Annotated in this window: 101 protein-coding genes and 5 pseudogenes; 53 read left to right on the top strand and 53 right to left on the bottom strand. The window is 61.0% G+C overall.

The genetic code is table 11. The features are described 5' to 3' along the window. Nucleotides 1–170: 170 nt before the first annotated feature. The 5 genes from ACQUSM_RS15670 to ACQUSM_RS15650 all read right to left on the bottom strand — a co-directional run bounded on the left by ACQUSM_RS15670 (nucleotide 171) and on the right by ACQUSM_RS15650 (nucleotide 4,798). Nucleotides 171–1,409: an ABC transporter permease gene (locus tag ACQUSM_RS15670; RefSeq protein ID WP_435120083.1), complete on the bottom strand. Its 1,239-nt coding sequence runs from the start codon at nucleotides 1,407–1,409 to the stop codon at nucleotides 171–173. Then, nucleotides 1,406–2,353 (bottom strand): ABC transporter ATP-binding protein, encoded by a 948-nt coding sequence (locus tag ACQUSM_RS15665; RefSeq protein ID WP_435120081.1) that lies wholly within the window; start codon nucleotides 2,351–2,353, stop codon nucleotides 1,406–1,408. The genes ACQUSM_RS15670 and ACQUSM_RS15665 overlap by 4 nt, the downstream gene beginning before the upstream one ends. A 387-nt stretch (nucleotides 2,354–2,740) precedes the next feature. Beyond that, nucleotides 2,741–3,739, bottom strand: a complete 999-nt coding sequence (locus ACQUSM_RS15660) for a hypothetical protein (protein ID WP_435120079.1) — start codon at nucleotides 3,737–3,739, stop codon at nucleotides 2,741–2,743. A gap of 249 nt (nucleotides 3,740–3,988) precedes the next feature. Further along, nucleotides 3,989–4,549 carry a TATA-box-binding protein gene (locus ACQUSM_RS15655; RefSeq protein WP_435120077.1) on the bottom strand — a complete coding sequence of 187 codons (561 nt, stop codon included), beginning with the start codon at nucleotides 4,547–4,549 and terminating at the stop codon, nucleotides 3,989–3,991. Nucleotides 4,550–4,630: 81 nt separating this feature from the next. Then, on the bottom strand, nucleotides 4,631–4,798 hold the full coding sequence (locus tag ACQUSM_RS15650; protein WP_435120075.1) for a DUF1931 domain-containing protein: 168 nt from the start codon (nucleotides 4,796–4,798) through the stop codon (nucleotides 4,631–4,633). A 127-nt stretch (nucleotides 4,799–4,925) separates the two neighbouring features. On the opposite strand from ACQUSM_RS15650, the gene ACQUSM_RS15645 reads away from it, so the two are divergent. Then, complete coding sequence (locus ACQUSM_RS15645) at nucleotides 4,926–5,219, top strand: PadR family transcriptional regulator (protein WP_435120073.1); 294 nt, start codon at nucleotides 4,926–4,928, stop codon at nucleotides 5,217–5,219. A gap of 6 nt (nucleotides 5,220–5,225) precedes the next feature. On the opposite strand, the gene ACQUSM_RS15640 is transcribed toward ACQUSM_RS15645, so the two are convergent. Then, the gene (locus ACQUSM_RS15640; RefSeq protein WP_435120071.1) at nucleotides 5,226–5,771 is read right to left on the bottom strand and encodes a winged helix-turn-helix domain-containing protein; all 546 of its coding nucleotides are present in this window, start codon (nucleotides 5,769–5,771) and stop codon (nucleotides 5,226–5,228) included. 126 nt (nucleotides 5,772–5,897) lie between these two features. On the opposite strand from ACQUSM_RS15640, the gene ACQUSM_RS15635 reads away from it, so the two are divergent. Continuing rightward, nucleotides 5,898–8,477, top strand: a complete 2,580-nt coding sequence (locus tag ACQUSM_RS15635; RefSeq protein ID WP_435120069.1) for a heavy metal translocating P-type ATPase — start codon at nucleotides 5,898–5,900, stop codon at nucleotides 8,475–8,477. Between the two features lie 71 nt (nucleotides 8,478–8,548). Here ACQUSM_RS15635 and ACQUSM_RS15630 read toward each other — a convergent pair whose 3' ends face one another. Continuing rightward, the gene (locus tag ACQUSM_RS15630; protein ID WP_435120088.1) at nucleotides 8,549–8,908 is read right to left on the bottom strand and encodes a winged helix-turn-helix transcriptional regulator; all 360 of its coding nucleotides are present in this window, start codon (nucleotides 8,906–8,908) and stop codon (nucleotides 8,549–8,551) included. 74 nt (nucleotides 8,909–8,982) lie between these two features. On the opposite strand from ACQUSM_RS15630, the gene merA reads away from it, so the two are divergent. Continuing rightward, a complete protein-coding gene (merA, locus tag ACQUSM_RS15625; protein WP_435120068.1) occupies nucleotides 8,983–10,440 on the top strand; it encodes a mercury(II) reductase in 1,458 nt (485 codons plus the stop codon). A gap of 172 nt (nucleotides 10,441–10,612) precedes the next feature. Here the strand turns inward: merA and ACQUSM_RS15620 are convergent, their stop codons facing one another. Next, complete coding sequence (locus ACQUSM_RS15620; protein WP_435120067.1) at nucleotides 10,613–11,023, bottom strand: hypothetical protein; 411 nt, start codon at nucleotides 11,021–11,023, stop codon at nucleotides 10,613–10,615. 82 nt (nucleotides 11,024–11,105) lie between these two features. Continuing rightward, entirely contained in the window at nucleotides 11,106–11,630 is a 525-nt protein-coding gene (locus ACQUSM_RS15615; RefSeq protein ID WP_435120065.1) for a GbsR/MarR family transcriptional regulator, read from the bottom strand. Between the two features lie 386 nt (nucleotides 11,631–12,016). Between ACQUSM_RS15615 and ACQUSM_RS15610 the strand changes: the two genes are divergently transcribed. From ACQUSM_RS15610 to ACQUSM_RS15590, 5 genes are all read left to right on the top strand, one after another. Next, nucleotides 12,017–12,778 carry an ABC transporter ATP-binding protein gene (locus ACQUSM_RS15610; RefSeq protein WP_435120063.1) on the top strand — a complete coding sequence of 254 codons (762 nt, stop codon included), beginning with the start codon at nucleotides 12,017–12,019 and terminating at the stop codon, nucleotides 12,776–12,778. Next, the gene (locus ACQUSM_RS15605; RefSeq protein ID WP_435120061.1) at nucleotides 12,775–13,533 is read left to right on the top strand and encodes a hypothetical protein; all 759 of its coding nucleotides are present in this window, start codon (nucleotides 12,775–12,777) and stop codon (nucleotides 13,531–13,533) included. Before ACQUSM_RS15610 ends, ACQUSM_RS15605 begins: the two co-directional genes overlap by 4 nt. Then, the gene (locus ACQUSM_RS15600; RefSeq protein WP_435120059.1) at nucleotides 13,530–14,264 is read left to right on the top strand and encodes a hypothetical protein; all 735 of its coding nucleotides are present in this window, start codon (nucleotides 13,530–13,532) and stop codon (nucleotides 14,262–14,264) included. The genes ACQUSM_RS15605 and ACQUSM_RS15600 overlap by 4 nt, the downstream gene beginning before the upstream one ends. Nucleotides 14,265–14,400: 136 nt before the next feature. Beyond that, nucleotides 14,401–15,216: an IS5 family transposase gene (locus tag ACQUSM_RS15595; RefSeq protein WP_435120057.1), complete on the top strand. Its 816-nt coding sequence runs from the start codon at nucleotides 14,401–14,403 to the stop codon at nucleotides 15,214–15,216. Between the two features lie 187 nt (nucleotides 15,217–15,403). After that, nucleotides 15,404–16,147 (top strand): NAD(P)-dependent oxidoreductase, encoded by a 744-nt coding sequence (locus ACQUSM_RS15590; protein WP_435120086.1) that lies wholly within the window; start codon nucleotides 15,404–15,406, stop codon nucleotides 16,145–16,147. A gap of 2 nt (nucleotides 16,148–16,149) precedes the next feature. Here the strand turns inward: ACQUSM_RS15590 and ACQUSM_RS15585 are convergent, their stop codons facing one another. After that, a complete protein-coding gene (locus ACQUSM_RS15585) occupies nucleotides 16,150–17,490 on the bottom strand; it encodes a permease (protein ID WP_435120055.1) in 1,341 nt (446 codons plus the stop codon). Between the two features lie 182 nt (nucleotides 17,491–17,672). On the opposite strand from ACQUSM_RS15585, the gene ACQUSM_RS15580 reads away from it, so the two are divergent. The 13 genes from ACQUSM_RS15580 (at nucleotide 17,673) to ACQUSM_RS15520 (ending at nucleotide 27,003) form a co-directional block, all read left to right on the top strand. Further along, nucleotides 17,673–17,972, top strand: a complete 300-nt coding sequence (locus ACQUSM_RS15580) for a hypothetical protein (protein ID WP_435120054.1) — start codon at nucleotides 17,673–17,675, stop codon at nucleotides 17,970–17,972. After that, complete coding sequence (locus ACQUSM_RS15575) at nucleotides 17,969–18,268, top strand: hypothetical protein (RefSeq protein ID WP_435120052.1); 300 nt, start codon at nucleotides 17,969–17,971, stop codon at nucleotides 18,266–18,268. Before ACQUSM_RS15580 ends, ACQUSM_RS15575 begins: the two co-directional genes overlap by 4 nt. Before the next feature lie 91 nt (nucleotides 18,269–18,359). Beyond that, the gene (locus ACQUSM_RS15570; protein WP_435120051.1) at nucleotides 18,360–19,661 is read left to right on the top strand and encodes an APC family permease; all 1,302 of its coding nucleotides are present in this window, start codon (nucleotides 18,360–18,362) and stop codon (nucleotides 19,659–19,661) included. A gap of 266 nt (nucleotides 19,662–19,927) precedes the next feature. Further along, nucleotides 19,928–21,187 carry a multicopper oxidase domain-containing protein gene (locus ACQUSM_RS15565; RefSeq protein WP_435120050.1) on the top strand — a complete coding sequence of 420 codons (1,260 nt, stop codon included), beginning with the start codon at nucleotides 19,928–19,930 and terminating at the stop codon, nucleotides 21,185–21,187. Then, complete coding sequence (locus ACQUSM_RS15560) at nucleotides 21,188–22,444, top strand: ZIP family metal transporter (RefSeq protein WP_435120049.1); 1,257 nt, start codon at nucleotides 21,188–21,190, stop codon at nucleotides 22,442–22,444. A gap of 141 nt (nucleotides 22,445–22,585) precedes the next feature. Continuing rightward, complete coding sequence (locus ACQUSM_RS15555; protein WP_435120048.1) at nucleotides 22,586–22,891, top strand: plastocyanin/azurin family copper-binding protein; 306 nt, start codon at nucleotides 22,586–22,588, stop codon at nucleotides 22,889–22,891. 65 nt (nucleotides 22,892–22,956) lie between these two features. After that, complete coding sequence (locus tag ACQUSM_RS15550) at nucleotides 22,957–23,679, top strand: ABC transporter ATP-binding protein (protein WP_435120047.1); 723 nt, start codon at nucleotides 22,957–22,959, stop codon at nucleotides 23,677–23,679. After that, the gene (locus tag ACQUSM_RS15545; RefSeq protein WP_435120045.1) at nucleotides 23,672–24,409 is read left to right on the top strand and encodes an ABC transporter permease; all 738 of its coding nucleotides are present in this window, start codon (nucleotides 23,672–23,674) and stop codon (nucleotides 24,407–24,409) included. The genes ACQUSM_RS15550 and ACQUSM_RS15545 overlap by 8 nt, the downstream gene beginning before the upstream one ends. After that, a complete protein-coding gene (locus ACQUSM_RS15540; RefSeq protein ID WP_435120043.1) occupies nucleotides 24,406–25,164 on the top strand; it encodes an ABC transporter permease in 759 nt (252 codons plus the stop codon). Before ACQUSM_RS15545 ends, ACQUSM_RS15540 begins: the two co-directional genes overlap by 4 nt. Before the next feature lie 34 nt (nucleotides 25,165–25,198). Further along, a complete protein-coding gene (locus ACQUSM_RS15535) occupies nucleotides 25,199–25,708 on the top strand; it encodes a metal-dependent hydrolase (RefSeq protein WP_435120042.1) in 510 nt (169 codons plus the stop codon). Between the two features lie 98 nt (nucleotides 25,709–25,806). Beyond that, on the top strand, nucleotides 25,807–26,097 hold the full coding sequence (locus tag ACQUSM_RS15530; RefSeq protein WP_435120041.1) for an ArsR/SmtB family transcription factor: 291 nt from the start codon (nucleotides 25,807–25,809) through the stop codon (nucleotides 26,095–26,097). Between the two features lie 55 nt (nucleotides 26,098–26,152). After that, entirely contained in the window at nucleotides 26,153–26,455 is a 303-nt protein-coding gene (locus ACQUSM_RS15525) for a hypothetical protein (RefSeq protein WP_435120040.1), read from the top strand. Nucleotides 26,456–26,526: 71 nt separating this feature from the next. Next, complete coding sequence (locus tag ACQUSM_RS15520) at nucleotides 26,527–27,003, top strand: cupredoxin domain-containing protein (protein ID WP_435120038.1); 477 nt, start codon at nucleotides 26,527–26,529, stop codon at nucleotides 27,001–27,003. 555 nt (nucleotides 27,004–27,558) lie between these two features. Here the strand turns inward: ACQUSM_RS15520 and ACQUSM_RS15515 are convergent. Then, nucleotides 27,559–28,164 carry a hypothetical protein gene (locus ACQUSM_RS15515; protein ID WP_435120037.1) on the bottom strand — a complete coding sequence of 202 codons (606 nt, stop codon included), beginning with the start codon at nucleotides 28,162–28,164 and terminating at the stop codon, nucleotides 27,559–27,561. 53 nt (nucleotides 28,165–28,217) lie between these two features. Here ACQUSM_RS15515 and ACQUSM_RS15510 point away from each other — a divergent pair, with 53 nt between their 5' ends. The 7 genes from ACQUSM_RS15510 (at nucleotide 28,218) to ACQUSM_RS15480 (ending at nucleotide 34,878) form a co-directional block, all read left to right on the top strand. After that, nucleotides 28,218–28,514, top strand: a complete 297-nt coding sequence (locus ACQUSM_RS15510; RefSeq protein ID WP_435120036.1) for a hypothetical protein — start codon at nucleotides 28,218–28,220, stop codon at nucleotides 28,512–28,514. Nucleotides 28,515–28,518: 4 nt separating this feature from the next. After that, a complete protein-coding gene (locus ACQUSM_RS15505; RefSeq protein WP_435120035.1) occupies nucleotides 28,519–29,100 on the top strand; it encodes a winged-helix domain-containing protein in 582 nt (193 codons plus the stop codon). 144 nt (nucleotides 29,101–29,244) lie between these two features. Continuing rightward, a complete protein-coding gene (locus ACQUSM_RS15500) occupies nucleotides 29,245–30,000 on the top strand; it encodes a cupredoxin domain-containing protein (RefSeq protein WP_435120034.1) in 756 nt (251 codons plus the stop codon). Then, nucleotides 30,000–31,736, top strand: coding sequence for a cytochrome c oxidase subunit I (locus ACQUSM_RS15495; RefSeq protein ID WP_435120033.1), 1,737 nt, complete (start codon nucleotides 30,000–30,002; stop codon nucleotides 31,734–31,736). The genes ACQUSM_RS15500 and ACQUSM_RS15495 overlap by 1 nt, the downstream gene beginning before the upstream one ends. Beyond that, complete coding sequence (locus ACQUSM_RS15490) at nucleotides 31,729–32,613, top strand: hypothetical protein (RefSeq protein ID WP_435120032.1); 885 nt, start codon at nucleotides 31,729–31,731, stop codon at nucleotides 32,611–32,613. Before ACQUSM_RS15495 ends, ACQUSM_RS15490 begins: the two co-directional genes overlap by 8 nt. 2 nt (nucleotides 32,614–32,615) lie before the next feature. Next, a complete protein-coding gene (locus tag ACQUSM_RS15485; protein ID WP_435120031.1) occupies nucleotides 32,616–33,428 on the top strand; it encodes a cytochrome c oxidase subunit 3 in 813 nt (270 codons plus the stop codon). Nucleotides 33,429–33,432: 4 nt separating this feature from the next. Next, the gene (locus ACQUSM_RS15480) at nucleotides 33,433–34,878 is read left to right on the top strand and encodes a heme o synthase (protein ID WP_435120030.1); all 1,446 of its coding nucleotides are present in this window, start codon (nucleotides 33,433–33,435) and stop codon (nucleotides 34,876–34,878) included. Between the two features lie 6 nt (nucleotides 34,879–34,884). Here ACQUSM_RS15480 and ACQUSM_RS15475 read toward each other — a convergent pair whose 3' ends face one another. From ACQUSM_RS15475 to ACQUSM_RS15400, 16 genes are all read right to left on the bottom strand, one after another. Further along, nucleotides 34,885–35,589 carry a DUF7546 family protein gene (locus ACQUSM_RS15475; protein ID WP_435120028.1) on the bottom strand — a complete coding sequence of 235 codons (705 nt, stop codon included), beginning with the start codon at nucleotides 35,587–35,589 and terminating at the stop codon, nucleotides 34,885–34,887. 135 nt (nucleotides 35,590–35,724) lie between these two features. Further along, on the bottom strand, nucleotides 35,725–36,822 hold the full coding sequence (locus tag ACQUSM_RS15470) for a P-loop NTPase (RefSeq protein ID WP_435120027.1): 1,098 nt from the start codon (nucleotides 36,820–36,822) through the stop codon (nucleotides 35,725–35,727). Nucleotides 36,823–36,865: 43 nt separating this feature from the next. Continuing rightward, nucleotides 36,866–37,099, bottom strand: coding sequence for a hypothetical protein (locus ACQUSM_RS15465; RefSeq protein ID WP_435120026.1), 234 nt, complete (start codon nucleotides 37,097–37,099; stop codon nucleotides 36,866–36,868). After that, entirely contained in the window at nucleotides 37,099–38,424 is a 1,326-nt protein-coding gene (gene nrfD, locus ACQUSM_RS15460) for an NrfD/PsrC family molybdoenzyme membrane anchor subunit (RefSeq protein WP_435120024.1), read from the bottom strand. The genes ACQUSM_RS15465 and nrfD overlap by 1 nt, the downstream gene beginning before the upstream one ends. 79 nt (nucleotides 38,425–38,503) lie before the next feature. Then, nucleotides 38,504–39,724 (bottom strand): 4Fe-4S ferredoxin N-terminal domain-containing protein, encoded by a 1,221-nt coding sequence (locus tag ACQUSM_RS15455; RefSeq protein WP_435120023.1) that lies wholly within the window; start codon nucleotides 39,722–39,724, stop codon nucleotides 38,504–38,506. 529 nt (nucleotides 39,725–40,253) lie between these two features. Beyond that, entirely contained in the window at nucleotides 40,254–40,697 is a 444-nt protein-coding gene (locus ACQUSM_RS15450; RefSeq protein WP_435120021.1) for a DUF411 domain-containing protein, read from the bottom strand. A 191-nt stretch (nucleotides 40,698–40,888) separates the two neighbouring features. Next, nucleotides 40,889–42,082: an NAD(P)/FAD-dependent oxidoreductase gene (locus ACQUSM_RS15445; protein WP_435120019.1), complete on the bottom strand. Its 1,194-nt coding sequence runs from the start codon at nucleotides 42,080–42,082 to the stop codon at nucleotides 40,889–40,891. A 215-nt stretch (nucleotides 42,083–42,297) separates the two neighbouring features. After that, complete coding sequence (locus tag ACQUSM_RS15440) at nucleotides 42,298–42,525, bottom strand: heavy-metal-associated domain-containing protein (RefSeq protein WP_435120017.1); 228 nt, start codon at nucleotides 42,523–42,525, stop codon at nucleotides 42,298–42,300. A gap of 246 nt (nucleotides 42,526–42,771) precedes the next feature. Next, on the bottom strand, nucleotides 42,772–42,939 hold the full coding sequence (locus tag ACQUSM_RS15435; protein ID WP_435120015.1) for a hypothetical protein: 168 nt from the start codon (nucleotides 42,937–42,939) through the stop codon (nucleotides 42,772–42,774). A gap of 35 nt (nucleotides 42,940–42,974) precedes the next feature. After that, on the bottom strand, nucleotides 42,975–43,406 hold the full coding sequence (locus ACQUSM_RS15430) for a plastocyanin/azurin family copper-binding protein (protein WP_435120014.1): 432 nt from the start codon (nucleotides 43,404–43,406) through the stop codon (nucleotides 42,975–42,977). An 81-nt stretch (nucleotides 43,407–43,487) separates the two neighbouring features. Continuing rightward, complete coding sequence (locus ACQUSM_RS15425) at nucleotides 43,488–44,207, bottom strand: DUF1405 domain-containing protein (RefSeq protein ID WP_435120009.1); 720 nt, start codon at nucleotides 44,205–44,207, stop codon at nucleotides 43,488–43,490. 16 nt (nucleotides 44,208–44,223) lie between these two features. Beyond that, nucleotides 44,224–44,679, bottom strand: coding sequence for a hypothetical protein (locus ACQUSM_RS15420; RefSeq protein WP_435120008.1), 456 nt, complete (start codon nucleotides 44,677–44,679; stop codon nucleotides 44,224–44,226). A gap of 11 nt (nucleotides 44,680–44,690) precedes the next feature. Beyond that, nucleotides 44,691–45,692 carry a DUF63 family protein gene (locus ACQUSM_RS15415; RefSeq protein WP_435120006.1) on the bottom strand — a complete coding sequence of 334 codons (1,002 nt, stop codon included), beginning with the start codon at nucleotides 45,690–45,692 and terminating at the stop codon, nucleotides 44,691–44,693. Then, nucleotides 45,689–45,913 carry a DUF7123 family protein gene (locus ACQUSM_RS15410; protein ID WP_435120004.1) on the bottom strand — a complete coding sequence of 75 codons (225 nt, stop codon included), beginning with the start codon at nucleotides 45,911–45,913 and terminating at the stop codon, nucleotides 45,689–45,691. Before ACQUSM_RS15410 ends, ACQUSM_RS15415 begins: the two co-directional genes overlap by 4 nt. A gap of 19 nt (nucleotides 45,914–45,932) precedes the next feature. Further along, entirely contained in the window at nucleotides 45,933–48,521 is a 2,589-nt protein-coding gene (locus ACQUSM_RS15405) for a heavy metal translocating P-type ATPase (protein ID WP_435120002.1), read from the bottom strand. 100 nt (nucleotides 48,522–48,621) lie between these two features. Beyond that, complete coding sequence (locus ACQUSM_RS15400) at nucleotides 48,622–49,212, bottom strand: AsnC family transcriptional regulator (protein ID WP_435120000.1); 591 nt, start codon at nucleotides 49,210–49,212, stop codon at nucleotides 48,622–48,624. 132 nt (nucleotides 49,213–49,344) lie between these two features. Between ACQUSM_RS15400 and ACQUSM_RS15395 the strand changes: the two genes are divergently transcribed. Next, nucleotides 49,345–49,542, top strand: a complete 198-nt coding sequence (locus tag ACQUSM_RS15395; protein WP_435119998.1) for a heavy-metal-associated domain-containing protein — start codon at nucleotides 49,345–49,347, stop codon at nucleotides 49,540–49,542. Nucleotides 49,543–49,631: 89 nt separating this feature from the next. Here the strand turns inward: ACQUSM_RS15395 and ACQUSM_RS15390 are convergent, their stop codons facing one another. The 7 genes from ACQUSM_RS15390 to ACQUSM_RS15360 all read right to left on the bottom strand — a co-directional run bounded on the left by ACQUSM_RS15390 (nucleotide 49,632) and on the right by ACQUSM_RS15360 (nucleotide 53,659). Beyond that, nucleotides 49,632–50,393 carry a plastocyanin/azurin family copper-binding protein gene (locus ACQUSM_RS15390; RefSeq protein WP_435119996.1) on the bottom strand — a complete coding sequence of 254 codons (762 nt, stop codon included), beginning with the start codon at nucleotides 50,391–50,393 and terminating at the stop codon, nucleotides 49,632–49,634. Between the two features lie 13 nt (nucleotides 50,394–50,406). After that, the gene (locus tag ACQUSM_RS15385) at nucleotides 50,407–51,114 is read right to left on the bottom strand and encodes a methyltransferase domain-containing protein (protein WP_435119994.1); all 708 of its coding nucleotides are present in this window, start codon (nucleotides 51,112–51,114) and stop codon (nucleotides 50,407–50,409) included. A 21-nt stretch (nucleotides 51,115–51,135) separates the two neighbouring features. Continuing rightward, nucleotides 51,136–52,122 carry a beta-propeller fold lactonase family protein gene (locus ACQUSM_RS15380; RefSeq protein ID WP_435119993.1) on the bottom strand — a complete coding sequence of 329 codons (987 nt, stop codon included), beginning with the start codon at nucleotides 52,120–52,122 and terminating at the stop codon, nucleotides 51,136–51,138. A gap of 60 nt (nucleotides 52,123–52,182) precedes the next feature. Beyond that, nucleotides 52,183–52,320 carry an SHOCT domain-containing protein gene (locus tag ACQUSM_RS15375; protein WP_435119991.1) on the bottom strand — a complete coding sequence of 46 codons (138 nt, stop codon included), beginning with the start codon at nucleotides 52,318–52,320 and terminating at the stop codon, nucleotides 52,183–52,185. Nucleotides 52,321–52,322: 2 nt separating this feature from the next. After that, the gene (locus ACQUSM_RS15370; protein WP_435119989.1) at nucleotides 52,323–52,736 is read right to left on the bottom strand and encodes a DUF302 domain-containing protein; all 414 of its coding nucleotides are present in this window, start codon (nucleotides 52,734–52,736) and stop codon (nucleotides 52,323–52,325) included. Between the two features lie 201 nt (nucleotides 52,737–52,937). Beyond that, on the bottom strand, nucleotides 52,938–53,285 hold the full coding sequence (locus ACQUSM_RS15365; protein ID WP_435119988.1) for an SHOCT domain-containing protein: 348 nt from the start codon (nucleotides 53,283–53,285) through the stop codon (nucleotides 52,938–52,940). 68 nt (nucleotides 53,286–53,353) lie between these two features. Beyond that, nucleotides 53,354–53,659 (bottom strand): hypothetical protein, encoded by a 306-nt coding sequence (locus ACQUSM_RS15360; protein WP_435119986.1) that lies wholly within the window; start codon nucleotides 53,657–53,659, stop codon nucleotides 53,354–53,356. A gap of 323 nt (nucleotides 53,660–53,982) precedes the next feature. On the opposite strand from ACQUSM_RS15360, the gene ACQUSM_RS15355 reads away from it, so the two are divergent. Beyond that, complete coding sequence (locus tag ACQUSM_RS15355) at nucleotides 53,983–54,684, top strand: DUF4396 domain-containing protein (protein ID WP_435119985.1); 702 nt, start codon at nucleotides 53,983–53,985, stop codon at nucleotides 54,682–54,684. A 269-nt stretch (nucleotides 54,685–54,953) separates the two neighbouring features. Beyond that, nucleotides 54,954–55,772: a potassium channel family protein gene (locus ACQUSM_RS15350; protein WP_435119984.1), complete on the top strand. Its 819-nt coding sequence runs from the start codon at nucleotides 54,954–54,956 to the stop codon at nucleotides 55,770–55,772. A gap of 109 nt (nucleotides 55,773–55,881) precedes the next feature. Here ACQUSM_RS15350 and ACQUSM_RS15345 read toward each other — a convergent pair whose 3' ends face one another. Both ACQUSM_RS15345 and ACQUSM_RS15340 read right to left on the bottom strand, forming a co-directional pair. Continuing rightward, nucleotides 55,882–56,469: a helix-turn-helix transcriptional regulator gene (locus ACQUSM_RS15345; protein WP_435119982.1), complete on the bottom strand. Its 588-nt coding sequence runs from the start codon at nucleotides 56,467–56,469 to the stop codon at nucleotides 55,882–55,884. Between the two features lie 135 nt (nucleotides 56,470–56,604). Then, entirely contained in the window at nucleotides 56,605–58,005 is a 1,401-nt protein-coding gene (locus ACQUSM_RS15340) for a permease (RefSeq protein ID WP_435119980.1), read from the bottom strand. A 277-nt stretch (nucleotides 58,006–58,282) separates the two neighbouring features. On the opposite strand from ACQUSM_RS15340, the pseudogene ACQUSM_RS15335 reads away from it, so the two are divergent. Continuing rightward, nucleotides 58,283–58,854: pseudogene (locus tag ACQUSM_RS15335) on the top strand (DoxX family membrane protein). Between the two features lie 96 nt (nucleotides 58,855–58,950). Here ACQUSM_RS15335 and ACQUSM_RS15330 read toward each other — a convergent pair. Continuing rightward, nucleotides 58,951–59,340: a hypothetical protein gene (locus ACQUSM_RS15330; RefSeq protein WP_435119978.1), complete on the bottom strand. Its 390-nt coding sequence runs from the start codon at nucleotides 59,338–59,340 to the stop codon at nucleotides 58,951–58,953. 316 nt (nucleotides 59,341–59,656) lie between these two features. On the opposite strand from ACQUSM_RS15330, the pseudogene ACQUSM_RS15325 reads away from it, so the two are divergent. From ACQUSM_RS15325 to ACQUSM_RS15310, 4 genes and pseudogenes are all read left to right on the top strand, one after another. Further along, nucleotides 59,657–60,650: pseudogene (locus ACQUSM_RS15325) on the top strand (IS110 family transposase). A 450-nt stretch (nucleotides 60,651–61,100) separates the two neighbouring features. After that, complete coding sequence (locus ACQUSM_RS15320; protein ID WP_435119977.1) at nucleotides 61,101–61,400, top strand: hypothetical protein; 300 nt, start codon at nucleotides 61,101–61,103, stop codon at nucleotides 61,398–61,400. Between the two features lie 70 nt (nucleotides 61,401–61,470). Beyond that, entirely contained in the window at nucleotides 61,471–61,797 is a 327-nt protein-coding gene (locus ACQUSM_RS15315; RefSeq protein ID WP_435119975.1) for a universal stress protein, read from the top strand. Beyond that, nucleotides 61,743–62,372, top strand: coding sequence for a universal stress protein (locus ACQUSM_RS15310; RefSeq protein WP_435120084.1), 630 nt, complete (start codon nucleotides 61,743–61,745; stop codon nucleotides 62,370–62,372). The genes ACQUSM_RS15315 and ACQUSM_RS15310 overlap by 55 nt, the downstream gene beginning before the upstream one ends. Nucleotides 62,373–62,461: 89 nt before the next feature. Here the strand turns inward: ACQUSM_RS15310 and ACQUSM_RS15305 are convergent, their stop codons facing one another. Genes ACQUSM_RS15305 through ACQUSM_RS15295 form a run of 3 tightly spaced genes read right to left on the bottom strand, consistent with a single transcriptional unit; the run spans nucleotide 62,462 to nucleotide 63,378 of the window. After that, nucleotides 62,462–62,737, bottom strand: coding sequence for a DUF7521 family protein (locus ACQUSM_RS15305; RefSeq protein ID WP_435119973.1), 276 nt, complete (start codon nucleotides 62,735–62,737; stop codon nucleotides 62,462–62,464). Between the two features lie 3 nt (nucleotides 62,738–62,740). Beyond that, a complete protein-coding gene (locus ACQUSM_RS15300; RefSeq protein ID WP_435119972.1) occupies nucleotides 62,741–63,025 on the bottom strand; it encodes a DUF7521 family protein in 285 nt (94 codons plus the stop codon). A gap of 2 nt (nucleotides 63,026–63,027) precedes the next feature. Further along, nucleotides 63,028–63,378 carry a helix-turn-helix domain-containing protein gene (locus tag ACQUSM_RS15295; protein WP_435119971.1) on the bottom strand — a complete coding sequence of 117 codons (351 nt, stop codon included), beginning with the start codon at nucleotides 63,376–63,378 and terminating at the stop codon, nucleotides 63,028–63,030. A gap of 116 nt (nucleotides 63,379–63,494) precedes the next feature. Between ACQUSM_RS15295 and ACQUSM_RS15290 the strand changes: the two genes are divergently transcribed. Both ACQUSM_RS15290 and ACQUSM_RS15285 read left to right on the top strand, forming a co-directional pair. Continuing rightward, a complete protein-coding gene (locus tag ACQUSM_RS15290) occupies nucleotides 63,495–64,151 on the top strand; it encodes a cupredoxin domain-containing protein (protein WP_435119970.1) in 657 nt (218 codons plus the stop codon). A 128-nt stretch (nucleotides 64,152–64,279) separates the two neighbouring features. Further along, complete coding sequence (locus ACQUSM_RS15285) at nucleotides 64,280–64,441, top strand: hypothetical protein (protein ID WP_435119968.1); 162 nt, start codon at nucleotides 64,280–64,282, stop codon at nucleotides 64,439–64,441. A gap of 203 nt (nucleotides 64,442–64,644) precedes the next feature. Here ACQUSM_RS15285 and ACQUSM_RS15280 read toward each other — a convergent pair whose 3' ends face one another. Next, complete coding sequence (locus ACQUSM_RS15280) at nucleotides 64,645–65,127, bottom strand: hypothetical protein (RefSeq protein ID WP_435119966.1); 483 nt, start codon at nucleotides 65,125–65,127, stop codon at nucleotides 64,645–64,647. 201 nt (nucleotides 65,128–65,328) lie between these two features. On the opposite strand from ACQUSM_RS15280, the gene ACQUSM_RS15275 reads away from it, so the two are divergent. Both ACQUSM_RS15275 and ACQUSM_RS15270 read left to right on the top strand, forming a co-directional pair. Then, on the top strand, nucleotides 65,329–66,060 hold the full coding sequence (locus ACQUSM_RS15275) for a S16 family serine protease (protein WP_435119965.1): 732 nt from the start codon (nucleotides 65,329–65,331) through the stop codon (nucleotides 66,058–66,060). 93 nt (nucleotides 66,061–66,153) lie between these two features. After that, nucleotides 66,154–66,654, top strand: coding sequence for a CBS domain-containing protein (locus tag ACQUSM_RS15270; RefSeq protein ID WP_435119963.1), 501 nt, complete (start codon nucleotides 66,154–66,156; stop codon nucleotides 66,652–66,654). A gap of 105 nt (nucleotides 66,655–66,759) precedes the next feature. Here ACQUSM_RS15270 and ACQUSM_RS15265 read toward each other — a convergent pair whose 3' ends face one another. Next, complete coding sequence (locus ACQUSM_RS15265) at nucleotides 66,760–67,209, bottom strand: universal stress protein (protein ID WP_435119961.1); 450 nt, start codon at nucleotides 67,207–67,209, stop codon at nucleotides 66,760–66,762. Between the two features lie 431 nt (nucleotides 67,210–67,640). Between ACQUSM_RS15265 and acnA the strand changes: the two genes are divergently transcribed. The 7 genes from acnA (at nucleotide 67,641) to ACQUSM_RS15230 (ending at nucleotide 77,549) form a co-directional block, all read left to right on the top strand. Then, entirely contained in the window at nucleotides 67,641–70,490 is a 2,850-nt protein-coding gene (acnA, locus tag ACQUSM_RS15260) for an aconitate hydratase AcnA (RefSeq protein WP_435119959.1), read from the top strand. A gap of 90 nt (nucleotides 70,491–70,580) precedes the next feature. Next, nucleotides 70,581–71,147 (top strand): DoxX family protein, encoded by a 567-nt coding sequence (locus ACQUSM_RS15255; protein ID WP_435119957.1) that lies wholly within the window; start codon nucleotides 70,581–70,583, stop codon nucleotides 71,145–71,147. Between the two features lie 150 nt (nucleotides 71,148–71,297). Next, nucleotides 71,298–71,561 carry an SHOCT domain-containing protein gene (locus tag ACQUSM_RS15250; RefSeq protein ID WP_435119956.1) on the top strand — a complete coding sequence of 88 codons (264 nt, stop codon included), beginning with the start codon at nucleotides 71,298–71,300 and terminating at the stop codon, nucleotides 71,559–71,561. A gap of 113 nt (nucleotides 71,562–71,674) precedes the next feature. After that, nucleotides 71,675–73,975, top strand: a complete 2,301-nt coding sequence (locus ACQUSM_RS15245) for a heavy metal translocating P-type ATPase (RefSeq protein ID WP_435119954.1) — start codon at nucleotides 71,675–71,677, stop codon at nucleotides 73,973–73,975. Between the two features lie 302 nt (nucleotides 73,976–74,277). Beyond that, nucleotides 74,278–75,630 (top strand): MmgE/PrpD family protein, encoded by a 1,353-nt coding sequence (locus tag ACQUSM_RS15240; protein ID WP_435119952.1) that lies wholly within the window; start codon nucleotides 74,278–74,280, stop codon nucleotides 75,628–75,630. A gap of 75 nt (nucleotides 75,631–75,705) precedes the next feature. Then, on the top strand, nucleotides 75,706–76,554 hold the full coding sequence (locus ACQUSM_RS15235) for a phosphosulfolactate synthase (RefSeq protein ID WP_435119951.1): 849 nt from the start codon (nucleotides 75,706–75,708) through the stop codon (nucleotides 76,552–76,554). Nucleotides 76,555–77,240: 686 nt separating this feature from the next. After that, a complete protein-coding gene (locus ACQUSM_RS15230) occupies nucleotides 77,241–77,549 on the top strand; it encodes a hypothetical protein (RefSeq protein WP_435119949.1) in 309 nt (102 codons plus the stop codon). Nucleotides 77,550–77,638: 89 nt separating this feature from the next. Here ACQUSM_RS15230 and ACQUSM_RS15225 read toward each other — a convergent pair whose 3' ends face one another. From ACQUSM_RS15225 to ACQUSM_RS15215, 3 genes and pseudogenes are all read right to left on the bottom strand, one after another. Next, nucleotides 77,639–78,511, bottom strand: coding sequence for a succinate dehydrogenase/fumarate reductase iron-sulfur subunit (locus ACQUSM_RS15225; protein WP_435119947.1), 873 nt, complete (start codon nucleotides 78,509–78,511; stop codon nucleotides 77,639–77,641). Nucleotides 78,512–78,640: 129 nt separating this feature from the next. After that, a pseudogene (locus tag ACQUSM_RS15220) lies at nucleotides 78,641–79,047 on the bottom strand (ISH6 family transposase); the annotation flags it as partial. Nucleotides 79,048–79,081: 34 nt separating this feature from the next. After that, nucleotides 79,082–79,603 (bottom strand): ArsR/SmtB family transcription factor, encoded by a 522-nt coding sequence (locus tag ACQUSM_RS15215; RefSeq protein ID WP_435119946.1) that lies wholly within the window; start codon nucleotides 79,601–79,603, stop codon nucleotides 79,082–79,084. A gap of 199 nt (nucleotides 79,604–79,802) precedes the next feature. Here ACQUSM_RS15215 and ACQUSM_RS15210 point away from each other — a divergent pair, with 199 nt between their 5' ends. The 5 genes and pseudogenes from ACQUSM_RS15210 to ACQUSM_RS15190 all read left to right on the top strand — a co-directional run bounded on the left by ACQUSM_RS15210 (nucleotide 79,803) and on the right by ACQUSM_RS15190 (nucleotide 84,236). Continuing rightward, nucleotides 79,803–80,018 (top strand): heavy-metal-associated domain-containing protein, encoded by a 216-nt coding sequence (locus ACQUSM_RS15210; protein ID WP_435119944.1) that lies wholly within the window; start codon nucleotides 79,803–79,805, stop codon nucleotides 80,016–80,018. Between the two features lie 4 nt (nucleotides 80,019–80,022). Continuing rightward, nucleotides 80,023–81,942 carry a heavy metal translocating P-type ATPase gene (locus tag ACQUSM_RS15205; RefSeq protein ID WP_435119942.1) on the top strand — a complete coding sequence of 640 codons (1,920 nt, stop codon included), beginning with the start codon at nucleotides 80,023–80,025 and terminating at the stop codon, nucleotides 81,940–81,942. A 29-nt stretch (nucleotides 81,943–81,971) separates the two neighbouring features. Further along, nucleotides 81,972–82,625 (top strand): hypothetical protein, encoded by a 654-nt coding sequence (locus tag ACQUSM_RS15200; protein ID WP_435119941.1) that lies wholly within the window; start codon nucleotides 81,972–81,974, stop codon nucleotides 82,623–82,625. Between the two features lie 169 nt (nucleotides 82,626–82,794). Beyond that, nucleotides 82,795–83,499, top strand: a complete 705-nt coding sequence (locus ACQUSM_RS15195) for a metal-dependent transcriptional regulator (protein ID WP_435119939.1) — start codon at nucleotides 82,795–82,797, stop codon at nucleotides 83,497–83,499. Continuing rightward, nucleotides 83,496–84,236, top strand: a pseudogene (locus ACQUSM_RS15190) (TMEM165/GDT1 family protein). Before ACQUSM_RS15195 ends, ACQUSM_RS15190 begins: the two are co-directional and overlap by 4 nt. A gap of 125 nt (nucleotides 84,237–84,361) precedes the next feature. Here the strand turns inward: ACQUSM_RS15190 and ACQUSM_RS15185 are convergent. The 8 genes from ACQUSM_RS15185 to ACQUSM_RS15150 all read right to left on the bottom strand — a co-directional run bounded on the left by ACQUSM_RS15185 (nucleotide 84,362) and on the right by ACQUSM_RS15150 (nucleotide 90,347). Next, entirely contained in the window at nucleotides 84,362–85,612 is a 1,251-nt protein-coding gene (locus tag ACQUSM_RS15185) for a tyrosine-type recombinase/integrase (protein WP_435119937.1), read from the bottom strand. Between the two features lie 22 nt (nucleotides 85,613–85,634). Next, the gene (locus ACQUSM_RS15180; protein WP_435119936.1) at nucleotides 85,635–86,162 is read right to left on the bottom strand and encodes a hypothetical protein; all 528 of its coding nucleotides are present in this window, start codon (nucleotides 86,160–86,162) and stop codon (nucleotides 85,635–85,637) included. Further along, nucleotides 86,159–86,695 (bottom strand): DUF7437 domain-containing protein, encoded by a 537-nt coding sequence (locus ACQUSM_RS15175; RefSeq protein ID WP_435119934.1) that lies wholly within the window; start codon nucleotides 86,693–86,695, stop codon nucleotides 86,159–86,161. Before ACQUSM_RS15175 ends, ACQUSM_RS15180 begins: the two co-directional genes overlap by 4 nt. Nucleotides 86,696–87,397: 702 nt before the next feature. Then, on the bottom strand, nucleotides 87,398–87,829 hold the full coding sequence (locus tag ACQUSM_RS15170; RefSeq protein WP_435119932.1) for a hypothetical protein: 432 nt from the start codon (nucleotides 87,827–87,829) through the stop codon (nucleotides 87,398–87,400). Then, nucleotides 87,829–88,713, bottom strand: coding sequence for a ParA family protein (locus ACQUSM_RS15165; RefSeq protein WP_435119931.1), 885 nt, complete (start codon nucleotides 88,711–88,713; stop codon nucleotides 87,829–87,831). Before ACQUSM_RS15165 ends, ACQUSM_RS15170 begins: the two co-directional genes overlap by 1 nt. Before the next feature lie 131 nt (nucleotides 88,714–88,844). Next, the gene (locus ACQUSM_RS15160) at nucleotides 88,845–89,090 is read right to left on the bottom strand and encodes a hypothetical protein (protein WP_435119930.1); all 246 of its coding nucleotides are present in this window, start codon (nucleotides 89,088–89,090) and stop codon (nucleotides 88,845–88,847) included. Between the two features lie 532 nt (nucleotides 89,091–89,622). Beyond that, nucleotides 89,623–90,066, bottom strand: a complete 444-nt coding sequence (locus ACQUSM_RS15155; protein WP_435119929.1) for a PIN domain-containing protein — start codon at nucleotides 90,064–90,066, stop codon at nucleotides 89,623–89,625. After that, entirely contained in the window at nucleotides 90,063–90,347 is a 285-nt protein-coding gene (locus ACQUSM_RS15150; protein WP_435119928.1) for an AbrB/MazE/SpoVT family DNA-binding domain-containing protein, read from the bottom strand. The genes ACQUSM_RS15155 and ACQUSM_RS15150 overlap by 4 nt, the downstream gene beginning before the upstream one ends. Before the next feature lie 171 nt (nucleotides 90,348–90,518). Between ACQUSM_RS15150 and ACQUSM_RS15145 the strand changes: the two are divergent. Next, nucleotides 90,519–91,556 (top strand): annotated as a pseudogene (locus ACQUSM_RS15145) (DNA polymerase domain-containing protein); the annotation flags it as partial. Nucleotides 91,557–91,658: the final 102 nt, after the last annotated feature.

Below are 91,658 nucleotides of genomic sequence, written 5' to 3'. Positions count from 1 at the left end.
TTGCTTATACCGACCACCGACTCAAGTGAGCTGACTGAGACTCAGGTCGCCGGAAGGTGGAAGGAACTCAAAATGTCAAATCGTCTTTCCGCAGCTCTACACAAGAGCGAGGTTGGTGCGGGATTCTACTCGAGTTCCAGCCAGGAATCGGCCCTTAAACGTACACCGAGCTATAGGTTCTGCCACTGCGTGACGTGAATGGCCACGACAAGAGCGATAAGTGCCCCACCACCGAGGATGGCAAATGGGACGCCAACACCCTGGGTGGTCTCAAGAACCATCAGCCGACGCAACCCGCGATGGAAGTGATAGAGTGGCATAAGTGTCGCGACTGTCTGCAAGTACTCCGGCATCAGGTCCAACTCCCAGAATACGCCGGACACGAACATCATCGGCAACGCAACCGCCATGCCGAGACTCGTCGCTGCGTCGGACCCATCGACGAGACTGCCGAGTGTCATTCCGAACCCGGTGAATGTGACCGCCCCGAGCAGAATCAAGCCGATGGCGAGCGGGCCGGGGATGACCGTTACGTCGAAGACGAGGTGCGCAACCCCTACCATAACGCCCGTGATCAAGAGGGCGAGAACGGCCTGCTGGAGCACGTTTGCGAGGATCCAATCACGCTTCCGGAGCGGGGTCGCTATCAGCCGCTTGAGCGTTCCATCACCGCTGAATTCGGCGAGCAGCGCCGGGAGTGTGATGAGTCCGTTGATCATCACGACGGCCGCAATCAACGCTGGGAGAAAGTACCCGACGCCTTTGACGTTCCGATTCCCCAGCTCTTCGCTCACGACGGTCGTCGGGGGTGTATCCATCCCGATGGCACGCGAGTTGAACTGGGCCACGACGCTCGAAAGGATGCCCCGAATGGCGGGCGCTGCCTGGTCGTCGCTCGCCGACAGGAACACGACCGCAGCCGGTCCCGTCGCGTTCGTCCCGTTCCCCGTTGCGTTGAGTCCCTGCCGAATTCGTGCTCTGGTCGTTTGATTGATTTGCCCGCCGGCACGGGCCATCGTATCGAGAACTACGGACCGGCGAGCCTGGCGGCTCCCCGCCCGTACTCGGTCGGCAAACCCATCCTGAATGACGACGACACGCGTCGCGCCAGCAGATCGTCGCTGCCGGCTCCACTCGGTAATATTTTGACCAGGCGGAACTGTTCGGATAGTCAGCGCATCGACTTCTTCTAAGGCATCGATAAACGTTGTCGAGAGATTCGTCGGTTCTCCCTCTGGCCCGATGTCGTTGTTCTGGACGTGGACCGTGAACTCGGCAGAGGCGCCACCGAAGACGGCACTGAAGATGAGAAGGAGGATAACCGGAAAGAGGAACGCGAAGAACACGGCTTCGCGGTTGCGGAGCCAATCTTTTGAGAGCGCGATCAACAGCGGCCAGACGCGAGTCATTGAAGCTCACCACCGCTCCCGACGGTTCCGCCCGCTAGTCGGAGGAAGACATCCTCCATCCCCGCCTCCGTGAGTTCTATCGAGTGCTCGCCCTCGACGTCCAGCAACTGGCCGAACGCCTCCTGAGCGTCAGCCCGGGCCTCGAAAACCCCAACGAGAGCGCCAGTATCGTTCTGATAGACGTCGGCGGCGACGGAGCGAAGTTCTGCTTCGAGTTCCTCACTTCGGTTCTCCGATGAGTTCACGACGAGTTTCACGTCACCGCCGTACGTATCCACGAGGTCGGCAACCGTATCGACGGCAACGATCTCCCCATCAACTAACAGTGCAGCGCGGTCGGCCAGTTCCTCGACCTCTTCCATATAATGCGTCGTCAGTACCACTGTCGTACCGAGGTCGGTCAGCCGGTCGATCTGCTCCCAGGTTGACCGTCTGGCAGCGGGATCGAGCCCCGTGGTCGGCTCGTCCAGGAAGAGTACGTCTGGATCACTGACGAGCGCCATTGCGATCCCCGTCCGTCGTTGGTAGCCCCCGGAGAGGGCAGCAAATCGAGTCCCAGCATAGTCAGTCAGGTCAAGCTGATCGAGGATGGTCTCGGGGTCGTTTCCCTCCTCGTACAGTTGGCGAGCGAGCGTGACGTTCTCGCGCACCGTCAGTCGGTCGAACGTGTGAAACGACTGTGGAACGACTCCAATACGTTGCTTGATTTTTCGTGACTCCTCACCCACGTCATACCCCAGTACGTTCGCGGATCCGCTCGTCGGGGTACGGAGGCATTCAAGAATCTCGACGGTCGTCGTTTTCCCGGCACCGTTTGGTCCGACCAACGCAAAGATCTCGTTTGCGTGCACCTCGAACGAGACATCCTCGACCGCGGTCGTATCGCCGTAGGTTCTGGTCAGGTCGTCGACGGCGATAACTGGAGGATTCGATTCTGCGGGCATCAACTGCAGTGAACGAAATATCTCTCACGTCGCTCGATTGTTCGAATTCGGGTGAGTGATGCCTGGATGAACCCGTTCGTAGAGGGGGTAGAACGACGGTTATGTGACATATGCCCCTCATCTACGGCTATTGTGTTAAATTCACTCCCGAATACGAATAGAAGACATACATCGTTTCCGACCCTGTCACAGCGTTGAATCCTCGATCTTTTGACCATTCGTCAATCAAACCCATCGGCCAGTAGTATACTCACCAACAGAGATGGCTCCCACCAATCGACACCACAAGAGCGTGAGTGTATACAAACCTCGTTTGCCGGGATCGTGCCCAGTTCAACCGCGAGCCCGTCACGGATTCATTGTTAACGGTCACACATATAACGCCGACTACGATGGGGCGACGGATTCGCGGTATTCGTTCCCGAGCGTCCACCGACCGACATCGTCAACGATAACCATCGCGTCGCCGCCAGTAGCGCCATCCGGTTGCGTTTCGATCCGGAACACAAGCCACCCTGTGATGCGGCCCCCCGGCTCAATTATCCCTGCAGCCGACTCCTGGCGTGTGTCGTAGTTCGCGTATTCGACCCCATTCGCCGTGAAATTTCCATCGAGATAGACCTGATTACAGTTGTTCGCCGGTTCGCCGAAATTCTGAGCGCGACACGCCGGCGCAATCACCGAGATATCGCCCACGGAGGTCCCTGGAAGCTGTTGGGGCGCGTCCCCCCGGTTGTCGACTGCAACCCGTACCAATAGGAGTCGCCATGAATTTTCCCCGTGGGTGTACCCACGCTCGAGCTCCGTTACCTCTGTGACAGTCCGAGTGTCTGTAATCGTAACTGAACGGGGATTCTCCTGAACCGGGTCGCCGATCGCGACGATTGGCAGCGCAATCAGCGCCGTGACAACCATACTCACCACAAAAAGTGCGCCAATAGCGGGCAGCACCCGCATGCTGAGCAGCTTCCGTGTTTGGTCGTTCGGATTGCCGGGGAGCCACGCCGAGACCCGTTGGCCGACACTCGGTCGCAGCAGCCAGAACCACAGCGGACTCGCCAGCCCGAGTAGCAATCCGAACGGAATGAGGAGCTGCTCCCAGAACGGCGAAGTAGCGGTGACCGGAATTATGAGGGCACCACCGAGAACAGCCCCGGCCAGCCCGGGCAGGAATCGCACGTCTTGGAACGGACGGACAAGGCGGCCCCCTGGCTGCTCCAGCCGGTACCACACCGGCCGTCCGATCCAGTACCAGAGCGGCGATCCGATTCCCACAGTCCCCGGGATCCACAGGAGAAAAAGTGAGGCGAGGAATCGAGTGTTAGCGTAGCCGAGTTGCCAGTTGCCCCCAAGCAGTATCACGAGTGTCCCTCCGCTGAGGGTCATCCCACCGAGTCCGCCCAGAAGACCACGAAGGACTCGCATCTCGGCGGGGAGAGAGCTGCGTACCGTCTGGATCGGGGCTGGCCAATTATCCATCCCTGCTCCTGGCGGCTTCATTGAAGGCTCTCTCGATAGGTTCGGGGTCTACCGCCATAATGGTGTGTTCTTCCTGGAGTTGTTGGGTCACTATCCACCGCTGTTGTCTGTTCTCCGGTCCCACTGCCGGATGGCGGTGTATCCGTGACGTTGCAATCATTCGAGAAGCCCGAGATCAACGAGTTGTGTTTGGATGGCCTCCAGTGCCTGTTCGGCGTCGTCGGTCTGCTCTCCACCTGTGATGACGAGTTTCCCACTCCCGAAGAGGAGGGCAACGACAGGCGGATCGTCGAGGCGGTAGACCAAGCCGGGGAATTGTTCGGGTTCGTACTCGATATGTTCGAGCCCCAGGCCGATCGCAATCGCGTTCAGATTGAGCTGGTGACCGAGGTCAGCACTTGAGACGATGTTCTGAATTTCGATATCCGGTGAGTCAGTTACCTGCACCCCCAGTTCGCGGAGTTCGTCGAAGACCTGTTCGAGGGCGGCCGTAACGGCGTCGACGCTGTTCGCGCCGGTGCAAACGACCTTCCCTGAGCGGAAGATGAGGGCCGCGGCCTTGGGGTTCTGCATGCAATAGACGAGGCCTGGGAAGTGGTCGGGGTTGTAGTCCGTCGCTTGGAGGTCCTCAGCAAGCGTTTCGAGAGCAAGTTCTTGGCCGATATCAGTCGAGGCGACCACGTTCTCGATGCCAATCGACTCTGTGACCGTACTCATACTGCACCCTAGCTCACACAAGCCACATAAAGACCGCTCGCCGGAGTAAGATATCGTCCGTGTACTGACGCTTGCTCTGTTTCAGAGGTCGCGTGGCTGGACCGTTTTCCGGTCGTTTGCTTCGGCTCGTCGAGCGGCGTCTTCAAGCAGTTCGGCGACCTCCTCGTCGAGGGCATCGTAGAAGTCTACCGCCACGTTCATCCCGTCGAGCTGTTCCTTCACGGCCGCTTTGACGATCAGGTCCGTCATACGTGTCGTTCGTTCTCAGGTCTCCACTATAAAAGCATAGACATCCGCTGGGGTGGTTAGAGGCCCTATGATTGGTATTCAGGTCAACAGACATATATCGCTGTATGGTGAACTATCCCGTGACATAATGCACGACTTGACCGGCTTCCAGCGGGACCTATTGTACGTGATTGCCGGCCTTGACGAGCCCCATGGCCTCGCAATCAAAGATGAACTCGAAACGTACTACGAGAGCGAGATTCACCATGGCCGACTCTATCCGAATCTCGATACGCTTGTCGACAAAGGGCTCGTCGAAAAAGGTGAGAAAGACCGGCGGACAAACGTCTACACGTTGACCCGTCGTGGCCACCGCGAGATTGAAGCCCGACGTGAATGGGAGCACCAATACCGCGACGATGTGGAAGCCGGCCAGGCATAATACTGGTTACTCGAAGAGTGTGTCGAGATCGGCGTCCTCGCTCACATCGGTGAGTGTCCGGTTGAGTAACTCCCGGATGATGAACTCTTCGTAGTGCTGGGCCTTGCAGTACTCACACGGTTTCATCTCCTTCGCAACTGACTCGATTTCATCTCCGTGTTCCTCGAGCAGGGCGTCAATGACAGTTCTGAGCTCATCACGAAGTTGGGTGCGTGCCCCGGTGAGACGCTCGTCTGCGTCGTCCGGCAGATCGTACGAGAACACTCGGGTATTCGACTTGTAGTATTTCCATGTGCCACCACCGGCCTCTTCGAGCCGGGCGAGTTCGACCATTCCGGCATCCTTGAGAACGTTCACGTGGTGGCGGACGGTCGTCTCGGCCTTCTCCTCGTGGCGACGTTCGAGTTCTGTGTGAATCTCCTCGATGGTCATCTCGCGGTCGGTAAGCATATCGAGAATTTTCGCTCGAACGTCGTTTTCGAGGGCCTTCGCTTTTGTGGGATCGGTTGTGATAACGTTCGTGATCGGAACGTCCTCCTCGAGAAGCGCCATTGCACCGTTCTAAGGGCGCTAGAAAGATAATATTGCCGGTATAGGAATAAGAGTAGCAGAATAGAAATAGAACCGATACAATAGGAGTCATAGTGGTTAAGAGCGAGCCGTGTGTAGGTCGACTTGATGGCGAGCACGCAGGTCCAGTACAATATCGGCGGGATGAGTTGTTCGTTCTGCGCCGAAACAATCACCAAGGCGTATGGACGAACCGACGGCGTCGACGATGTCGACGTCAGCCTCGCTCACGAAGAACTCCGCGTCAAGTACGACGACGACGAGATCTCGGAGGCCGAGGTAAAAGACGTCGTCCGGGATCTCGGCTACACGATCCGGGACCCCGACAAAGAGAAACGCTTCGAGGAACAGCAAGAAGAGCTCGACGAGGGGAAGCGCCGCCTCTGGATCAGCGGCATCGCGGCGATCATCTCGCTAGTACTGATGGCCGTAATGGTCGCCCGAAACGGCTGGAACATCTTCGCCGAGACCGACGCCCGCTGGATGTGGTATGGCTCGCTCGCGCTCGCACTGGTGACGATGTTCGGGCCAGGCCGCTACATCAAGAATAAGACTTGGCAAAGCCTCAAGCGCGGCATCTTCAACCAGCACGTCCTGCTCGAAGCCGGTGCCTTCGCTGGCCTCGCCGGCGGTTTCCTCGGCTGGTTCGTCTTCACCGGCCGAGGGTTTCCAGTCGTCCACTTCTTCGTCGTCTCGACGTTCATCACCACGTACCATATCCTCTCGGAGTACACCAGCCTGATCGTCCGCACGCGCGCCTCGCGAGCGGTCAACGACCTCATGGTCCTCCAGCCTGACACCGCGCGCCACGTCACCGACGACGGCGAGATCGAGGAGATCGAGATCGACGAACTCAACGTCGGCGACCGGATCCGGGTGAAACCCGGTGAGAACATCCCCATCGACGGTGAAGTCATCGAAGGCGAGTCGGCTGTCGACGAGTCTGTCGCGACCGGCGAGTCCGCACCGATCGACAAACTGCCTGGCGACGAGGTGATTGGCGGCAGCGTCAACGAGACGGGAACGCTTCTGATCGAGGTGACAGCCACCGGCGAGGACGCCTTCCTCAACCAAGTCGCCCGGCAGATCGAGGAAGCCCGGGCAATGAAACCCGACATCGTCCAACTGGCCGACCGGATTCTGAAATACTTCGTCCCGGGCGTGCTCTCGATCGCGGTCGGCGCGTTCCTGTTCTGGGTGATCGTGCCGACCATCTTCCCCGGAACGATCCTCGGGACGGGCCCGCAGTTCGAGACCGCGGCGTTCGCCGCGCTCGCGGCGCTCGTCTTGGGCTACCCCTGCGCGCTCGGCATGGCGACGCCGCTGGCACTCATCCGTGGCGGCGGCGAGGCCGCGAAACGCGGCATCCTGATGCGCTCCGGTGACGCCTTCCAGGTCTTCCAAGAGGTCGACCACATCGTCCTCGACAAGACCGGCACCATCACCGAGGGCGAACCCGCCGTGGATACGGTCGTCGGCGTCGGCGATAATGCCGAGGTCGACGTGGTGCGAATCGCAGCGAGCGCCGAAGCGTTCAGCGAACACCCGCTCGCCGACGCCGTCCTCGATTACGCCGACGAACACGACGTGAACTTCCCGGATCCAGAGGCGTTCGATTCGGTGACCGGGAAGGGCGTCCGCGCTACTATCGATGGTGACGACGTGTTGGTCGGTAAGCCCGGATGGCTCACTGACGAAAGCGTTGACCTCTCAGTAGCCCAGGAGGACATCGGGAACCTCCAGGGGAGGGGTCTGACCACCGTCGGCGTCGTCGTTGAGGGCACCCTCATTGGCCTTGTTGGCATCGGCGACGAGATCAAACCCGATGCAAAGGAGACGCTCGACCGGATGAAAGCGGAGGGAATCACGCCGGTGATGATCACGGGGGACAACGACCGGACGGCGCAGGCCGTCGCCGACGAGGTCGGCATCGAGCGCGTGATGGCCGAGGTGCTCCCGGACGACAAGCGCGAGGAGGTCAAGCAGATTCAGGATGAGGGTCACCGGGTGGCGATGGTCGGCGACGGGATCAACGACGCCCCCGCGCTCACGCAGGCCGACATCGGCATCGCCATCGGTGCCGGGACGGACACCGCTATCGAGTCGGCGGACATCGTCCTAATGGGCGATCGCCTCGGTGGCGTGATGAACGGCTACGAAATCGGCGAGACGAGTTACACGAAGACCAGGCAGAACCTGCTCGCGGCGTTCTCGTTCAACGGCATCGGCGTCACGGTCGCCACCACGGGTCTCGTCCACCCGGTGTTTGCGATGATCGCGATGGTTGCCTCGGTGTCGGCGGTGTTGGCCAACAGCTTCGCTGGCCAGTTGCTCTCCGGCGAGGGCATCAAGACGGATTTCTCCGTCGAGACAGTCGAAACCGAGGAAGCTGAGAAGACCGAGCAGGAGGTCGAGCCCGAGGAGGCCGGAGCGGTCGAGGCGACCGACGAAAAGCCAGCTCGCGAGACGATGCTGTTCGCCGTCGATCTGCATTGCGAGGCGTGTGAAGAGCGCGTCAGAGAGACACTCAGTACACGCGAGGGCGTTCGGACCGTCGAACCGGACGCGACCCAACAGCGGGTCAATATCGCGTTCAATCCACACGTCACGAACGCCGCGGAACTCCGCCAAGTGATTGGTAACCTCGGCTACAGCGTCACTGACCCCGCCTCGACGATCCCTGAATAGTCCGGTCGCCACCGTCCCGAATCGGTCAGCGGACGCTCTCGTGGATGCTGTTCGTTGATACCGTACTTCGATTATCCCCGGCTCATCGTCGCTTGATCGGTCGCCCACTCCAGCAGTGGTTCGAGTCGTGAGCTGACCTCACGGCCGTTGTCTGTCAGTTCGTATTCGACACGTGGGGGAATCTCGTCGTACTGGGTCCGTGTGATGAGTCCCGCCTCCTGGAATTCCGTCAACCGACGCGAGAGTGTTGTCGTACTCGCGGTCGGTAGGTGGTCTTCGATCTCGGCGAAGCGGAGTGACTCGTGGGCACCGATGATACTGATGAGTTGCATCGCGTACTTCCGGCTCAATGTCTCGATGACGCCGGTGAGCGGACAGTAACACGTCCCGTCAACGTCGCAGGTCGGGGCTGGCGGGGTTGTATCGGCCATTGCTTTACTGCCTGCAAGTGGCTCCACGGCTTTATACTCGACAGTATAACTACTCCACATTCTACAGTAAACGTATGGCTGATCCGCAGTCGTACGATCTCGTGATTCTGGGTGGTGGCGCAGCTGCCTTCGCTGCGCTCACCGAGGCAGACCGCCGCGATCTCTCGACGGCGATGGTCAATACGGGACTGCCCCTCGGCGGGACGTGTGTGAACGTCGGGTGCGTTCCGAGCAAGCACCTTCTCGCCGTCGCTGAGACAGCGTACGAACCGCCCCACACGTCGTTCGAAGCCATCGAGTACGGTGAGGACCAACCCGCGATCGACTGGGCGACAGCACTCGACGAGAAGGACGACCTCGTCGGGCAACTCCGCCAGGAGAACTACGTCGATGTCGCGGAGCACTTCGAGACTGACATCTACGACGGATACGGCCGGTTTACCGATTCAACGACTCTCGACGTCGTCGATGGCGCGGACGAAGGAGCGCACATTACGGGCGAGAAGGCTCTCCTCGCGATGGGGAGTTCGCCGTGGGCTGCGCCCATCGATGGCCTCGAAGATGTCGATTACGAGACTAGCGAAACGATCCTTGAGCGGCGTGACCTTCCCGGGAGTTTCATCGTCCTCGGCGGGGGCTACATCGCCTTGGAGTGGGGCCAGATTCTCCACCGCGTTGGCGTCGATGTGACGATTCTCCAGCGATCTGATCGCATCCTGTTCGGGATGGACGGGCAACTGGGGCGCGAGATGCAGCACTGCTTCCGCGAGGAAGGCATCAAGGTCGTCACCGGCACCGATTTCCAGCAAGTGACATCTGCAGCTGCCAATGGTGGTCTTCCAGCGCAGAAACCTGGTGTCAGCGTCGAAACCGTCGTCGACGGCGAGGAACGAACCTTCGAAGCCGAGGAGTTGTTCGTGGCGACTGGTGTGCGTCCCAACAGCGGGGATATTGGACTCGATGCGATCGGCGTCGAGACGGACGAGCGCGGCGTAGTCGTCGTCAACGAGCACTTCCGCACGACGAATCCCGACGTGTACGCAGCGGGGGATGTGATCGGTGAGCCGATGCTGGAGACGGTCGCCGCGAAGGAGGGCAATCACGCGGTCAAGAACGCCTTCGGAAACGAGGGCAAGACAATCGACTATGCGGCCGTTCCCGCCGTCGTCTTCACCAGCCCCGAGGTGGCCAGCGTGGGTACCACCGAACTGGAGTATATGAACGAGTACGGCACCTGTTCGTGTCGGACGGTGAAGATGGCGGATATGCCGAAAGCGAGAGCCGTCGAGGATACGCGGGGACTCCTCCAGGTCGTTAAGCACCACGAGACAGACGCGATCGTCGGTGTTCATATGGTCGCGCCACGGGCTGCGGATATGATTCCCGAGGCGACGCTCGCCGTCAAATTCGGGCTCACTGTCGACGACATTATTGATACAGTTCACCCGTTCCCGACGTTCTCGGAAGCATTCAAGCACGCGTGTCAGGCGTTTCGTCGGGATACGTCGATGATGAGTTGTTGCGTCGAGTGAACTCGACCCCGAGCACGCAGGTTTACGTTTGGTCGCCAGTGGACTGACACAGCAGTGGTTTCTCGGTAGCCGCCGTCGAAATCCCGGAGCTGCCCCCACGAGAAAGCACTTACCGATAGCGCTATCCATATCGGTCTGCAGCGTCCCTGCACGAGACGTTCGGCCCTCCACCTCAGTGTCTTCGACCTGACAACCTTTGCCGGCTGTACGACGGCCCGTGGTGGTGGAACCGCCCCTGAGAGCTCGCCGACTCGTTACAGTACGCGAGGTCGGCACACCCACGCGGGCGTTGGTAGTCGATATTCTTGTGGTGGCGGAGGTACGTGACGTAGCCGTCGTCGACCCGGTCGAGGATGTCGTGACAGAACCACTTCTCGCCGAACCAGTTCGCTCTTAGATTCCGGTACGGGCAGAGGAAGATCGTTCGTTCGACCGCGTCGACACGCGGCGTCTCGACGATGCGAACCCCGACGAGTCGGTACGCTACTCGAAGCCGTCGAACGACAGCAATCGGCGTGTTCGCCCCGAGAAAGAGAACGTGTGCAGCGACGTAGCCGAAGCCGTGGAGGAGGCGTCTGATCATTATTGGCACGGTCGCTTCCCACCGAGAAATAAGTTAACCAGCCGTCGCTACCAAATACGCTGATCTACGTTCTGTAACCCCACTATGTCGGATCGTACGATTCCTCGAAAGCTTGGACGAGTTCCTCCAAGGACGTGTGATCGAGTGCCGTGAGGAGCCTCTCGAGCTGTACATACACCTCTTGTAATTCTCGAATCCGCTCTAAGTCGTGTGTGGCTTGCTCCGAATCGAGAGACTCGAGTTGGTCCTCGGCTGCATCCAGCCCTGCGGTCATCATTCGCAGTTCCCGCGTCATATACTGTTGGAGGAGTTCTTCAGCGACCTGCCAGAAATCGCGCTGGGCTTCGAAGTAGACCCGGCGTCCACTATCGGGCGTGCTGGTTCGTTCAACCATCCGAAGTGCCTGGAGATCCTGCATGACAGAACTCGCCGTCGATTTCGAATAGCCAGTTCGATTTACAAGATCATCGAGTGAGAGGGGCTCCGTAGCGAAAAACAACACGCCGTACAAGCGCCCGTGGCTCTGATTGAACTCCAACACTTCTGCCGAGCGGGCGAAGGCATCGATTACCTCCGCACGTGCCTCCTGGATCTGGGGGTCGGTCATCGGTGTACTCTATGATGGGGTAATGTATGTGCGTTTTTGAGGAACGCTGTTCGATCGTACGAACATCTTGCTGTTGCTCGTACTCTCTTATCGGTTGAAATTCCCCGGTTCATATCCAGCTCAATTGTGGGTTCGTCACACCAGTTATACTGCTCACGATCTGTTGGTGGGGGTAATAATGTACTGTGTGTTTTGTTTTGCTAAGCCACTGCATGCGCTGTTCTGTGATCGCAAACTCTAACTTGGTATCGATATCGAATTTCGGCGAAATATGGAGAGTGAACAAGTCAAGGGTGGGTTGTCCTCGTAATGGAAACTGTATTGAGATAGAATCCACTATATCCTGTATATGCTAAATCAATCAAATCAGTGGTGGAGACACGACGATGAGTGACGCCCAGCAAGCATCCCGAACCAGTGGCCAACGAGAAACTATCGTTCATGCCGACGGGATCGAGAAGACCTACGAGTCGTGGATACCGTTCACTCGGTCGGTCGAAGTCCTCGACGGTGCCACGCTCGAGATCAACGCTGGTGAAATCGTGGGGATCATGGGCGGCAACGGGAGTGGAAAATCAACGCTGATGCAGATTCTGGCCGGTGTCCTAGACGCCGACGATGGGACGGTGACCCGGTCGGGCACTATCGGGTGGTGTCCACAGGAACCGAGACTCTATGACCGGCTCACTGTCGATGAAACCTTCGCGTTGTTCGGTCGTGCGTACGGGATGTCCGCTGACGACATCGAGGAGGCCCGTTCGTGGTTGATGGAGGAACTCGATTTCGAACGGTTTCGTGATCGCCAGGTGCGACATCTGAGTGGCGGGAACCGGCAAAAGCTCAACCTGAGCGTCGCGCTCATGCACCAGCCCGATCTGCTGCTGCTGGACGAACCCTATACCGGCTTCGACTGGGAGACGTTCCAGGCATTCTGGGATCTCACCGAGGAATTACGGGACCGCGACATCGGCATCGCCATCATCTCGCACATCATCAACGAACGCGACCGCTTCGACATCATCTACGAACTCCACGAGGGGCACCTCCACCGAGAAGTCGTCGGCGAAGACGATGAATCTGGGGCGACACCCAGTGAGGAGGGCAGTGATTCCGAGCATACAGATGGGAACGGAGGGGAAGCGACGTGAATCGCGTCGTTCGCACCGTCGCAGGTGTCCGCGCCAGCGCACAGTCGTTCTTTCGTGAGCGTCTCAACCTCGCGCTACTAGTCGTCCTTCCCGCGGTGTCGATTCAGGTGTTCGGGATCAGCCTCAGCCAGTTTCCTGAATCCGGCTTCCTCACGACTACCACCTCCCTCGGTATGACAGGCCGCATCACCGGCGCTGTCTTCGCAACAGGCGCCCTTGCTGGCGTGCTTGGGCTATTTCAGATCATCAGCGCCCGTGACGCCGATCGTCGACTCTCCATCTGTGGCTTCCCGGCCGTGGATTTACTCGTGTCCCGCTTCATCACGCTCGTCGCCATCTGTTTCGTCATCGCTGGGATCGCAACAGTGACGCTCATGGGGTTGGTATCTAAACCCGTCACCTCCCCAGTGTTCGTCTTTAGTGGCCTCGCTATCGGTGGTATCACCTACGCGATGCTGGGGATACTCGTCGGTTCAGTACTGCCCCGGGAACTCGAAGGGTCGCTCGTGCTCGTCATTCTCGCAGATATGGATAACGTGCTCGCCAGCGGGATCTTCGGGATCAGCGAGACCTTCACTCGCTTTTCGCCCCTCTCGTATCCACACGAGATCGTGACACAGGCTGTTCTCAACGGTGACTTCCCCAGCGGGAATATTCTTCCAGCGATGCTGTTTGTCTCGGTATTCGGTGTCTTAGCCGTAATAGCATACACGCGGACCGTTGAACCAGTCGCCACAGGTGGTGGAACCCAATGAATACGCGTATCCCGACAGTAGTGGCAATGGGGCTTCGAGAGTTTCGTCGAACGCCTGTGCTGCTTGGATTGCTGGTCGTGCTGCCGATGTACTTCATCGGTGGATTCATGTATATCATGCCGACGACGACGCTGCCGGTGTCGATTGCCGGGGAGCGTGTGACTGTCGAGATGGCGTCGTTTTTTGCTGCGCTCATGACACCGATTACCGCTGGACTTCTCTCGGGAATTGTTGGGCTCTTTCTGATGCACACCTCTGCGGAAGCCGACGACCGCTTACGGCTGGCAGGCGTCCGGTCAAGTGAACTCGTCCTCTCGCGGGTTAGTCTTCTGGGGATCGGTGGCCTCCTCGTCAGTGGTGCGTCACTGGCGGTAGTTCTCGTCGGATTCACACCAGCATCGATTCCTGGCTTCGTTGCCGGGACGGTCATGGCCGCACTGACGTACGGCATCTTGGGAGTTATCGTCGGTGTGTTACTTGACCGGCTGTCTGGGGTGTACGTGATGCTCTTCACCCCGACAGTCGATATGCTCCTGTTTCAGAATCCCCTGGCGACTAATCCTCCGAGCTGGGTAGAGTTTCTTCCCGGATATTTCGTCACGAAGGCCACGATGGATGCAGCGTTCGCCCCCGGAGTCGATGGAGGATACTTCGTGGGTGGAATAGGATATCTCCTGATCCTCGTTGTCGTTGGGACAGCCGTGTTCTATCGCGTGATGACGGTCAACTGATTCGAACGTCTGCATCAGAGTCTATACCAAAATGAACCATGAACAATCGCAGCCTAATGGCGATGCTCCGTTGAATGCCGACGCCCTCTGCGGATCGTATCGCTGATTTCACGGAATTTGGACGCTGTCTGGCGATATGGGGCGTCTCAGGAACCTCGCACAGACGTTTCACGAGTTCGCCACGAACTACGTTGAAGAGCCAGACGTACCCGCCGTCGCCGACGGCGACGACGGGTACGACAAGTCTACGAAGATCGGCCTCCTTCTGCTCAAAGAGGAGATCAACAAACCACTCCGGAAGCTCGAAGACTACCTCAACGAAATGCCGGGAATTCTCGGTGTGTTTGATCTTGAGGAATCTCCTGATTACACCTCTTTCAGCGTTTGGGACGATGAATTCCCGATGAAGGAGCTGCGCCGCCTGCTCCGCCGAAGCGCGGAGCAGGCGGGGCTTTCGGGTACTGCATCGATCGACGCCAGCGGCTTCCAGCGCGATCAAGCTAGCTCACACTACCGAAATCGGGTCGGCTATTCGTTCAACGCGATGAAAACGACGCTGCTCGTTGACACGGAGTCTCTTGCTGTTATGGATGCTCATTTCACGACAAAGAAAGCCTATGACGGCCATATCGGGCTGCAGGTCTTTCGGCGGAACGCCGAAGACCTGCAGGCGTTGCTGGCCGACAAAATGTACTCGTGGAGTGATCTGCGTGAAGCCTGTCGTGACGCATCTACACGACCAGTGATCAAACACTGCGAGCAAAACGCACTCAAGAAGGCTCACAACGCCAGAATTGACGATGATGTCTACAACCAGCGGTCAATGAGTGAGACCGTGTTTGCGATGCTGAAAGACGACGGCGACGAGATCCGCTCCCGGAGCTGGCACGGCCAGTTCCGGGAGCTCACACGGAAGTGTATCGTCCATAACCTCGCGCAGGCGGCGAGCTAGACCTCGCCGCCTGCTCTCCTTCTCCGAATGTATTCGAGAGAGGCATCGCCATCGTCCACCTCATACTTCGCGCGGTGTCTTGTGAAACTGATGTTTCGGTCATCGGACGATCCGGCTAGAATCGAATCGTCCGATCTGAGAATCTACAGCTAAAGCGCCGCTAGCGGTACAAAATCGAATATCATAAATTCGATGTTGCCGCCGTCTTGCGTTCAACACGGCAAATGGCGATGATTCGGCAGTACGAGAGATCGCTGTATTCGGCGCAACCGGTGGGACTGGTCGCCAACTGGTTACACGAGCCACCGCAGCTGGGCACGATGTGACGGCGCTCGTCCGCTCACCGAGCGACCTCGAAACGAGAGATCGCGTCACGCTCATCGAAGGTGATGTCCTTGACCCTGACTCCGTCGGAGAGACCGTCAAGGGAACGGACGCGGTCGTCTGTATGCTCGGCCGCACACCTAACAACCCGGATGATATCGTCTCCCGAGGGACCGAGCAGATCATCGACGCGATGACTCGACACGACGTGCGTCGGCTCGTCGTGCTGACATCGATGGGCCTCGGAACGAGCGTTCGGCAGGTTCCGTGGTACGTTCGCGTCGTGACTGCGACGCTGCTCCACGACCTGATGGCGGATAAGGCTCGTCAGGAGGAACTGGTGATGCGGAGCAATCTCGACTGGACAATCGTTCGACCGGGCGGTCTTACAGACGGCCCGTACACCGAAGAGTACGTTCACGGCGTCAACGTGGATGCGACTGCTGGGCCGATTTCACGTGCGAATGTCGCGGCGTTCTTGCTACGCATCGTTCGTGAAAATGGCTACATTCGGGAGACCCCAGTTCTCACCACCCGGGACGGCGTTACCGTCGAATTTCTTCGCGAGCAGGCGACCAGTATCGCCACCCGACTCCGTCAGGGGTGACATTAGTCGGTCGTCGTGCTTACACCCTCTGTACCGCCGTGCTGCTGGCCACCGTCAACCTGCTCTTGCTGATGGAGCCAGTAGAGGAACAGGAAGAAGACGGTCGCGAGTACGTTCAACACGAGCTTGTAGTTGAGTTCGATGCCCACTTCGGCGACCTGCGCCGATGCCCGTGAGGGAATCAGCCCGAGGCCTAGGAACAGGAAGTGGATGACGAATCCGACGACCACGGCCGTCACGAAGATCATCCCGCTCATGATCGCCGCGAATTTCGTGCCGTAGTACTCGTCGTAGGCTTTCATGATCGGCGGGACGATGAGGTCGGCGTAGATGTACGACAGCACCGACCCGAAGGGCAGCCCCTTCGTCCAAAGGACGGTGCCGAACGGGACGTTGCCGACCGAACAGACGAACGTGACGACGCCGATGACGGCACCGAGTGCGGCCGTCCAGAAGATGTAGACCGGGAGCCCGAAGACGGCCCCGGAGAAGACGCTCGTCCAGACCGATTCGGGGATGAAGCCGGCGATGAGGCCGGCGAAGATGAACCCGATAGCGATCTCGTCCCAGAGCATCCCCCACTCCGAGAGCTGCTTATCAGCAAGCGACTTCCAGCCGCTCCACGAGGTCGCTTTCTCCCGGATCGACGTGTTCGCCGCTTCCGGATCGAAAGAGTTCTGACACGACTGCGAGCAGAAGTAGTAGGTTTGACCGTCGTGTTCGGTGGTGTACTCGGTCTCTTCGGGGGTGACCTCCATCCCGCAGACGGGGTCTTGTACCGTGCGTTCCTCGCCGTCCATAGCGTGCTCGCGGGCTTCGTCGAGGACCTCGTCGGGGACGAGGTAGACGAAGCCGACTGACATCAGGCCGATGAGGAGCAGGCCACCGACGATGTCGGCGACGAGGAACTCCCAGCCAAGCAGGAGCCAGATGACGATGCCGATCTCGATGACGAGGTTCGTGGAGGCGAACTGGAAGGCGGCGAGCGCTGCGGCGGCTGATGCGCCCTTCTTGTAGAGGTTCTTCGCCGTGGCAATGGCCGAGTACGAACACGACGAGGAGACGAATCCAAAGAAGGTTGCGAGGCCGATGGAACGGGGGCCGTGGCCGTCGAGCAGCTCCGAGATCTGCTCGGTAGACGTCCACGCCTCGACGCCGCCGGCGATGGCGAAGCCGACGACGAGCGCCCACCACGTGATCCACGCCATGGCGGCGGTCGTCGTCGCAGCCTGGCGGGCGCTCTCGGCGAAGAACGTGCCCAGCGGTTGCTTGGTTGTGACGACGCCGATCCCGACGGTGATTACGGCGATGATCGAGAGGATCGCGTAATCTGATCGGTCCATAGCTCTGTGCCCGAAGGATAGGGGCATCATCCCCTAATGCAGTTGTGGCTTTCGTCGTATGCCTCTCTCCGGGCATTGTTCTTTTTGTGTAGGTGTGTATGCGGTAGTAGAGTTCGGAACTCAAACCCACCTGTGGCTCGTAAGGGGGAACGGACTTGTGGTTGGCTGACCTGTCCATTCGTATGCTGATGTCCTCAGTCGAACCGCTCTCGACGGCGATCGTTCTCTCGAGTAGCATATACACAGCGTCGAAAGCTCACGCCATCTGGCGCCGGTATCGGGGCACGTACGGGCGACTTCTCGTCGGCGTCGTGCTCGTGAGTCTCGTCTTCGGACTCGCGCACGTCGGAAAGCTTCTCTCGTTCCCACACGATCTCCTCGCGACGGTAGAAACCGGTGCCGTGATAGGTGTCCTGGCCGTGATCGCCGCACTCGGATACATCCACCCCCGCGTGTACGATTCGGGTGGTGAGACGCGATGAGCACGCTGTTCCTCACAGTTCTGTCGGTCGCAGCCGCGGGAGCGGTCGCTGTCCTCTGTTACGTGTTCCTCTATCGTGAATCCGTTCTCGTCATCCAGCGTCCGTTCTTTTTCAGAGTCGGCGCCGGTGCGCTACTCGGTACGATAGTTGGAGCGAGTACACTACTGTTCGATGTGGTGCCGATACATCTCGTCCATGCCGTGTTTGCGGTCTCCGTCGCCGCAGCTGTCCACGCTGTCGAGAGTGGACTTCATCCGAACACTGAAGCGTGGTTCTACTCGCTATTCGAGAGCTGACCGGTTGTCGTTCGTGCATCTATCGCTCATCTGAAGCGGTTTGGATTCGTAACCATAACCGAGGTGAACGTGGCGGTCGTGGGTCGTCGTAATGAGTGAGAAGCTGGGATTACTCGGCGGGGTTTCGATCGCGTTGGGCGGGATGATCGGTGGGGGCATATTTGCTGTACTCGGTGTCGTCGCGCAGATGGCGGGGCCGTCGGCGTGGGTCGCGTTCACCGGTGGTGGTGTCGTCGCCTTTTGTGCGGGCTATTCGTACGTTCGGCTCCAGCGGCTCGGCGACGTGAGTGGCGGCTCCGTCAGTTTCATCACGGAGTTCGTGGACTCAACGACGGTCGCCGGGATGGTCGGGTGGACGCTCCTGTTCGGCTACGTCGGGTCGATGGGGATGTACGCGTTCGCGTTCGGGAGTTTCGCGACGCGACTCCTCGGCGTCGAGGCGGCCGTTGGCGTCCCGTTGCGACCGGTCGTCTCGGTGCTGGCGGTGTTCGGCTTCGTCGGGCTGAACGTGTTGGGCGCACGGACGAGCGGGACAACCGAGGTGGTACTCGTCGCCGCGAAAGTGGGCATTCTACTCGTGTTCGGTGTCTGGGGGTTCTACTTCGGTGCGGAGACGGGGCAGCTGACGACCGGCCTCAGCGCAGCCACGGCGGGCGGGCTGCTCATGTCCGCGGCGCTGTCGTTCGTCGCGTTCCAGGGCTGGCAGCTGCTCTTCTACGACGAAGAGAGTCTCCGGAACGCCCGAACGACCATCCCACGAGCGGTCTACCTCTCGATCCCGGCGTCCCTGATACTGTACGTCTTGGTCGCGGTCGTGACGACGGGGCTGCTCCAGCCCGGGACGATCGCGGCCAATCCCGAGATCGCGCTGGCCATCGCTGCCGAGCCGTTCATGGGACGCATCGGGTTCGTCCTCATCTCGTTGGCGGCGCTGTTCTCGACGGGGAGTGCGATCAACGCGACGCTGTTCTCGGCGGCACACTTCGCGACAGGGATGCTTGAAGACGACCTGCTCCCCGATCGGATCGGTGACGAGGACGCCGACGGCGTTCCGACGCGGACCCTCGTCGTGCTGGGCGTGATCACCGCTGCGTTCACCGCGTACGGGAGCCTGCAGGGGATCACGTCGTTCGCGTCGCTCGCGTTCATCTCCGTCTTCGGGTCGATGAGTCTGCTCGCGTTCAGACACCGAACGGGCGTGCGGACTGGGGTTCTGCCCGCCATCGGCGTCCTGGGAGCCGTGCTGTTCTTCCCGTCGCTCGTCTACCATCTCGCGGTGATGGAACCCGAGGTCTTCGGCGTCGTCATCGTCGTGGCCGCCGTGGTTCTCGGCCTGGAGGCGCTCTACTTCAAGCGTGAGACGATCCGGTCCGGAATCGACGGGATGCAGTGAACCGCACCGGAGTCAAGTGGTTCGACGCCTTCGGCGTCTCCTCATCACGGAAGAGCTCCAGTCTTCCGAACGACCCGGAGGCAGTTGCCTTGCTCATCCGTAGACCCGGGCTGCGAACCTCCAAATCTCGGAGAACGAGTGTTCCGGAATCTCGCCGCCAATGTATTAGTTTAGACTCATTTGAAGTTTAGACGCGTCAAATTCAAGTGACGCCCCGTTCAACGCTCGGCTGTGAGAACCCACACCACCGGGCCGAGGACGAAACCATGCCATCGATAGACTACGACACTGCAGCAGAACTGACAGAACAGCTCGAAGAACGACTCGTCACATCACTCGGCGGCGACACGAGTGTCAGCCGACGCACGGTGCTTGGTGGTCTCGGTGTCGCGGGGAGTGCAGCGTTGGGGATCGGAGGGACGCGGGCGAGCGCCTCGCCCGGCCACGGTACCGGGGACGAATCCGGTAACTTCGGGGCCGTCGGCGAGTATCAGGATGCTGATTTCGACCCCCACGAGTTCCTGACCACGTTCAACACCGGCCGGAGCGGGCAGGAGTCCGTCCCCCAGCGGGTGTACGAGGAGGAGGGCCGCACGGTTCGAGAGTTCGAGCTCACGGCCGTCGATACGACGATCACGATCGCGCCGGGCGTCGAGTTCTCGGCGTGGGCGTTCAACGGCCAGGTGCCGGGGCCGACGATTCGTGCCGTCGAGGGCGATCTCGTTCGAGTCAAATTCACGAACCTCTCGAAGAACGCCCACACGATTCATCCCCACCTCCAGAACCTCAACCCCCGCATGGACGGGATCCCCACGAACGGGCCCGGCGAACTCGATACGGGGGAATCGTTCACCTACGAGTGGATCGCCCAACCGGCGGGGACGCATTTCTATCACTGTCACTCGCTCCCGTTGAAAGAGCACATCCACCGTGGCCTCTACGGGACGATCATCGTCGATCCGGATCCCGAACGGGTGCGGGAGAACCCGCGCGACTACGTCAACTATCCGGGCCCCATCGACGAGCAGCTCCGGAAGCGGCTCGTCGAGAAAGCCAAGAGCCGGAACCACGAGTACGCCGAGAACGACGCCGTCAACGAGATGGTGATGGTGATGAACTCCTTCGACACGGACTTCGACGGCGCCAACGAGGTGTACGCTGCGAACACCCGGGCCTTCGCGTACGGCGTCGGTGAGACCGACGGCGAAGGTAATTGGAAGGCGGGCGAGACGAAACGCCCCATCCAGGTCGACAAGAACGAACTGCAACGGGTGTATCTCGTCAACGCCACCGAGTTCGACCCCATCAACTCGTTCCACAGCCACTCGCAGTTCTTCGACTACTACGACCACGGAACGACGTTGACGCCGACGCGCCAGACCGTCGATACCATCATGCAGTGTCAGGCCCAGCGCGGTATCATCGAACTCGACTACTCCGATCATCAGCCGGGACTGTATATGATTCACGCCCACCAGTCCGAGTTCGCCGAGCTTGGCTGGATGAGCTTCTTCGAGGTGGTCTAAATGTCCGAGAAACTGAACCAAGAGGAGACGCTGACGGACGGGGGCGAAACAGTCGACAGCGAAACAGCACGACCGCTTGGACTGCCTCGGTGGGTGACCGCAGTGGCACCGCTGGTGTTGCTCGCGCTCATCCTGGGCGTGTTCGCGATGACGTCACCACTCGCGGGCATCCAGGGTGGGGAGCCACTCCCCGATCTGGCGATCACGCAAGCGACGATGCCGAACGACGGGACGGTCGTTCTCCACGTCACGAACAACGGTCCCGACCCGGTCACGATCTCGCAGGTGCTCGTCGACGAAGCCTACTGGAACTTCCAGATCGAGGGTGCTGGCGGTGACCAAACACTCGCGCCGATGCAGAGCGCACAGGTCATCATCCCGTACGACTGGACGGCGGGTTGGGATCTCCACGTCTCCCTTCTGACGGCGAACGGCCCGACGTTCGGACATACGATCGTGGCACCGACCCAGACACCCGGGTTCGGCCTCGGTCTCCTCGGGTCGTTCGCGTTGATCGGGCTGTTCGTCGGCGTGATTCCGGTCGCGCTCGGTATGCTCTGGTTCCCTTACATCCGGACGATGAGCGATCGCTGGCTACACGCCGTTCTGGTGTTCGCCGCCGGCGTGCTGGCGTTCCTCGCCTTCGACGCCGGGTTCGAGGCGTTCGACCTCGCCGAACGCGTCCCGGGTGCGTACGAAGGGCCGCTACTGGTCGTTTCCGGGATCCTCGGTGCGTTCTTGCTGGTGCAGGCAATCAGTTCGTGGCGCGAAGGCCGCGCCGAAGCCGGCGATGCACGAGCGAACAGCGGGCTGTGGATTGCGTATCTGGTCGCACTCGGAATCGGGCTCCACAACCTCGCGGAAGGCCTGGCTATCGGGAGTGCGTTCGCGCTGGGACGTGTCTCGCTCGGAACGTTCCTCATCGTGGGGTTCATGCTCCACAACGTGACTGAAGGCCCGGCGGTCGTCGCACCCGTCGCGCGCGACGAGCGCCCTGAGTGGTGGCATTTCGGCGCCCTGGGCCTCATCGCGGGGGCACCCGTCATTCTCGGCGGCTGGATCGGCAGTCTCGCCTACTCGCCGACGATGGGTGCGTTCTTCCTCGCGATCGGTGTCGGGGCGATTCTCCAGGTCAACTGGGAGATCGCAGGGATGGTCCGTGACGCGGGCGGCCGGGTCGCCAGCGCCACGAACCTGTTGGCGTTCCTAGTCGGACTCGGCATCATGTACGCGACCGACCTCTTCGTGGCGCTCTAATAGATCCGCACTCCGTTTCACGTTACGATGGCAACCGAGTTCTATACCAGGCGATCGTTCTTGCGGTTGGGTGCGGTATTCACGACGATTGGCACTGGCGGGTGTCTGAATGGGCAGTCACCGACAAGCAGGACCGTTACGATGACCGACGACTTCGCGTTCGAGCCGAAGACGGTGACAGTCGATACGGGGACGACCGTGACCTGGACGAACCCAGGCGACGTTCCGCATACGGTTACCGCCTACGAGGACGAGATCCCGGACGGAGCCGCGTACTTCGCAAGTGGCGGCTTCGAGTCTGAACGGGCCGCGAGAAACAACCTGAAGGAGGGCCTCATCGTTCCCGACGAGACGTACGGGCACACGTTCGAGCAGTCCGGAACGTATGGCTACTTTTGTATTCCACACGAGAGTTCCGGGATGGTCGGCACAGTCCGGGTCAAATGACCGAAGCAGCTGGTTTGGATTCCAAGCAGAAAACAACCTAAAGCTGGCAGTCGTTATGTTACCGCATGGAGACGACCACAGCCCAAGAGGCAGACCGTGGTTCAGGTAGCGACGTGCTCATCCGTGCTGAGGGTATCGAGAAGACGTACGGATCGAGAGTTCCGTTCACGCGAACTGTTCCGGTTCTTCACGGGGCTGACATCGAGCTACGTGCCGGTGAAATCGTTGGTATCGTCGGTGGGAACGGGTCGGGCAAGTCGACGCTCATGAACATTCTCGTCGGGATACTCGACGCCGATTCGGGAACGATCGAACGCACTGGCACCGTCGGATGGTGCCCCCAGGAATCGTTGCTCTACGACCGATTGACGGTCGACGAAACGTTCCGACTGTTCGGTTCGGGCTACGGCATGAGCCGCGAGGAGATCGACGAGTCGAAAACCCGCCTCGCGGAGCGACTCGGCTTTGAACAATATCTTGACTATCGCGTCGACCAGCTCAGCGGCGGGAACAGACAGAAAGTGAACCTCGGTATCGCGCTCATGCACGACCCGGACGTCCTCCTCCTCGACGAACCGTACACTGGGTTCGACTGGGAGACGTACCTCCAGTTCTGGGACATCGCTGAAGAGCTCGCCGACGACGGCGTCGGGATCGCGATGATCTCACACCTCATCGAGGAACGGAGTCGCCTCGACCGTATCTACGAGCTGCGTGACGGCGTCGTTCACGACGTGACCGACGACGAGACGGGAACCAGCGACCGGGGAGTGAGTGACGATGCGTAGATACGTTGAGGGCGTCGAACTGAACGTTCGCACGTTCCTCAGAACGCCGTTGAACGCTGTGCTCGCACTCGTTCTCCCGATCGTTGTCATCGAAGGGTGGGGGCAGGCGATGGCCGGGTTGCCGGCCATGCCCACGGTCGAGGCGGTTCCGTTGACGATGGGGCGTCTCCTCGGCGGAGTGTTCGGCGTTGCAATCATCGCCGGACTGCTCGGATTAGCGCAGATGATCAGCGCCCGCAAGGCCGACCGACGACTCGTCCAGACGGGGTATCCCTCGTGGACGTTGCTCGCGACGCGGCTGGTAACACTCGGCGGTGTGACGGTCGTCGTGGCGACGGTGAACTACGGTGTCCTCCGGCTGACGATCACTCCCGAGGCGCCTGTGCTCGCGTTCGTGTTCCTCGCGCTCGCTGGCGTGGTGTACGCGTTCATCGGTGCGCTCGTCGGGGCGGTCTTGCCACGGCTGTTCGAAGGGTCGCTCATCGTCGTGTTTCTGGCGATGATGGACGCGTTTCTCAGTGGCGACAGCCCGCTCGCCGCCGACGTACCCGAGTTCGTTCAGTACTTCCCGCTGTATCACCCCAAAGAACTCCTCCAGGCCGCGGTGTTCGACGGCACGTTCGCGACTGCTGACCTCGTGTTCGTGGGTGGGTACGTGCTGGTGCTGCTCGTCCTCGTGACCGTCGTCTTCGGCGTGACGATGCGGACATCGGGCGGGTGGTCGACATGAGTCGGGCGGCGACGGCGTTCGCCATCAGCCTCCGAGAGCACGCTCGAAACTACGTGTTACTCGGACTGCTGGTCGTGCTTCCAGTGTCGTTCATCACGCTCGCGTTCGCGGTGACTCAGGATGGCCAGATACCGGTTCGAACGCTCGTCGACGGCGAGATGACGACCGTCATGCGCGGGTTGCCGGCCGTCCACGGTGTGATTATGACGCCGATCACGAGCGCGCTCATCGCCGGTCTCGCCGGGCTGTTCCTGATGCACGAGGCGAAGGACACGGACGGGCGGCTCGTCTCGGTCGGTTACCGCGCTCGGCAGGTGGTCGCTGCGCGATTCGGCGTTCTCGCCGCGATCACGCTCGTCGTGACGGGCGTCTCTGTCGGCGTATTGTTGGTCGATTTCACGCCCGAGCATCTGTGGTGGTTCGTTGCTGCAATGCTCGTCCTGTCGGCGACGTACGGGCTCGTCGGGATGCTTGTCGGGACGGTGTTTGACCGACTCGCGGGGATGTGGCTCATGTTGATCCTCCCGATGCTCGATGTCGGGCTCTTTCAGGATCCGCTGTTCGTCCAGTCCGACCCCGACTGGTGGATGACGCTCCTGCCGGGGTATCACTCGGTTCGTGTGATGGTCGATGTGGCGTTGACGACTGACGTGGATGCGGTCGCTTCGCTCGGGTGGGCCGTCGGGTACCTCGCAGTCGTGGCGGTCCTCACAATCGCCCTGTTCTACCGGAAGACGGGACTGAAACGAGACTAACAACGTCTATAACGGTCAAGGGCTTTTTTCGAGTGTGCTCTTTTGGGTTCACGCCGCGATCGCGTATCTCGTGTATCGCGTGGTCGTCCACAGAGTCTCGAAAGAGCAACCTGTCGGAGATGGTGTCATCGTCCTCACTGGCGGTGCATTACTCCCTGACCTCGTCGATAAACCGCTGGCCCTCGTCGTTTCCTCGCTCCCGAGTCGGTCGATGGCACACTCGCTGTTCGTGACCGCTGGTCTCCTCGCAGTCGTTGGCGCTCTCGCGAGTCGGAGAGAGCAACGAGGGCTGGCTGGGGTGTTCGCACTCGGATACCTCTTACATCTCGGTGCGGATCTCGTCGATTACGTGTTTATCCCTGAGGAGACGCTCTTGTTCCTGTTCTGGCCAGTCGTCACCGAGTACCATCATATCGATACGGTCGGTGATCTCCTCGCTTTGCTCTCGCCGACGCCGTACGTCCTTGCGCAGACTGTCGTAACGGTTCTTGGGGTTGCTCTATGGGTTCACGACGGATACCTCGGGTACACTTCTCCGGAATAGTTGATAGCCGAGTGATTTTCACATTCTCGGTGAGTCACCGGTAGTCTGGATACGATGCTGGTGGGTATTTACAAGTTGCGCGTGAGGACTCCCCGTTGATGGAGGGCGTGTTGTGGCATTTGCTCGCGAGTTCTCGAGGCGGGGACACCCGAACCAGGGTGATCCAAGAGCTCGACGATCGACCACAAAACGCCAATCAACTCGCCGACAGCCTCGATCTCGACTACACGACCGTTCGCCATCATCTCGACGTACTCGCGGAGAACAGCATCGTCGAAGAGAGCCATGATGACTACGGGGCACCGTTCTTGCTAACCGATCGAGTACGGAACCACTGGACCACTGTCGAAGAGATCATAGACACTGTCGACCCGGAGGAGAACCCATGAGTTCGGATGAACTTTGGAGAGTGATTAAGGCCGCCGTCGCACAAGGTGAGAACGGATGAGTCTCTGGCTCACTGCGGCACGCGCCACGGCAGCTGTGAACATCCTCCTCCTGATCGGTCTCGGAAGCGTCTGGCTACGTAACTATCGAGATCACGGGGCGACTCACACGCTCGGACTGTTGGTGGTCGCAGGGTTCCTCCTAGTCGAGAACGCTCTCTGGGTGTATTTCTACACGTTTCATCCCGGATTCGTCGGATGGTTCATGAACGCCTCAGCCGACGTTCAAATCGGACTCACGCTGCTCTGCGGGCTTGAACTTCTCGCGCTTCTCGGGCTCGTTCGCATCACGTGGGTTTGACCGGGGAGTTCGGACGAAGTTCGGACGAAGTTCGGAAAACGGCTATCCATGATGCGTCGCAAATCTCACATATGCGAGTAACGAGACGACAGTTTGCCTCCATCGCGGCGGCAGGAACCCTCACGCTCGCTGGCTGTACCGGGGGAAACAATGATGGTGGGGGACAGTCACCGACAGAAACCGCGACAGCAACGTCATCAGAGACAGCTAACGGAGCGGCGGGAACCTCCGTGGCAATGGTGAACACCGCGTTCGATCCGGTTCGGGTATCCATCGATGCTGGCACGACCGTCGAGTGGGTTAACGACGATGGGTTTGAACACGACGTTACCGCCACCCAGTTCCACGACAGCGCCGCAGACTGGAGTTTCAGCACAACATTATCGGGAGGTGAAAGCACCACGTTCACGTTCGAGGAGCAGGGCGTCTACGAGTACTACTGCACGATACATGGAGAATCCATGTGTGGCGCGGTTCTCGTCGGCGGTGCAACCCTCGAGCCGTCCCTGCCCTGTGAAAGCGGGGGCGACGATGGGGACAGGTACTAGTAAACTACCCCGCCCTACTCGCTCCCTCGGGCCTTGCGGCCCTCAGTCACTCCTTGAGGACGGGGTTTTTGTCCGCACTCCACCGCAATTGTACTCCGGTCCCCATGCGTGGACGTGGCCCGGCTTTCTCTTGCTGTTCCACGGGACGGGAGCGGGTCGGAGCGGTGCTGCGACCCGCGCTTACCGAACCCGGCTCGTGGATTGTCCAGCCGGTTTAATTGCCGGTGGACGGTGTGTGCGTCCCCGACTACAGGCTGCGAGACCATCCAGCCTCGCAGCACGGGAGCCAGTTTACTCGTGGCTCCTACTGTCCCGGACTTGTGCCGGGGCAGCAGTAGCAAACAATTGGAGTACAGACGGACTAGGTCTTGCGGTTGCAGAGGATTTGACGCGCTCCTCCCCGCCCTTTCGGTCGGGCTCCGACCTCAACGACGAGAGCTCCGCGCTCCCCCGCCCCGCTGAGGCAGCCCCTATTGGTTCGTCGCCATCAGTCTCTGGATTCACAATGGGTTACCGGGGTTCAGTATGATTTCTGGAACGCCCGACGATCCCCACTCATTGACCGTCTCGCGTCGCCGAATTCGAGATTCGACTGAAGGGATGTTCGACTGCCCATGGCGTATTGTCGATTCGGATCGAGAGTGTTTCCCGTTCGGTGTCGATGTCCTCGAACTGGTCGCGTGCGAGTCGTCTCGGTGAATGACCGACGAGTGAGTATGATTCCGTCTCGAACTCCGCCCGTTCGAGCACGATGTGGTCGCCATCGGTTCGTGTACTGCTCAACCGATAGGTATCGGCTGGCGTCAGACCGAACTGGGAGCCGGCTTCCGAGACCGTCACCGTGCGGTCCTCATCGATATCGAGCAGTGTACGTGCGGTTCGTTCGAACTCGGCCTTCAGTTCCGCCGTCTCTCGGTTGACGTACGCGACCGAGCTACCCCAGATGAACGTGCCGGCGAGTGCGCCCGCGACCGAAAAGAGCGCGGCGGTCCCGAGGCCGTCGCGGCCGAGAAGGAACGACCCCGGAATCATGAGCCCGTTACCCAGCGCGAAGCCGAACAACCAGACACCCCCAACCGTTTCAAGCGGATGCCACGCTGCTCGCCAGAACAACCGACGGAGTACACCCCACTCGGATGGACCGGTCCGTATTGGTCGCATTGTGTGTGTATCTGTCCCAAATATACATATAGCTTGTCCGATGATACTCGCACATGTTCGGTACGTTCGGATACACGACTACGACGCTGTTCGCGCTCATCGTCGGTACCGTCGCCGGGACGATGTCGCTCTTGGCGTGGGACGTGTTCCGTGACTCCACGTTCGGGACGGCGATTATCGGGGTGATCGCCACATTTTCGGTTTTCACGCTCCATCACGTCTTTCTCATCACCGTCGAACCCCGACCGGCCGAGTTCCAGTCGTATCAGGCGCTTTTGAACACCGCCGTCGTGGCGTTCATCGCCTTGATGATCCGCCACCAGCGTCGGGTCCGAACGGCCACAGCGTGAACCAATGCTCGAACTCATCGCACTCTACAACGTCCTCACGGGATTTCTCGCGGGTGCCGGAATACTCTATCTCCTCTCTACACAGGATATCGTACGCCGACACCAACGGTTTGTCGTTCCCTTGCTTTCGGGGATCTTCCTGTATGTCACGGTCTCACCGGTGATCAACTTCGTCACTCCACACCTCACTCACCTGGTTCACATTTTTGCCGGGCTGTTGGTCATTTGGGGCCTCTACAGCCCGCTCCACAACGACTTGCGCACGAACCAGTGGAGCGCCCTTCTCTTCCGGGATCCCGCATCCGCGAGACACCCCAAAGAGTGGATGCGCCCGATGGATGACGAGATCCTGCAGGTGTTCCACTCGACACAGCTCATCCTCTCCCCGTCGATCATCGCACGCAACATACAGCGGAACCGCGACGAAGTCAACCGACGCCTCCGAACGCTCGAGGATCACGGGTTCGTCTCCCGCGTCGATCGTGGACAGTATCGTCTCACGCAATACGGTGAACGCTACCTCTACGGGAACGTAAGCGAGACTCTCTCCCTCCGAAAAAATACGAAATCAGACATTATCGAGTAGAACCAATAATCGCCCGACTGAAGGGGCACACATTAATTCGTGTACCCCGGATTTCGGGTCGGTAGGTGGGTGAAACGTCACCACGTTATTTGCTCCCTTGAGCAAGACAGTGGGGTATGGTACCACGAACCGGAGGTGATCGACGTGGCTGATAAGCCGAGTCGGCGACGGTTCCTGCGGTCGGTCGGGGCCGCGAGTGTGTTGGGATCGATGTCGCTTGCGGGGTGTCTCCAGTCACAGATGGTGGATGGCTCGATAGGTGCGAACATGCAGCCGATGATGGAGATGGGTCTTTCAGCCATGGCCGGCTCGCCGGCGAAAGACGCGTATCCAGCCGAGCCCAACGACGAAGGGTTCGTTGACGTGATGATGGTCGCCTATGCGGACGGCACGAACAACTACCATTTCATGCCCCACGTCGTCTGGGTCGAACCCGGAACGACGGTTCGGTGGATGCACACCGGCGAGGGTATCTCCGAAAAGCGAACCCACTCGGCGACGGCTATCACGCCGGACCTGATGACTGGGTATCCACGACTGATCCCCGAGGCCGGAGCACAGTTCGATTCCGGACTCCTGCCGGGCAGCCACGACAGCGAGTTCGACGCAGTTGGAGAAACCGAGCTCATCGGCTACGGCCCGTACACGCATACGTTCGAAGAACGAGGCGTCTACTTCTATCTCTGCCAGCCCCACTACGGTGTCAGCGGAATGGCCGGTGCGGTCGTCGTTGGCGACCTGTGGGAGGAGAATCAGGGTGAGGGCTGGTCGCCCGGTATGACCGCTGACCTCTCTCCCATCGTCGATGCCGACCCGGTGAACGGTCCCGTCATCAAAGAGAAGATCGAGGGCGATCTCCGCACGATGGTCCGACACGGTGAGGAAGGAGGTGGACATTAATGACCGAACACGCAACTAGCGCTGACGACGCCAACAGCCACGATGATCACGACGACGGCCACGGGCCATCGGGGTGGCGGTACTGGCTCTACACTACCGACCACGAGGTCATCGGCATCATCTACCTCTGGAACGCCCTCTTTTTCTTCGCCGTCGGTGGACTCGCGGCGCTGGTGTTCCGCACGGAACTCGCGATTTCGCCGGCAAACGCGTTCCTGAACTCGGCGGGGTACAACAGTCTAATCACGCTGCACGGATTGACGATGGTCTTTTTCGTCATTCCGCCGCTCACGGGTGCGTTCCAGAACTACCTCATTCCACATTGGGTCGGGGCCGAGGAGATGGCCTATCCACGGTGGAACGCGCTCGGCGCGTGGTCGATCACCGCCGGCGGCCTCCTTCTGTGGCTCCCCGTGTTCACGAACGCGTTCGGACTCACGGGACTCCCGGCTAGCGGCGGTTGGTTCCAATATCCGCCGCTGACGACCATGCTCAACACGTCGGGCATCGACGCCGAAATCTTCGGCCTCACGCTGTTGCTCGGTGGCGGGTCGATCCCGGGCGGCATCAACTTCTTCGTCACCGTCGTGAACGAGCGTCGCCCTGACCTCGGCTGGTTCGACATCCCGATGGCCTGCTGGGCTATCGGTATCATCACGCCCGCGCTCGGGTTCTACACGTTCCCGTGGGTCGTCACCGCGCTCAACCTGAACTTCCTCGAACGCGCCTTCGAGATGACGTTCTACAACGCCCGAACCGGCGGTGCGCCCCTGCTCTATCAGTGGATCTGGTGGACGTTCGGCCACCCCGAGGTCTACATCCTCGTCATTCCGGGGATGGGCATCGCGATGGAGATCATCGGCCGGTTCAGCGAACGCCCCATCTTCGGCAACAAGTGGGTCATCGTCAGCTTCGTGACGCTCTCGCTGTTCTCGGCGGGCGTGTGGGCACACCACATGTTCACCACCGGGCTCGGCGCGTCACGGTACGCGTTCATGGTGTTCTCGATGGTCATCGCGTTGACCTTCAGTCTCTACTTGTTCAGCGCGCTCGCGACCATGTACAAGGGCCGGGTTCACCTCACGACGCCGATGCTGTTCTCCATCGGGCTGCTCATCGGGCTGGTCTACTCCGGAATGGAGGGCCTCCAACTCGGCCAGCCCGCAATCGACCAGATGCTGCACTCGACGTACTTCGTCGTCGGCCACTTCCACTTCACGCTGTTCATGGTCGGCGTCATGGGGCTGCTCGCGGGCGTCTACTACTGGTATCCGCTCATCACCGGGCGGATGTATCACTCCCTCGCGGGCAAGTATCACGCCGTGACAACGATCGCGGGACTTCCGCTGTTGTTCTTCCTGATGGCTCGGCTGGGGGAACTCGGGATGATGCGACGCTACGCGACCTACACGTACGCACCCGAACTCCAGTTCTGGCACGTGCTGACGACCGGCGCAGCGTTCTTCGTCGCATCCGGCCAGCTGGTGTTCTTCATCAACATGCTCTGGAGCCTTCGATACGGCGAACGTGCTGACAACCCGTGGGCGGACGTTCTCGAAGGACAGAACATGCCCTCGCCGGAGTGGAACGGGTTCCCGCACCACGCGCCGACGCCGGAGAACGTCTACGACGACGCCCCTGAGGACGACGCCGACATCGACCTCGACGGCGACTCGGATGTCGTCGCCTCGGACGGTGGCACCGACGCGGTGCACGGAGGTGATTCCGATGAGTGACGAGTCCGACGTGGAGGTGCCTGATGACAGCTCCTTCGGCGCGCTGTCTGGCGCGTTCTGGGCACTCACCGTCGCGTTCGGCCTCGCGCTGTTCTTCTACGATTTCGGCATCGTGACCATCGAGGAGGTTGTCGCCGGCCAACCGATCGGCGTCATTCACAACTTCCGGGTAACGATGTCAGTCATCGCAATGATCGGCGGGGGGTCGTTCGTTGCTGTCACTGGCTGGTTCGTCTACCGGTACGCCGCCGCGAAACGGGAGTCTGCCGCGAAACTCAGTCCGGGAAGCGGTCGGTACACCTTCAGCGTCTGGAGTCTGGGTATCGCGTTCCTCGTGCTCATGACGGTGTTCATGGGGGCGAGTGCGCTCGCCCAGACCGACCAAGCAGCCCAACCGACCGACCAGGTCGAGACGGAACGTGTCCTCGAAATGGACATCACTGCCGGCCAGTGGTTCTTCCGCTACGATGTCGCCGGCGTACCGTTCTCCCAGGGGAACCACGTCGTTCTCCCGGCCGACACCGTGTTGAACTTCGAGCTAACGTCGGCAGACGTGATACACTCCTTCGCCATCCAGGAGCTCGGCGTCAAGAAGGACGCGATGCCCGGCCAGATCAACTCGGCGTGGTTCTACGTCGAGGAGGTCGAAGGTGAACGGACCATCACGGCCAACGGAACCGAAATTCCGGTGGACACGTACCAGGTGAACTGCGCGGAGCTCTGCGGAAAGGGCCACTCACAGATGGTCTCACAAGTGTTCATCGTCTCGCCGGAGAACTACGAGATCTGGGTCGAGGCCAACGGCGGTACGGTGCCCGAGAGCTTCGAGGCGGGCGAGGGTGGCGACGGCCATGGTGAAGAGGAAGGAGGTCACTGACAATGTCAAACGAAGACGCCGACCGACCTGGGGAACCAGTTCGCCGGGGAGAGGGAGCCGAGGGCTTCCCCCACGGTAGCAAGTACCCGCTGTTCGTCGCGCTCGGGATGTTCTTTACCGGGCTCGGCCTCTCGATGTTCACCCCCGCTCTCGTCGTGGGCATCCCCGTACTCGTTTACGGGATGTGGGGCTGGACGAAGGAGTACGTCGTCGACGAGTTCGAGGCCGGTATCGTTCCGCGACAGAAACGCCAGCTCCTGGGGTTCAAATCCGGTTACATCTCGATGTTGCTGGTCATCCTCGGGGAGCTCATCATCTTCGCTTCACTGTTCGTAGTGTGGTTCTATCTCGAAGCGGTGCGAGGGCCGTTCCCGCCGGAAGGGATGCCTGGCACGGATCTCACGCTGGGTCTCGTAATGACGGTCCTACTACTCGGCGCGAGCGTGGCGATCGGCTACGGCCGGTACGCGCTCGCGAGGGATCGACGGAGGTCGTTCACCTGGGGGCTCGCGCTCTCGATAGTGCTCGGCGTCGCGTACCTCGCGGTGTTCGCGCTCGACTGGTCGAACATGGCCGCCGGCGGCGCCGTTCCGTCGAAGGGATCGTACGCGGCGTCCTACTACGTCCTGACGGGGACGCACGCGGCGCACCTCCTCGCCGGGCTGGTGTTGAGCGGCATCGTCGGCTACCGCGCGTGGGCCAGAGACCACTTCAGCTCGACGCGCCATCTCATGGTCAAGACGACGGAGGCGTACTGGCATTTCCTCACGTTCGTCTCGATACTCCTGCTCGCGTTCGTCTACTTCCCGGGGTGAGACCATGAGGGACGCTTTCGCCCGCCGAACGACCAACGGGTTGGTCGCCGTGACTCTCGGCGTGTACGCGCTCATGCTGGCCGGCGTCACGACCGCCGTCACCGACGCGGCCTCGGCGTGCACGACGTGGCCCGCGTGTGGGGGATCACTATGGCCCCTCGACGCGGCGCTAGCCATCGCTCTCGGCCACCGGGCGCTCGCGCTGCTGGTCGCCGGGGGGCTCATCTGGGTCGCGTGGCGCTGTCGCGCCGGGGGGGTTCCACCGGGGGTTCGCCGGGCTGTCGCGGTTGCACTCGTCCTTTACCCCGTGCAAGTCGGTGTCGGCGCACTCTCGGTCGGGGGCGGAACCCCGTTCCCGATCAGAGCGACGCACCTCGTGGTGGCCGTCGCCATCTTCTCCGCCCTCGTGCTGGCGCTGTCGCGGCAGTTGACGGCGACGACGGCGGAGACCGAGAGCGATAGTACCCGCATGGCCGCCGAGCCACACTCATCGTCGGGGGGATATGACACCCCCTCGTCGACTGCTCCTTCGTCGTCGACGGATGGCGAATCGGCGTCTCGCTTCCACGACAGGGCGAGGTCGCTGTTTCCGGGACGGAGCTGGGCGTATCTCCGCATGACGAAACCGCGGCTGATGTGGCTCCTCTGTTTGGTCGCGCTCGCCGCGATGCTGCTGGCTGGCGGCCGGAGCGTATCGCCGTCCCTGATCGCCTGGACGCTGATCGGCGGGGTACTCGCAGTCGGCGCCAGCGGCGTGTTCAACAACGTCCTCGAACGCGACGTCGACGAACGGATGGACCGGACTGCGGACCGACCGCTCGTCGAGCAACGCGTCCCCGTCGCCCACGCAGCACTGTTCGGCGTTGTCCTCACGCTCCTCTCGACAGCGGTTTTTCTGGTTCAGGTCAACGCGCTCGCCGCGGTCCTCGGCGTCCTGGCGATCCTCTCGTACAGCGTCGGCTACACGCTCGTGCTGAAACCCAATACGACACAGAACATCGTCATCGGCGGCGCAGTCGGAGTGTTTCCCGCACTCATCGGCTGGAGCGCGGTGACGGGGACCATCGGGCTCCCGACGGTCGTGCTCGGCGCGGTCATCTTCCTGTGGACGCCCGCGCATTTCTACAATCTCGCGCTCCTCTACAAGGAGGAGTACGCCGCTGCGGGGTTCCCGATGCTACCTGTCGTTCGCGGCGAGGCGACGACGCGGCGACACATCCTCCTGTATCTCGGGGCGACGATGGTCGCCGTTGCGCTCCTGATCGTCTCGACCTCGCTCGACTGGCTGTTCGCGGGCGCAGCAGCCGTCGCCGGCGGCGTCTTCCTCCTGTACGTGGTGCGGCTGTGTCGTCGGCGAACCGACCGTGCCGCACGCGACAGTTTCATCTCGGCGAACGCGTATCTCGGCATCGTGTTGCTCGCCATCGTGCTCGACTCGGTCGTTGCCTGAGGACAGTCAGTCAAGGGGGGTCGGCGAGACCGTCCGTGACAGCCCCACCCCGATTTCTTCACCCCAGTACAGCAGTGCGATAGTGACCACGAAGACGAGCGTCGAGAGATCCCACGACAGCCACGCGATCGCACTGAACGTCGACGCGCCGAGCAGCGGGACGAGCACGGAGAACGTACAGCCGACACAGGAAACTACGCCGAACACACCCGAGAGAACGCCCGCCGTCGCGTCGAGGAGCCGTGCGTAAAGGAGATAGGCGAACGAAAAGTAGCCCACCAGTTTGAACGGAACAACCACGGCCTGAAGCCAGCTGTTCCGGTACACGAGCAGTGGCCCCCAACCAGGGAGTGCCCACGAGACACGGAACTCGGTCCCCGCGCCGGCCGACGGAAACGGACCGAACTGGAGCACTCCGCCCAGCGAGAGCAGGACGAGTAGGTAGCCGGCCGTGACCCCCAGTGCGAGCAGGCGGACCCGCCCGCGGCGGGCCCGCGTCGTCGTTCGTGAGACGGCGAGAAGCCCGAGGTTGATCCACACGAACGGATAGACCGCATACCGTGGTTCGGTGAGGGTCGACGTGGTCATCGCGAGGTAGGCGAGGATCACCAGTGCCTCGGCTGTGAGGACTCCTGCCCAGAGAGCTACGTCGGTCCTCGATACGTCGAACCGGCCACCGTCCACAGCCTTTCTGATTGGGGACGAACTCATTGGTCGTTCGGCTCTGTCGTGTACACTGTCACTATGCTGCGTAAATAAATCTTCACTCGACGACTGTCCGCCCGATACGCACGAGCGATCGAGATGCCCGATCAGGGCTTCGAATCCACCGACTGACTCCCGGGGCTACGGCGATCCGCCGGGTGCGTCGGCTTCTTCGGGAACGTCGTCGCCGCGTTCGGCGACGTGTTCAGCGACCTTTCGGCGGTTGATTTCGCCGACGCGGTCGGCGGTCTCGTCGACGAACGCGAAGAGGTTCTCGCGGACGGCGCTGTCCTCGTCGCGAATCGTCGGGCCGCCGCCCTCGCTGTCGAAGTCGGGGTGGACGGGGAGTTCGGCGAGCACGGGAACGTCGTAGTCGTCGCTGATTTCGGCGGCGCCGCCGCTGCCGAACATCTCGTGGGTGTCCTCGCAGTTCGGGCAGTGGTACGCGGACATGTTCTCGACGACGCCGAGCACGGGCGCGTCGTGGTTCGCGAACAGCTTCAGGCCTTTCCGGGCGTCCGCAACGGCCATCTCCTGTGGCGTCGTGACGACGACGACGCCCGCCACCGGCAGCGTCTGTAAGAGGTTCAGCGAGGCGTCGCCCGTACCCGGCGGGAGGTCGACGACGAGGTAGTCCAGCCGTCCCCACTGAACTTCGTTCACGAACTTCATCATCACGTTGTTGACCATCGGCCCACGCATCACCGCGGGCTCGTCGCCGTCGGGCATCATGTGGTCGGTGCTCATCACACGCACGCCCTCCGAGGCCGGCGGCACGATGTCGCCGTCAGGCGTGACGCCGGGCTCGTTCTCGGTGGACAGGATTCTGGGGACGTTCGGGCCGTGGACGTCCGCGTCGAGGATGCCGACGCGCGCGCCGCGGTCGTGCAGGCCGGCCGCGAGGTTCGCAGCGACGGTCGTTTTCCCGACGCCGCCTTTCCCCGAGGCGACGGCGACGACGTTTTTCACGCCGGGAAGGATCTCCTCGTCGAAGCCGTGTTCTTCGTCGACGTTCGCGCGCAGGTCGGGCTCGAGGTCGGCGTTTTCGATCACGTCCCGGATGTCGTTCCCGATCTCGATTTCGGCGGGCGAGTACGGCGCGTTGAACGCCAGTTCGACGCGGGCGGTGTCCTCGCTGACGGTGAGATCGTTGACGAGTCCCATCGAGACGACATCGTCGTCGTTCAGCGGGTCTTCGACATCGGCGAGTCGTGCTCGGAGTTCGGGTGCAGTGGGCATGGTGTTGGGTGTGGGTGCCGGGAGCCCCCGGCGGGGGTGGTTATCAGAAGAACGCGACCTCGATGACCATCGTGGCGACGAACAGTCCGCCCCACAGCGCGGTCGTGAGGCCGGCGAGATACGCGACGCCGAGGCCGACGGTCTTGCCGTCGCTCGGGTTGCCGAAGTACCACGCGGCCAGCATCACGTAGACGGGCGCGAGCACGATGCCGAAGATGAGGTACGTGCCCGGACCGACGAACGGCAGCGTGTAGGGAGCCGCCGACAGTGGGAGCATCAGTCACGCACCTCCTCGTGGTTGTCCTCGATGGCGTGCAGTTCCACGACCGGAATCACCTTCGAGACGGTGAGGAAGAACAGCACGACGATCCCGAGTGCGCCCAGGATGGAGGACAGCTCGACTGGCGAGGGGATGTAGTTCCCGGGGACGCCGTCGTACAGCATAAACTGCGGGTGCTGGAGCCCCTCGACGACGAACAGCGTCTTCTCGATCAGCGTGCCGGCGAGCACCGCGAACGACACCGCGACGATGCGCGGAATCGAGAACAGCGACGCCTTCAGCGCGGCCGCGAAGACGTACAGCAGGCCGAGTCCGACCAGACCGATGGCGAGCCAGTAGACGGGTGTCGAGAGCTTCACCTCGGTCGCGTACTGGAGCGCCGTCGGCGCCGCGAAGATGCCGGTGATGACCTGCTGGAGCTGCAGCCACAGGAACAGCAGGCCGAAGAAGCCGAGCCATTTCGAGAGCCCGTAGAACACCTGCTTCGGGATGAGCTCCTGCCAGCCGTAGGCGTACCGGAACGCCGCGGCGACGATGATGATGCCGCTGACCGCGGAGGTCAGCGCGATGGAGAGGAACGACGGCCCCTGGACGCCGCCCGCCCAGCCGGCCATCGACGGCAACAACGCGAACAGCCACGGGATAACGCCGCCGTGTAACAGCAGCGGCGCCATGATGATGATGGCGAACGCGAGCCACCAGACCATGCGCTCGACGACCTCGTCCTCCTTCTCCGAGTAGCCGACCAGCAGCGCCTTGTACAGCGGTTCGAAGGTGTCGGGTAGCCGGTCGCGCAGCCGGTGGATGTCGTAGCGGATGGTGAGCAGGAGGTACGTCGCCGTCAGCACGAAGTACGCGGTGATGACGGTGACGTCCCAGACGAGCGGTGACCACTGGACGCGTGTCGGCCACGCGGGCAGCACGCTCGTGACGAGGCGGTCCGGACGGCCGACGTGGATGAGGATGTAGAGTCCGGCGACGGTCAGCGCGGCAATCGTCAGCAGTTCGGCCATGCGCGCGACCGGCTGGTAGGTGTCCATGTCGAGCAGCCGTACCGCCGCGGAGAGGATGATGCCGCCGTGGGCGATGCCGACCCACCAGATGAACGCGCCGATGTACAGGCCCCACGGCACGCCGCCGCCGGACCCCCAGTCCGCGAGGTTGGTGACGACGAGGCCGTGCTGGAGCTGCTGGACGTAGAAGTACAGCCAGACGCCGATGCCGGCCAGCGCCGCCAGTAGCGCCACGAGGAAGAACTTCGACCGGGACTGGATCGGCCGGATGAGCGTATCCCGGTCGACGCCGGTGACATCGACGCTCACGGCCAGTCACCTCCGTTGGCGCGCGGCGTCGCATCGTCGCAGTCGGTGCGGTCGGGCCGTTCGCGGCCGGCGCTGCCAATCATGCCTCCTCCCCCTCCTTGTTGGCCATCGCGCCGTCGTCCAAGACCTCCTCCTTGCGGTTGTCGACGATGCCGGCGTCTTCGTAGGTCACCGGCCCCTCAACCTGTTCGGCGTGCGGCGACGGCTCGTTGCCGATGTAGTGGACGTTCGGGTCGGTGCCGCGTTCCTCCATGAGCTTGAACGTGGAGACGGTGTGCTCCTTGCGGTTCGGATAGGTCATGTCGTTTTCCTGTTCGTCCTTGTACTCGCGGAGGTGCTGGTTCGGGGGGCTCTCCGGATCGTTCATGTCCCCAAAGTGGATGGCGTCCATCGCACAGGCCTCCTCGCAGGCCGTCGTCCCGATTTTGTCCTCGCCCATCGCGCCGTCCTGGCGGTCGACGCAGAACGTGCACTTGCCCATCACGCCCTCGGGCGGGCGTGCGCCGACCCACTTCCCGCGTTCGTCGATCTGCTGGTCGTCGGGAATCTCCGATTCCGGGACATCCGGTTCGCCCCACTGGAAGTAGTTGACACCGTACGGACACGAAACCTCGCAGTACCGGCAGCCGATGCAGATGTCGTAGTCCGTCAGGACGAGGCCGTCCTGCTCACGGGTGTGGCGCGCACCCACCGGACACACCTTCGTACACGGCGAGTCCGTGCAGTGCTGGCACGGCCGCACAAGGAAGTTCTCGTCGCCTTGGTTTTCGTCCTCGTACGTGAACACGTACATCCAGTTCGCGCCCGCGGACGTGCCGTGTTCCTCGTTGCAGGCGACGACGCAGGCGAGACAGCCGTCGCAGTTGTTGAGGTTGATGGTCATCCCGTACCGCGTCCCGTCGCCGTCGTCGTCCGCTTGGGCGGCCGCAGTCTCACTGTCCACGCTCGCGAACAGCCCGAGTGCGACCGCCGCCGCGCCGCCTTTCTCCATCACTTCGCGCCGCGAGACGCCCTCGTCGTCGGCGAGCCCGGAGAGCCGGTCACCGAAGCCCTCGCCACCGGCATCGTCGAGCAGCCCCGAGATCTCACGGTCGTCCTCGCCGAACTCCTCGAGGACGTCCTCGTGATACTGGCGGTAGAACTCCGCCTCCGAGAGTTCGCCCGCCGCGACGCGCTGGGCGTCTTTCGCCATCTCGATGCCGAGCTCCGTGTCGTACTCGGTGTCGTCGAGCAGGCGCTCCATCCGCTCCTGTTCCTCGCCGTCAAACGATGTTGGGGTGTCGTCGTCTGGGTCTGGCATGCTGTGAGCCTCCGGCCGTGCAGGGGTGTTGCCGTCGCCGCCAGCTGTCGTTTTTCGCGTGGTTCGACCGTAGGTGGAAACTCTCACGCGTTCTCCAAGAACCACCCCCACCGTTTTCACGGACTGGGAACGAGCCCGATGATGTTCGCGTCCGTCGATGAGTGCCTCGTCGAAAAGGCGGTCTGGAGCCACTCGATATCGTCGTCGGGTATCTACGCGGCAAGACTCAGCGCCACGCACAACGTCGTGGCGGAGTTACTGGAGACGAACGATCAAACGACGAGCGGTGCCTGCGCGAGTCGGAAACGGTAGTACCAGAAGCTGAAGTGTGAGGTGCGTGGGGAGATCGTCCCGAGAGACTGTGCTCACCATCGGCCTCTCCGGCTCACATCCGGGCTCACTATGTTCTAGTGATGTCGACGAGTGCCTGCTTGAGCAACGCAAACGATCACGGACGCGATGGGTCGTGGCTTTTTAGACCGAGATTTCGACGAGGATTCTTCTTCGATAGGCGATCAATTGGTGAACGTCAAACACGAACATACTCGCTTGTGGAACCATCCTGTTCGATTGCGTATACGATAAACTCGCCGTCAGCTGTTCCTCCCATTCCGGGAGAGCCTGCAGGCATCCCCGGTAGCGCGATTCCCGTGATAGAGGGTCGTTCAGTTGCGACTTTTTCGACCGCCTCGAGGGGGAGATGGCCCTCCAAGACGTAGTCTTCAGTCGTGATCGTGTGGCACGCCCACAGTTTCCGGGGGATTCCCGCTCGCTGCTTCGGTTCAGTGTAATTCTCTTGTTCCACGATCTCGAGTGTGTCTACACCTCGTCCCCTCAAGATGTCGGCGTACCCATGACAGCACGGACACGACAGCGAGGTTACGAACGTGCCGCCGTTCAGCAGGGAGACCGCTTCCTGCCCGAGGCTCGGTGCGGAGCTCTCAGTTCCGGACGATCCGAGACAGCCACTCACACCGACAAGTCCGACGGTCCCTCCGACCTGGAGAGCGCGACGACGAGTCCACTGTGACACCATACCTGTTTCCGGTTGGATCTACGTGTATACGATATTACTGCCGATTCTCACAGGATGGGCATGGGGATGACCCCACTGCTCAATATGGCCTTTCCGTTTTGGTGTTCAGTGTGATACAGTAGGAGTCATTACTCAGGGGAGGATGATTCCCGCTCGTACCCCCACTGGTCGGTCGCCGCCGCGTAGACTCGTTTGAGAACACCGGGCCTCCCGAAAATCCGGGCGAACAGGACTGGATGGCGTCCCAGTCGGGCCAGAACGTCTCGCGGGGATCGATCGATAGCTTCGATATCCATCCCGGAGGCTGCCCGAATCGCTGCCCCCAGAATCTGTGGCTGGCGCGTCTCGATGAAGTATCGCACGACCGTTGCGAGCAGATACTCCGGTTTCATCGTCCGGTATAGGCGATCCGGATACTCGTGTAACCGGTCGTGCGTAGCCAGTTCCGCTGCGAGATACGACGATTGAACGGCCTGGGAGATCCCCTTTCCGGTGACCCGGTTCGCGAGACCGGCAGCGTCACCAACTCGGACGACGGATCGGTCCGGAAGGTAGGTCCGTTCGGGAGCGAGACTCGGACCCTCCGGAATGGTCGCGACGTTCGTTCGGTCCTGTGACGGTTCCGGCCATCCATTTCGGTCACACGCCGCCCTGAACGCAGCCATGTAGTCGTCAGGACGCTCGTCGAACGTCCACCCGATCCCGACGTTGGCTCGTCGTGCTGTCTTCGAGAACGCCCACGCGTAGCCCGTGTAGTTCTCGAGAACGATCCGACAGTTCGGATGGAGATCGCTGAAGTCACCCTCCACGTCGGCGTTGAGCGCGACGAACTGTCCCGAATACTCCTCGGTTGTTCCGAGTGCCTTGCTGGAAAGCGATGGCTGGCCGCTGGCATCGACGACGATGTCGTAGTCAGTCGTGAGCTCGAGGAATTCGGATCGCGTGATCGACTGGTTTTCGTGGATTTCGACGCCGTTCCGGCCGAGCTGGTCGGCCCAGGTGCGTTCGACGATGTGTCGGTCGGTGATATACGTATCCGGGGCGGTGAACTCCCCGCGACCGGTACAGCAGCGACCTGCGTTAGTACCGTCGTACACTTCGACTTCCATCGCTTGCAGCGGGTTGAGAAACCCGTTTTCGGTTGTGGATTCAAGCGGTATCGCGGAGCTATTCGTCATCGCTTCTCCGCAGTTGACGCGCTTGTCGGCGTAGGACTGCCGTTCGTAGAGATCGACATCAAATCCAGCGTCGTGGAAGCCGTCGGCAGCTGCCAGCCCCGCCATCGCGCCGCCAACCACCGCGACTCTCGAGGAGGATCTCATCGTCTTAGCCCCGACCGGGTTTGGTGTCGGCGCGGTGGCAACCGATCGGGACTCGGAATCAGTTGTGCTTTGGCATACGCAGTGCTGTTGGCCACACGGCCGCCAATGTCAGCTTTTTCGCCACTTGATTCTCCGGATGACTGAGACAGTGATTCGGCGAGAGGCATTGTGTTCATAGATCTGGATTGGATCGGGGTTTCGCCGACGAACCGTCGCTAGCCAACAACGATGTAGCCAGCGTCTTCGACGGCCTGCCTGAGATCATCGAGAGCGGCATCACCGTCGATCGTTACGAGATCGGACGTTCGGTCGGCCGTCGTATCTTCCACACCAGCCACACCTTCGAGAGCTTCCTGAACGGTCTGCTCACATCCGTCGCAAGTCATTCCTTTGACGGTGATCTGGATTCCCATGCCAGTATAAGATACACTCTCCTCCGTCATGCGAATTTCTGTTACAAATGAACGGAATCGAGGAAGTGTTTTCTTTGGAAACCACTCCTTCATTCCGGATACGATATAGAGTTCATAGAGAGGTGATGAGTTCGATCTCACGCGATGGACGAAATCACACGACTGAGTACGTATTGATCCGCGATCACGCAATCTAATAAAACACTGCCGAGATGTTCGCCTAGTAACCTCCGAACGGGTGGATGCGGCTCTCGGAGACCACGGCTGTGGTGTGATTCACCGGTTTCGGCGGGGAAGCTCCCGTGCTCCACGGTTCTCGTCGGGGCTGCAGACGACGACCGTTCGGTTACCGTCGTTGACGATGCCGCCGAGTTCCTGATAGCCAGCGAGCGTCGACAGTCCCGCTGCAGCGACACAGACGAACCGCTGTCGATTGAGACGCATGGGTTACTGTGTCGTATCGTTCCGGATGGGACCGGTCATTCGACGATAACTCGCCCGATCATCCCGTTTTCCTCGTGTGGAAGACAGAAGTATCGATAGGTCCCTGGGATGTCGAACGTGTAGCTGTACGTGTCGCCGCGTTCGAGAAACCCCCGGGCCGACGTACTCTGGCGGACGGCCTGTTCGGATTCGTAGCCACCGCTGGCGAAGTACGACGCCTCATCCGGTATCGCGTTCTCGTATGCAGACGCCGTGTGTGGCGCCCTGCTGTCGTTCGTCCAGGTGACTTGCTGGCCAGCATCTATCGTGATTTCGACCGGGTCGAAGCTGAATTCAGACGTCATCGTAACTGTCGGACCCGACGGGCCACCGCCCCCGAGACAGCCAGCGACCGTCGTCGTCCCGACGACCAGCGCGCTGCTACCCCGTCGGAGTATCGTCCGTCGCGAGTACGTCTCTGATGGCATCAGTACAGGCTTCCTCCTTGCATGCTCTTGTCGTGTTCGACATCGGAGACACTGAGTACGCTCCGACGTTGCTGTGGAGCGTTAGTCATGGGTCGCAACCTCCTCGATAGATTCAGGTCCTCGGAGTGATCCGTCGTCGCCCCCCTCGAGTTTCTTGATGCGGGTCGCGAGAGCGAGGAACGTCGCCGCGAGCGTCAGGGCCACCGCGGCGGCAGCCGCGAGGTCGTGCGCCCGAAGCGAGTGGTCGAGTGCCCCGTTGACGAGTTCGGCCCGCAGGAACGTGTGGTGGAACTCCCCGACGAGCGGTTCGAAGTAGTCCACGAGGTCGTTGAACCCGTACCAGATCGTGGCAATCGCGACTGCGCTGACCGAGAACTTGGCGTAGCGGTAGATCAGGAACGACTGGAGGGTCATCGCGAGATGGCTCACGATCAGGAACCAGTAGAGCCAGGCGGCGATGCCGCCGGGACCGTTGAGAACGAGCTGGACGAACGGCGTCCAGAGCCCGAGTTTGATGTTACCGAAGAAGGCAAGCATATGGAGCCACTCAACGTCGTAGTCGAGTTTCCACGCCGCGAGGCTCAGTGCGACGAACAGCGTCGCGCCGGGGCTGTCGGGAACGAACGGCCACATCACGAGCGGCGTCCCCGCGAGTTGGAACCGGTAGTACCAGAAGCCGAAAGCAGTGCCCGCGAGGTTGATCGCGACGATGACCCACGCGTAGCGGAGCGCGAGGTCTTCGAGACGCCGTGGAAGCGGCGCGAGATACGCGGGAAGCGTTTCCCGTGAGGCTGCACTCATGAGTACGAGCGATGGGTCACATTCCGGCTCCCGAACCGGACCGGTTCATCATGATGACGCCGCTGATCAACATCAACACCGCCAGAGCGACCATCCCGAGATCCCAGCCCATCCCGGCAGTCATCGTCGATCCCATGCCGCCACTCATCCCGCCGTTCATCCCTGAGCCCATGCCGCCACTCATTCCCATCCCCCAGTTCGCGCTGTCGGTGACGCCGACGAGCGCCTGATTGAGCAGCATCACCAGCGAGTAGCCGATCATCAGCGGGCCGCTCGCGTTCCCGAGCCGGCTCGCGGAGGGCGTCAGCAGGACGACGCCGTGGCCGACGACCACGACGCCGAGGACGGCCATGAGGAGGCCGCTGTTCGACCCCATCATTCCGGAGCCGCCGGTCGCGGAGACCAGCGAGTAGACCCCGGAAATCAGGGCGATTGCCGCGCCGTACTGCCGTGTCGTCTCAGTCGTATTCATCGAATCCATGGCTAGACACCCAGCATCATCCGAAGCGAGCCTCTGACGCCCATCGGAAGCCCGATAGCCCCGATGAAGAACGTCATCAGCCACCACCACGTCCGATTCATCTCATCCTTCACATCCGCGAGGTACCACACGATTCCCCCGGTGACGAGGAGTTTGAGCACGAACGTCGACCCGGAGAATCCGGTCGCCCGATACACGAACTGCGTCACGACCAGCTTCGGCGAGTAGCCGAGGAGCGTGACGCCGATGAGGTTCTGCGCGCCGTCCCACATCTGGCCGAAGACGGCGAGCAGGAACAGCGGATGCCGGAGGTTCGCGATGTCGATGAAGCCCGCTCCCCCGTAGTACAGGCCGGTGACGCCGAGGGCGATCCCCGTCGTCGCGATCGGGACCCACAGTCGAAGCGGGGCGGCACTCGTCGCGCCGTACCAGACCGCCCGGCCGAGAGCGCTGACAGCCCACACCGTCCCGACTGCACCGATCACCTGCGGGATCGAGACGAGTCCTCGATCACGACCGAGCGCTCCGATCCAGAGCGCGAGAGCGGTCACGGCGGTAACGACGACGTATATCGAGGGCGTGATGAACAGCACGGCGTACTCCCCGAGGATACCGATATCCTCCAGTGCGCGCATCGCGCCGCCGGCGACGATGATCGGCGCGAACCCGTACGCCAACCGAGCGTCGAACGTGACGTCGAGCCCGTCGAGATACGCGCGCAGCCCGGGAAGACTGTACCCGACTGCGGCGAGATACGTCACCGTGTTCACCGCGTTGTAGCCACGGACGGCACGAATCCCCTCGTGTGTCACCGGCCGACTGGCGGCGTCGGCGACGACCGGCCCCCAGAGGTACTGCCAGATGAACCGGTCGTACACGAGCGTCGGGAACGCGAGGACGCCGAGCCCGACGAGTGCGACCGGAGCGAGGAGATACAGTGCCCACCACGCGCGGGTTCCGGTGTCGGGGAGGACGGTTTCGATACGTCCGCTGACGGTGCTCACGACTCGCTCACCCCCAGTCGCCACGTCGTGCTCTTCGAGCGACCCCACTGTTCGAGCGACACGTCGGCGAGGTCGTCCTGGAGCTGGCTGAGATACTGGGCGACGGCTTTGGGTGACGCATCAGGGTCGTCCGCGATGTCGCGGGCGCGGAGGTACGTCGGTTCAGTGTCGGCTGTTCCGACGAGGTACGCGCGCACCGTTCGGCGAGAGAGGGTAAACATTGGTCGGGGATGGGAGCGGTCAGCGGAGCCGGCCGAACAGTTTGTAGTCGTGGTCGGGCGTGTACCGCCGGAACAGCAGGCTGTTCGTCAGCACCGAGATGCTCGAGAACGCCATCGCGCCCGCCGCGAGCACGGGCTGGAGCAGACCCAGCGATGCAAGCGGGATCATCGAGGTGTTGTAGCCGAGCGCCCAGACGAGGTTCTGCTTGATCTTCTGGAGCGTTGCATCGGAGATGCGGATCGCCTTCACCACGTCGACCGGGTCGTCGCGCATCAGCGTCACGTCCGCCGCCTCGATGGCCACGTCCGTTCCCGAACCGATGGCCGTCCCGACGTAGGCCACGGCGAGCGCTGGCGCGTCGTTGACGCCGTCGCCGACCATCATCGCCTTGCGACCTTCGTCCTGAATGGCCTCGACCGCGTCGGATTTGTCCTCGGGGAGCACTTCGGCGCGGACGTTGTCGGGATCGATGCCGACCTGCTCGGCGACCGCACGGGCGGTCCGCTCGTTGTCACCCGTGATCATCATTACGTCGACGCCACGCTCTCTCAGCTGGCTCACGGCGTCTTTCGCGCTCTCCTTGACCGTGTCGGCGTCGGCAACCACGCCCACGAGGCGGTCGTCGACGGCGACCAGCATCGCCGTCTTCCCCTCGTTTTCGAGCCGTTCCATCGTCTCCGCGGCGGGCGAGGGGTCGATGTCGTTGTCCCGAAGCAGTTTGCGGTTGCCGACGAGGACCTCATGCCCCTCGACGGTGGCACGGATGCCGTGGCCGGGGACGTTCTCGAAGCTGTCCGGGTCGGCGACATCGATACCGCGCTCTTCGGCTCCGTCGACGATGGCGCGGGCCAGTGGGTGTTCGCTCCCGCTCTCGGCGCTGGCCGCGAGCCGGAGGACGCCGTCCTCGTCGAGCGTCTCGGTCTCGCGTGTCGTGACTGCACCGCCGTCCGCAACTGCTTCCCCACCGCCATCGAAGACGACCACGTCGGTCAACTCCATCGCACCTTCGGTGAGCGTGCCGGTCTTGTCGAAGACGACCGTGTCCACGTCTTTCGCCCGTTCGAGGATGTCGCCGCCTTTGAACAGAACGCCGTTCTGTGCGCCGATGGTGGTCCCGACCATCGTCGCCGCCGGGGTCGCCAGTCCGAGCGCACAGGGACAGGCGATCAGTACCGCCGACGCGAAGACGACGATCGCGAACTCGAAGACGGACACCGTTCCACCGGCGATCGCCGGGCCACCGGCGACGAGGTCCAACACCGGAACCCACTCGACGAACCCAGCGAGTGCCTCCGGGAACAGGAACCAGACGACGCTCCAGAGGACGGCGTTGGCGATGACTGCCGGGACGAAGTACGCGGAGATACGATCCGCCAAATTCTGGATGTCAGGCTGGCGCGACTGTGCGTCCTTCACCGTCTGGACGATCTGCTGGAGCGCGGTGTCGGCGCCGACCTTCGTCGCCTCGACGACGAGCACGCCGTTCTCGTTGATGGTCGAGCCGACCACCTCGTCGCCTTCCTCTTTCTCGACGGGGACGGACTCGCCAGTGACCATCGACTCGTCGACCGCCGATTGGCCGTCGACGACCACGCCGTCCGTGGGGATCTGCTCGCCCGGTCGGACCTTCATTCGGTCGCCGACTTCCACGTCTTCGAGGGGGATTTCCTCCTCGTTGCCGTCCTCGTCGACGATGGTGGCCGTCTCAGCCTCCATCTCCAGCAGTTTCCGGAGCGCCTCGCCGGCCTGGCCCTTCGAGCGGGCTTCGAGGTAGTTGCCGAGCGTGATGAACACGAGGATGAGCGCGGCGGTGTCGAAGTAGAGCCCGCCGGCGATCAGCCCCGACAGCACCGCCACCGAATAGACGTACGCGGTGGTGGAGCCAAGCGCGATCAGGACGTCCATGTTGGCGCGGCCGTTCTTCACCAGGGCTTTGTACGAATTCTTGTAGAACGGCCACCCGAGTACAAGCTGGACGGGCGTCGCCAGCGCGAACTCGACCCAGCCGAACTCGACGCCGAAGATACTCGCGGGAACGAAGCTCCCACCGAGGAGGAACTTATCGGCGAGGAAGAACAGCAGCGGCGTCGACAGTACCGCGCCGAACAGCGTGAGCCGGAGCTGTTTCCGGATCTCGGCCTGACGGGCAGCGTCGCGGGCGTCCTCATCCGATTCGTCGTCGCCGTCCTCGCGAACGGGCGAGTAGCCGGCGTCCTCGATGGCGTCGTACATCGCCTCGCGGTCCGCGTCCGCGGGGTTGTACGTGACCTGGGCCTCGTCGGTCGCGTAGTTCACTTCGGCGTCGACGACGCCGGGGACGGCTTCGAGGGCGCTCTCGTTGGTGTCCGCACAGTTCGCACACGTCATGTCGGTGATGGCGATCGTCACCGTCCCCGAGACGGCGCCGTAGCCGGCCTCGTCGATAGCGTCGTAGATCTCTCCCAGCGATACCTCCTCGGGATCGTACTCGACGCTCCCCTCGTCGGTCGCGTAGTTAACGGTCGCCTCCGAGACGCCGTCGAGGGATTCGAGCGCCTCGCCAACCGTCTGCGAACAGTTGGCACAGGTCATCCCCGTGATGTTGAGGTGTGCAGTTCGTGTTCCCATTGCTACTGTATACTACGGGTTCCTCCCTTAGTGGGTTTACTACTTCGAGAGTGGTTCTCAACTCTTCGAATATCTTGGATTCGAAAGCGTATTTGAGTAGTCACGCGGCTTCTTCGAGGCCCTGGTACTGTTCTTCGAATCGAGTCCGACACGAGGGGCAACAGAAATGGTATACGTCTCCGCCGATCCGGGTGGATTCACCCTCGTTACCCACAGTGTTGCTACACTCCGCACACGTGATCGCGAACTCGGTTCCGTCGAGCGAGGGCGTCCACTCGAGATCGTCGATAAGCGTCACTGAGTAGTCGGTCGTTGGGATATCGTCGAGTAGGTCATCGATCCACCGACGGACGTTCTGCCCTTCTACACGACCGTAGAACCAGACCTCCCCCTCGGCCGTGACGAAAACGTGTTCGACACCGTCTGCACCACTGAGCCGGTTACGAAGCGCATCGACGGCGTCCGTGTCGTTGTCGAATCGGACGAACACCGGCACGCCGGCACGGAGCTGGGCACGGTTCACGTTGACGGTGAACCCGTTGATGACGCCCGATTCCTGTAACCGTGTGATACGGTCGGAGACGGCGGGTCCGGAGAGGTCGACCTCCTCGCCGATGCTACTGAACGGGCGACGGGCATCCTCGGCGAGCAGCGAGAGAATCTCCAGATCCGTCTCGTCCAAATCACGCATATCTTCCCGTACGGGTCCTGCACCACAATACTGTTTCCCTAGCTTCGCTTTCGAATGAGAGATTCTCTGGGCTGTGGTCTTTGGGTTCGAAGCAGTAACTGAGAAAAACGTGCATCCCGTACGTATGGTTGTATGGCCCGAACCATCACCGTCGAAGGCATGACCTGTGGACACTGCGAGGAGACCGTCGAAGAGGCACTGGAAAACGTGGACGGCGTCACGGCGGCAAGCGCCGACCGCGACGCGGAATCGGCGACCGTCGAAGGAACCGCGGACTCCGACGCGCTGGTCGACGCAGTCGACGACGCCGGCTACGACGCGTCCGCCTGAGTACCCTGTCGGGCGTACGGACGGTCACACTGCTGGCTGGGCTCCGGCGTGTTCGCGGGATAACGCCGAAATTCTCGGCCAGCAGGTCACTACTCCGAGGAGTTGTCTTGGGCTTCGAGTTGCGCCCGGCGCTCGTCGTACTCTGTTTCGGTGATCTCCCCGCGTTCGTAGCGTTCCTGGAGGAGCTCCATCGCCGAACCGGAGTTGGGGCCGGATTCGTCGCGACGCGCGAGCATGTAGGCAGCACCGCCACCCACACCGAGAAGGGTGAGCAAGCCGCCGAGTAGCCAGCCACCGCCACCCATGCCGGTCCCCCACATCCCATCCCCATGGCTGCCGCCCATACCGCCATGTCCCATCATGCCGCCGTCGGAGCGACCCTGCTCGGCGTTCTCGGACGAACCGTATGGCACTGTACCCTGTTCGATGACCGTATCACTCTCAGGGACAGACCCATCCGAGAGCGGACGTTCTTCGGCCGGGCCGCCGGGTTGTCCGACGACGATCCGGCCGACCATGCCGACCGTCTTGTGCGGGATGCAGTAGTAGTCGTAGGTACCGGGCGTCTCGAACGTGTGTTCGAAGCTGCCGCTGGAGATCGTCCCGCTGTCGAACGGGGTCGCGTCGGCTGGAATACGTTCCTCGTAGACCGTCGCCGAGTGCGCACCAGCAGCGATTGCGAACCGAACAGTCGTCCCCGGTTCCACGTGCAGCCCGATCGGGTCGAAGTAGTTGTTGCCCATCTTCACGGTGGACGTTGCCTGTGCCGTTGTCGTCCCTGTGAGCCCCGCGCTTGCGACGGCACCGGTGCCGAGCAGGCGCAGGAACTCTCGTCGGTTGGATTCGGTCATAGCTGTTGGTGGGTTATTCCAGGATCGACGCTCGCGGACGGCTGTCGAACACGCGTTGCCACGGGTTACGGGATCCTTCGTGAGCGACGAGTGTTCCGCGAACGAACGGGGCCACCGGCGGAATCCCGATCCCCAGTTCATCGAACTCCGTCATCTCGAAGCGGTCGTCGTGCCGGAACGTCGTTACAGTATCACGGTTGAGGTGACATCCGGCCGCGGCCCGACGCCAGACGGGATTCACGACGTCTTGGAGACGCGCGAGCAAGCCTTCGGCGTGAACGTGTTCGAAGAATCGGAACTCGCCGCCCGGTTTGAGAACGCGGGTAACCTCGTCGAGCGCCGCTTCGACATCCGGAATCGTACAGAAGACGAGCGACGCGATGACGACGTCGAAGGCGTCATCGGCGTACGGCAGCGACTGCGCTCCCTCAGAGCGAATCGTGATGTCGAGATCGAGACTCCTCGCTTTCTGCACGGCTTGACGGCGCATATGTGGGTCGGGCTCGACCGCGTGGAGGATGAGCGATGAGTCGTTGTCGGTTGCTGATTTGAAGTACGGGAACATCGCTCCAGTTCCAGCACCGAGGTCGAGGACGGCTCCGTGCAGGTCCGTGGCGAGGTACTCGCGGTGCTCCTCGAGGAGTCTCTCTTCGGCGTGCTTCGTCACCGGGTCGTACACAGCCGCAAACAGCGGATGTGAGGGGGACTCGTCTGTGGGCATCTTTCACTCGTGTTCGTGGTCTTACGGGCGCACCGCCACTCCCGTGGGCATTGCCCCGACGTCGACTTCAGTGTCCAACTGCTGTTTCGCCAGATCGATCACGGAGATACTGTTGGAACCGATATTGGTCACAAACGCGTAGCGACCGCTCGGTTCCACGTTGACGATGTGCGGTGTCTCCCCCACGTTTATCGTCTTCGTCACTTGTTTGGTAGTGGTATCTATCACGGAAACGATGTTGGCCGACTCGCTGGTCGCGTACGCGTAGTTCTCGTCGGGGTGAAACGCGATTCCGTGCGTCCCACTGCTGATATCGATCGTATCGCTCACTTCCAACGACGCAGCGTCAATGACAGTGACCTGGTCCGTGCCGCGGCTGGAGGCGTAGATCACCGAGCCGTCCGGAGACGGTTCCGCCACGTGGGTTGCCGGGCCGATTTGAATTTCCTCGATGATTTCACCGTCGTCGGTGTCGATGACGATCGTCGTCTGTTTTGCACCGCCACCGATGTAGAGTCGATCCCCGTCCTGACTGAACGCCGGCACATGGGCAATCGTTTCGACCGGGATCTTTTGATCGACCGTCTCGCTTCGGAGGTCGACACGGCGAACCTCTTTGGTCCCTCCGGTTGCCGTGTACGCGTAGTCCCCTGTCGGGCTAATCGCCGTGTGGAGTGGGTTCGGCCCGACCTCGATGGTGCTCATCACTTCCCGGGCCGACGCGTCGATCACCGTGATGATGTCCGCGCCGTTGTTGACGACGTACGCGCGCGAGCCGTCCGGTGAAAACGCAGCGAAATGTGGTCGGGCCTCGACGTCGATGGTCGTCCGAACCGCCATCGTTGCTGTATCGACGACCGAGACGGTGTTACTTCCCTGATTGGTTACGTACACGTCCTCACTGTTCGACGTCTGTGTCGCACAGCCGGCGAGTGAAACGCCGGCGGTCACGCTCCCTGCGAGACCGAGTGTCTTCAGCCAGTTCCGTCTGGTGTAGTTACGAGTCATGAGTGGATTCGGTGGGTCGGCGGAGTGTTGCGGTGTTCCTCGGCACGATGGGTCAATAGATCACGGGCTCCGTTGTTCGTCGCGAAGCGTGCGCAGACGGGCATCGAACTCGTCGTCAGTGAGTTCGCCACGGGCGTAGCGCTCTTGAAGCATCGTGACTGCTTGATCGGCGTCGTCGGGCCGGTCGTTTGTGGTCATTCTCACGCCCCTCCGGTCGTGAACTGCTCGTCCACAGCTCCGAGCACCCGCTCGAAGCGGTCGTGAACCTCCGTCCCGATGTCGTCGAGTTCCGGGTTCTCCGTGATACCAACGAGCTGTTGTGGATCGACGGCGCTCACGACGATGTCTCCGTTGTCCGCCTCGTAGACGACGACGTTGCACGGAAGCAACGCGCCGAGGTCAGGTTCTGCAGTGAGACCCTCGTGGGCGAGTGGTGGGTTGCAGGCACCGAGGATCCGATATCGGTCGGTCTCGACGTCGAGCTTCTCTTTCAGCGTCGTCTGCACGTCGATGTCACAGAGGAGGCCGAACCCTTCGTCCTCTAGCGCAGTCGTGACTGCGGCGACGACGTCGTCGAACGGTGCATCGATCCTAGTGGTGATAGTGTACGTCATGGTGGTGTGTTGGAGTTCGTTGTCAGATCAGGCTGTGAGCGCCCCTCGCACTTGGCACATCGTGTTCTTTCTTCACAATACTCTCTACTCCCCCGAGTATGTTAACCGGACGAGTCGGTTTGCTGAGTCAGCAAATCTCCCGCAGTTACATTCGATGCCGCGAACCGTGTCCAGCACCGAAGAATGGGGAAAACTGGGCTGTCACTCACGTGAGAGTGTCGCTCGCCGAGATTCGAACTCCTCGTCGGAGAGTTCTCCTCGGGCATAGCGCTCGCGGAGCTCCGCAAGAGCCGTATCCTCTCGCTCGCTCCCGTTCCCGCGTCCGACGCCGTAGACGAGCGCCAGGACGAGGCCGATCAGGAGGAGCAGCCAGAGGAGCATCCCGAAGCCGCCGAGTCCGCCCATGCCGCCCCAACCGCCGCCCATCATCCCGCCGCCGTAGCCACCACCGTGTGCAGCGGCCGTCCCGCTCGTACCGACGAGTACCGGGACAGCGACGAGTGCGATCTTCAGTCCGTTCCGCCGCAGGGTTTCGAGTTGTGAGGTCATGATTTCGTGTTTCGCTGATACCGCGTGCGTTCGTCCGATGCTATACCCGACACGAGGGGAGGGGCAGGTCAGCAGTGACCGGAGCCGCCCATTCCTCCGTAGTCGGTCATGTCGCCGTCATCGGCCATATCCTGGCCCATCTCCTCGACGGTTACGCCCATGTGCGACTCCATCCACTCTGTCGCACCGGGACCCATGTGTTCGGTCGTCTGCGCGTCCATCCAGGTGGCCCACTCCTCCGCGGTGCCGTTGTTCGGGGGCGCGTCGTCAGGAGTCGATGCCTCCCCGTGTGCGCTGACCGCGGGCGTGGCGAACGCGAGTCCGACGACCGTGAGCGCCACGAGCAGCCAGCGTCCGAGTGTGATGGTGGTCATTGTCCTTCTCCTCGGTTACTCGTAGAACAGCTCGAGGGTTATCACCGTGGGCGTGAACCAGCGCAGGAGAACGTTCGAGACTGTGTATAGAGCGTTCTAACCGTCTCTCTCGAACAAGATCGTTCATCGGCGGCGAATTCGGGCGTCTCGGTCGGTGGGCGCGGATAGCCGGCCGAGGTTCGGATACCAAACACGCAGCCGTGGCTGAGTTGAGCCTGCTAGCCAGAACTCCATTAAACGAACCTCGCGTAGTGTAACGCACCGAGTCGCCAGCACCGGCTTCGTGCGCCGAGCATCACACCGCGTATTTTCGAGACACACCAATGCCACTGGACCAACTCGTCACACAGATCGAACAGGCGTTCGACCCGGCGCGTGAGTTCCTCGTACCGATCCTGTCGGACCCGATAGTTGTCGCCGTGTGGGTACTCCTCGTCGGCGCGTCCACCGGAACCCTCCTGTGGGATGTTCGGAACCGTAACCAGGCGCTGCCGTCGATGATGAAGGGTGTCTGGACGCTCGTCGTCCTCTACTCCGGGCCGCTCGGACTCGGACTCTACTGGTACGCGGGTCGAACCCAGATCAGCACCGACTCGCTGTGGCGGCGCAGCGTTCGCTCCACCGCACACTGCTACTCGGGCTGTGGCGCCGGCGAAGTCGTCGGCATCACGCTCGCGCAGGGGGTTCTCGCGCTGACGGTCGGGTGGGTCGCCGCCATCACGTTCGGGTTCGCGTATCTCTTTGGGTACGCGCTCACCGTTGGCCCACTGATGCAGGAGGGCGTCGCGTTCTGGGAGTCGATGAAGGACGCCCTCTACAGCGAGACGCCCACGATCACGATCATGGAAACCATCGCCATCGGCGCCGACCTCCTGCTCGCCTCGGAAGCCCACATGGGCGACATCCTGTTCTGGATGGCGCTGGCGTTTTCGCTGTCGCTGGGCTTCCTCGCCGCCTTCCCCGTGAACGTCGCCCTCGTAAAGTTCGGCGTCAAGGAGGGTATGCAGAACCCGGCCGAGATGTGAATCAGTTGTAGCTGGTACGGACCGTTCCCGTACTCGTCAGCGGAAAGCCTTCGTAGTCACATCCGATAGAGAGGAACGCCTCGATGACTCTTGCGTATCTCGTCACTGGTCTCGTCTTGCTCGTCCTCGCTGCCACCGACTTTCTCTGGACGACACTGTGGGTCGAAGGTGGTGCAGGCCCCCTCACGAGTCGAATGATGACGGGAGTGTGGGGCGGGCTTCGACGGGTCGGGCTCCGGCGCTCGTGGACGCGGACACTCGCAGGCCCGATGATCGTGCTGGTCGGACTCGTGATGTGGATCTCGTTACTCTGGGTCGGCTGGGCGCTCGTCTTCGCCGGTGGCGAGAACGCGCTGATAGATACCATCGACGGCAGTCCGATCTCGTGGGTCGAACGCTTCTACTTCGTCGGCTACTCGCTGTTCACGCTGGGGAACGGCGAGTTCGTCCCGAGAGATAGCGTCTGGCAGGTCACGACCGTGTTCACCACCGCGAGCGGAATGCTGTTGATAACCCTGAGCATCAGCTACGTCCTCTCGGTCCTCGACGCAGTAACACAGAAACGGTCGTTCGCGACCAGCATAAGCGGGCTCGGACTCCGGGGCGAAACCGTCGTAACGGAGAGTTGGGATGGGGACTCGTTCGACGGCGTCGAACTGTCGCTCAACACGTTCACCGCCGAACTGAACGAACTCACGACGAACCATAAAGCGTACCCGGTGCTTCACTACTTCTACACCGAACAGCGGGAAGCCGCTGCCGTTGTGAGTATCGTAGTCCTCGACGACGCGTTGACGCTCTGGCGATTCGGAGTTCCCGAGCAACACCAACCCAGTCAAGTCGTTCTCGTTAACGCCCGCGCTGCTCTCCAAAACTACCTCGAGACCCTCGGACATTCGTTCGCGACCGAATCCGATACGATCCCTCCGGATCCCGATCTCTCCGCGCTCCGTGAATCGGGCGTGCCAACGGTGTCCGACGAGGAGTTCAGTGAGGCTTTGAACGACCTGACCGCACGGCGACGAGCGTTACTCGGAGTGGTGGACGCCGACGCGCGTCAGTGGCCGGGAATTCACGAGAGCGAATGAGGAACTCCCGGACTAAACGGGGCGTACACCGGGTGGAACCGTATCTTCGAACAGGTGCTACCGAACGCACCACAGGGGACCACACTGTTCACGATCAAGGATGCCACGCTCACTGATCAGCCAGCTCGTCGCTCGGATATATCCGATAGGTTCGCCCCTGTCGTTCGCGGTACAGTAGCCCCCGCTTCTCGAGGGCGGTCACAGTCTGGCTCACCTTGCTCTTCGAGAACTCCGAGCGATCACGCAGTTCGATCTGTGTGAGACCGGGCGACGTGATGACTGGTTCGAGAATCCGACGCTCGTCCTCGGGGAGCAGGTCCAACACACGAGACCGCGGGTGGGCTTCGGGGTCGATTGCTTCGTCGTCGGAGGCGTCGACAGCCGATTCCTCCGGGCGCTCCACGGGAGCAGAATCGGATGGCTCGGATGACCGCCCCCCAGCGGGGTCAGATTCGGAGAGGTCCTCACGGACGGTGAGATACAGCCCTCCGACGACAGAAGCGACGAGAACGGTGCCGAGAACGTACCAGATCGGGTTCGTCCCGTGGACTGAGCCCATCGACGTGCCCATCATCGAGCCCATCATCTCGTCGAGTGCTCGCTGCTGTTGGTAGGCCTGCCAGCTGAGTGCCCCGCCGACGAGCAAAATGGCCGCTATGAGGACGCCGGCCACGCGGTCTGCTCGTCGACGATTCATCCCACCCACCCCCGTATCGTGTATCTCGCAATCATATCCACCTCTCGACTCGCACGGTCTGTAGCAGTTTTGATCCGGCTGTACAAGGCCAGTCAGGGGTAACACGAGAAGCGTGACACCAACGCGGAACAGCCCCTAGTGATCGTGGCTCTCTGAAGACGCTGCGTCGGCAATTCGTGGGCGTTCCCCTGCGAACTCCTGTGGGTCGTCTTCGAACGACCGCTTGCAGGTCTGTGAGCAGAAGTAGTACGTCTCCCCGTCGTGGGTGAGACTGGGGCCGCTGTCGTCAGTCTGCATCCCACAGACCGGATCACGGTACTCCCCGGGCGCGCCCAGTCCGCGTCGGTAGACGTACAGCAGGAACCCCGTGAGGGCGAACGCGATGAGGTTGAGATAGAACGTGTAGTTGAGTTTGAAGTACGTTTTCTCGATCGCTGTGTTTCCGCCGGTGAGGTTCGGAACGATACCGAGCGCGTTGAACAACACCTCCATGAGGAAGCCCGAAAACGCCATCGTGACGAAGAAGACGCCGAGGATGTACAGCATGACTTTCCAGCCGTAGTACTTCCGGTAGACGTTCAGCACGGGGATCGTGATGAGGTCGGCGTAGACGAACGCGATGACGCCGGCGAAGCCGACGCCACCACCCCAGAGCGCAACGGCGAAGGGAACGTTTCCGATACTCCCGACGAAACTGATGACGGCGATCGCCACGCCCATGACGGCGTTTTCAGCAGTCACGAGCAGGCCGTCGCCCTGGATGAACAGGGTGTTCCAGACCCACTGCGGGACGAACACGATGACGAACCCGGAGATGAGGAAGCCAGCGATAACGTCCTTCCAGATCATCGACCACTCCTTGCGGTACTGGTTCCCGATCTTGTACCACCCTCCCCACGACAGCAGTTCGTCGCGCCACCCGCCACTACTCGACATCTCCTGTCGATAGGTCTCTAGACAGCCCTCCGAGCAGAACTTCACCGTCTCACCGCCGTCAGTCACGAGCGAGTACTCGTCCTTGCCTTCCATCCCGCAGGTCGGATCTTCCATGGTTCCCTGCTCGTGTTCGCGCTGGATGAGTTCTTCACGAACGCTCTCGAAGAGGTTCTCCGGAAGCGTCAGGTGGACGATGAGCGCCATCACGGCAATGAGAATGACGCCACCGAGCAACTCGGCGAGGAGGAACTCCCAGCCCAGCAAGAGCAGAATCATCAGGCCGAGCTCGACGATGAGGTTCGTCGACGCGAACATGAACGCGAGGAAGTTCACCGTGTGGGCGCCCTTCTTGAACAGGCCTTTGCCGATGGCGACGGCGCCGAAGCTACAGCCACTGCTCGCGGCCCCGAACACCGTTGCCTTCGTAAGTCCACTCACGTCGCCCTCACCGAGAACCTTCGCCATTCGCTCTTTCGAGACGTACACCTGAACGAGACTCGTGATCGTGAGCCCCATGATGATTGCCCACGCGGCAGTCCAGAGGAAACCGAACCCTATCCGCAGTGATTCGAGAACGCCGTCGACAACTGGTGCCGGCATACGTAACCCATACACAGGCATCGACTTTATCGATTTCTCTTAGGAACCCAAAGAATCCAGAGGAATCTGCAGAAGATAGCCAAGTTCTCTTTCGTCGAGTTATCCCCCATCAGACGTGGGAAAGCAATCTCGTATCAGCCCGGATGAGGTGACGACGGTCTCCGACTCACGAACTAGTCAGCTATCACCTTCGATTCAAAAATAACCACCCTCCGAATACCGGACTGTCATAAGCACAATCGAGATAACTTAGGAATGTGTGATATCTTACTGGACCATGTCCACGACAGAAACACTCGACACGGAACTGTTCGGTCGCTCGGTCACGTTCGAATACTCCGAACATTGGGTCGGCTACTCGCTGTTCGTCCTCCGGATCGTCATGGGATGGACGCTTTTCCAGGGCGGTGTCACAAAGCTCGTCACGTATCTCGATACCGATCCGTCGAACAACTGGACCGCCGCCGGCTTCCTGACGAACGCCGTGCCCGCGGGGAACCCGCTGATGGGGCTCTGGGGGAGCATGGCCGGCAATCCGCTATCGACCAGCTGAACATGTGGGGGCTCATCCTGACCGGGTTGGCGCTCCTTCTCGGTGCGTTCGTCCGGTGGAGCGCGTTCTGGGGGGCAGTGATGATGCTGTTCTACTGGCTCGCAGCCCTCACCGGCGGACTGCTGGCTGGCCTACCGGTCGCCCACGGCTGGGTCGTCGACGACCACATCGTGTACGCCGTTCTCCTGTTCGGCCTGGGCGCGTTCGGTGCGGGTCGAATCCTCGGCGTCGACGGCTACCTCGAACGACTTGACGTAGTCCAATCCAATCCGTGGCTGCGCTACCTACTCGGGTGAACCCCCGAAAATGCGACTGGTGCGGTTGAAATTCTCCGGTAGTGGTTCGGTTTGATTGCTCTCGGGGGCTCGAATATCCAAGATGTCATCCATCAATTAGAAACGTCGACCGATCACAAACGCCACGACGCCAACGGGGATTGCGAAGAGGAGTGCCAACCAGACGCCATACAGGATACCTGAGTTCGGATGGCCGACATCGAAAATGATGTCAAACTCCAGTGCTGCGAGGGCAGGCAAAAAGGCGAGCAAGATGCTCGTGAGTAGTCCCTCGTTTTTACGAGCGTGGGCCGCCCCTAAGACAGCAGCTACGAGACTCAGTAAGAGTACGGCCACGATTCCAGAAAATAGCACTTGAGGGCCTCCGAATGTGTATCCAACGAATTTGAGGACGAAAACAACTAGCGAAATACCCGTCCCAATCAGAAGGTACCGCAGAGAAACCTGCCTCTCCTGTCCAAACGCAAGGCGTTTGGTATCAGTCATTACCATCTGCTTGGTCGTGAGGGAATAAGTAGGCAAGGGAGGCTCAAACTACTGATTGATACATCTGCAAAAGAGACGGAACACCTGGATTTTCTCAGACGCTCTTGTGGCGTAGATTGACTCTATGAAAATCCTGCTACTAAGCCCCTGGCGCGTGAATCAGAAGCAGGGGCTGAGTGAGATCGCGCACCAACAAGTGCAACAAGCACGTTAGATTGACCGATCCAAGCACCGTGACAGGATGAAGAAAATTGTGCCATAGAGCACGCATAGGTGTCTCTCTCATTCACGCGCACAGCCCCAACGGAGGCGTTCCATGTACCTCGGCATCGACACCCACAAACGGTAATCGCAGGTTGCCGTCGTCGACGGCGACGGCAACCTGCAAGAGGAGAGTCGCTTGCCAAACGATCGCCTTGCGGAACTCGCCGAACAGTACTCCGGTGCTGAAGCCGCTATCGAAGCATCCGGACACTATCGCCCGATCTACGAGATGCTCGACGAGCATCTCGATGTTACCCTCGTTAACCCATCAAAGAATCGGATTATCGCCGACGCGACGGTCAAAACCGATCGCGTTGATGCGAAACGGCTCGCACAGATGCTCCGGGCGGACATGCTCGCTGAGAGTTACGTGCCACCGGACGAGATCCGCACCCTGCGGGATCTCGTCCGGACGCGGAAATCACTCGTCGAAGCCCGGACAGCTGAGAAAAACCGCGTCAGAGCTGTCCTTACACGCACGAACAACACCTACGACAGCGAGTTGTTCGGCCCAACTGGACGAGAGTTCCTGGCGGAACTCTCGCTTAGTGACACTGACCGGACGATCATTGAAGCTCACCTCTCCGTGATTGATGAATACGACCAGCAAATCGAGGGGCTGGAAGAGAAGATCGAACGGAGGGTGCTGGAATCGCCAGCAGCCCAGCGGCTGCTGACGATTCCTGGAGTCGGACAGTATACAGCCGCCGTAATCGTCGCTGAGGTCGGTGAAAATAGACCGATTCGACGAGGACAAACAGCTCGTGAGTTACGCCGGGCTTGATCCGACGGTGCACCAATCTGGTGACAAAGAGATCCGTGGTGGGATCAGTAAAGAGGGCTCAGCGCCGTTGCGCTGGGCCCTCGTCCAGTGCGCCAACATTGCTGTCCGGTGTGATGAGTACTTTGGTAACTTCTACACACGACTGAAAGAGCGGAAGAACCACCAAATCGCTATCGTTGCAACGGCTCGGAAGATGTTGGTCTCGATCTTCCACATGCTCACGCGGAAGGAGCCATACGATCCACCGGGGGTGAGTGCCTGAGCGATTTGACCGATCGCTCAGGCACGGCTCGCGTTCGTCCGCACAGCGACCGCTACGGCGCTCACGAGATCCCCGCCTACCGGGATATGAACCTCTGTCAAATCACCGCTGTATAGCGATTTTCTTCCGTTGGTTCGGGTGAGCCAGAGGCCCACCCGAATAATTATCATCCCTCACCCGGTAATTCAGCGTGCAGGATTTTCATAGGTGTTGGTAGCGAACTTCCGTATCGGTCTGGGTCTGTCGGACCTTCAGTAGAAACGGTGGCACCCCTGTTTGACCCTGTCCAGAGCGAGCCACGGCTACGGCGAAATCACCTGAAGGCTCTCCACCAACAATCCTCTACCCAAGAGCGTTCTCAGAAATAGAGCCCGGGGCGTCCTCCGCTCAAGTGTCCACTTTCGAATTCTAACAAAAACCGCATTGAACGATGCCCACGTATCTCTAGCCATGAGCACGACGACCAACACTGCCGACCGTACCGAATCGTCTCCGGGACCAGTCCGTGAACTGAACGCGACTGCACTCGCCTCGGCCGGAGCCGTCGTAGCAGCAGCCGTGATGGTGCTGCTCGGCGTCTTCGGCGCCGTCGGCGTCTACGAGGGTGCCGTCCGCATGATGGAGCAGTGGCACCTGTTCTTCGAACCGACGGTCGTCGGCACGGTCGCGGGCGTGATTGAGGCGGTCATCATCACGTTCGCGTTCACCTACAGCGTCGCGTGGCTCTACAACGTGTTCGCCCGACGGTAGCGGCTGAATCGAGCCAGGACCAAGCCTCGTAGTATCGCCACAACAGCTACCAAAATCGGCAACACAACACATGTACGACCACATCCTCGTTCCGACGGACGGAAGCGACCACGTCGAACCGGCTGTCGAGTACACGCTCGATCTCGCACAGCACTACGACTGCACCGTTCACGCACTCCACGTCGTCGATAGCTCGCCGATCGAGCGTAAACTCGAGCTGACCGCCCTGGACGACGAGTCACTTCCCGAGTCGTGGCACGCCGCCGGCGACGACGCCACACAACGGGTCGCTGATCGGGCGATGACAGAGGGGTTCAGGCCGAGACGGAAGTTCGTCGCGGCATCCCCGCCCGCGAGATCGCATCGTACGTCGACGACAACGACATCGACCTCGTGAGCATGGGAACGCGCGGGCACACCGGCCTCGACCGCCTCCTCCTCGGTAGCGTCACGACGCGAGTCGTCCGAACTGTCGACGTTCCCGTACTCTGTGTCAACGCACATGAAGCCGACCACACGCCTGAACCGCAACAGTCCGTTCAGTTCGACGATATTCTCGTTCCGACCGACGGAACCAAACCGGCACAGGACGCCGTCGACCGAGCTCTCGATATCGCACGAGCCTACGATGCGACGCTGCATGGTCTCTCCGTCGTCGACCGCCGTGCCTATGCATCCCGCCCGGGGCGTACGTGGCCCGGCCTCCAGCAAGCAATGGAGAAACACGGGGAAACCGTCCTCGGAAACCTGCAAGCGAACGCTGAAGAAGCGAACGTACCAACAGTAACCGAGGTTCGACACGGCGTTCCACATCAGGCGATACTGGACTATGCAGCCAATACCGACGCGGATATCATCGTGATGGGAACACATGGCCGGTCCGGGCTGTCCAGACAAATCATCGGAAGCGTCACCGAACGGGTGCTCCGCAGCTCCGACGTGCCGGTGTTGACAACTCGACGTTCGGGATAGCCACGCGCTACAGTGCTGGTGCTACGCGACAAAGCTACTGTCCGACGGTAGTGGATTCCGGAATCGAGCGCTCGTCATCGCAAAAGCGATTACTGCCGGAGTGAGATCAACAAGACCAGAAAACCGAGCCCGATCGCAACCGACTCGATGATGTGAACGACGGCGAGGTCGAACCCGCCGAACTCGAATAGCACGCCCTCGATGAACACGCCAACGGTGATGATCCCGAACCCGAGCGTCGCGTTCCGCATGTACGGCGTGCCCGTCCGTCTGTACGCCTGGAGGCTGTAGTACGTGATAAGCACGCCGAGCACGAGCACGAGTAGTCGAACGAACACGAGGAGCATCGTCGTCGTATCGAACATTGATTATCCCTCCATCTCCGTCGAGCCACCGTACAGTGCGTACAGGATCGTGAGCATACCGACGGCGACGATGCCCGTGGCGATGGCCGCGGCGTCAGACAACGGGAGGCCCACCAAGTCAAACAGGATGCCTTCGATGACGGCGCCGAAACTGACGAACACGAAGCCGATAGCAACGTAGAGCATCGGCCGGCTGTGATTCCGACGGTAGCCCCGGTAGGCCTGATACGCGATCAGGAACCCGAGGAGCATCGTGACAAGCTTCGCGATGATGAGTTCAGTGTGCATGATTACTCGTTTCTCATTTCGTCCCAGATACGCGTGAAGCGGTCGGCGGCGTCCTTTCGCAGTTCGACGCGAACGTCGAAGCCCGACTCGAGAAGTTGGACATCGACGTGATCGAGCTGGGCCTCGTACTCGCTGTAGTGGTGGCCGTCCGGGTCGACGTGGGTGTGTTCGGTGAGCAGGTCGTGCTCCAACAGCGTGTCGACCCGGCGGGACACGGTCGCGACAGACATATCGCACTCATCGCTGAGCGCCTTCGCTGACAGTCGTTCCCGACGCGTCGCCTCGAGGATCGCGCGTGCATAGTCGTCGTCGAGGATGGCGAAGATCGCCGAGGTGTCCCGCTCCTCGCTCACAATACGCGTTTCTTCGGGGAAACATATAAAGAAACGCCGATTTGCTGACCCAGCAAATCTGCTCACCGGTCTATATGTCCCCGGTGTATAGGCTCACATGCAAGGTGACCGATGCTATGACCGACTCACTCACGCGTCGACGGATGCTCCAGTTGACCGGCGGTGCGGCAGCCGTCGGTCTCGCAGGCTGTACCGGCACGCAAAACGACAGCGGTGGGTCGACGAACGAGACGCCAACCGAGACCCAGCACGACGAAACGGAGTCGGGCCACAGCGACGAGGAGAGCGGTCACGGTGACGAAGAGGGCGGACACAGCCACGACGAGGCGGTCGGTGCGCCGACCGACAGCACCGAGGTGTCGATGATCACCGAGGACGGTAGCTATCACTTCGACCCCCACGTCGCGCGGGTCAACGTCGGCGGGACCGTCACGTTCGTCAACGAGAGCGGCAGCCACTCGGCGACGGCCTACCACTCCGACAACGACCAGCCCCAACTCGTCCCCGACGGCGCAGCCTCGTGGGACAGCGGCCTCCTGTCGAAGCAGGGGGCGACGTTCGAGCACACCTTCGAAACCGAAGGTGTCTACCACTACTACTGCACGCCCCACGAAACCCTCGGGATGATCGGTACCATCATCGTCGGCGAACCCGACGCCCACGGCCAGCCCGCACTCGAAGAGCCACCCACGGACAAGCCCGAACGCGTCCGCGAGAAACTCGCCGAACTCAACAAGAAAGTCAATACCGCACTCGGTCACGAACACGAGTGACCGGGTGTCCCTTCGTTCCCCGGTTGTAAGGTCATAACTGCTTTCTGTGGTCGAAAGGGTATGAGAACCGCATAGATGGGAAATGCAATAACGAGTCGCGTTTCCTGCCCGTTCCCGTCTGGGTGTTGATGGCCACGGTTGGAGTGCTCGGAGTCTCGGGCGTCGCCGGTGGTAGCCAGTCCGTGCTCACCCCGTTGGGCGACATCATCGGGCTCTCGGCCACACTCCTCCGTGGGTCGCCGTTCGAGAGCTTTCTGCTGCCCGGGTTACTCCTGTTCACGGTATTGTGAGTCTACCCGCTGGTTGTTTTGTATGGGCTTTACCGCAGCTCTCCGTGGGCGTGGCCGGCAGCCCTCTCCGTCGGCGCAGCCCTCATTATCTGGGTGCTCGTCGAAGGCGCCATCATCAGATTCGGGAAGCGGTTCCAGTATCCGCATCTGGTACAGGGAGTAGCTATCGTCGCGCTCTCTGCTTTCCTCGGTCCGAGCGTACCTCAGCCGATGAGATTGAACCCGACGTGCGCCAGCGCGAGAACGAGATATCCGACAACGAGCAACACCGCGGTTCGGCGGGAGAGTGTCGGAACGCCAACCTCGTCGGTCCCGTGAATCCGTTCCCCGAGGGCGTACGCGAATCGGCCGGCGAGCAGCGCGAACGGCAGGTGAACGAATAGTATCGGAAGGACCAACGAATCGAACTGGACAGCACTCTCGAAGCGCTTCAGGTATTCGAGTTTGAACACGACCTCGAGAACAGCGACGGTGAGCCCGGAGGTCACGGCGGCGAGGAACCCCTCGGTCTTCGAGAGGAGCTGTCCCCCCCGGTAGCTCCACGCGTAGAACGTAAGGATCAACGGAACGAGTCGGACGAACCCCTCCTCGACGAGCCCAACCAGCAGCGTCCACGTCGTGACTGGCGTCACCTGGAGCAAGGCGAGTTCGAACAAGTAGGCCAGCCAGACGCCGACACCGGTCACGACCGCGCTCAGGACCGCGATGCCGACGAGTGACCGATATCGGTGCGTCATAGTTCACAACTGGGCGCATCCAGACACTCGAAGAGCAACCGGGATAGGCCTACCCGTTCCGGAGCGACGCTTCACGCCGAAGAGCTTTATTATCGCGTGCCTGTTAGTCAATACCACGACGCTCGATCAGCCGCCGCGTGACACAGCACTATGCCCGACGATTCAACCGCCGCCGAAATCCCGTCCGAATCTGAGAGCGATATCATCGGACGTGTCGAAGAGACGGTTCTGTCACGGCGGGGGTTCCTCGCCGGACTTGGCATCGGTGGCGTCGGCGGTGCTGGGGCGGTGTTCGGACTGGCGCGCTCGGGGGAAGGATTCCAATCGCTGGCGACGCTTGCCGGCGGGGCAGCGCTTCCCGCTAGAGTCCGGTACTATCTCCCGGCAGTCGACGGATCAGACGACGGGCTCGTCGTCCCGGTCGAGTTCGAATTCTCGGAGGGAAACGGTGAGTTGTTCGTCGATCTGGCGGGCGTCGAAGTTCGCCACGATCTCCAACTCGCGCTTCGCGAGGCCATGGAGACGGCAACGCGGCTTACTGGCGGCTCGCTCGCCGATACGGCAACCCGTGTCACGTTCGAACCGCCGAACGCCGACGTTCTCGCACTCCGTGGTAAGAGCTGGGAGGCCGGACTCACGGTCGCCCTCGTCGCCGGCCTTCGCCAGCGGACACTCCCCCGAGAGACGCTCATCACGGGCATCGTCGACGACGAGGGGACGTTGCTCCCGGTCGGCGGGATCGAAGGGAAAGCCCGTGCAGCGAGAGCGTTCGGCGCGAGGGAACTGCTCGTCCCCGAGGGCGACCCTTCGGACGTGGCGGTTCAGGGAATTTGCGTCGTCGAGGCCGCGTCGATCACGGATGCACTCGACCGCCTCCAGTGACCGACGAGGACGTCTTCTTCGACACGACCCGCGATTCCGAGTGCAAGGGAACCAGCCTTTGGCTTTTTCATCTCTGCGATGGAACGGGACAATATGGGACAGACTCGATCCGATTTCACGTTGCGCGTCGAGAAAATCGCTGATGAGACGGTTGGGCAGGTCGCTCCGGACACGATGATTGCCGAGGTTGCCCAAACGATGGTCACCCAGAGCCGGTGTGCACGCTGCGCCGTTGTGGAAGAGGACGACCAACTCGTCGGCATCATCACTGACCGAGATCTAATCGCCGCACTCCTTACGGACGACAGCGAATTCAACGTCCTCACAGCCAAACGAGACGGCACAGAGGTCTGTGCCGAGGATGTGATGACACCGGACCCGCTTACCGTCTCCCCCGATGCAGAGGTACCGAGAGTCCTCCGGCAGATGAATCAGGCAACAGCTCGACACGTTCCGGTTGTCGAAGACGAATCGGTCGTTGGGATAGTGACGCTCGACAGTCTCATCACCCATCTCGCGGGCGAGGCAGCCCACGTTTCCGCGCAGATGGATAACCTGTCTGGCATCATCCGATCGGAATCACAATCAAACTGAGAGAGATAGCTGGATTTCCGGATACGAGGCGCTCTCAGTGGGCAAATAGCCCGCTTTTCTGATAGAGAAGTGATTCAGTATTCACACCGATTGACCGACCGTTTGCTAGTCGCTGACTTCGGTTTTCACGACGGTCGCTGGGCGGGTGGTTAATCGAAGGACGCGGTCCGTGACGCTCCCGAGCAAGGCGCGGTATTCGTCCGGTCGCCGTTTGGTTCCGAGCACGAGCAAGTCCAGATCGTGATCGTCTGCGTACTCCACGATGGTCTCGGCGGGGCGACCGTGGCGCATCGTCGTCTCGACAGCAGTGCCAGCCTCCGATGCTCGGTGACAGAGGTCCGAAAGCGTCTCCTCTCCGAGTTCTTCGAGTCCGTGTTCGGGGCCTTCAGCCTCATCGACGTACTCGTCACCGCTGTACGCAGTCACGACATCCTCATCGACGACGTAGAGCACGTGGAGAACAGCGTCGTGAGTTGCTGCGAGGTCAAGCGCGTGCGACTCAGCCCGGTCAGACGCGACCGCACCGTCCGTCGAAAGCAGAATCCGGTCGTACATACACTCAGATGTCACACTCGGAGACAATAAATCAGCTTCTGATTCTCAACGCTCAAGAGACAGGTGAGTTCAGGACAGTCAGTTATTATTAATTGACATACATATCACCATCCGAACCGAGGACACAGATATCGGGGACTGACCGCGCGGGCAGTTCCCGCTGTCGACGCGCTTCGCGGAGCAGGGGCGCCGACGAGAAGACCGATCGCTCATCATACCGTTTGGCCTCCAGCAGCGGTGTATCACACTGGTCGGCTGAATAAGTCATCTATACGATCGTGAAAAGCCGTGATCGAGGTCATTTGACTGAGATCCGGGCACCCCCACGACAGCAGTGTCAGCGGCTGTGATCGGATATCCGTCTTCCTCTCGACGCTCGCTTTCGAATCGTAACGGCAATCGTATTGAACGATGCCCACGTATCTGAGAATATGGGTAAAGACATAGCTAAACCTGCTCCGTTCGACGCGATCCGCGAGTTCGAGTTCGACGGCACCGCCTACAAGATGGCGGACCTCACCGCCCTCGAAGACGAAGGACTCTGTGAACTCGACCGCCTCCCCGTCAGCATCCGCGTCCTCCTCGAATCCGTCCTCCGCAACGTCGACGGCGAGACCATCACCGCCGAGGACGTTCGCAACGCTGCCTCGTGGGAACCAGACGTCCCGGATGCCGAACTCCCCTTTACGCCCTCGCGAGTGGTCCTGCAGGACCTCACCGGCGTCCCCGCCGTCGTCGACCTCGCGGCGCTCCGGTCGGCCGTCGACAGGAAAGGGAAAGAGCCGGGCATCGTCGAACCCGAGGTGCCCATCGACCTCGTCATCGACCATTCGGTGCAGGTCGACTACTTCGGCTCGGAGGACGCCTACGAGAAGAACGTCGAACTGGAGTACGAGCGCAACGGCGAGCGGTATCGCGCCCTCAAGTGGGCCCAGCAGGCGTTCGACGACTTCAGCGTCGTCCCGCCGGGCACCGGCATCGTCCACCAAGTGAACCTCGAATATCTGGGTCAGGTCGTCCACGCCCGCGAGCGGAACGGCGAGAACTGGCTCCTGCCGGACACACTCGTCGGGACGGACAGCCACACGCCGATGATCGGTGGCATCGGCGTCGTCGGCTGGGGCGTCGGCGGCATCGAAGCCGAAGCCGCCATGCTCGGCCAACCCATCACGATGAAACTGCCCGAAGTCGTCGGCGTCCGACTGACGGGCGAACTCCCCGAGGGTGCGACCGCGACCGACCTCGTCCTCCACGTCACCGAGCAACTCCGCGAGGCCGGCGTGGTCGACCGCTTCGTCGAGTTCTTCGGCCCCGGCGTGGCAAACCTCACTGTCCCCGACCGGGCGACCATCGCGAACATGGCTCCCGAGCAGGGCTCAACCATTTCGATGTTCGGCGTCGACGAGGCAACCCTCGACTACCTCAAACTCACGGGACGGGACGACGACCACATCGAACTCGTCCGCGAATATCTGGAGGCACAGGGGCTGTTCGGCGAGCAGAACCCCGAGTACACCGAAACAGTCGAACTGGACCTCTCGACGATCACGCCCAGCCTCGCCGGGCCGAAACGCCCGCAGGACCGCGTCCCGATGGAGAACATGAAGCCGCACTTCCGAGAGCTGGTCCACGGCGAGTTCGAGGACGAACTCCACGAGATAGACGAGGACGCGCTCACGCGCTGGCTCGGCGAGAGTAGCGCCGAGGACGACCGCCCCGACGCCGACCTTCCGGAGCCTGACGTGGGCAATCTGAACGACACGGTCGGGGTCGACCTCGACGGTGAGACGACCGAAATCAGGCACGGGAGCGTCGTCGTCAGCGCCATTACCAGCTGTACGAACACGTCGAATCCCTCGGTGATGCTCGCTGCCGGGCTACTCGCTCGCAACGCCGTCGAGCGCGGTCTCGACGTTCCCGAGTACGTCAAGACCAGCCTCGCGCCCGGCAGCCGCGTCGTCACGGAATATCTCGAAGCCTCGGGGCTGCTGCCGTATCTCGAAGACCTCGGCTACAACGTCGTCGGCTACGGCTGTACGACCTGCATCGGGAACGCCGGCCCGCTCCCCGAACCCATCGAGCGGGCCATCGACGCCGAGGACCTCTGGACGGCGAGCGTCCTCTCGGGCAACCGGAACTTCGAAGCGCGTATCCACCCGAAGGTCAGAGCGAACTACCTCGCCAGCCCGCCGCTCGTCGTCGCCTACGGGCTCGCCGGGCGGATGGACATCGACCTCGATACGGACCCGCTCGGCACCGACGAGGACGGCGAGCCGGTCTATCTGTCCGACATCTGGCCCGACGCCGACGAGATTCACACGGCGGTCTACGACAGCGTCGACGCCTCGATGTTCGAGGAGAAGTACGCCGAAGTGTTCGAGGGCGACGACCGCTGGGAGGCCCTCGACGCCCCGACCGGCGACGTCTACGAGTGGGACGACAACTCGACGTACATCCGCGAGCCGCCGTTCTTCAAAGACTTCCCGCTGGAGGAACCCGGCGTCAGCGACATCGCCGACGCTCGCAGCCTGATGCTGCTCGGGGACACCGTCACGACCGACCACATCAGTCCGGCCGGGCCGTTCTCTCGGGAGCAGCCCGCCGGCGAGTGGCTCGTCGAGCAGGGCGTCGAACCCCACGAGTTCAACACCTACGGCGCACGCCGGGGGAACCACGAAGTGATGATGCGCGGTACGTTCGCCAACGTTCGTATCGAGAACGAGATGCTCGACGACGTCGAAGGCGGCTACACGGTTCACCAGCCCACGGGCGAGGATAGCGAGGTGCGGAGCACCTCGGACCAGTCGAGCGGCGACGGCGAGGAGCCGCGAGACGTGACGACCGTCTTCGAGGCGAGCCAACGCTACCGCGAGGACGACACGCCGCTCGTCGTGTTCGCCGGCGAGGAACTCGGCACTGGGTCGAGCCGCGACTGGGCCGCGAAGGGAACGGACCTCCTGGGGGTTCGGGCGACCATCGCGGAGAGTTACGAGCGTATTTTCCGTGACAACCTCGTCGGCATGGGCGTTCTCCCGCTCCAGTTCGCCGACGGCGACTCCTGGGAGTCGCTCGGACTGGACGGCTCCGAACACGTCGCGGTTCGTGGCCTCGACGACGGGCTTGATGTGAACGAAGAACTCACTGCCGTCGCCGAACGCGCCGACGGGTCGACCGTCGAGTTCCCGGTCACCGCACAGGTCGGCACGCCCGCCGCCGTCCGCTACGTCGAGAACGGCGGCATCCTACACCTCGTACTCCGTCGCTTGCTTACCGAGGAATAGCCGCGTCCGAGCCCGATTTGCTGACTCAGCAAATCAACTCTCGGGTATATCGTCTCTGCGACCCTACTGATACCTGTAGGTGAACTAACTATGGCAACTCTCAACCCCGGCGTCAACGAACTCGAAAGCAAGATCGGCGGATACACGGTTCGCGGTCGAGCACACAGTCTCTCGGCGTGGTTCGTGCTCGCACTCCGGCTCATGATGGGGTACGCGTTCGCGTACTCCGGGTTCACGAAGATCGTCGCCGCCGAACCGTTCGCGGCCGGCGGCTACTTGACGAACGTCGCCGCGACCAACGGTAACCCGCTCGCCGGGCTCTTCGCTTGGATGGGGAGCACTCCGTGGTTCGTCGAGTTCGCGAACGTCGCCGTCCCGTGGGGCGAGTTGTTCATCGGTCTCGGACTGCTCGTCGGCGCGCTTGTCCGCCTCGCGGCGTTCTTCGGCGCGCTCATGATGGCGATGTTCTACTTCGGCAACTGGGAGACCGCCCACGGCCTCATCAACGGCGACTTCGCGTACATGCTCGTGTTCCTCGCGGTCGCGGCGTTCGCAGCCGGCCGTATCCTCGGGCTCGACGCGTACATCGAACAGTACGAGATCGGCGGCCAGGCGCTCGTCGAGCGCTACCCCCGTCTCGAGTACATCCTCGGCTAACCACATCGAACTACCCACAAACACACGCCTATGCAAAACCCAATTCGAACCCGTAACATCCGCTCGCTATCACTCGTCGTGATTGGAGCGTTCACACTAGCAATCATCGCGGGCATAGCTCTAACGCCCGCGGCAGTTCCCGGCGTACAGATGTGGCACTACGACGGAATGTGGACTGATGGTCACATGCTCGGCTGGGGTATGTGGGGCTGGGGAATGATGCTGTTCGGCATCGTCTGGATGGCGTTCCTCATCGGCATTCCACTCTATCTCGTCTCCCGGTTCACGAACCGGACACAGCTAGGCGGAGAGAGACAGAGCGATGACCGCGCGCTCGAAGTCCTCCATGAGCAGTACGCCCGCGGAGAAATCGACGAGGAAGAGTTCGAGCGTCGTCGGTCTCGCCTCTCGTAGTCGCTGTTTCTGGGAGTCAAGTCATGTCAGATGCTGCGGCGGGTATATCGAACCGATCAGTCGCCACTCGTTGGAAGGGGAATAATATACGATGCGATGACAAACACCAATCAATGACCAATCACGACAATCACAGCCCTGAGGACGCACAATCACCGGAACAGTACGAAGGAATGCCGAGTTGTTGCCGTATATGTCAGCTAAAGGGTGAGAAGGTGACAGACGGATCGGGGCCTGATTCATCTCCCTCAGATCCAACACACGGCTCACAGGAGGGGACTCACGAGACACACCAAGAGGGAGAGAAGGCAGAGGAGACATCGCGAAGAAACAGTTCCGGACAAGAATCCGAAGCTGGTCACGACCAGCATCACGGTGGGCATGAACATACTCCCGGCGCGTCCGGCCACGACGATGGCCACGGCGCGCACACGGATCACTCCGGCCATGAACAGATGTTCCGTCGGCGCTTTTGGATGTCGCTCGTCCTCTCGGTTCCGGTCATCATCTTCAGCGAGTTCATTCAGGATGTCGTCGGCTACACGACGCCGGCGTTCCCTGGCAGTAGCCTGATCGTTCCCGTTCTCTCGGTGATCGTCTTCGCCTACGGTGGCGTACCGTTTCTCTCGATGGCGCGGACGGAACTCGAGAATCGCGAGCCGGGAATGATGATGCTCATCTCACTTGCGATTACGGTCGCGTTCGTCTACTCTATGGCGAGCCTGTTCCTCCCGGGGACGACGCCGTTCTTCTGGGAACTCGTCACGCTGATCGACATCATGCTGCTGGGCCACTGGGTGGAAATGCGGTCGGTCCGGCAGGCCTCGGGCGCGCTCGACGAACTGGCCAAACTCATGCCCGATACCGCAGAGCGCGTCACCGAGAGCGGCGACACGGAGGAAGTCCCCGTCTCCGAACTCGGTGAAGGCGACGTCGTCCTCGTTCGCCCGGGAGCATCCGTCCCTGCTGACGGTGAAGTCGTCGAGGGCGAGTCGTCGGTCGACGAGTCGATGATCACCGGTGAATCTCGATCGGTCGGCAAGGAACCCGGTTCGGAGGTCGTCGCCGGCACGGTGAACCAGGACGGGAGTCTTCGCGTGCAGGTGACGAAGACGGGCGACGAGACGACGCTGGCGGGCATCATGCGGCTCGTCGACGAGGCCCAGCAGTCCAAATCCCGCACCCAGTTGCTCGCCGACCGTGCTGCCGGCTGGCTGTTCTACGTCGCACTCGGCGTCGCGGCGCTCACCGCCGTCGCGTGGGTCGTCGCGGTCGGCTTCGAGATCGCGGTGCTCGAACGCGTCGTTACCGTCCTCGTCATCGCGTGCCCGCACGCACTCGGGCTGGCCGTCCCGCTCGTCGTCGCGATCAATACGTCGACCGCGGCGCAAAACGGGATGCTGATCCGCGACCGCATCGCCATGGAGGAATCCCGGAACCTCGATACGATCATTTTCGACAAGACGGGCACGCTGACGAAGGGTGAACAGGGCGTCGTCGATGTGGCAACCGTCGAGAGCGTCGACGAGGACGAAGCACTCGCATTGGCGGCGGCCGTCGAAGGCGATTCCGAGCATATGATTGCCCGGGCTATCCGGGAGGCGGCCGACGAACGCGGTGTCACGGCACGGAACTCGACCGACTTCGAGGCGCTCAAAGGACGCGGCGTGCGTGCGACAGTCGACGGTGAAACGGTCTACGTTGGCGGTCCGAATCTCCTCTCGCAGATCGAGAGCGATGTTCCGTCTGCACTCGCGACGTTCGCAGAACAGGCCGGGGAGAACGCACAGACAGTGGTCTACCTCGTCCGTGGTGGCGAACTCATCGCTGCGTTCGCCCTCGCCGATGTCGTTCGAGAGGAGAGCTATCAGGTGGTCGACGCACTCCACGAACTCGGTATCGAGGTGGCGATGCTAACCGGTGATTCCGAGGACGTCGCGAACGCCGTCGCTGACGACCTCGGTATCGATACGGTATTCGCGGAGGTGCTACCCGAGGACAAGGACAAGAAGGTGACTGAACTTCAAGAGCAGGGGAAGATGGTCGCGATGGTCGGTGACGGCGTCAACGACGCACCCGCACTCACGAGAGCCGATGTCGGCATCGCCATCGGCTCCGGAACCGATGTCGCCATCGAGTCGGGAGACATCATCCTCGTCGAGAACAACCCGCTCGACGTAGTCCGATTGATCCGGCTCTCGAAGGCGAGCTACCGGAAGATGCAGGAGAACCTCGTCTGGGCGACCGGGTACAACGTCTTCGCACTCCCGCTCGCAGCCGGGGTGCTGGCACCGATCGGAATTCTGCTCTCGCCAGCTGTTGGGGCAGTGTTAATGTCGCTCTCGACGATCATCGTGGCGGTCAATGCGCGCCGGCTCGGTAGCGTGGATCTGGCTGTATCCGCTGACAACTAGAACTCGAAAGCCATCGCAGTCGTACGACTGGAACGTATATATACTTCCACCGAAGGTACGATACACCGTTCCCAGGTTCGAGAAGACTGTGCCAAGCACCGTTTTGCTTGCGAGAGATACCGGCCAAGTGGTAGTGAGCGTCCTGACGGGAACGGACACCCCGATTCGAGCGATATTGTGGAACAGCGTTCTGTTCTCTGAATCCTCTCGCATTCGATCCTCTTCCGGACAGATCGGCAGTCGTTATCGCTCCGAGGGAATTCGCCTAAACGTTTTTGCACACATCGGACAACGAACTACGCATGAGGAAGACTGAACAACTCGCGACGTTTACGGCCGACATCGCGTTCGAGGACATTCCCGAGGACGCCGTCGATGAACTGAAAAAGCGCGTGTTAGACTCGATCGGAATCGCCGTCGGCGCGATGGACGCGGAGACGCCCAACGCGATCGGCACGACGGTCACCGAGTTCGACCGCTCGGGTCCGTGCCGACTGTGGGGGATCGAGAATCACGTCGCCCCCGAACAGGCCGCGATGTACAACACGTCGCTAACCCGCTATCTGGACTTCATGGACTCGTTTCTGGCCCCCGGCGAGACCCCCCACCCGAGCGACAACATCGGCGCCTGCGTCGCGGCCGCAGAAAGTGAAGAGGCCACCGGGCAGGAACTGCTGGAGGCGATCGGCGTCGCGTACGAGATCCAGGGCGAACTCGCCTGGAACGCCCCAGTCCGCGATCGAGGCTGGGACCACGTTACCCACACCGTCATCACCGCAGCCTGCGGTGCGGGGAAAGCACTCGGGCTGACCCATGAGCAGTTACAGGACGCCATCGGCATCGCTGGGACCGCCCACAACGCCCTGCGGGTCACCCGCACCGGAGGGATCAACGAGTGGAAGGGTGTCGCCTCGGCCAACGCCGCACGCAACGGCGTCTACGCGTGTTTGCTGGCCCGCAACGGGATGGAAGGGCCACGTGATCTCTTCGAGGGGCAAAAAGGGTGGCAACAGGTGATCGCCGACGACTTCGAGATGGAGTGCTCGACGGAGATCGACCGCGTCCACGACGTGATGACCAAACGCTACGTCGCCGAGACGTACGCCCAATCGGCCGTCGAAGGGATCATCGAACTCGCCGAGACCCACGACCTCACTGGAGACGAGGTCGCGCGGATTCATCTCGATACCTTCCACGGTGCGAAGCTCATCATCGGCGGCGGCGAAGGGAACCGACACGAGGTAGAAACCAAAGCCCAGGCCGACCACTCGCTCCCCTATATGCTCGCGGCGGCACTGCTCGACCGCGAACTGACTAACGAAGCCTACGACCCCGAACGTATCCAATCCGATGATGTCCAGCGCCTTCTCCGGCGAGTCGAGGTCACGGAAGACGAGACGTTGACCGAACGGTTCGAAGGAGGCGAGATGCCCGCCGCGATCGATGTCGAACTCGAAAACGGAACCGTCCATCACGTCGAGAAGGACGCGTTCAACGGCCATCCGAACAGCTCGATGAGCTGGGCACAGGTCGAGGAGAAGTTCGTGACGATGACTGCCGACCGGTACGACGAGGGCCACCGCGAGGAGATCGTCGACGTCGTTCGAAACCTCGAGAATCACGATGTCACGACGCTAACGGCACTGATCGAGTGATTATGCCGTATTCGGGCAACGAGGGCACGGCGACGTGGCCAACGCTCAAGTGCCGAGAGGACAACTGACAAAGGTATGTCCGACAGACCGTTCGACCGCGCATTCGAGTTCTTGCACGTCAACGAACGCCCGGACAAGCCGCGAGAGCGCGGTATCACCGAGATTCGCGGCCCGTACTACGACCCCATGGGTCCCCGGGAGCTACAGGACATCCTGGAGACGGTGGGGTGGTACGTCGACATCTACAAATTCTCCGGCGGATCCTTCGCGCTGATGCCGGAAGAACGAGTCAAGGAGCTCATCGACATCTGCCACGACCACGATGTGAAGGTTTCGACGGGTGGATACATCGAGAACGTCCTCGTACGCGACAACACGAAGGTCGAGCAGTACTTCGAGGAGGCCGCGGACCTTGGATTCGATATCGTGGAACTGTCCAGTGGGTTCCTGGCGATCGACTCCGAGGATATGGTGCGGATGACCGAGATGGTCGCTGAAGAGTACGACATCCAGCCGAAACCAGAGATCAACGTCCAGTTCGGCGCGGGCGGAGCCTCCGATCCCGAGGAACTCGAACGACAGGGTCAGCAAGACCCTCAACAGGCCATCGAGGAGGGGCGACGTCACCTCGATGCCGGGGCCGACTTGTTGATGGTCGAGGCTGAGGGAATTACTGAGGAGGTCACTGACTGGCGTACCGATGTCGCCTACGAGATCGCCAACGAACTCGGAACCGAGAACCTCGTGTTCGAGGCACCCGGACCGGAGATGTTCGAGTGGTACGTCAAGAACTTCGGACCGGACGTGAACCTGTTCATCGACAACTCCCAGATCATCGAACTCGAGTGTATCCGTTCGGGGCTGTGGGGGAAGGCGACATCGTGGGGACGTACTGTCACGTTCGACGAGACAGTCCAAGATTGACATCCTCCTGCGCCTAAAGTCGCAGGAATCCTGAGCGGTGGAGTTTTCAGGTTCGCAGTTCCACCGAGCATCCAACCAGTACGAATCTGAAGGGATGTTCATGGTCTAAGCGGGTGGGACTGCTGGGAGTGCCAAGCCCCCGGTACTCCTATCCTTGGCCGTGTTCGGACTCCCAGAGTTGTTTTTGCCTCGGGGAGTCCGGCAGACTTCAGCGGACTCGGAGTTACTTGTTCTGCTTACAGCAGTCAACTCCGCAACCGATTCTGTGAGAATCGGGCGGTCATCGACTGATTCCGATTATTGCTTGGTTGCTTGGGGCGGACAGGCCGCCATCGTAGGACTAGGCGGAATCGCTCCGTTCCAGCCTGATTCCTACTTTCGTAGACGATTGCCTGCCACTTGAAGCTATAGACTGAAATCTCGGTCAGGCTATCGAATGTAGACTGGTTCCCAGTTGTCGGATTCATCCTGTGGCTAAAGCCGCAGGTATTCTCCTCGAATCTCTATAATATCCTGTGAGATTTTAACCCAATAGTTATAGATTATCGGATGCGAATGCGGGCTGTGGCGGATCTGAACGATGTGATTTCTTTGTGTTTCCCATCAATAGAACAAGTCGATCCCCTCCATCGCGTATCATCCGAAGAACAAATGATTGAGTAGACACTAGTAACTACTAGGATACGATGGAACCATCGCAATTACCCACCTTTCTCGAAAGTGAATTCGAGTATCCCGTCAACCACACAACGGTACACAATCAGATCGGGGATGTAGTAGTGGATGCTCCCGATGCCGCCGACTCCGAGGCGATCAATGAAGTACTCGCCTACGACAACGACGAGATATACGAGACTGTAGATGACCTCTTGTATTCGATTATTGGGAATTTAGATGATGATTATATCGGACGCAAGTTCTACGATGATCGTGGCGAAAACATTGAGGGAGAAGCTGGAGAGTATCCGCATGACGACCGCGACGAGTCGTTTTAAAGCCGGGAAGTAGTAATCGACTTGAAGAGGGGTGGCGATACGAATTCTGGTCAGATATTCTCGTGGTTTCCAAAATCATCCATACGAAATCACCAAAATTTGACATCGCGTTTCATTGCCTCTCGCTTCATCTCTTGAATTTCTTCGGTAATTGGAATGTCTTTGGGACACACTTCAGTGCAGGAAAATTGCGTATGGCATTGCCAGACACCATGTTCTTTCGAAAGGATATCCAGACGATGGTTTTTGGGTTCATCACCTTCTCGTTCGTCAAAATAGAATCGGTATCCATTGACAATAGCTGCGGGCCCGATATACTCGTCGTCAAACTGGGCGTGGTTGCAGGATGATGTACAACACCCACACTGAATACACCGTGATGCTTCCTTGATCTTCTCACGGTTCTCCGGGGATTGTCGCTGTTCTTCGAGTTCACCGTCAGGCAGTTCGTCGGGTTGGAAGTACGGTTCGATAGATTCCATCCGTTCGAAGAAGTGGTCCATATCCACCACTAAGTCCTTGATAACGGGTTCGTGAGGTAGCGGTTCGACCTGAACGGGGCTGTCTAAGTCAGATATCTGCGTCTGACAGCCGAGTCGCTGGCGACCGTTGATAAAGAGGCCATCACTCCCACATACACCCATCCGGCAGGAGTGCCTGAAGGTAAGACTCGAATCGAAATGGTCACGAGCATAAATGAGTGCATCGAGAACGGTCATACCCCTTTCGAGTGGAACGTGAAAGTCATCGTATCGGGGTTCTTCCTTCGCCTCAACATCGGGATCGTACCGGAATACTTTCAGGTGAACCGTTTGCTCAGTCGAATCTGCGCTGTCGTCTGTGGCTGATAGTGACTCGGATTTGCCTGCTCCCGCGTGTTTCTCTTCAACTCGCCGTTGCTGTGGTGCCGATTCAGTAGCAGACGCGGATTCTGGGCTGGAAGAGGTCTGTGGTGAACTCATCTGTGTTAGTGGCGGATATGCAGTCTGGACTGATGTGAACATCTTTCCCACTGGCAGTCCATGTGTATGTGTCACTAACGGCACGCCCGTTCAAATAGCTGGCTCCATTGTCAAGAAGCCTTCCAATCATTTGTCAGCAGTATCTTCGCCGAGCGTTGCTTGGACGGAGTAGTACGTTCGGTCGTCGTCTTGGCTGTGGCGTTTCATCCCATCAGGGATGGCGGCGTCAGCTTCAGTTCGGAGACACGCTCCGGGAGGAACTGCTTGAGCTTGCTGCCGTACTTCCTGACGCGGCGATTGATTGTGGTCGGCGACGGCATCCTCTCGAAGATGCCGTCGCCGTGATCCGTAGGATCATGATAGCCGAGTGAGGTAGCGAGATCAACACTCTTGGCGGCGATGTACTGCTGATAGCGGTTTTGGTCGTCGAAGTCGAGAACGTTTTCGACGGGGCGGAAGTAGCTGAGTTCATCCTGATCAGCGGCGGTATTTTCGACGTAGTGAAGACCGAACTCGTGTCCTCCACCGATTGTGACGGGGATGGGTATCTCGTGGACGGGATCCGGAGTCTTAGTCTCGATATGCGCGAACGAACGCACGGCGGAGGACCGTTAGGAGCACATACGTCTCGTACTTCTGTGTCTGACAGTGCTCGCAGGGCTGCATCTCCGCGATGATCTCCTCGAGCGATTCGTCGTACTCGCCGGTGAGCGTGGCCAGTACGTTCGTGATCTGGGGCTGGACGGCGTCGACCATTTCGTCAACGGCAGCATCAGTCGAATCCGGCAGCGAGTACGAGAGAACGATCGTATTCGCGTGATAGTACTTCGTCGTGCCACCGCGACCTTCCTCGAAACGGACGACATCGACGAGGCCGGCATTCCGTAACTCGTTGATGTGGTGGCGAACCGTGTTCTCCGTCCGGTCGACGCCGCGATTATCGAGGCGCTCGTGCACCTCGGCCGCAGTCCGTGCCTCCTCGGACAAAATATCGAGGATCATCGCCCGCATCGGTTCGTCGATCGCGTCCGAAACTCGGGTATCGCGAACCGCGATGTCGTCAAGACGGTGGTCGGTACCGGAGCTACCCATACAGAAGCTGAGAGTGAGCATGCAGGAAAAGGTAGTGGGCTACGAGCGGCAAGGTATCCACCGAAGAATTGGTCTCGAATGGATTCCCGGGCTCGAAAGCCTTAGACGACCCGTTTGACCGTTTCAACGATCCATTTCGACGTTCAAACATATCGTCTGAAAAATACTTATTGGGATGTCGGCACTACTTCGAACCGTAATGAGCGACACAACCCAGTTCCGCGTCATGGACTTCGACTGCCCGACCTGCGCGAGCACCGTCGAACGCGCTCTCTCGAACGTCGACGGCGTCCAGCACGTCGAAGTCCACTACGCGACCGGCCGCGTCGAGGTCGAGTACGACGATAGCGTCGCCGATCCCAACACCTTCGCACAGACCATCGAAAACCAGGGCTACACCCCCCAGCCCGCCTAACACCGTGAACAAGCGATCGATCACGCAGTACTACCGGAAACACCGGAAGGCCATCGTCACAGCGGCCAGCGGCCTGCTCTACGGCGGTGGCTGGAGCCTCGGCTACCTCACGAGTTTCGAGATGGGGAGCGCCGCCATCCTCGTCCTCGCGACGATCGTGGGTGGCTACGATATCGCCAAGACTGCCTACCACGAGGTCACCAACCGGACATTCGGTATCAAGACGCTGGTGACGCTGGCCGCCATCGGCGCCATCATCATCGGCGAATACTGGGAGGCCGCCGCCGTTGTCTTCCTGTTCAGCCTCGGCAGCTACCTCGAGGGGCGGACGATGCGGAAGACCCGTACGGCCCTCCAAGAGCTGCTGGAGATGACGCCCGATACGGCGGCCGTCCGTCGCGACGGGGAGCTCCACGAGGTTCCTGCCCGCGAGGTCGAAGAGGGTGAAGTCGTCGTCGTGAAGCCGGGCGGGAAGATCCCGGTCGACGGCGACGTCGTCGACGGCGAAAGCGCCGTCAATCAAGCCCCAGTCACCGGCGAGAGCGCGCCCGTCCACAAGGACGACGGCGACGAGGTGTACGCTGGGACGGTCAACCAAGAAGGTGCGTTAGAGATACGGACGACCGGCGCGGGTTCGGACACGACGCTCGAACGGATCATCCGCCGCGTCGAGGAGGCCCAAGAGGCTCAGTCGCCGACCGAGAGTCTCATCGACCGGTTCGCGAACTACTACACGCCGGCCGTCATCGCCCTGGCTATCGGCGCGTACGCCATCACGCAGAACGCGATCCTGTCGCTGACGCTGCTCGTCATCGGCTGTCCCGGCGCGCTGGTCATTGGACCACCGGTCAGCATCGTCTCTGCGATCGGGAACGCCGCTCGATCGGGCGTCCTGATGAAGGGCGGCGAACACCTCGAACGCGCCGGCAAGATCGACCTCGTCGCCGTCGACAAGACGGGGACACTCACGAAAGGGGAGACGACCGTCGCCGACATTGAGGGGTTCGGCGTCGCTGATGAGGAGGTCCTCTCGCTTGCGGCGACCGCCGAGAAGAAGAGCGAACACCACCTCGCGGACGCCATCGTCGACGCGGCTCGCGAGCGCCCGACCGCTGCGACGGACGGTGGCGCAACGGTCGCGAACGCAGACGATACTGACGCGGGGCGCCAACCGATCCCCGACCCGGACGACTTCGACGTGGTCGCTGGCAAGGGCGTCGTCGCCCACGCCAACGGGCACGAGATTGTCGTCGGCAACCGCGCACTGATGGACGACCGCGACATCGACGTCCCCAGTCGGATCGCTGAATACATCCACGAGCGTGAGGGGTGCGGCGAGACGGTCGTTCACGTCGTCCGGGATGGGAACATCATCGGCGCAATCGCGCTGCGGGACGAGCTCCGGGAGTCCGCTCTTGGGGTCGTCGCGGCGCTTCAAGACGCCGGCATCGAGACGGTGATGCTCACCGGCGACAACGAGCGGACGGCCGCCGCGGTCGCAGAGGAAGTCGGCATTGACGACTACCGCGCCGAGCTCCTCCCCGAAGACAAGCAGTCAGTCATCGAAGCCTACCAGACCGACGGCCACGTCGTCGCGATGGTCGGCGACGGCATCAACGACGCTCCCTCCCTCGCGACCGCCGACGTGGGCATCGCGATGGGTGCTGCGGGCACGGACACGGCTATCGAGACCGCCGACATGGCGCTGATGGCCGACGACCTTGATCGCATCCCGTACGCGGTCAAACTGAGCAAAGCAACGCGGTGGAACGTCCTCGAGAACGTCGGGGCCGCGGTGCTGACCGTGACCGTCCTGCTGGCGGGCGTACTCACGAGCTACGTTACCCTCGCCGCCGGCATGCTCGTTCACGAAGCCAGCGTGCTGGCAGTCATCCTCAACGGGATGCGACTGCTCCGCTACTGACCACCAGAAACGATCCCCCTACCACAACTATGACGAGAAACCCGACAGAGGCAGACACGAACCACGGAGGAACCGACTGGCAGGTCGCGTACGACGTCGATCCGGTCGAAATTCGCGACCCCGTCGCGGAGGCGCTTGGCGTCCTCGAACCGGGCGAGCCGTTCGTCATCACCTACACGGACGCGGTGAAAGAGGCCGGACACTCCTGTCCGACCGCCTCAGGCGCCTACCGGATCGCCCAACTCGGACTCGACGCCCTGTATCCCGATGGCTATCCAGTCCGGAGCGAGTTCGAGGTCCAGGCAGCCGGCCCGCAGGACGACGCCGCGTACGGTGTGATGAGCCGCATCGTCTCGTACGTGACTGGCGCGACCGAGGATGACGGCTTCAGCGGGCTCGCCGGTGGCTACGGCGGCCGCCGAGGCCTCTTGCGCTTTGACGTGTTCGACCCGGCCACGGCGGAGCCGACGTTCCGATTCCGGCGAACCGACACGGACGAAACCGTCGAAGTGATCTACCACGTCGGCGACGTGCCAGACGGTGGCCCCGCAATCGGGAATCTCCAACTGATTCTCGACGAGTCGGCGAGCGACCAGCAACGGGAGGCCTTCGCTGACGCCTGGCACGGCCGGGTACAAATCGTTCTGAGCGACGACTCGCTGTTCACCGTCGACGCGGTGTGAACGCGGCGGTGGCCCCCACCGTCGAAAAGAAGTCGCTAAATCAGTAACGCCCGATAGCAGTCAGAAACTCGACTATAGTGTATGAAGATTTCTATGACACCCTCCAGCCCCTTAATAGGTATGATCGTACCCAAATGTTAAAGTTAGACGTGTCTAAACACGGGGCAAAATGACACCGAGCCCAGTCATCGAGGACACTCTCAAAGCGATCTACGATCTTCAGCAGGAAGGGAGTCCAGCGGTGGCGACATCAGACATCGCCGACCGCCTCGGCAAGACACAGGCGACGGTCGCGAGTACCCTCGACAGACTCGAAGCACAGGGGCTGATCGCACGGGAACCGTACCAAGGAAGCGAACTCACTGATGACGGCGAAACCGCTGCGGTCGAAGTGCTCCGGCATCATCGCCTCCTCGAGACCTATTTAGCTGAGCATCTGGATTATCGTTGGGAACGGGTTCACGAAGAAGCCGACAGGCTCGAACACCACATCAGCGAGCGGTTCGAGCGCCGGCTCGCCGAGACGCTCGAGAACCCTCGCCGAGACCCCCACGGCGACCCGATCCCGGGCGAAGACCTGGAGCCGCCTGGCCAAGACCGGACGATACCGCTGTCGGTCTGTGATGCCGGTGATAGAGTGATCATCACGCGCGTCAGCGATCGCGACGAGGACGAACTCGTGTATTTAGCCGATATCGGCATCACACCGGGGACGGCTGCCTGTATTGTCGACATCGCCCCGTTCGGAATGATCACCCTCGAGGTCAACGACACGGAGCAAGCTGTCCCCGAAGAGGTTGCCGCGTCGATCCGCGTGACCACTCGGAATAGCGCTGGCGCCCCGGTGAACGTCGATCAGCGGGGTGACGCATGACATCGTTTCTGGAAATCTTCGCAGTAGCGGCGATCGCTCAGCTCACCGTCCTGCCGGGTGAAAAGGTCCAGTTTATCATCGCTGGGCTGTCGACCCGATTCAAGCCGCTGCTGGTCGTTGCAGCGGCTGGAACGGCTTTCGCCGGCTGGACCGTTCTTGAAATCCTGTTCGGACAGGCGCTTCAACAGGTCCTCCCGGGGGTCATCCTCGACGGGATCACGGCCTCCCTGTTCCTCCTATTCGCGGTGTGGCTCGTCCGATCGGCCCCCGACGGACCCGACATCTCAGTCGAGAGCGACACACAGACCGACGGTGGCGTCGTCGGGACGCGGATCGCGGATATCGACCGGGAGTTCGAAGCCTTCGGCTACACGGTCGGCGGACAACTCGGGTAGTTTCTCACCATCTTCACGATGATGGCCGCCGGAGAGTTCGGCGACAAGACCCAGCTCGTGACCATCGGGCTGGCGGCCCAGTACGGGGCCAGCGCCGCCATCTGGTTCGGCGAAATGTTCGTGATCATCCCGGTGAGCCTTGCGAACGCGTACTTCTTCCATACGTTCTCGCATCGCTTCGACGTCCGGAAGGCCCACTATGCAGGGGCGGCCCTGTTCGCCTTCTTCGGGTTAGATACGATCCTCGGGATGGCGACTGGCCCGGAGGCTGTGTATGGTCACAACAGTCTCTGGGAGGCGATTGTCAGCAACGCCTCGGATATCATCCTCGCAGTCGTGTGAACACAGTATCTCCAAGGGAGAGTCTGTCAGACCCTTATCCACGGGAGTTCTGGTGGTTTCATTACCAGAACAAAGGCTGCCGGAGCGAAATACAGAATGCGACATCAATGGAGGTCACAAGTACACTACAGAGAAACGATCTCACTATCTACCTCGGAGAGTGCTTCTGTCGCCACATTACCCAACTCACCGGCCTCAATATGAGAATATCGCTCACGAACCATCTCTTCGGAGTTATCTAAGTATCGAGCGGCGACCGTGTAGCCGAATGCTCTGACGAGAACCTCACCCATCCCACGTCGTCCGCCGTGAGGGGCGAGATAGTCGTGTTTTGGATGGTCGATATCGACCTCGGCATCGTCTGAGAGTCGCTGGAGAATCGACCGAGCGCCGTCCGTTGTGATGGACGGCGGCCGAATATCCTCGTCGAGCGCCAGCAATAGGTCACGAGGGTACTCCTCTCGCAGACCGTCGATTGCCTGCGGTCGCTCCCCTCGGTCGGACAGTTCGTCCTGTACGAGCGTCGCGAGCGTCCGCTGGTCGAACGTTGGGAACACCGGCCACCGCTCCATCGGTGGAGCCATCAGCTGCCGGTAGCTCCGCAGCGGCGAAATCACTGGGTCGGGAAGGCTCGCAGCGTCCCATTGCTGTTTCTTCCGGTAGACGTCCATACTCCCATCTTCAAGTGAGATATCCTCCCACCGGACGCCACGCCGGCGTGGGTCATTCGGATCCCGGAGCAGTTCTCCAACCCGAACAGCTGTGTACGCAAGGACGAACACCAAGGCCCGGTCACGAGCCGCCTTCAGGGCCTCGTAACGCGCTCGCTGCGTGTCGAGGGGGTCACTATCCTCCGGGAGTGTCGTGTACCCTTCGACGGCGTCGCGGGCTCGTCCGTCGACTTGGCGGGTGAGAGCGTGCCGCTGTTCGGACGTCCAAGCCTGCTGATCACCGGGCTTGCGGCCGTCGTCCTCGGGGAGCGGCGCCATCGCACTCGCTCGCTGAGCGTAGTGTGCTTCAAGGTAACCCTCGTTGACGCACCAGCCACACCATGCAGAGATATAGCGGTAGTAGGTTTGTACCGTATTCTGCTTGAGTCCTCGATCGCCGGCGAGGTGGCGGGCGTATTCGCGGAAGACGCGTTCATCGAGGTCCTCGAAAGTGGGCTCTCTGCCGACATCGTCGGGGACGATCCCGGTCCAGTCGTCGTCGCCGGCGTCGCCAGCGGCCCACTCGGCGAACCGCTCAAGCTCGCGAGCTGCATTGCGTCGATAGTTGCCGCCGTCGCCACCGCGGCCTTTGCCCTTGTCCTGGAGGTACCGCTCGAAGCTGTCGTCAAGAGCGCTTTCAGAACGGGATGAACGATCGTTGTTCATCGCCCCTCACCTCGAATCTGTGTTACCGAAATTCGGTGGCCGTGAGCGTCTCGAGATACTCGACGCTGACGTATCGGAATTCGATCCGGTCGCTGAAGCCATGTTTCGGAAGAAGCGTCTCGGCTGCCTTCCCCGCCGGTTTGTCGGTCGTCAGGAGGACGACGTGGTCGGCCTCTCCAGTGTCGAGTACCTGTGCAGCAAGCCCAACGAGCGCCGGATCCGCTTTCTCGATGCTGTCTTCGTCGCGGTCGGTCTCGTTGGCGATGAATCGGCGTGCTTCGTCCATCACCGTCGACACGAGTGGATTGGCGTAATCGAGTTCGTCGGCAACGACGATCCAGCCCTCCTCGAATCCATCCGGGTAGGGAATGTTCCCTGATGGATACTCGTCCGCTGCGGGATCGCCGCCGAGTTCTTCGTAGACGCGCTGCGGGATACGCAACGAGACACCCGCCTGCCGGAGTGCTCGACGAAGCTGTTGAAATTTGTCCTTGTCCGGACCACCACACCGGACGAAGACGCCGGTATCGGCGATATAGACAGTCGTCATGCAGCCGCATCGGCGTATTCGTTCGCAACTGGTTCCAGTGCTTGAAGGATGACCTCGGCCTCAAGCGGTGAGAGGTCGAGTTCCCGGGCTGCAATCCGATGATTGACCGTACCGTCGACGTACTCGTAGGCGTACTCGAGGGCGACAGCGAGGCCGTCGAGACCGTGGCGCTCAATATAAACATCGATGTCTTCGTCCTCGTCGCGGCGGGCAACGGCTGCAATAAGTGCCGGCGTGATCGTCTGCGTCTCGCCGTCCGTCGAGAGCGTAAGTGCAAGCGATTCGGCGTCGTACTCGTACGGGCGCTGATCACGTGTTTTCTCCACTAAGCCAGCTGTTTCGAGGTTTTGGACGTAGTCGTAGGCGGTCCCTTGTGGGATATCGAGCTCGTCGACGATCTCCGATACGGTGACCGGACCATGTTGCAAGATGTGGGCGTACAGCCGAGCGAGTGCCGGTGTTTCGAGGAGGTCGGCGACCGTCTGCAGCTGCTGAATCGGTGGTCGACCGGAACGGGACGGTGATTGCGCCATCTTGGTTACGAATTATGGATAATTCGTGATAAGGATTGCGGCGTTGGAGCGGTTTTCGCAGTGAGCCCTGTAACTTCCGAGGGACACCCCCGTTCGCCGGCTCTACCCCGAGGGGAGCGCCGTTGTGAGGCAGTTGTAGCATTCGTGCTTCACCGACGGCGCCGGGGTACTTCAAACTGGTCGTGATTATTGGGGTAATCACGACTACTTGGGAAAATCGAGAATACTGCTATTTTCGGCGGGTATGAGGCCTATAAGCCGGATATGCCGGGATATAAATCATATGCCGCTATATTATTTCGCTGAGCAACGGAGCCCACAGTTTCGGAGGATAGTGCAGTTTCAGGTCGAATCTCTGCCGGTTCGAGATCTATCTCCCAACGAAGCGCTCGATTCCTGCTCTTACTGACCGAGATAATCGAACGAGCATGAGATATTACGCGGGTTTTGGTGCTATTACAGAGCGTTGCCACTCCCAAGCGGCGACCCCGGTGGGGAATTGGTCGCTCAGTCAGGCTGTATCAAAGCCGAGGCAACGATCTCAACACACTCACCCGCGGTCAATACTGGTGCGTAGTCCATTTCGCCGTCGACGCCCGTTTTCAGCAGAAAGTCGGTGAGTGTAATGAAGTGAAAAAGGGTCCATCTGGCTATAGACTTCTTTCAACCATATTCTTACAGAAGCCGGTACTGCTGCTGGTCCTAGTCGATAGCGTAGCCCCACTCCCGAAGCACGTCGGCGACTTCGTCGGAGTGTCGAAGACCGACGAGCAGCGCTGCCTCGCGGAGATCGGCCTTCTTCACGTCCTCTCCAAGGGTGTCTTCGACCTCCCGTTTCGCGTCTCGTTTCTCATCAAGCGTCGAGTCCTGAAGATGAAGCTGCACTGTCTGCTCTCGGCCGTCGGTGATGCTGTTTCGCGTGAGCACCCACGGCAGCTCCGTCGACGAGGTAGGCGTCATCTCGTCCTGGCGGCCGAGCTGTCCACCGCTCGCGGTGGTCGTCCTCGAAGTATTTTCCTGATTGGAGCGGCCCTCCGCTTCCTTCGTCGAATCAGGTTCGTCGCCGTCGGCGTCACCGTCGAAGTCGTCGTCCCAGTCGTCGTCCGCCGCACCGCTCTTGAAGCCGCTATCCATCAGGCCATCACCTCGCGTTCATCCTCGTCGAGCGCTCCTGGCTCCGGCGGATTCGGCACGTCAACACCACCCTGCTCCTCGACGTATCGGGCGACACGGTCGAACTGCGCGAGCGTGTCGAGCTCGTAATCGCGCCGGCGGTCGCGATGGCTCCGAACGTACTCGAACGCCGAACACTGCTGCCGCCAGCAGCCCTCCATTAGCGACGTTCGGTCGCCGATTACCTCGGGGACGTCGTACGGGATGTCCTCGAGGGTCTCCTCCTGGCCACGGGTCCCCTTGACGCCGATCGGGACGGCGCCGAGCACGCCGACGTCGATGTTGAGCTGGCTCGCGAAGTTGGTCGCAAGGTCCTCGAGGCCCTCAACGGACGCCTCTCCCTTCGCCGACGGTTCCACTGGAAGCAGCAGGTTCCGCGTCGCGAAGATCGCGTTGTAGAGATGCGCACCCTCCGTCGCGGGCGGGTCACAGATGACGATGTCATACTTTTCGGGCACGCCAGCTTCGCCCAGGACGCGCCGGAGCTGGGCGTGGATGTTGTACGCGTCGCCGAAGTCCTCTGCCTTCTGTTGTTCGCGATCCAGGTGCTGGCCGAGGTTTGAGAGCGAGTTGTGCTCCGGGATCACGTCGATGTCCTCGACGGTACGGAAGAGGTCCTCGAAGTCGCCGCGGGGACTCCCAACCATGTGCCGGACGAGGCTGTCCGCGTCGGACTCCGCACGTTCGTCGTCGACGCCGAGGAGGCGGCTGAGGTCGCCGTCCTGCGGGTCAAGCGGTACCACGAGCACGTCGAGTCCAGCACGGCTGTGCGCAACCGCCAGATTCGCCGTGAGCGACGTCTTGCCGACGCCGCCGGCCTCGCTGTAGACTGTGTAGGCGAGCATGCTCAGTCCATCTACGCCCAGCCTTATGAAGTTATGCCAGACACTAATCTAAGACTCTTATCTAAGATAGATGTCTAAGTTAGTTGTATCAGAAACACAACTATGTTGTGGGGATAGGTTACGCATCTCAGTTAGTTGGCCAGGTGTCGCAGAAACAGAGGTAAGCTATATCTCTGGGTGGTCGTACTCGTCGTAGGCGTAGCGGCCCTTCGGACTACCCAATGGCAGTCGTCCGCCTCCATGATGTCGCCGTCAGCCTCAGCCCTCTCTAGCTGCTCCTCGATCGCGTCGACGTCGATATCCAGGATCTCGGCCAGCTCTCCAGCGTCGGCGCCAGGGTTGGCCGCGACCGCATCCAGTAAGGTCGTTCGGTCCATCAGACGAGCTCCCGCTGGAAGAGTTGGTCAGTAGCTGGCTGATGGCTCACGTCGTCGACGGCGCCGAAGAGGTCCACCCAGTACGAGATCGTCGTCTGCCAGTAGTGTGAGCCTCAGTACACCTGCGTCTGAAAGTCGTCCTCTGCTGGGGGTTCGTGTGGGTGGTCAGGCGAATTCTTGCTCATGAATGGGTTCGGCCTCCTCGAGGATCTTCAACGCCGCCATCGGGGCAGCTGTGTTGTCTACGTACACGCGCATGATAGATGGTCGTTATGATGGGTGAACAACGCCAGTATCCGCCCTCTGCGACTATCCCGAATCCTTGTTTTCCAACCGTTCTGTGACTTCTGTGATGTCCATTCCTTCCAAGCATTTTATACCGAGTTCGGCTGCCGTCTACGGCGCGCCCGAGTGGTTCACTGACCACGCGTAGCCAGAAGTCGAAAAAGCGCGATAGACGGCGGTGAGGAACCGATCTTCGGGATACAAGGGGTAAGAAATTTGGGCGGGAAAACGGATACCCAGAACGGAATCAGGCCGGTTCTTCGCGGATTTGTTGCAAGTCGATATCCGCCGACAGGTCACCGAATTCGGGGTCCGCTCCAATGACGAGGGTAGCCTCCTCCTCGGTTGCCAGCGCAGCAGCGTATGAATCGCCGAGCGAGATACCACCTGCACCTTTGATGCGGGCGACCGTACTCCATGATGGATTCTCGATGGTCACTCCGAAGCCCCGGAGGATGCGCAGATCCTGCTCGCCGACGACGAACTCGTCTTCGCCAGGCGGGGTTTGGTTCGGGTCACCTGTTTCGAGACGAGCGACTTTATAGACGACCTCAGTCGCGGTGGCGTGGGAGATCGCTCCACTCGCTTCTTCGCTTTCGATCGCCTGGAGCCGCTCGGTCACAGCCGGAGCGCCAGGTTCGTCGTAAAAATATGCGATGAGTGGTTCTGTGTCAAAGACATAGTCCGTCATTGGTGCCGTTCAAGCCGCTCATCGTGCTCAAGCTGTTTGTCCTCTTCTTTCATCTCCCGCAGGTGCTCGAGGACGTCGCCCTTCTTGTAACGCCCGGCGTGGACACCCTGCATCTCTTCGACTGAGGGGAGTGGTTCGACCACGATTTTCCCCTCCGCTTCGTGGATGAGTACCTTCCCAGGCGTTTCGATGCCGAATCGTTCACGGAGTTCCTTGGGAATCGTCGCCTGCCCCTTCTTGGACACGCGAATGATTTCCCCCCCATCAGTACTACTAGACATTTCTGTATTACAGTTGGGATTGGTACTACTAAACTCTTGTCGTCATACTCGCTACCAGATTAACTCCATCGGACTATACAGAATCCTCGTTTTCCAACCGTTCTGTGACTTCTGTGACCTCCATCTCTTCCAGCCGTTCCAAGCCGAGTTCGACGATGAGTGGGTAGAAATGGCGTGTCATCTGTCATCTGCGACGAGCGGGGCTATCTCGTCGACGTCCTCCAACCCATCATCGACGCTCGCGACGAGATCAAGGCGGCCATCCGTCGCGAACAGCAGCGGGACGACCCTGACGAGGGACGACTGGCGGAACTCGAGGGACGGTCGGGTGCGCTGAAGTGGATTCTCGTCGCCTGCTTTGGGTATCAAGGATTTAACAATGCGAAATACGGAAGAATCGAATGTCACGAAGCGATCAACGCGTACGCTCGCGAAAATCTGTTAGCGGCGAAGCAACGCTTGGAGGCCGGGGGCTGGCGGGTCGTCCACGGGATCGTCGACTCGATCTGGGTGACGCCCGATCCTGACATCGACGACGATGACCGCGAGGACCTCGACACACTCGCAACGGAAATCACGAAGTCCGTCGAGATTCGGCTCGAACACGAAGCCCACTACGACTGGGTCACGTTCGTCCCGCGACGCGAGAGTGACGCCGGCGCACCGACGAAGTACTTCGGGAAAGTGGCTGGTGACGACGAATTTAAGATCAGAGGTATCGAGGCTCGCCAGCGGTCGACCCCGGCATACATCGAGGAGGTCCAGCGAGACTGTCTCGAACAGTTCGATGCGACCCGGTCACCGGAGGCAGTACTCAACTGTCTCCAGGACGCCATCGAGCGGCTACACGCTGGAACGGTGTCGGTCGAGGAACTCGTCGAACGGAATCGCGTCTCCAAACCACTCGAAGGCTACAGGCAGAACACGCAGAACGTGGCGGCGCTGAAGCGGGCTCGCGATCAGGACCTTGCTGTCCATCCGGGACAGGACATCAAGTATGTGGTCGTCGACGACGAGAAGACTTCGCGAGAACGGGTCGCGTTGGCCCACGAGGAGATTGAGTCGTATGATCCGTCGTACTATGAGACAGAGCTCGTCAGAGCTGCCGAAAGTCTGCTGTCGCCGTTGGGGTGGGATCGGTCGAAGATTCGTCGGGAACTCGCGGAGACCCGGGTGCCCGAGTTGACGGCGTTCACGAACACGGGGTAAGATCGCTCTTGTGTAGAAACGTGGAATGAGATCGTTTGCTTATACCGACCACCGACTCAAGTGAGCTGACTGAGACTCAGGTCGCCGGAAGGTGGAAGGAAC

Source organism: Halolamina sp. C58 (assembly GCF_051195095.1).
Taxonomy (GTDB): Archaea; Halobacteriota; Halobacteria; order Halobacteriales; family Haloferacaceae; genus Halolamina.
The sequence above is the reverse complement of the archived record's forward strand: the minus strand, read 5'-3'. Positions and strand labels throughout refer to the sequence as shown.

Excerpts from the sequence above, each read along its gene's own strand:
- ACQUSM_RS15465 (WP_435120026.1), bottom strand. The coding sequence starts at position 37,099 with ATGCTCCCACTGTCGGCGGCTCCCTACACGCTGCCGTTCGTCGGTCCG.
- ACQUSM_RS15550 (WP_435120047.1), top strand. The coding sequence starts at position 22,957 with ATGGAGACGACCACAGCCCAAGAGGCAGACCGTGGTTCAGGTAGCGAC.
- merA (WP_435120068.1), top strand. The coding sequence starts at position 8,983 with ATGGCTGATCCGCAGTCGTACGATCTCGTGATTCTGGGTGGTGGCGCA.
- ACQUSM_RS15455 (WP_435120023.1), bottom strand. The coding sequence starts at position 39,724 with ATGCCAGACCCAGACGACGACACCCCAACATCGTTTGACGGCGAGGAA.
- ACQUSM_RS15580 (WP_435120054.1), top strand. The coding sequence starts at position 17,673 with ATGCTGATGTCCTCAGTCGAACCGCTCTCGACGGCGATCGTTCTCTCG.
- ACQUSM_RS15610 (WP_435120063.1), top strand. The coding sequence starts at position 12,017 with ATGAGTGACGCCCAGCAAGCATCCCGAACCAGTGGCCAACGAGAAACT.
- ACQUSM_RS15150 (WP_435119928.1), bottom strand. The coding sequence starts at position 90,347 with ATGTCTAGTAGTACTGATGGGGGGGAAATCATTCGCGTGTCCAAGAAG.
- ACQUSM_RS15255 (WP_435119957.1), top strand. The coding sequence starts at position 70,581 with ATGGCAACTCTCAACCCCGGCGTCAACGAACTCGAAAGCAAGATCGGC.
- ACQUSM_RS15225 (WP_435119947.1), bottom strand. The coding sequence starts at position 78,511 with ATGAGTTCACCACAGACCTCTTCCAGCCCAGAATCCGCGTCTGCTACT.
- ACQUSM_RS15195 (WP_435119939.1), top strand. The coding sequence starts at position 82,795 with ATGACACCGAGCCCAGTCATCGAGGACACTCTCAAAGCGATCTACGAT.
- ACQUSM_RS15360 (WP_435119986.1), bottom strand. The coding sequence starts at position 53,659 with ATGACCACCATCACACTCGGACGCTGGCTGCTCGTGGCGCTCACGGTC.
- ACQUSM_RS15620 (WP_435120067.1), bottom strand. The coding sequence starts at position 11,023 with ATGATCAGACGCCTCCTCCACGGCTTCGGCTACGTCGCTGCACACGTT.
- ACQUSM_RS15420 (WP_435120008.1), bottom strand. The coding sequence starts at position 44,679 with ATGAATACGACTGAGACGACACGGCAGTACGGCGCGGCAATCGCCCTG.
- ACQUSM_RS15265 (WP_435119961.1), bottom strand. The coding sequence starts at position 67,209 with ATGTACGACCGGATTCTGCTTTCGACGGACGGTGCGGTCGCGTCTGAC.
- ACQUSM_RS15375 (WP_435119991.1), bottom strand. The coding sequence starts at position 52,320 with ATGACCACAAACGACCGGCCCGACGACGCCGATCAAGCAGTCACGATG.
- ACQUSM_RS15355 (WP_435119985.1), top strand. The coding sequence starts at position 53,983 with ATGCCACTGGACCAACTCGTCACACAGATCGAACAGGCGTTCGACCCG.
- ACQUSM_RS15285 (WP_435119968.1), top strand. The coding sequence starts at position 64,280 with ATGGCCACGGTTGGAGTGCTCGGAGTCTCGGGCGTCGCCGGTGGTAGC.
- ACQUSM_RS15240 (WP_435119952.1), top strand. The coding sequence starts at position 74,278 with ATGAGGAAGACTGAACAACTCGCGACGTTTACGGCCGACATCGCGTTC.
- ACQUSM_RS15235 (WP_435119951.1), top strand. The coding sequence starts at position 75,706 with ATGTCCGACAGACCGTTCGACCGCGCATTCGAGTTCTTGCACGTCAAC.
- ACQUSM_RS15660 (WP_435120079.1), bottom strand. The coding sequence starts at position 3,739 with ATGACCCTCAGCGGAGGGACACTCGTGATACTGCTTGGGGGCAACTGG.
- ACQUSM_RS15245 (WP_435119954.1), top strand. The coding sequence starts at position 71,675 with ATGACCAATCACGACAATCACAGCCCTGAGGACGCACAATCACCGGAA.
- ACQUSM_RS15270 (WP_435119963.1), top strand. The coding sequence starts at position 66,154 with ATGGGACAGACTCGATCCGATTTCACGTTGCGCGTCGAGAAAATCGCT.
- ACQUSM_RS15630 (WP_435120088.1), bottom strand. The coding sequence starts at position 8,908 with ATGGCCGATACAACCCCGCCAGCCCCGACCTGCGACGTTGACGGGACG.
- ACQUSM_RS15380 (WP_435119993.1), bottom strand. The coding sequence starts at position 52,122 with ATGACTCGTAACTACACCAGACGGAACTGGCTGAAGACACTCGGTCTC.
- ACQUSM_RS15475 (WP_435120028.1), bottom strand. The coding sequence starts at position 35,589 with ATGAGTTCGTCCCCAATCAGAAAGGCTGTGGACGGTGGCCGGTTCGAC.
- ACQUSM_RS15520 (WP_435120038.1), top strand. The coding sequence starts at position 26,527 with ATGCGAGTAACGAGACGACAGTTTGCCTCCATCGCGGCGGCAGGAACC.
- ACQUSM_RS15180 (WP_435119936.1), bottom strand. The coding sequence starts at position 86,162 with ATGACGACTGTCTATATCGCCGATACCGGCGTCTTCGTCCGGTGTGGT.
- ACQUSM_RS15435 (WP_435120015.1), bottom strand. The coding sequence starts at position 42,939 with ATGCGTCTCAATCGACAGCGGTTCGTCTGTGTCGCTGCAGCGGGACTG.
- ACQUSM_RS15405 (WP_435120002.1), bottom strand. The coding sequence starts at position 48,521 with ATGGGAACACGAACTGCACACCTCAACATCACGGGGATGACCTGTGCC.
- ACQUSM_RS15165 (WP_435119931.1), bottom strand. The coding sequence starts at position 88,713 with ATGCTCGCCTACACAGTCTACAGCGAGGCCGGCGGCGTCGGCAAGACG.
- ACQUSM_RS15170 (WP_435119932.1), bottom strand. The coding sequence starts at position 87,829 with ATGGATAGCGGCTTCAAGAGCGGTGCGGCGGACGACGACTGGGACGAC.
- ACQUSM_RS15300 (WP_435119972.1), bottom strand. The coding sequence starts at position 63,025 with ATGCACACTGAACTCATCATCGCGAAGCTTGTCACGATGCTCCTCGGG.
- ACQUSM_RS15645 (WP_435120073.1), top strand. The coding sequence starts at position 4,926 with ATGCACGACTTGACCGGCTTCCAGCGGGACCTATTGTACGTGATTGCC.
- ACQUSM_RS15410 (WP_435120004.1), bottom strand. The coding sequence starts at position 45,913 with ATGTTTACCCTCTCTCGCCGAACGGTGCGCGCGTACCTCGTCGGAACA.
- ACQUSM_RS15650 (WP_435120075.1), bottom strand. The coding sequence starts at position 4,798 with ATGACGGACCTGATCGTCAAAGCGGCCGTGAAGGAACAGCTCGACGGG.
- ACQUSM_RS15160 (WP_435119930.1), bottom strand. The coding sequence starts at position 89,090 with ATGGACCGAACGACCTTACTGGATGCGGTCGCGGCCAACCCTGGCGCC.
- ACQUSM_RS15155 (WP_435119929.1), bottom strand. The coding sequence starts at position 90,066 with ATGACGGACTATGTCTTTGACACAGAACCACTCATCGCATATTTTTAC.
- ACQUSM_RS15525 (WP_435120040.1), top strand. The coding sequence starts at position 26,153 with ATGAGTCTCTGGCTCACTGCGGCACGCGCCACGGCAGCTGTGAACATC.
- ACQUSM_RS15185 (WP_435119937.1), bottom strand. The coding sequence starts at position 85,612 with ATGAACAACGATCGTTCATCCCGTTCTGAAAGCGCTCTTGACGACAGC.
- ACQUSM_RS15390 (WP_435119996.1), bottom strand. The coding sequence starts at position 50,393 with ATGACCGAATCCAACCGACGAGAGTTCCTGCGCCTGCTCGGCACCGGT.
- ACQUSM_RS15400 (WP_435120000.1), bottom strand. The coding sequence starts at position 49,212 with ATGCGTGATTTGGACGAGACGGATCTGGAGATTCTCTCGCTGCTCGCC.
- ACQUSM_RS15305 (WP_435119973.1), bottom strand. The coding sequence starts at position 62,737 with ATGTTCGATACGACGACGATGCTCCTCGTGTTCGTTCGACTACTCGTG.
- ACQUSM_RS15330 (WP_435119978.1), bottom strand. The coding sequence starts at position 59,340 with ATGACTGATACCAAACGCCTTGCGTTTGGACAGGAGAGGCAGGTTTCT.
- acnA (WP_435119959.1), top strand. The coding sequence starts at position 67,641 with ATGGGTAAAGACATAGCTAAACCTGCTCCGTTCGACGCGATCCGCGAG.
- ACQUSM_RS15315 (WP_435119975.1), top strand. The coding sequence starts at position 61,471 with ATGTACGACCACATCCTCGTTCCGACGGACGGAAGCGACCACGTCGAA.
- ACQUSM_RS15615 (WP_435120065.1), bottom strand. The coding sequence starts at position 11,630 with ATGACCGACCCCCAGATCCAGGAGGCACGTGCGGAGGTAATCGATGCC.
- ACQUSM_RS15210 (WP_435119944.1), top strand. The coding sequence starts at position 79,803 with ATGAGCGACACAACCCAGTTCCGCGTCATGGACTTCGACTGCCCGACC.
- ACQUSM_RS15290 (WP_435119970.1), top strand. The coding sequence starts at position 63,495 with ATGACCGACTCACTCACGCGTCGACGGATGCTCCAGTTGACCGGCGGT.
- ACQUSM_RS15365 (WP_435119988.1), bottom strand. The coding sequence starts at position 53,285 with ATGACCTCACAACTCGAAACCCTGCGGCGGAACGGACTGAAGATCGCA.
- ACQUSM_RS15425 (WP_435120009.1), bottom strand. The coding sequence starts at position 44,207 with ATGAGTGCAGCCTCACGGGAAACGCTTCCCGCGTATCTCGCGCCGCTT.
- ACQUSM_RS15370 (WP_435119989.1), bottom strand. The coding sequence starts at position 52,736 with ATGACGTACACTATCACCACTAGGATCGATGCACCGTTCGACGACGTC.
- ACQUSM_RS15670 (WP_435120083.1), bottom strand. The coding sequence starts at position 1,409 with ATGACTCGCGTCTGGCCGCTGTTGATCGCGCTCTCAAAAGATTGGCTC.
- ACQUSM_RS15505 (WP_435120035.1), top strand. The coding sequence starts at position 28,519 with ATGCTCGAACTCATCGCACTCTACAACGTCCTCACGGGATTTCTCGCG.
- ACQUSM_RS15250 (WP_435119956.1), top strand. The coding sequence starts at position 71,298 with ATGTGGCACTACGACGGAATGTGGACTGATGGTCACATGCTCGGCTGG.
- ACQUSM_RS15655 (WP_435120077.1), bottom strand. The coding sequence starts at position 4,549 with ATGAGTACGGTCACAGAGTCGATTGGCATCGAGAACGTGGTCGCCTCG.
- ACQUSM_RS15275 (WP_435119965.1), top strand. The coding sequence starts at position 65,329 with ATGCCCGACGATTCAACCGCCGCCGAAATCCCGTCCGAATCTGAGAGC.
- ACQUSM_RS15635 (WP_435120069.1), top strand. The coding sequence starts at position 5,898 with ATGGCGAGCACGCAGGTCCAGTACAATATCGGCGGGATGAGTTGTTCG.
- ACQUSM_RS15545 (WP_435120045.1), top strand. The coding sequence starts at position 23,672 with ATGCGTAGATACGTTGAGGGCGTCGAACTGAACGTTCGCACGTTCCTC.
- ACQUSM_RS15470 (WP_435120027.1), bottom strand. The coding sequence starts at position 36,822 with ATGCCCACTGCACCCGAACTCCGAGCACGACTCGCCGATGTCGAAGAC.
- ACQUSM_RS15490 (WP_435120032.1), top strand. The coding sequence starts at position 31,729 with ATGAGTGACGAGTCCGACGTGGAGGTGCCTGATGACAGCTCCTTCGGC.
- ACQUSM_RS15340 (WP_435119980.1), bottom strand. The coding sequence starts at position 58,005 with ATGCCGGCACCAGTTGTCGACGGCGTTCTCGAATCACTGCGGATAGGG.
- ACQUSM_RS15530 (WP_435120041.1), top strand. The coding sequence starts at position 25,807 with ATGGAGGGCGTGTTGTGGCATTTGCTCGCGAGTTCTCGAGGCGGGGAC.
- ACQUSM_RS15585 (WP_435120055.1), bottom strand. The coding sequence starts at position 17,490 with ATGGACCGATCAGATTACGCGATCCTCTCGATCATCGCCGTAATCACC.
- ACQUSM_RS15480 (WP_435120030.1), top strand. The coding sequence starts at position 33,433 with ATGAGGGACGCTTTCGCCCGCCGAACGACCAACGGGTTGGTCGCCGTG.
- ACQUSM_RS15320 (WP_435119977.1), top strand. The coding sequence starts at position 61,101 with ATGAGCACGACGACCAACACTGCCGACCGTACCGAATCGTCTCCGGGA.
- ACQUSM_RS15565 (WP_435120050.1), top strand. The coding sequence starts at position 19,928 with ATGCCATCGATAGACTACGACACTGCAGCAGAACTGACAGAACAGCTC.
- ACQUSM_RS15385 (WP_435119994.1), bottom strand. The coding sequence starts at position 51,114 with ATGCCCACAGACGAGTCCCCCTCACATCCGCTGTTTGCGGCTGTGTAC.
- ACQUSM_RS15665 (WP_435120081.1), bottom strand. The coding sequence starts at position 2,353 with ATGCCCGCAGAATCGAATCCTCCAGTTATCGCCGTCGACGACCTGACC.
- ACQUSM_RS15215 (WP_435119946.1), bottom strand. The coding sequence starts at position 79,603 with ATGGGTAGCTCCGGTACCGACCACCGTCTTGACGACATCGCGGTTCGC.
- ACQUSM_RS15600 (WP_435120059.1), top strand. The coding sequence starts at position 13,530 with ATGAATACGCGTATCCCGACAGTAGTGGCAATGGGGCTTCGAGAGTTT.
- ACQUSM_RS15560 (WP_435120049.1), top strand. The coding sequence starts at position 21,188 with ATGTCCGAGAAACTGAACCAAGAGGAGACGCTGACGGACGGGGGCGAA.
- ACQUSM_RS15485 (WP_435120031.1), top strand. The coding sequence starts at position 32,616 with ATGTCAAACGAAGACGCCGACCGACCTGGGGAACCAGTTCGCCGGGGA.
- ACQUSM_RS15515 (WP_435120037.1), bottom strand. The coding sequence starts at position 28,164 with ATGCGACCAATACGGACCGGTCCATCCGAGTGGGGTGTACTCCGTCGG.
- ACQUSM_RS15440 (WP_435120017.1), bottom strand. The coding sequence starts at position 42,525 with ATGACGGAGGAGAGTGTATCTTATACTGGCATGGGAATCCAGATCACC.
- ACQUSM_RS15555 (WP_435120048.1), top strand. The coding sequence starts at position 22,586 with ATGACCGACGACTTCGCGTTCGAGCCGAAGACGGTGACAGTCGATACG.
- ACQUSM_RS15395 (WP_435119998.1), top strand. The coding sequence starts at position 49,345 with ATGGCCCGAACCATCACCGTCGAAGGCATGACCTGTGGACACTGCGAG.
- ACQUSM_RS15570 (WP_435120051.1), top strand. The coding sequence starts at position 18,360 with ATGAGTGAGAAGCTGGGATTACTCGGCGGGGTTTCGATCGCGTTGGGC.
- ACQUSM_RS15345 (WP_435119982.1), bottom strand. The coding sequence starts at position 56,469 with ATGAATCGTCGACGAGCAGACCGCGTGGCCGGCGTCCTCATAGCGGCC.
- ACQUSM_RS15575 (WP_435120052.1), top strand. The coding sequence starts at position 17,969 with ATGAGCACGCTGTTCCTCACAGTTCTGTCGGTCGCAGCCGCGGGAGCG.
- ACQUSM_RS15495 (WP_435120033.1), top strand. The coding sequence starts at position 30,000 with ATGACCGAACACGCAACTAGCGCTGACGACGCCAACAGCCACGATGAT.
- ACQUSM_RS15595 (WP_435120057.1), top strand. The coding sequence starts at position 14,401 with ATGGGGCGTCTCAGGAACCTCGCACAGACGTTTCACGAGTTCGCCACG.
- ACQUSM_RS15175 (WP_435119934.1), bottom strand. The coding sequence starts at position 86,695 with ATGGCGCAATCACCGTCCCGTTCCGGTCGACCACCGATTCAGCAGCTG.
- ACQUSM_RS15200 (WP_435119941.1), top strand. The coding sequence starts at position 81,972 with ATGACGAGAAACCCGACAGAGGCAGACACGAACCACGGAGGAACCGAC.
- ACQUSM_RS15445 (WP_435120019.1), bottom strand. The coding sequence starts at position 42,082 with ATGAGATCCTCCTCGAGAGTCGCGGTGGTTGGCGGCGCGATGGCGGGG.
- ACQUSM_RS15540 (WP_435120043.1), top strand. The coding sequence starts at position 24,406 with ATGAGTCGGGCGGCGACGGCGTTCGCCATCAGCCTCCGAGAGCACGCT.
- ACQUSM_RS15430 (WP_435120014.1), bottom strand. The coding sequence starts at position 43,406 with ATGCCATCAGAGACGTACTCGCGACGGACGATACTCCGACGGGGTAGC.
- ACQUSM_RS15350 (WP_435119984.1), top strand. The coding sequence starts at position 54,954 with ATGATCGTGCTGGTCGGACTCGTGATGTGGATCTCGTTACTCTGGGTC.
- ACQUSM_RS15230 (WP_435119949.1), top strand. The coding sequence starts at position 77,241 with ATGGAACCATCGCAATTACCCACCTTTCTCGAAAGTGAATTCGAGTAT.
- ACQUSM_RS15640 (WP_435120071.1), bottom strand. The coding sequence starts at position 5,771 with ATGGCGCTTCTCGAGGAGGACGTTCCGATCACGAACGTTATCACAACC.
- ACQUSM_RS15510 (WP_435120036.1), top strand. The coding sequence starts at position 28,218 with ATGTTCGGTACGTTCGGATACACGACTACGACGCTGTTCGCGCTCATC.